Below are 115,343 nucleotides of genomic sequence, written 5' to 3'. Positions count from 1 at the left end.
GAGGACCTGACCATCGACCTCCTCGACGAGATCACCATTAACCTGGGCAACGTCCCTGGCAAGGACGGCGTGCGCGACGCCGAAGCTGGAGAGATCCCCGACGTCGACACTGCCCCGCAGCCGAAGGCGGAACCGGCGCGGACGGCCGCGAAGGCCCGTAAGGGGCGGAACACGGTCCTCGACGACCGCGGCACACCACCGGCGGCCGAGGCATGACCCCGCGCCCCCTGCCCCGCACGCTCGCGCCCCTCGAGGACGAGTCGCTGGTGGGGCTCATCTTGCGCCTGGCTCACCACAGCGGGAGTTCGCCCGCGGCCATCGCCCTGCGCATGGGCCTCGCGCACAAAGAGGGCATCTACGTTCCAGCAGGATCGTTGCTCGAGCTCCCTCCGCGCGAACTCGCCGAGGCGGCGCATGTGGCGGGCCTGTCGGTCCCCGAAATGGAAAATCTCCTGCTTGCTCCCCTCGGTGAGCGCTATGGACCACTCAGCCAGCAGTACGACCCGTGGTACGGACCTCAACTCCTCACCAATCCCCGGCGGTGGGTTCACCTGCGCAGCACCCAGTTCTGTGAGCGCTGCCTGGCCGGGAACGGCAGCTCACTGAGAGAAAGACTCGGCGGCGCGTGGAAGAGACACTGGCACCTGCCTGTCGTCTTCGCCTGCGTCGAGCACCGCCGCATGCTCCGACGCCACTGCCCCTACTGCGGACGCCCTGCCCACGCCGCGCGGAGGGGACTCATCGCACATGCCTCCCAGGAGGACCTGCACCCAACCCAGTGCCGCGCCTCGTCCATCTTCCAGACAAGCAGCAGGGACAGGTCGGTGTGCGGTGCCTCCATGGCCGCCGAATCGGGGAGCCGCAGCATCTCGAGTGACCGCGCGACACGAGAGGAGATCATCGGCCTCCAAAGACGCATCGACGCACTGCTGTCTCCCAACGGGCCGTCGTCGACCCTGAGTTGTGGGGAGATGGTCTCCGTAGCCCAGTACTTCATGGACCTGCGTGCCGTCACCGCGCTGATCTTCGCGTCCTGGCCCCTGGCACGCCCGTTGGCCGCAACGGAGGCACTGGCCAGAGCCGCCGAGCGCGACGGGGAACGCCGTCAGCGAAGTGCCAGGGACCTCCGCAGCCGGGTCAAGGGCGCTTGGGCCGGCAACTACTTCCTCGCGCCGCCTGACACGGCCCTCGCGACCAGCGCCGTTCTGGGAATCGCGGAGCGCCTCCTCAAAGCCGCGGACAACTCGGAGGAACGTGCCGGGCTCATCGACCTCTACCAACCGGCAGTGGCCGGGCGCGCGCCGCTCAGCCGGAGGCTCGTGGCGGAGCTCGGGGCATCCCCGCCCCTGTGCCGCACTCTCGGCATCACTCCGCGCCCGCGTAAGGCTAGTACCCGCAGCGCGCCACAGATGCCAGCAGCGGAAGCGGGGTGAGAACGGCATGCGCCCTCTGCCCCGCAGCCTCGACCCACTCCACGACGAAACCCTCGTCGGCTTCATCCTCCGCCTCGCCCGCCACAACGGCACGACCCCGGACCACGTCGCATCCCGTTTGGGGTTGATGGACGCCCAGGGTGAGTCTCCCGGCGTCGTCTCGCCCTGGCTCTTGGTGGACATGGACAAACCACGCCTTGCCCGGGCGGCACGCGCGGCACATCTGACCGTGGCGGAGGCCGACAAGTTACTGCTCGCCCCGATGGGGCATCGATACGGCCTTGTGAGCAGGCAATACCGGCCGTGGACGAATCCACGGCAGTTGGACCGCCCCAACCGATGGGTCTTCGTACGGACCTCCCAGTACTGCCCGTCCTGCCTCGCAGGCGATGGAGGCCCGCAGGAAGCCCTGAACGGGGGCGCCTGGAGGCGGTCGTGGCGGTTGCCGGTGGTCTTCGCCTGCGTCAGGCACCAGCAGCTCCTCCACCGGGTCTGTCCCGTGTGCCGCGCCCCCGGTCAATTTGCCCGCGCAGGTCTGATAGCTCGCCCGGGAATGGAAGATCTACATCCGGCCCAGTGCCGATCGTCATCCGCTCCGGGTTCGGACGGGGGCCGATCGGCGGTCTGCGGGGCCGACCTCTCCCGCATCCGACCTGCTCGTACTCCGGATGACGCAGACTCGCTCAAGGCGCTGCTGGCACTCCAAGAACGCCTCGACGCGCTGCTGACGACAGATGGGCCGCAGGGCGCCATGAGCTGCGGTCAACTTGTACCGGTCGCCCAGTACTTCATCGACCTGAGAGTCGCGGCCACCTTGATCCTCGCCTCCTGGCCGGAGGCCGGCCGCTTTACCGCGACAACTGCCCTGGCACAGGCGATCGGACGAGAGGCCGAGCAGCGACTGCGCGACAGTCGACGCCGCACGCCGGGAGGATCGAAGAGGCCGTACGGAATCAACTCGCTATTCGCCCCTATGGAGTCCCCCCTGACCATGGGCGCGGTACTGGGCATCGCCGAATCCGTACTCGAAGCCCGCGACAAGAATTGGGCCGAGAGGGTCCTACGCCCGCTCTACGACGCCGCGCTCGTACTGCACCGGGACAGCTTCCGGGAACTTGCACGCCTCCCCGGCACATCCCTTGCGTTGCAGCGGGTGCTCGGAGTCGTAAAGGAGACGGCGGACAGTCCGAGCCCCGAGATCTACGTCCGCGGTCCACGCAACGGCTGACCGTGCGCCCCCTGCCCCGCAGCCTTGACCCGCTGCCCGACGAGGCCCTCACCGGGTTCGTGCTGCGTCTGGCCCACCGGCTGGGCACGACACCCGCAGAGATCGCTCTCCGCACAGGCCTGGCACCCGGCGACCGCCCCGGCCTGCCCACCCGCCTACCCCTGAGTTTCCAGCACCACCTGGACGACGCCCACCTCACCGCCTTCGCCCGCGCCACCCACCTGACGCCCGCCGAGGTCACCGACATGCTCCTCGCCCCGCTCGGACAGCGGTACGGGCCACTGAACCCCGCCTTCACCCCACGCAACACCCCGGCCCGGATGATCTACGACAACCCGTGGGTGCTGACCCGCTCCACGCGCTACTGCCCGCCCTGCCTCGCCGGGAACGGCGCCCCCATCCAGGACCGCCATGGCGGCCCCTGGCAACGGCTGTGGCGCCTCCCCGTGATCTTCCTCTGTATCCAGCATCGGCGACTCCTCTCCCACCGGTGCTTCGGATGCGGCATGCCTGCGCAGTCCGCCTGCACGGCCAACGCCCTCGCCCGCCTGTCTGACGACGCACTCAACCCCCGGCAGTGCCGTTCCCCGCAGGCTCGGTCGGCACCGACTGAGCAGCCCGCAGCTGCCTGCGGAGCCGACCTGGCCCAGCAGGGCCCCCTGCACGAGGAGCCTGATTCGGTCACCATGAAGGTGCTCATGCACGTCCAACGGCACCTTGCGAACTTGATCGCCGCAGGAGGCCCCGATACCACTATGAGTGCGGGGGCGCTCGTCCCTGTCGCGCATTACTTCGCCGACCTGCGAGCCGCGGTCGCCATGATCTTCCGGACCTGGCCGGAGGCCCGCCCGTACTCCAGCACTCCCGCCCTGGCCGCCACGCTCGACGCGGAACACGCCTCCCGCACCGCGCAGGCCCAGCCCCTACTCAAGACCGCCGGCAAGAAGAAGACCTCCAAGCCATACACCGCGCCGCCGCAGGACTCCCTGGCCATGGGCGCAGTCCTGGACATCGCGTCCCAGCTCCTCGCAACAGCGAAGCCGGATGAAGCGCGACAGCTCCTGGCCCCGCTCGTGCAGCGGTTGCGCGATGACGACCGCGCGCTCAGCATCTACTTGCGTCGCCCTGCCTGGATCTCGACGCCAATGAGGACTGCGGTCAGAGACGACTGTCCTGCACGCGAGAAGACCTGTACTCGACGCGTGGGCGACAGCGGCCCTCAACACTGAGCCGTCCTGAACCCAAGCCCACCAGAGGGACGGACAGAGCACCGGGACGGCGGGATTTGGACGGGGGCCGCTTATGCCTGGGCCTTGAGGACCTTGGCCTGGGCCGACTTGAGGCTCCGGTACGCGTCGCGGATGTACCTGGCGAGGCCCTCCCCTGGATGCCGGACCAGAACGTCGCCGTCCTCCCCGGCCTCCCACTCGACGATCGTGACCTCGTAGGACGAGACGTGGGCGCAGAAGTCGAGAACCAGCTGGGGAATCTCGTCCTCGATGAACAGGTCGCCGTGGGCCAGGACGACGTCGCGCATCTGTCGCGCTGTCGGGACCAGCACAGTGAGGACCCACCGGCGCCAGAGCTGGCTCTGTTCCTCGGTGAGACCAGCAGCCTCTCGACGTTCCTCGAGCGGTGTCAGGTGCCGTTCACGAAAGGCGTCCCATGTCCGCTCGTTTGCCTCAACGAGGACCAAGAGGGGGCCGTACAGGTCCCTGAGCTGGGAGTTGATCCGGTCGAGGTGAGCCTGGCGCTTGGAGCGTCGTATCTCTCCGCGCTGGTTCAGGGCGTAGGCGAGCACGGCGATCAGAACGCTGGCCAAGGCCGTGATCATCGTGGCGATCAGCGTGGACAGGTGAACTCCTTGGACTCGAGCGGGAGGGGAGCAGTTGGCGCCGAAGCGGCTACTGCGGGGCGAACGTCACAGATTCCTCGTCATTGGAGATTGTGATGGGGATCTTGCTCCAGCTCGCGAGCCGCCGCAGTTTCTCGGCCTTCTCGTTGGCCCGCCGGTATCCCTCGCCGTCGCAGATCACGGCGATTCCACCCTCGTGGGCGTCCTCCTGCACCACATGGGTGCGGCCTACGATCTCGCGGACTCCCTCGGTCGTATGGTCCGTCGTCTTGTCCTCCTCCTCGGCGGAGGCCCGCAGAGGAGTGTCTCCAGCAGTCGTCCTGGGAGCGGGTACGAGTACGGGTGCGGCACCGAGGGCGCTCAGCTTTTCCTCCAGCGCACCGATCCTCCGGCTCTGGTCGCGCACGAGATCGACCAGTTCGCCGAAGAGGTCCTCGGGCGTTGCTCGTACCGGTGTCTCCGTCGTCGGCATTCTCTTCTTGATGTCCCGTAGATCCCTGTCCACCCGGTCCCAGAAATCCCCGAATGCCCTTCTCAGCGCCTCCGGGCTGTACGGGTTGACGCATTCGTCGTGGAGGGACTGGATCATGGAGAAGACCTCCCTCCGAACGGAGGAGTCGGTCGCCTGGAACTGCTTGAGAGGGCCGGAGATCTCCTCCGGTGGCATGTCGATGAGGAAGGGATGGACGTAGGCCTTGTCCTCGTCAGTCCGCCTGGACAGGGCTCCTGCCTCGTAGTTGATCCACTGCTTCCGCTGGTTCTCACGCGTGAGGCACATGATTCCGACATCGGCGTCCCGAAGTTGGGCCGCGATGCTCTCCATCGACCTTTGCCCCTTCACGATGCCCAGCGACGAGACGAAAGCCCTCATCTCGGGGTGGAGATGCCCAAGTTCCCTCCCGAGCACTTCGGCGCACTTTCGCGCCGTTTCTCCCGACCAGCTGATGAAGATCTTCATGCCGTGCATCCTTGCGGCGAGGTTCGGAGGTCCGTGCGCTGGCGCAGCTCGATGACCGTTGACGGCCATGACCTGGCTCATTGTCGACATCGATGCCGCACACGTCCACTGGCGTCACGCGTATCCGGCGGCTGCCGTAAGAGATCAGCCATCACATGGCTTGATCCGTGCAAATCGCGTACCGCGAGGTGGAGTTGCCGGAAGAATAGTACTGTTGAAGGTCTCCGGGCCGGGTAGAATTCCACCCCTCTGTCACTCGATAGGCACACGCACCACAGGGGTCGCGAGTCAGTGATGGTTCCCAACGAAACGTCCGTGGTCGCCAGGGACCTCGAACTGTTCCTGTCCGGCCGAGGTCGCAACGCGGAGGGCGTCCACTCTCCCACGGTCCTGAAGGGCGTGGCACCGTTTGCGGTGCTCCTGCACCGTCGGGTCACCATGCTGTCGTCGGTGCTCGTCCCGGCCGCTGGCCGGATTGCGGGCCCCCCTCCGCACGCGCTGTTGTTGCCCCGGCTGGGCCAGAGCGCGGCGGCGGTGGGAGAGTACGCCCTCGCCGAACTGCTCGACTGGGCGGCGGTCGCCTGGACCGGACGCACGAGCCTGCGCTACTTCTACGCGGGGCGCGCGCTGCCCGAGCCCGTGCGTCAGCCTCTGCAGGAGGCGCTGGAACGCGACAACGCGGTCATGCGACGCATCACCGGATCACTCGTCCTGCGCGACAGGGCCGAGCATCTGCGCGCCGAGGCGAACCGGCTCGCAGCCGTCGACCACACCTTTACGCGCCCTCTGTTCGTGAAGCCCGTGGAGGCGGTTCTGCACGACGTGAGTCGGGGCGTGATCGACGACCACGGTCTGCTCGAGCACCCGGCGGAGATGCTCATCTCGCGCGCGAACACCGATCGTCACGGGAACCTCCCGCCCGTCCCACCCAACGGCAAGCGCTGGCCGCTCCTGGTGAAGGCTACGACAGAGGTCTGCACGTTGGTGCGGGAGCTGCTGGAGGTCGCGAACGAGTACTCCTGGGACGGGCCGGACGTGCCCGCGCCGCCGCTCGACGATCTCGCCCCGGACCTCGTACCCGTCGTTGAGGCGCTCCTCTTCGCCTCACCGGACCTGGAGGCGCGCCGTACCGACAGCGACGACGACTGGGTGACCGGCATCGTCACCGAGGCGCTGTCGCTCGCGGCTCCGGAGCACCGGCACGTGATCGCCCTCTGCGCGCAGGGCGCGGGCGTGCCCGCCGACACGATTCGGCCAGCCCTGGAGCCGATCTACAAGATCCGTGCGCGGGCGGAGGCACTGTTCAAGGCGCTGGCACAGGACCCTGACGGTCAGGGAGAAGACCTGCGCAGTCTGATCCTCCAGGCCCTGGACCGCGGGGACCTGCCCGAGGCCCGCGAGGGGCTCGACATGCTGGAGGAGTACGCGAGCCGTACGGCGGTGGAGGTGAGGGTCGCCGCCGTCCAGGAGGCCATAGCCCGCGTCGAGGAGGTGGAGGCGAAGGAGGCGGTGCGGCTCCACCTGAGCACCGTTGAACTGCACCTGGACCGTGGCGACCTAAAGGCCGCCGCGACCTACGTCGGCGAGGCCGAGCGGGCCCTCCCCTCCGCTCCGCGGACCGTGGAGAACGGGCCGCCCGAGGGCGCGGCCGTACGGACGCTGGTACCGCAGCAGGGGGCGGACGTTCCGGTCGGCGCTCTGGCGCCGCTCGGTACGGTCGACACCCAGTCCCCGGGCCTGGAGGGCGCCTATGACGAGGGTCTGCTGGCCAGGATTATGGCCGCCCTCCGAGCGCCGGATCACGAGGCTCCCGACCGGCGCCAGCTGGAGGAGGACGTCCGGCGACTCGGCCGGACCGGGCTGCTGGACGACGTGGTCAGCACGGCCCGCGACCTGCTGCACGTCGCACCCGACCTGGCCGTCGCGCTGACGGAAGCGGCACTCGAGCGGGCCCGTCCGGTGCTGCGCCCGGTCCTGTGGCAACTGCAGCTCGACGCCCTGCGCGTCCTCGGCGAGGCCGAGCGCGCCGAGCAGGTGTTCCGACTCGGCCATCCCCCCGTGCCACCGGAAGGCGCGGTCACCGCCGAACCGGTCGTGGGCGCACACCTGTTGAAGCCGCGGGTACGGCCGTTCCAGCGGGTCGGCGACCCGGCCGAGACCGACCTCCCGGAGACCGGGCCGCGCCCGCCCGCGGAAGAGGCACAGCTGTATGCCCGCTCGCTCGAGGTGGGCAACTCCTCCGCTCTCGGCTTCGCCGTGGGTTGGGCCGTGAGCGCGGGAAGGCCGACGGACGCGTTGCGTCTCTACCGCCGGTTCGGACCGCACCAGTACGTCAACGCCACCGCGGCCTGGAACGTCGCGGTCGCCTATGCTCAGGTCGGCCAGGCACGGCCGGCCCTCGAATCCCTGGTCGTCTTCAAGGCGGTTCTGTCCGGCCGTATGGAACCGCTCCAGCGCCGGGGAATGGAGGAGTTCGAGTACCTCCACGGGGCCCGTCAGGCACCTCCGCAAGCCGTCCCCGTCGTACCGGCTCAGGCGTCGGCGGCCCCTCATCCGGAGGAAGAGGCCAAGCGCCTCCACGCGTCCGGTCGGGTGGTGGAGGCCGCGGCCGGTCTGGACCGATTGCTGTCGGAGAATCCGCGATCCCCTGGGGCGTTCCTGCTGCTCCGCATCCACCGGGAGCAGAACGACCTCGACGCGGCTCGCAGGACCGTCGATCGCATCGAGGCGGCCGGGGCCGTGACCTGGCGCCATCACCTCGAGCTCGCCCGTAACGCACTGGACGCTGGCGATCTCACGCTCGCGGGACAGCGGTTGGACCGGGCCCAGGAGTTGGGCGCCACGGTCGGCTGGACGGCGCCGCTCGTCACCAGGCTGCGCAGGGCGTCGGCCGAACCGGGACAGGCACAGAACACCGCGTTCGTCCCCGTGGGACAGGCGCGACTGCTGTCCGGCATTGACGATCCCGGAACATGGCGGAGCCACCTCTCGGCCCAGCTGGACACTGCGGGACTCCAGGCCGTTCTGGAGTCGGCCGAGTGGGCCTCGCGGCGTGAGCCCGCCGCTGTGGGCGTGCTGACCTCGCAGCTCCGGGCCAAGCGGATTCCCGTGCCGGACCGGGAGACCCTCGAACGGTTGATCGACCTTGTCAACCGGCACCGTGACTCGTTCCTCAATCGCAATCTCGCTCTGTGGCTGATCAACAGCGGCGACCACCGGTCGGCGGTGCGGGTGCTCCAGGACGCCGTGGCGTGGACGCCGCCCGACCGTCTTCCGCGCGTGGTGTTCCTGCGGGACGAGGCGGTCCGCAGGGGGGGCCTGTCGGTCGAGGCATTCGATCCGCCCTCGCCGCCTTCGGGTGTCACCAGTGCGAAGCGGAACCCCGATCCGGCGTTCGTACCGGATGTCCACCTGCAGGAGATCGCCGGACTTGAGGCGGGCAACCCCTTCATCCTGGAGGCGCAGCGTCTGCCGCCAGACTCCGACCCCTCGGTCGTGGCGGACGCCTGGGTGCGAGCCGTCCGCAAGGGCCAGTCCCTGGCGCTCGGCAACGCCTTGGGAACCCTGGTGCGCGCCGACCGTGCTGAAGAGGCCATCACGCTCTACGACAGCGTGTCCACTGTGTACTGGCTGGGTGCCGCTGCGGCCTGGAACCTCGGCTGCGTGTACGCGGCGTCCGGTCACCTGGAGGAGGCGGCCACCGCCTTCACGTACTACGCGCGCGTGTCCCCCCGGCAGTACACGGAGACACAACTGCGGGCACTCACCACGCTGTTCTCGTCCCTGGGCAGGCCCGTGCCTACCCCCGCCGGGTCCAAGCCTCCGCCGGTCCGGGGCGGGAGCGTCCCGCCCGGCGCCGCCGACCCCCTCCCCGGCACGGAGTCCCGCACGGCCGGTGACAGCCCCGAGGGGCTGGCGGCACGCCGGATCGCCGAATTCCGCAGTGCGCCGGACAACCACAAGTTCTACATCGCCGGCACCGCGGTGCGCAGGGCGATGCAGGCCGGGCCGCAGGGCAACGTCACCCGCTATGTGGCCACGATGCGGAATCTGTTCTCGGTCCTGGCCAACCCCAGCCCGAAGGCTGCCGCCGAGATGGCGGCAGTCCTGGAGACCGCCGGGCACCAGCAGGAGGCCTGGGATCTTTTGGTGACGTGGATCGACCACACCCGCGCGGAGACCGCGCTGCTCGCTCCTGCGGTCCGGATCTCCCGCGAGTTGGAGCGGGGCCGGCAACTGCGCGACCTCCTTGAGCGCCATCACCAGCCGTACTCCAAGTACGAACTGCATCTCAGCCTCGCCAAGCTGGCACAACGGCAGAACGACACACCGGCCCTGATCCGGTATGCCGACCTCGCGCTGCGCCGCAATGCGACCTCCGTCGAGGCGGCCGTCCTACGCGAGAGCGTCGGCGACCGGCGGCAGGCGCCGCCGCCCGACAACCGGAAGATCCTGGGGAAGGTCAAGGATCCGCAGGTGTCGGAGGCCGAAGCGGTCCAGCTTCTGGTGCACGAGTACGGGGCCGAGGTGAACGCCCTCCAGAGCAAGGCGCTGACCTGGTTCCAGCCGGAGGTCGACTGGGGGCAGCTGGCCCAAGGGCTGTCCGACGAGCTTCAAGACGAGGCACGACCCGCGCTGGAGGCCGCCGCGGCGGAGGACTGGGAGCGGGCGGCAACCCTGTTCAGCGAGTTGCTCCTCGGGAAGGCCCCCAGGAACATTGTGCTGGTGAGGGCCACGGTGGTGTGCCTGCTCAAGCGCGAGAAGTACGACGAGGCCGATGTGGTGGCCGGAGTGCTGGGACATCTCCCGGACGGTGTCCGCCTGCAGGTTCAGATCGCCGCGGCCCGTAACAAGTACGCGCATGCCCGCGAACTGCTGGCGCTCTTCCGGACCGTCCGTGACGGTTCCATGGACGAGGCCCTCGCCCATGCCGGCCTGATCGCGCATCTGGGCCACCGTCCGCTCGTCGCAGCGAAGTTGCTGCTGGAGTTCGCGCGGCTCCGGCCTCCCGGCACCTCGGACCTGCCCCTGTCCCTCGCCGTCGTGCTGGCCCACCGCGATCGGAAGCGGGATCGGGGGCTCTATCTGCAGGCGCTCCAAGAGCTGCGCCATCCCCCGGTCGGCCTGGACGATCTGGTCACCTGGGCGATCGAGCAGGACGTCCCCGAGGCCCTCAACGACGCAACCCTCCCGCCTCTCGGCCGGGTCCACCTGGAGCGCGTGGCGGAGAGCCTGGCGACGGATCCAGAGCGACTGCTGCGTTTCGTCCGGAACCATCTGAAGGACAGGACCACGGGCGGCCGCGACGACACCGTGACGCGCGACGCCCACCAGTACTGCGCGGAGTTGCTCGGACGCCATGGACTGGTGCGGGACGCGTTCACGCACTGGCGCGCGCTCGCGGAGCAGGCGCCCGGCTTGGAAGAGCGGGTGAGAGTTCTCGGCGGGCTGAGATCCTTCTGCGACGAGGTCAGGTTCGCCGAGGGCTACCGGTACGCCGCGGTCACCCTGCTCCAGCTCGGCGTCGAGGTGGGCGAGGAGGCGATGGACTACGCCGACACCCTGTCCTCGGAGGAGGAGCCCCAGTCGTTGCCGCCCGGGACCGAGGAGCTCGTCTCCCAAGCGGCCACCAGGCAAGTACCAGTGCTTTCGGAGGGGCTGGCCTCAGCAGCGCTGAAGCTGAAGGAGGAGGCTGGACCACGGGACGCGGAGTCCTTGGAGCTGCTGCACACTGTGTGGGCGGGGGTCGCCACCCAGCTGGAACACGAGGACGCGCTGTCCGTTCTGACCGGCAGCGCGACGCGCGACTCGGTCGAGAAGACGAGGCGTATCGAGGCCGACCTGCGACTGCAGGCGCTGCTGTCGGAGAATCTCATCTCGCACAGGCTGAGAGAGGCGTCGTCCTTGCTCTCCGACGCGCTGAACGCCGCCTGGGAGGACGTGGCGCGGGATCACCTGAGCAGGAAGAGCGACGGAGAGGGACGCCTGCTCGAACTGAGGCTGCTGAGGGTCACCCGGCTGGGTTCCGGCCCTGTGGAGGTCAAGGCGGAGATCACCGCGCTCCAGTCCGTCTCGCAGATCACGCTGGGTATCGAGGGCGCGGGTCCGGAGGGATGGGTTCGGCTCGACAGAATGGAGGCCGGTGCCAAGGCGACACGGCTCCTCCTCCTCAGGGGCGAACACCAGGAGGTGAAGGTCACGGCCTCGGGGGTGCTTCCCCAAGGCCCGCTGCCGCCCACGACCGTGACCCAATCGGTGAGCAACTATCCTCTGGACCAGCGGCTGTCCGCGCATTTCAAGCCGAGCGACCGCGTTGATCCCGCGATGTTCGTGGGGCGCACGAAAGAGCTCGAGGATCTGGCACGCCATTACGAGAAGGCGTCGCGCGGCCACGCAGGCACCTTGTTCATGACGGGCTCGCGACAGGCGGGGAAGACCTCCATCGCGTACCAGCTCAGTGAGGTGCGGACCCCCGGGTCCCACGAGCTGCCGCCCCCAGGCAAGTGGCGGATTCCACGGGTCTTCCCGGTCTACCTCAACGCCGAGATGACCGAGAACTCCGGCTGCCTCTTGATGACCGACATCGCCCAGGCTCTCGTGCTCGCGGTGGATCACGCCTTTGAGTACCGTGCGCCGGCGATCGGGATGCCCGAAGGCAACGCCCCGCTGGACTTCGTGAACTGGTGGGTCCGCGTCCGACGACAGCTGTGGCCCAAGGAGACAGTCGGACTGCTGCTCGTCATCGACGAGTTCCAGCATCTGCTGAGGCGGCTGAGGAAGTCGGACAACCTGGATCCCGTGCTGACCCAGCTGCGCGGGCTCAAGAACGAGCGGGTGGGGGTGGGTCTTCTGTTCTGCGGCGCCGCGACGACCCACGGGATTCGCGATCTGCTCGAAGACACCCGGTTCCAGCAGGACTTCACGACCCCGTACGTCATCGGCCCGCTCGACAATGACGCCACGCGGCAGGCGTTCCACCTCGGATTCCTGGAGCCTGTCCAGGTGATGGACGAGGCCGCGGAGCGGGTGTGGGAGCTCACCCAGGGCCATCCCCAGCACATCCACATGCTCGGCGCGCGGGTCCTGAAGCTGCTGGAGAAGAGTCAGCGGACGCACGTGAGCGCGGAACTGGTGGACGTGGCGTTCGACTGGGTGGTGGACCAGGACGACGCTGTCATCGGGCTTCTCGACCCTTACGGCGAGGGCGGCCGGGAACATGTCCTGTCGCTCCTGCACGAGATCGCGCGGCTCATCGAGGAGGAGCCGTTCGTGACGGCGGTCCGGGCCTCGCTCGCCACCGCGAAGGTCAGGGACCTGGACGGGCTCCGGGACTTCGGGATCCTCGTCCAGCGAGAGGACGACTGGGCGTGGGTCAACCCGATCGTGCGCAAATGGCTGGAGACGCGGAGGCCTCCGCACACGGAACGCCCCAGCCTCGGCTGGGAGGCGGACCCCAACCTCGGCTGGCAGATGGAGGAACAGCCGCTCAGGGACGAGGGCTACGTCGTCCAGCGGCGCTTCGACGAACGGGACCGTCCGAAGACGTGCCATCTCGCCCACGAGGAGATCCGGCAGCCGCTGGTCGCTCAGTTCCACCCGGGGTACGGTCCCCAGCTGGAGCGCCTATACGAGATCTTCTCCGATTCCGTGCAGCATGTCGAAGGCGTTCCTGAGCTTCTTGCTCCCTGTGGCCAGTGGCTGGTGTTCCACAGGGTGGACGGCGTCAGCCTGCAGGAGAAGCTGGAGGCCAAGTTGGCGGGCGGCCTCGTAATCAGCCCCGTGGAAGCCACCCGGTGGATCGTCGACGCCTGCGACACGCTCTACCGGATGATGGACGCGAGGAAACTCACGCATGGGGACGTGCGGCCTGAGAACCTCGTACTGCACGGAGCGGACGACAGCGAACTGTACGTACGGGGCTGGGGGGCAGGCCTGGACGTGACGCACGGCAAGCCCCTGCTGCCGCCTGGTCCGTCGGACTATCTGCCGCCCGAGGCTCTCAAGGGCACGCTGGCCGAGCGCTCCGAGGCCGATGACGCCTTCGCGCTGACGGCGATCCTGTACCGCCTCCTGCACCCGTCTGGAGCGCTGCCCTATGGGGATGAGGAGTCACTCCAGCACGGCCCAGAGCTGCTCATGCGCCACGGGGACCTGGGGATCACCATCGCCCGGGGGGTGAGCCCGCGCCCCGGCACGCGCTTCCGGAACGCGATGGAGCTCCGCAACGCGCTGAGCGCGGCCGTCCCCGAACTGCGGGCGGGGAGCGGTGCGCAGGCGTCGGGCGTCGCCCTGCGTCCGGAGGAGAAGCGCGGCGGACGCGCGACCGGCGACGACGGTGAAGCACTCCGGAACCTGCTTGAGCGTCTCACCGACGAGATCGAACACCTTGGTGCGCTCACCCCGGAACAGGATGACGACGTCCGAAGCGACCACGAGGCCCTGGCCCAGACCCTTGAGCCCACGGCCCCGAACCCCGCACGCGTCGAACGGTTCGCAACGCGGCTGAGGGACACGCTCAAGGACCTGGAAACGGCATCGACCGCCATGGATATCGTGGGCGAGATCCTCGATGCGGTCCGTTCTTAGGAGCTGTCGTAGACAAAGTGCGCGGGGTGGCGCGACCTGGTTTATGGCCCTCTTGGCGAGGTGCTGGCTGCGGTGGGGTGCGAGTCGAGGGCTACTTCCTCGGGTGAGGTGCTGAGTGGCTCCCGACAGATGTGCTGCACATACGACATCTACCGTGCTCAGTCTCACATGAACCCCACCCCCGCCCCCTCGCAACCGCCTCCCGGAATCGAACGGCGGCCCGGCGTGGTCACGCACAGCGTTGACGGCACGCTCACCTCAGGACGTCCGGACAGGGGGCGGCATGAGTGAGCCCACCGATGCATCAGCCGGCAGTGTTCCGGGACCGCGCAGCACCCCCGCGGCGTCCTCCACCGCGCCGCCCGCGTCCGAACCCTCACAGGCGGGCACCGCTCCCGAGCCCGCTCCCGTGCCGCAGATGCGGTACGTCGATCTGACCGGCAGCCGCGAGGCGGCCGGCCGCTCGATCCGGATGCGCGACATGGCCCGCCGCCTGCCGCAACTGGTGATCCGCTCGCTGGCTCTCGCCTGGCGCGTCGACCGACGGGCGACCGTCAGCCTCCTGTTGTGCCAGACCGTCACCGGCGTGATGCAGGCCCTGGGGCTGGTCGCCATCGCCGGCACCCTGACCGCCTTGCTGCGCGACGGGGACGTCTACCACCGGCTCCTTCAGGCGTGGCCCTCCGTCGCCCTGCTCGCCGGTGCCGCCGGCGTGCGCGCGCTCCTCGGCATCACCGTCAACTGGCTCTCCTCCCGGCTGGGCCCGCTGATGTCACGCGAGGCCGAGCAGATGCTGCTCACCGGCTGCGCCGAGGTCGAACTGTGCGCCTACGACGACCCCGACTTCAACCGCGACCGCGAGGCCGCCGACCGCGGCGCCCAGGTCACCGGCGACTTGATCAACGAGGGCCAGGACCTGATCGCCTCGGGCGCCAGCTTCCTCGCCGGGGCATTCGTGCTGGCAGGCGTGCACTGGGTCCTTCTCCCGCTCCTCGTCGCCGCCAGCCTGCCGCAGGCCTTGGCCTAGGTCAGCGCCGCGCGCGCCCGGTACCTGGCCAACCTCCGCAGCGGCGGCGACAACCGGATGCTGTCAGTGCTGCGCTGGCACATCTACACCAGGGACGCCGCCGACCAGATCCGCGCCGGCACCATGGCCGACTTCCTTTCCGGCCGGTACCGGCACACGGTCGCCCGGATCAACCGCGAGGACCGGGCCGCGGCCGACCAGGGCGCCCGGATGTCCCTGGTCGGCGCGCTGTGTGGAGGGCTGGGTTCGGCGGTGGTGTGGGCGGCGGTCGTGTGGCTGCTCGCGACCGGCCGGATCACCGTCGGACATGCCGGCACGGCCGTCTTCGCCCTGCAGACGGTAGGCATGTCGGTCCGCGGCCTGGTGGCCGTCGGCGCGCGCGCCGTACGGACCGGGCTGTACATGGACGACTGGACCGGCTTCCTCGACAAGGCCGGCGGCTTCCGCATGCGCCGGGGCCCGCACCGCCCCGAGCCGCCGGAGACGATCGAGGTCAAGTCGGTCACCCACCGCTACGCCGGCAAGGACCGCGACGCACTGTCCGACGTCTCCCTCACCCTGCGCCGCGGCGAGGTCACCGCGCTGGTGGGCTTCAACGGCTCGGGCAAGTCGACGCTGTCGAAGCTGGTCAGCGGCCTCTATCTGCCCACCGACGGGCAGGTGTTGTGGGACGGCGTCCCCACCGGGGACAGCGACCCGCAGGCCCTGTGGCAGCAAGTCGCCCTCGTGCCGCAGGACTACGCGCACTGGCCGCTGACCGTGCGTGAGAACGTGACCCAGGGACAGCCCACCGCGCGCGGCGACGCGGCGGTCCGCGAGGCGTGCGAAGCGGCCGACGCCGACGAGGTCGTCGACAAGCTCGGCGCCGGCCTGGACACCCTCCTGGCCCGCGAGTGGCTCAACGGGGAGGAACTCAGCGGCGGCCAGTGGCAGCGCATCGCCCTGGCCAGGGCATTCTTCCGCCAAGCCGGTCTGCTGGTCCTCGACGAGCCGACGGCGAACCTGGATCCCCGCGCCGAGTACCGCATCTTCCAGCGGCTGCGAAGCCTCGCCCGGGACCGGGCGGTGCTGCTGGTGACCCACCGCATCACCAACGTCGCCATCGCCGACCGCATCGTCGTCCTCGACGAAGGCCGCATCGTCCAGGAGGGCACCTACACCCGGCTCTCCCAACAGCCCGGACTCTTCCGGAAGTTGCTGTCCTACCAGATCACGTCCGAGCCGGACGGAGACAGGTACGAGGCCCCCGCGTGAGCCGCCCCGGCGCCCCTACAGCGCGCCCCGCCGAAGCGGCCGTCTCAACCGCCCCGGATCTCCCCACCCCTCTTCCACCCTCCCGAGGTGATGGCATGGCGCTCACCCGCTCCCACATCCGCACGACCGCCGAGGCATACCTGGCCCGGCATCCGCACGAACGGGAATCCCTCGCCGGGCTGATGTCCCTCCTGGACGGCGCCGACGACACCACGGCCCGTGCGACGCTCTCCGGCCACGTCACGTGCAGCGCAGCGGTCATCGGCCGTGAACAACGCGTTCTGCACATCGGCCACAGGGTCGCAGGGCCGCTCCTCGACCCGGGCGGCCGTGTCGAAGGTGACCGGACGCTCCTGGCCGCGGCGCTGCGCGAAGTGTGCGAGAAGACCGGACTCCGGCCGCGCGACCTGTGCCTGACTCCGCAGTTCCTCGGTGCTCCGATCGACATCGACGTCCATGACATCGACGCCAACCCCGCCAAGGGTGAAAGCGTGCACCAGCGCTTCGACTTCCGCTTCGTCTTCTACCTCGTGCCCGAGCGGCACCCCCGGCTCGCCTCGCAGGACGAGGAGGTCGCCGACGCCCGGTGGCTCAAGTTCGCCGATGTCCGCTCCCCGACCTTGCGCACCAAGCTCATGGACGCCCGCGACCAGGGCCTCGGCGGGAGGCCGGAGCCCGTCAACGCCTCCGCTCTGATCCATGACGGTCACGGCAGATACCTGCTCCACCTGCGGGACCAGCGTGAAGGCATCTGGACCCCCGGCACGTTCGCTCTCCTCGGCGGCGGCCGCACGCCGGACGACATCAGCCTGGAAGCGACCCTGCGGCGGGAACTCGCCGAGGAAGCCACAGGGCTGGAGCTGGACGGTCTGACGCCGTACGCCCTGGAGGAGGCGACGAGCGTTGACGGCTTCGCGGTGCCGATCCAGGTCTTCGAGGCCCGCTGGAGCGGTGACCCGGAGACGGTGGATCTGCAAGAGGGTGTGCTGCTGCGGTGGTTCACCCCGGACACGATGGAGCGACTGAACCTGAGCCCCGGTCTCGGTGACCTCATCCGCCGGCACGCGGCCGAGCATCCCCCAGCCGGCACCCCGCCGATCTCCGCCCGCCTGCTGCGCAACGAGGCGCCGGAGGGGACCGAGCTCCACATCGTGGGTGTCCACCTGTACCTGGAGGACACCCACGGCCGGATCCTCCTCGGCCTGCGCCACCCCGACTCGCCGTACGCGGGCAACACCTGGCACTTCCTGGCCGGGCACTGCGAGCGCGAGGAGGCGGTCAGCTGCCTGGTCAGGGAAGCCCAGGAGGAGGCCGGGCTGATCATCGACCCGGGCGACGTCGAGCTCGTGCACCTCGTCCACGTCGTGGACTCGCCGTCCGCCCGCCCGCGGATCGGCCTCGTCCTGCGGGCCCGCACCTGGTCCGGCACCCCGGCCGTCCTGGAGCCCGACCGGTGCGTGGAATGGCGTTGGTGGAACCCGAAGAATCTCCCGGCCGCCGTCGTTCCCTACACCCGTCAGGCGATCGAGGAAGTGCTCGCCGGGCGCTTGTACTCACAGACGGGGTGGGACAGGCGATGACGACTCCGGCCCCGGGCCCAGCCCGGTGCGGCCGGACACCAGGGCCGGCAGGACGGCGGCCGGCCAACACCAACCCGCCTTCGTCTGCGGCGGTGGACCCGCCCGCCGCGTGCGCGGCGATGGTCGCCGAGCTGGAGAAGAAGCATGGGCTACGGCCCGGGCCAGTGCGCGACGCTCTGTTGGCGCTGCCCCGCGAGGTGCTGATGCCACAGGCGTATGTGCGGCGCAGCACCCCGGGCGAGGAGCCGCCGCGGTGGGATCTGCTGGACTGGTCGGCGCCGCAGGACCGGCCCGAACTGCTCGGGCTGCTGTACGGCGGGGCCAGTGTGCTCGTCCAGCACGACGGGGAGCCGCTGCTGGGCCGGGTGCGCGGGGCGCGGTCGGGAGCGTCGATCACGTCGATGTCGACGGTGATGAGCCTGACCGCCTCGCTACTGGGGGAACTCGATCTGCGCCCGGGTCTGCGGGTGCTGGACGTTGGGACGGGCGCGGGGGTAACCGCCGCAGTGGCCTGCCAAGTCTGCGGCGACCAAGGGGTAATCACCCTCGACCGGGACCGGCACCTCACCGACGCGGCAGCGGTCCGGCTGGCCGAACTCGGCTTCTGGCCGCAGGTTGTGTGCGGCTCAGGCGAACAAGGTGTCCCGGGGCGGGAGTTCGACCGCATCTTCGTGTCGTACGCGATGAGGCGCGTGCCGGCGGCGCTCGTCGAGCAGCTCGCCCCCGGTGGCCGACTGCTTGTACACGTCACCAGCGCGTCCCCGTCGTGGCCCGGCCTCGCCGTTCTCGCCTGGCCTCCCTGGGTGCTTCCGCGGTCGCGCTTTCCCTGGTCGGCGCCGCACTCTCCGTCATCGTCGCTGCACGATGCCCGGCACATGGACGTTGGGCTGCTGGATTCCCGAGGTGGTGCGCAGGCGGCAGAAGCCCTGATTGGGGGCCGGACGCAGGGCCGTCTGGTGGTGGTACAGGTCGGCCGGCACCTGGGGGACCTCGGGGTAGCAGAACACCGAGGCGGCCGTGCCGACGATCTGCGGGGTGTCCAGGAACAGTGGAAGTTCGGCAAGGAAGTAGCGCACCGCGCCGCGCGGTTGTGCGGGAGTGGGCTGCCGGCCGGGTGGAAGTCGGCGTTCCAGCACCCAGGCCGAGGCGTTGAGGCACGCCTCGGCCGAAGGTGCTGTCGCTGCGGAAGTGGTGCTCGACCTGTGCCGCGAGTTCCTGGTAGGAGGGGTTCGCGGCGGGCGCCTGCCCGTTGAGGAGATAGGGGCCGGGGTCGGCGACGCCGCTGTCTGCCAGGGCTTTGGTGATCTCGTTGTGGACGTACTGGCTCTGGCGGCGGATGCCCCCTGGCGGGGAGTGGCCGCGTCGGAGAAGTCGAGCCGGAGCCCGGCCCATTGTGCTCAGGGGCGCGCGCCTAGCGCCGGAAGCACCGTCTCGGCGACCCGGTAGGCCTCCTCCAGCAGGGGGTTGCCGGAGAGGATGAAGGTGTCGACCCCCAGGCTCTCGAACTCCTTGAGCCGGTCGACGACCTGGGCGGTCGAGCCCACGACGGCCGTGCCGGGGCCGGGCCGGAACAGGCTCATGCCGGGCCACATGTTGGGGTGTACCTCCAGATCGCGTGCGCGCGCGGGCACTTTACCGCCGTGCTGACGGAACTGTCGCTGCCACCCGACCCCATCCTCGCCAACCCGGTCCCCCAGTTGCCTCGCGTAGGTGGCCCGGCTGGTGACGTCGAGGAGCCGGTCGGCCGCCGCCCATGCCTCGTTCTCGGTGTCCCGGACGATGATGTGGAGGCGCAGACCGATGCGGAGCGTACGGCCGTACGCCGCGGCCCGTGCTCTGACCCGCTCCAGCTTCTCCTTCAGCAGATGTGGGGGCTCGCCCCAGGTGAGGAACACGTCGACGTGTTCTGCCGCCATCTCGATGCCGGGCGGTGAGGAGCCGCCGAACCAGAGTGGGACATGGGGGTCCTGGACGGGCTTCAGCTCGCGGAACGAAGCGCCCGCGTTCTTCAGGTCGTAGAACCGGCCCTTGTGGTCGAAGACTTCGCCCGCCGTGAGCCGCTTCACGATCGACCAGTACTCGGCGCTCAGTTCGTACCGTTCGTCGTGCTCGACGTGGAGTCCGTACTCCTGGAGCGACTTCGTCGAGCCGTTGACGACATTGAAGCGCAGTCGGCCACCGAAGAGTGTGTCGAAGCTGAGGGCCATCTTGGCCAGCAGTGTGGGCGATATCAGGCCGGGGTGGACGGCGAGCAGAGGCTTGAACCGGGTGGTGGCGGCTGCCAGGGCGCTGCCGAGCGGCCACACGTCGTACAGGTCGGTGGCGAGCAGCGCCCCGCTGTAGCCGAGTTGCTCGACCGTTCCCGCGAGCCTGGTGAGATACCCGAGATCGACGGTTCTGCGCCCTTCGGTTTCCCAGGGATAGGCGCCTTCGCGCGGGATGATGTACCAGAGGACTTCGGTCGCCATGGTGTCAGGACACTTTCTGAGCGGATGCGCGGGCGACGGCCTGCGAGGTGGTGACCGGGCGGCCGATGAAGCCGACGCGGTGAAAGATGTCGGCGGCCTCCTGCTGTTCGGCGAGGAACTCCGCGCTCACCGCTTCGATCCGCCAGGGCAGGGCACGCAGCGCGGTCTCCCAGTCGTCGGCGCTGCCGCCCAGGTCCGCGGCGGCGATCTCGGCGGCCTGCCGGGGGTGGGCGGCTGCCCAGTCGTCGGCGCGCTGGAGCGCACGGGTGAGGGCGTCGATGATCTCGGGGCGTGTCTCGGCGAGTTCGCGTCGGGTGAAGAAGACGGACCGGTCGGTGATGACGTCGCTCGTGCGGACGAGCGGGCGCAGTCCGCCGGTGCGCAGGGCGGCGGCGAGTTGGGGCCCTTGCGCGACCCAGGCGGCGACGGCTCCGCCGCGCAGGAGCCGTTCGCTGTCACCGGTGCCGCGTACCGGAGCGATGTCGGTGGCATAGGAAAGGCCCGCGGAGTCAAGGGCCTTGGCGACCAGGTGGGTCTGCCAGGACCCGATCGCCAGGTGGACGGTGGTGCCCTTGAGGTCGGCGACGGTACGGACCGGGCTGTCGACGGGCACGAGAAGCGCACCGTGTTCGGGGCGTGGTGCGGAGACCGCTGTGTAGACGAGGTCGTGGCCGGCGGCCTGGGCGGTCACGGGCGGGGTGGAGCCGGTGCCGCCGAAGTCGATGGTGCCCTCGGTGAGGAGTTCACCGGTGCGGACGCCGTTGGTGTACGGGTGAAAGGAGACGCTCTCGCCGAGCGGGGCCAGCTCTTCCCGGGCGAAGCCGAGGCGGGAAAGATGGTACAGGTAGTAGAGGGACGGGTTGCTGCTGTGCACACCAATGGTGATGGTCATTCAGATCACTCCGATTCCGGTACGTTCGGGGGTGGGCGCGGGGCGCGCGGTCGTCTCGACCCCGAGATCATGGAGCAGACGCCTGCGCAGAGCGGCGAAAGCGGGGTCGCCCGGCTCGCGCGGCCGGTCGACGGTGACTTCCTCGTCGGTCACCAGCTGTCCGTCGCGCAGGACGGCGACACGGTCGGCGAGCCGCACGGCCTCGTCGACATCGTGGGTGACGAGCAGGACGGCGGGCCGGTGCTTACGGCACAGTTCACCGACCAGGTCCTGCATCTTCAGCCGGGTCAACGCGTCGAGGGCGGCGAACGGCTCATCCAGCAGAAGCAGTTCGGGTTCCCTGACCAAGGCGCGGGCAAGAGCGACGCGTTGAGCCTCGCCGCCGGAGAGGGTGACGGGCCACGCCTGGGCGTGGCGCTCCAGGCCGACTTCGGCGAGGGCCCTCAGTCCATCCTCCGAACGGTTCCGCGGCAGGGCGACGGTCACGTTGGCGAGGACCTTCTTGGAGGGTACGAGGCGGGGTTCCTGGAAGACGACGGTCCGGGCCCGGGGAACCAGGACTTCTCCCCCGTCGGTGGAGTCCAGTGCGCCCAGGATGCGCAGAAGGGTCGTCTTGCCGCTGCCGCTGGCGCCGAGCAGTGCGACGAATTCGCCGCGGGCGATGTCCAGACGCAGGCCGTCGAGGACGGCGCGGGTGCCGAAGACACGGCGCAGATCCCGGACTCGTACCGCCGGGGCGGTGGTTTCCTGGCCGGTCACCGGGTGCCTCCCCGCGGGCTTCGCCAGGGCATCAGGACCCGCTCCAGGAGCCGGACAAGGATGTCCGCGGTCAGGCCGAGGAGCCCGTAGATGAGAATGCAGAGGGCGAGGATGTCGGTGCGGGCGTAGCTCTGGGCCTGCGACATCAGATAGCCGATGCCCGCGGTCGCGTTGATCTCCTCGGCGGCGATGAGGGCGATGACGCTGAGAGTCATCGACAGGCGCAGCCCGGCCAGGAGGGACGGCAGGGCGGCGGGGAGGACGACCTCGCGGATGATGCCGACGCGGCTCATCCCGAAACTGCGCATGGCCTCGATGAGTTTGGGGTCGGTGTTGCGTACGCCGGCGGTGGTCGAGACATACATCGGGAAGGTGGTGGCGACGGCGATGAGCAGGACCTTGGCGGTCTCGTTGATGCCGAACCAGACCATGAACAGGGGTACGAGGGAGAGGAACGGGATGGTGCGCAGGGTCTGCAGCGAGGAGTCGAGGAGTTCGTCCCCGAGCCGGGTGAATCCGGTGACGATACCGAGGCTCAGTCCGGCGGCGAGTCCGATGAGCAGGCCGATACCGGAACGGGTGAGAGAGGTGGCGAGGGCGTCGGGCAGCTGCCCGTTGCCCCACAACTCACCGGTCGCCCGCACTACTTCGGCGGGTGAGGCCAGCACGTCGTCGGTCAGTACGCCGGTCGCTGAGGCCAGCCACCACAGAGCGAGCAGGATCAGCGGGCCCAGAGCGCGCACCGTCATGGCGTAGCCGCGACCGCGCGCCTTGGGGAGCTGGGGCCGGGGAGTGACGAGGGTGGCCGCGGCTTCGGCGGTGGCGGTACTCATGTCGGCTTCTCGATGTCGATGATGTGTGCCGCCACGTCCACCGTCTTCTGGGTGACCTTCTGTTCGGTGTAGAACGCGGCGACGGCTTCGAAGCGTTTGATGTCTTCGGGACCGATCGGGTCGACCGTGCCGCCCTGTGCGAGGAAGTCGGCCTGGACCTCCTTGGCCTTGCCGGTGACGGCGGTCGGGCCGACGTCGGTGAAGACGTTGAGGTAGGCCGCCGGGTCCTTCTTCTCCTTGGCGCTGCCCTCGTGGAGGTAGCTGTAGAGCGCCTTGATGATCTCGGGGTGCTTTTCGGCGAAACCCGTACGGACAGCGGTGAGGCTGTAGTTGTCGGAGCCGATGGCCGTGCCGTCGGCCACGAAGTGTGCCTTGCCGCTACCGATCTCGGCCACCGCGTAGGTGGACCAGACGGCCCAGGCGTCGACCTTGCCGGCGTTGAAGACCGCGGCGGTCTGGTCGGCGGGCAGATAGACGCGCTCGACCTTGTCAGCCGGGATGTTCGCCTTGGCCAGAGCCTTGAGCAACAGATATTCGCCGGTGCCGCCCTTGTTGACCGCGACCTTCTTGCCGATCAGGTCGTGGACGTCCTCGATCCCGGAGCCTTCGCGGACGAGGATGCCTTCCCCCACGGGGTCGGGGGACACGGCAGTGAAGAACTTGAAGCCGGGGCTCTGGGAGAGGGCGGTGATGCCGGAGGTGATGGAACCGGTCGCGATGTCGAGCTGGTCGGCGTTCAGCGCCTGGGAGGCAGGGGCGAAGGGGCCGGCGCTGCCGGTCCATTCCACCTTGGCGCCGGCCTTCGCGAGGGCCTTGTCGAGGCTGCCGTCCTTCTTGCCGAGGGCGAGGACGCCGGAGTTGCCGGGATCGGGGATACGGATGGCGACGGTCCTGCCACCGGTGGAGCCGGCAGCGTCGCTGTCGGACTGCGAGGCACCGCAGGCGGTGACGGCCACGAGTGCGGTCGTGGTGAGGAGTACGAGGGATACGGGCGTACGCAGTGGTCGCTTGGAGTTCATGATCGTGAGGCCTCGGGGTTCAGGGAGCGGAGGAGCCGGCCGACTGCCGACGCACGAGGGCGGCGGCGCGGCGCAGTGGCTCGGGATCGGTCCAGGTGGTGACGTCCACGGCCTCGGGCAGGAAGCCGTGGACGCGCAGGGCGGCCTCCTGTCCGGCGAGCAGGGCGAGGCGCCCGGCGGACAGGTCGGGGTGGAGGGCGAGGTGTGTTCCGGACCGGTAGGCGCCGGCGACCCCCTCGGCACCGGCACCTGTCTCGGCACCGAGGACACGGGCGACCTCCGCGGGCTGTCCGGCGGCCCAGTCGGCCGCCCTGAGCAGGACGGAGAGGAAGCGGTCCACGAGGTCGGGGTGGTCGTCCAGCAGGTCCTGGCGGACGGTGATGGGGCGCGGAGTGCCGTTGTTGACGCGGAATCGGGTGTCGGGCAGCTCGTCCAGTTCGATGGCGATCTCCACTCCGGCCCGCCGGGCCGCCTCGACGGCGAGCGCACCCTTCACGTACACGGCGTCGACGTCCCCCCGGCGCAGGGCCGCGAGTTCGGCGGCCCACTGCCCGTCGTATCCGTCGGCCGGCACATCGACGAGTACAGCGTCGTCGAGGCCGAGTCCCGCGGAGGCGAGCGCGCCTTCGAAGCCGCGTACCGCCATGGCCCGCCAGAAATCGATGGCGATGGAGTGGACGGGGAGGGCGAGCCGTCGGCCACGCAGCGCCCCCGCGTCCCGGATACCGGAGCCTGGCGCGACGAGCACGGTCTGGCGCTCCTCGATCCAGGTCAGTCCGATCAGCCGGGTCCGCGCCCCTCGGGAACGGGCCCACAGCGCGGGTACGTTGCCTCCCTCCCGGAACAGTCCAGGCAGTTCGTGGGTGAAGTGGGCGGACCGGTCCGCGTCGGGGGCGGCGTCCTGGAGGGAACGCACGGTGATGCCGTCGAGGGCGAACTCGTCGGCGAGCCAACCGCGGTCGGCGGCGATGCCGGTGGCGGTCGGTACGGGACAGCGGGTGAACCAGAGTGTCCTGGGCAGAACGGCGGCATGCGTCATGAAGTCCTCCAAGAGGAAGCGGAGGGGCGGCGGGGCGGGGCCCCGCGTATGGCCGAGCCTCCGCAGAGGCCAGGGTGGGAGACCGCTTCGGGGCAGAGTGTGAGCGCGGAAGGCACCGAGGGGTGCGAAAGCGTGGGCGCGAGGTCGCGCGGGTGAGTCAGCGACAGGTGGCGCTGGAGACGCGCGCCAGGTCGATATGACGGCGCAGCGTGAGTGTGAGCAGAACCGGGACGGCCGCGGAGGCCGGCGTCGCGGTACGGCGAACAGTCATGGCCCTGCTCCCTTCGGCTCGTCGGTGGTAGCGGTGGGAGCGTGCCACGGAGACGCACTCGATCACAAATGGCTTCCCATCATGTGGGATCGAATATGAAGGGAATGTTTCCTGAGGTGCTTGCCGCCCCGCTTCGCTGCCACGATGTGGCGATGTCGATCCCCCCCGTTTGCGATGAGCTGAGAGTGATCCGAACATGACCGAGGCCGCGACGACGCGCGCTCCGGGCGGTACCCAGGCGGTCCGGCGAGCCCTGGACGTCCTGCACTGCTTCCACGACAACGGGCCGGACCTCAGCGCGTCGGATCTGGCGCGGCGGTTGGGACTCTCGGTGTCCACGGCCCACCGGCTGGCCCGTACGCTGCTGGGCGCGGGCTTCCTGGAGCAGGACGCCCGTACCTCCTGTCACCGGCTCGGGCCCGCGGTGACCGAGCTCGGCCGGCTCTCGTACCACCAGCGGGGACTGCATCTGGCCACTCCCGAGCTGACCGACCTGGCCGAGCGCACGGGCGCCACCGCCGACCTGGCCCTGCGCAGCGGTCCGTACGCGGTCATCGTGGCGGGCGGCTCGGTCACCCCGAGGATGGGTCTTCGCAGGCCGCTGCACTCCACGGCACTGGGCAAGGTGCTCCTGGCCTGGGCACGTCCGGGCGAAGGCGGACCGTCCTCACTGCCACCGCTGCCCGCCTTTACCGACCGCACCATCGTCGACACCGACACTCTGAAGTCGGAGCTGACCCGGGTACGGGCGAACTCCTACGCGCTCAACGACGGCGAGTCGGCCTACGGTGTGCGGACGCTGGCGGTCCCGGTGCTGGACGGTGCGGGATACTCACGCTTCGCTCTCGCGGTGCGGGCCACCCCGTCCGTGATCACCGACGAGCGGACCGCATGGTTCCTGGCGCAGGCGCGGTCCTGCGCGCGGGCGCTGGAAGTACTGCTGCTCTCCCCTGCCGAGCGACGACCCCCCGCGCCCTGACTCGGGAGCCCGCGACGAGCCTCCGCGAAGCTCGGCCGTCCACGAGGCCCTCCGTCGTTCAGCGCGATCGGGCAGGTCAGGGCCCGGATGCTCGGGAAGAACACTGGAAGACAACCGCGAAGAGGACACTCCGCCGTTCCGTGGGAGCGCCACGCCGGACCGGTGACGGACGCGAGGACCACCTGGAGCGGCTCGCACCCGAGGACTTCCTGTGGGAGCCCACTGACCTGACTTGGACAGGGCGCCCGGACCCCGCCGGAAACTGGGTGCCGGCCTGGCCCGGCGACGGACCGGCGACCGTCGCCCGGCTACAGGATCTGCGTGTCCAGTGGCCGTAGGGCTCGGGAGGAGGAACGTCGTCCAGCACGGCCACCGCGTCGTCGAGCCCCATTGCTCCCCAGGTCGTTCGTTGCCGCGGCCGACCTGGTGGACTCGCCCAGGCCCTCGCGACGGCGCTTCACGGGCTCAGGTGGTGGGCCAGGAAGGCGACACTGCGTGCGACGAGGGGGGTGACATCGGCGTTGAGGAAGATGTGCTCGGCGCCCGGTACGGCAAGGACCTCCGCCTGGTTGCCGGCGGCCCTCAGGAGTTGGGCCAGGCGCTCACTGTGTTCGAAGGGCACGAGCGTGTCGTGGGTCCCGTGGACCAGCAGGAAGGGCGGCGCCGGGGATCCCCCGTAGCTGACGGGGCTGGCCGCCGCGGCGAGGCGGGTCCTGTCCGCCGGGTTGCCGCCCAGAAGAGTCACGATGGGGTCGCCGGGACCGGGCCGGTCAGGCACCAGCGCGCCCACGTCGGTGATCCCGTACCAGTCCACGACAGCCGCGACCGCGCTGTCGCCCTCTCTGACTCCCTCCGTGCCCTCAAGGTCCGTGTCTTCGTGCGAGGGCTGAGCCCCGCCGGTCGGCCCGGTCAACCCGGCCAGCGCGGCCAGGTGACCGCCGGCCGACTCGCCCCACACGCCGATCCGCTTCCCGTCGATCCCGAGCGGCCCGGCGTAGTGGCGCAGGTAGCGGATGGCTGCCTTGACGTCGTGCAGTTGGGCGGGGAACGCGGCTTCGCGCGCGTGGCGGTAGTCGATGGTGGCGACGGCCAGGCCTGCCCGTAGCAGGGAGCCGAACAGGAGGTCGGCGCTGACGGTCGGCGGTGGGTGGCGCCGGTCGCCCTCCATCCAGGCGCCGCCGTGAATCCACACCACCAGGGCCGCGGGTTCGGCGGTCAGGGGTACGGAAAGGTCGAGCAGGCGTGGCCGGTAACCGGAGTTGGTGGCGTAGCTCAGCTGGTCGTACCGTCGGACGCCGTCGGCGCCGGTGACGGGAGCGGTCGGTGGCAGCTGTACCGGTGGGACGGCGAGCTCCGGGGGTGGCCAGGTGATGCGGCCGGGCACGGATGTCATGGCTGCTCCAGGTGTCGTCGAGAAAGGGCGCGCGTCACCGTCACGGCTCAGCCCCGCACGAGGACGACGTCCAGCGTACGGGGGCCGTGGACGCCCTCGACGCGTTCGAGTTCGATGTCGCTGGTGGCCGAGGGGCCGGAGATCCAGGTGAGCGGGCGGGTCGGTGCCAGCCGCGCGACGGCGGCCGGTACCGAGGCCACGACCTGCTCCGGCGCGCGCACCACGCACAGGTGGTGGTCGGGGATCAGGCTCAGCGCCCGGCGGCCCTGTCCCGACCCGCCGTCCAGCACGATCGTGCCGGTTTCGGCGATGGCCAGTGCGCACGAGGTCACCACGCTGTCCGCCGTGTCGCAGGCCTGCGGGCTCAGCGGCGGGGTGTCGCCGAGACGGGTGGCCGCGAAAGCGGTGAGCCACTGGGCCGGCAGTCCCTCGGGGACGACGACGGTCCGTGCGCCCCGCCGGGCCAGTACGGCGGCCACTGTCTCCGGCAGCGCGGCGGCGTCACACCGGTGCACAGTGGCGCGGTACTCGGCGAGCCGGTCCTGGAGCAGATCCAGCAGTCCGCCGGGATCGTCCGGCGCGTGAGCTGCCCAGTATTCACGGGGCACGGGGACATCCTCCGGCCGCTCCTCGCCGGGGACGTCGCTCAGGGCGGCGCGGATACGGCCGAGCACTATGTCCCGGCTGCTCATGGGCCCTCCTCGGTTGTTCGGTTGGCGCGCCACCAGTCGCGGAAGGACGCCGCCGGCATCCGGGGCAGATCGCGGAACTCGCTCCAGGCTCCGCTGCCGGGTCCGGGCAGGCGCCGGGGATGCAGCCGTCGCGTACGGGAGGCCGCTCGCTCGGCCGCGGCGAGGACCGCGGGACGGTCGAGAACCCAGCCCGCCGCGCGTACAGCCACCTTCTCCAGCCGGTGGCCCGCACCGCCCTGTACAGCCACCCGCTCGCGGAGGCGGACGAGCACCTCGGGGATGTCGATGGCGACCGGGCAGACCTCGTAGCAGGCGCCGCACAGCGAGGAGGCGTACGGCAGGGAGGCGTCCAGTTCGGTTGCGGTGCCGCGGAGTTGCGGGGTGAGGATGGCGCCGATGGGACCGGGGTACGGGGAGCCGTAGGCGTGGCCGCCGGCGCGTTCGTAGACCGGGCAGACGTTGAGGCAGGCCGAGCAGCGGATGCAGCGCAGCGCCTGGCGGCCTGTGGTGTCGGCCAGGGTGCCGGTGCGGCCGTTGTCGAGCAGGACCAGGTGGAAAGCGCTGGGCCCGTCGCCATCGGTGATGCCGGTCCACATCGAGGTGTACGGGTTCATCCGCTCGGCGGTGGAGGAGCGGGGGAGGGTCTGCAGGAAGACTTCCAGGTCATGCCAGGTGGGCACGACCTTCTCGATGCCGACCACGGAGATCAGCGTTTCGGGCAGGGTCAGGCACATCCGGCCGTTGCCCTCCGACTCGACCACGACGAGGGTTCCGGTCTCGGCGACCATGAAGTTGCCGCCGGAGACTGCCACTTTGGCCCGCAGGAACTTCTCACGCAGGTGCAGGCGGGCGGCCTCGGCCAGTTCGGCGGGATCGTCGGTCAGTCCCTCGGGCGCCGGGCGGCCCCAACTGCCCATGGTCTCGCCGAAGATGTCCCGGATCTCCGCGCGGTTCTTGTGGATCGCCGGCACGAGGATGTGGGAGGGAAGGTCGTCGCCCAGTTGCACGATGAGTTCGGCGAGGTCGGTCTCGTAGGCGGTGATGCCTTCGGCGGCAAGGGCTTCGTTGAGGCCGATCTCCTGTGTGGCCATGGATTTGACCTTCACGACTTCGGTCTCACCGGTGGCTTTGACCAGGTCGGCGACGATCCGGTTGGCCTCGGCGGCATCGGTCGCCCAGTGCACCACACCGCCGGCCCGGGTGACCGTGTCCTCCAACTGCTCCAGGTAGTGGTCCAGATGCCGCAGCGTCCTGTCCTTGATCGCGGCCCCGGCGGCGCGCAGCTCCGCCCAGTCGTCCAGCTCGGCGACGGCCCGCTCGCGCTTGCCGCGGATCGTACCGGTGGCTCGGGTCAGGTTCGCCCGCAGCCCGGTGTCCCGGGTGGCGTCGGCCGCCGCGCGGGGGAAGGCCGGGAACCCCAGGTAGGTACCGGTCATCGCAGAGCTTTCGTTCGGAGGTACGTGTCGGTCATCTCAAGGGTTCCGTCCGGGTGGAGGCGAGGATTTCGGCGAGGTGCAGCGGGCGGAGATCGCTGCCGTGACGGCGCAGCATCCCGTCCAGGTGCAGGAGGCAGGAGTTGTCCGCGCCGCACAGCACGCGGGCGCCGGTGCCCTCGGCGTTGCGGATCTTGTCGGCGCCCATGGCAGCCGAGACATCGGGGTTCTTCACCGCGAAGGTGCCGCCGAAGCCACAGCACTGATCCGCGCCGGGGAGTTCGATCAGTTCCAGGCCCTCGACGGCCTCCAGCAACCGCCGGGGCCGGTCGCCCAGTCCGAGCACGCGCAGCCCGTGGCAGGACGGATGGTAGGTGACGGTGTACGGGAAGTACGCGCCGACATCGGTCACCCCCAGCACGTCGACCAGGAACTCGGTGAACTCATGGACCCGGCCGGCCAGCGAACTGGCCTGATCGGCAAGTCCGTTGCCGCGCCCTTCCGCGGAGGCCCGCGCGCCGAGGCGGGGATAGTTGTCGCGGACCATGGCCACACAGGATCCCGAGGGGGCCACCACGTGGTCGTATCCGTCGAAGGCCTTCGCCATGCGGCGCACGAGCGGCTCGGTATCCCGGCGGTAGCCGGTGTTGAACTGGGGCTGGCCGCAGCAGGTCTGCTCGTACGGGAAGTCCACCTCGACGCCGAGCCGTTCGAGGACGGTGACGGTGGCGATCGCCGTCGCCGGATGGACGGCGTCGTTGACGCAGGTGGGGAAGAGCGCGACGCGCATGGCGCTCATTCCTTGGTCGCGCCCGCGAGCATGCCGGACACCAGCGTGCGCTGCGAGAAGAGGAAGAGCACCAGCACGGGCAGGATAGCGACGACGATCGCCAGGGCCAGTTCCGGGATGGTGATGTTGAGACCCGCGCCGGCCACCGGGTTGAACGACGGGGTGGAGGTCAGCAGTTGGTTGAGGCCCACCTGGACGGGGAACTGCTCGCTGTTCGGCAGGACGAGGTACGGCAGGAAGAAGTTGTTCCAGTTGCCGACGAAGCTGAAGAACGCGACCAGTCCGACCACCGGCTTGGCCAGCGGCAGCGCGATGAGGGTGAAGAGCTGCCATTCGTTGCAGCCGTCGATCCGCGCGGCCGACAGCAGGTCCCTGGGCAGGCTGCTCCCGAAGTAGATGTAGACCAGGTACACGCCGAACGGATAGAAGGAGAAGGGCAGGATCACGGACCAGACGGTGCCGATCAGATGGAATTTGTTGAGTTCCAGGAAGACCGGCAGCACCAGGGTGGCCTGCGGCATGATCATGGTGACCAGGGTGATGGTCAGCAGCGTCTTGCGGCCCCGGAACTTCGTCAGGGCCAGCGCGTAGCCGGCCGGGACACTGACGGCCAGGGTCAGGATCAGCGAACCCCCTGAGTAGATCGCCGAGTTGCGCAGCCAGGTGACCATCGCGCCGTCCTGGAAGGCGAACAGGTGCTGCCAGGCGGCACCGATCTGCTGGAACGACCCGAAGGAGAGCGGGTTGTCCCGCACCACCTGGCCCGCGGTCTTCGACGGTGCGAGCAGCAGCCAGATCACCGGCAGGACGAAGAACACCAGCAGCAGGGCCAGCAGGAGGCCCACGATCAGGAAGGAGACGGCCCGGGAGGGCTGAAGACGCCGGCCCGTCACCGTCGAGGAGAGAGTGGATTGCGTCATTTCTCATCCAACTTGAACAGGTTCGAGCGGGCGACCAGAAGTCCGGCGGCTATGAGTCCCAGCACCAGCAGGAAGACGGAGATAGCGGCGGCGCCGTTGAAGTCGCCCTGCTGGAAGGCGTAGACGAAGGCCAGCTGGTTGGGCGACCAGGTGGGGCTCACCCGGCCGAGACTGGCCGTCTGGAGCAGTTGGGGCTCGACGAACAGCTGGGTGCCGGTTGCGAACGCCATGATCGTCATGTACACGATCCACTGCCGGATCATCGGAATCTGGATGTGCCAGGCGGTGCGCCAGGGCCCCGCGCCGTCCATCCGCGCGGCTTCCAGCACCTCGTCCGGGATGTTGTTCAGCGCCCCGTACATCACGACCATCCAGCCGCCGGCGCCGGTCCAGAAGGCGATCAGCATGAGGATCAACGGCAGGTTGCCGGGCGTGAGTACGGCCGCGAAGCTGTGCATTCCCATGCTGTTGAGCAGCCAGGACACCGGGCTGACGTCCGGGTCCAGCATGAACAGCCACACCAGCACGCTGGCGACCCCGGCGAGGGCGCCGGGAATGTAGTACAGGAAGCGGAACACCGCCGAGGTCCCGGGCCGCACCCGGCTGCGCAGGACCACCGCGACCAGCACGACCAGCACGACCAGCACAACCAGCCACATGACCAGGTAGATCAGCATGTGGGTGAAGGCCGGGACGAAGCGGTAGTCCTGGGCGACCTTCACGAACTGGTTGAGCCCGGTGAACTGACCCTGGTCGTTGGTGAGCGCCAGGTAGAACGAGTAGCAGGTGGGGAAGACGCCGAAGGCGAGCAGCAGGAGCACGTAGCCGGCGACGAAGAGGTAGCCCGTGAGGCCGGGGCCCCTCCGCCGCGGCTCGGCGCCGCGGCGGAGGGGGGAGACGGCGACACGCTCGGTCTCCAGCAGTGTCATTCGTTGACCACCTGGTATCCCTCGGCCTTCGCCTCGTTACTGATCTCCTTCTGCCAGGCCTCCAGCGTCGAGGTCAGGCTCTTGCCCGCGGTCAGGGCGGGCAGTACGACGCTGGACCAGGCGGTGGCGTCCGAGAACCTGGTGTTCGACCAGCCGGTCCACACCTGGCCGGCGGCCTCCTTGAAGGGCTTGCTGATGTCGTTGGCGAAGTAGTCGCTGTTGGCCGGGTTGGCCAGCCAGGCTTCGGCGGCCTTGGTGTAGGCCGGGTAGGTGGGCGCGGACGCCTGGTTCTCGTTGGAGGTGGTCAGCCAGGTGACCAGGTCCGTGGACGCCTTGAGGTTGGAGCTGTGCGAGGACACCATCCACACGCCGCCGCCGACGTTGCCGGTCGCGGTCGTGGTCTCGTCGTCCCACTTCAGCGGGGCCGCCGCGGCGATCTGCTTGGCCGGGGTCTTGAAGGCGGTCTTGAACAGGTACTGGCCGTACCAGGACGGGCCGTACGCCATCAGGACCTTGCCGCCGCTGTCCTTGGCGAAGCCCTGGCTGAAGAAGCCCTTGGTGGTGACGGCCTTGGCGTCGATCAGCCCGTCCAGCAGGCTCGCCATCCTGGTGCAGTTCGGGTCCCGGAGGTCGGTGCGCAGGGTGTCCGGCTTCGTCAGTTCGAACGCGGGGCACTGGCCGGCCCAGAGGTATGACTCATGGGAGTTGGTGTCGCCGACCGATCCGACGAGATATCCGGGGTGGTCCTTGGCGACCCGCTTCCCCAGGGCCGCGTACTGCTCCCAGGTGGCGGGAACGTCGTAGCCCCACTTGTCCATGAGGTCCTTGTTGTACCAGAGGACCACCTGCGCGATGTCGTTGCGCAGGCAGTAGGTGTGACCGTTGAACTCGCAGGGGGCGAGTGAGCCCTTGGCGAAGCCGTCCAGCGTGCTCTGCGGTACGAGGTCGCTGTCCAGGGGCGCGGCGAAGGGCTGTGCGTCGGGCGTCGTGGGCTCGGACGCCCAGGTCACGTCGGTGGGTGAGCCGAACACCACGTCCGGCCAGCCGCTGCCGGTCCGGTCGAAGAGCTGCACCTTCGACTGGAGATATGTGGAGCCGTCGGCGCCTCCGTCGTACGTGACGATGTTCATCCTCACGTCCGGGTGCGCCTTCTGGTACGCCTCCACCGACGGCAGCCGGGTCGAGTCCGCCCAGACCGTGATCTGCGAGCCCTCCTTCTGCGTGGCCGGCTCGAAGGCCGCCGCCGAGGGAGAGGAGTCGGTGGAGGTGTCGGCGCTGGCGCAGCCGGTCAGTACGGCCGCCGCAGCCAGGGAGAGCGCGGCGGCCGCGGTGCGCAGAACGGTGCGTCGTCGGCCGGCCGTCGGAGAGCCGATTACCGAGGAGCCGTCTGTCGAAGAGCCGGCTCTCGGAGATCCGGAAGACCTCATGGTCTTGCCTTTCTGGTTTCTTGCATGGGACGGGTAACGCGCCTGGTGAGGGGCGCCGGCTTCGGTGGCGGTCCCTATGGGGGGAGGGACCGCCACCGGCCGGTCAGCGCGGCTGCTCGACGAACGGCAGCAGTTCGCTGCCGTAGCCGAAGTCGAGCGGGAGGGAAATGCCTGGCCCTGTGGGGGCGTGCACCAGGCCCTGGTCGTCCACATGGCGCTCGCGGACGGCCTTCGCCGCGGTCACCAGGGACTCGTAGTAGGTGGTGTTGGAGATGGCCATGCACAGGTGGTGGTTGGGGATGTCCGAACCGTGCACCTCGACACGGAGCCGGTAGGCGTCGGCGAGGTGCGCCGTGCGCATGGCTCCGGTGATCCCGCCGCGGAGGGTGGTGCCGGCCCGTACACCGAAGGTGGCGGCGCCGGCCCTGATGAAGTCCGCGGAGTTCATATGGGCTCCGTCGGAGGTCTCGGCCACCAGCAGCGGTACGTCCACGGCCGCCGCCAGCCGCTGGTACGCGGAGATGCTGAACTCGCGCATCGGCTCCTCGTACCAGAGGTAGTCGGCCTCCGAGAGCGCCCGCCCCAGGCGGATCGCGTCGGGCAGGTCGAATCCGGCCGATCCGTCGTACATGAGGGGGACCGACGGACCGACGTGGTCACGCAGCGCCAGACAGAGCTCGGCGTCCCGGCGGGCGTCGCCCCAGGCGTGCAGCTTGATACCGCGGTAGCCCAGTTCAAGGCACTGGTCCGCCACGTCGAGGAACTCCGCGGTGCTGGAGAACGTCGAGGTGGAGGCGTACGCGGGGATCGCCTCCCGGAAGCCGCCGAGCAGGCGCCAGACCGGCTGGCCGTGGTACCGGCCGGCCAGGTCCCACAGGGCGGTGTCGATGAGGCCCAGGGTGGGGAGCGGGAGTTCGTGGATACGGTCCAGCTCCCACACCCGGTGCCACAGCCACTCCCGCTGGAACGGGTCGGCCCCGACCAGCTCGTCACGGAAGACCAGATCGACCAGGTCCCGCAGGGTGGTGAAGGCTCCCGGCCGGGCGAACAGGGCCACCCCCTCGGCTCCCTCGTCGGTGCCGATGCGCAGGACCGCGCCGTCGCCCACCGGAGCGCTTCCGCTCAGCCCGTCCCTCCAGCGGAAGGGCGGGCTGGCCGCCGGAACATCGATCCGGTGTACTTCGACATGGGTGATCTTCATCCTGGCTTTCGTTTCTGTGGGGAACGTGGCGCCCCCGGAGGGGCGCGTACGGTCAGAACTCGCCGTACACCTGGATCTCGTAGACACTGCCGCCGTTGCCGCTGGATCCGGTGACGGTCAGCCGCAGGTAGCGGGCGGTGACGGGCTCGTCGGTGAAGGAGTAGTTGGCCGCCGAGGCGGTGTTCTCGGAGGTGTGGTCGTCGAGCGTCGACCACGTCGCGCCGTCGGTCGAGTACTCCAGGCGGTACCGGTAGCCGCCGGACTTCTCGAAGGTGGTCACCACGCTGGAGACGCTGGTGTCCTTGCCCAGGTCCACCTGGATCCAGGACGGGTCGGGCAGGCCGAGGCCCTGGGCCCAGCGGGTGGACAGGTCACCGTCCACCGCCTTCCCGGGGAAGTTCTCCTCCGAGTCCGACGACGCGGTCACCGGCTTCCGCAGCGCCAGGTCGTGGTCGGCCGGCGTGGTGACGACGGCCGCCTCGCTGGGCTCGGAGGCGTTCAGTACGGCGTCCCGGGCCACGACCGTGAAGGAGTACTCCGTGTCGGGGGTCAGACCGGAGACCCGCAGGGTCGTGGCGTCGGTGACGGCGATCCGCTTGCCGTCCTGGTACACGGCGTAGCCGGTCACCGCGGTGTCGTCGGCCGAGGCCGGCCAGTTGAGATCCACCAGGCTGGGCAGCAGCGGCTTGACGTCGGGCTTTCCGGGGGCCGAGGGGGCCGTGTGGTCCGAACTGGGCGCCGCGGCCTTGCCGTACACCTGGAAGTCGAAGATGCTTCCGCCATTGCCGCTGGAGCCGGTGACCGTCAGCCGTACGAAGCGGCCGGTGACCGGCACGTCGGTGTGTGTGTAGTCGGTCATCGCCGTGGTGTTCGCGGAGGTGTGGTCCGCCAGCGTCTCCCAGTGGACCTCGTCCGAGGACACCTCGACGCGGTACTTGTAGCCGCTGCTCTTCTCGAAGGTGGTGATCGCGCCGTTCACGTCGTACTGGGCACCGAGGTCCACCTGGATCCAGGACGGGTCGGGCAGGCCGAGGCCCTGGGCCCAGCGGGTGGACAGGTCACCGTCCACCGCCTTCCCGGGGAAGTTCTCCTCCGAGTCCGACGACGCGGTCACCGGCTTCCGCAGCGCCAGGTCGTGGTCGGCCGGCGTGGTGACGACGGCCGCCTCGCTGGGCTCGGAGGCGTTCAGTACGGCGTCCCGGGCCACGACCGTGAAGGAGTACTCCGTGTCGGGGGTCAGACCGGAGACCCGCAGGGTCGTGGCGTCGGTGACGGCGATCCGCTTGCCGTCCTGGTACACGGCGTAGCCGGTCACCGCGGTGTCGTCGGCCGAGGCCGGCCAGTTGAGATCCACCAGGCTGGGCAGCAGCGGCTTGACGTCGGGCTTTCCGGGGGCCGAGGGGGCCGTGTGGTCCGAACTGGGCGCCGCGGCCTTGCCGTACACCTGGAAGTCGAAGATGCTTCCGCCATTGCCGCTGGAGCCGGTGACCGTCAGCCGTACGAAGCGGCCGGTGACCGGCACGTCGGTGTGTGTGTAGTCGGTCATCGCCGTGGTGTTCGCGGAGGTGTGGTCCGCCAGCGTCTCCCAGTGGACCTCGTCCGAGGACACCTCGACGCGGTACTTGTAGCCGCTGCTCTTCTCGAAGGTGGTGATCGCGCCGTTCACGTCGTACTGGGCACCGAGGTCCACCTGGATCCAGGACGGGTCGGGCAGGCCGAGGCCCTGGGCCCAGCGGGTGGACAGGTCACCGTCCACCGCCTTCCCGGGGAAGTTCTCCTCCGAGTCCGACGACGCGGTCACCGGCTTCCGCAGCGCCAGGTCGTTGCCGGACGGCATGGTGATCTTCAGTTCCGCGCTCGGGGCGGACTCATTGCCGGCCGCGTCACGGGCGGTGATCCTCAAACTGTAGGTCTGGCCGGCGGTCAGGCCGGAGAGCCGCACCGAGGTCTTGCCGGTGGCGCTGACGAGCGTGCCGTCACGGTAGACGGAGTAGCCCGTCACGCCCGTGTTGTCGCTGGACGCCGCCCAGTTGAGGTCCGCCACCGTCGGAAAGTCGGTGGTCGCGGCCGGGCTGCCGGGTGCGGTGGGCGCCTTGGTGTCGGTGTCGGCCGGATCCGGGTCGAGGTGACGGTAGGCCGGCTGGAGGCCGGCGTTGTTCACGATCGAGGCCGGGAGCTGGGCGCAGGAGTCGACGGTGACATTGCCGCTGATGTTGCTGTTCGTGCTGTTGAACTGGGTGGTGAAAGCGGGCTGGGTGGTGAAGTTGCCAGTGGCGTTGATGTCCATGCCGTGGTTCAACAGCAGCCACTGGTACGCCACGTCGCAGAAGGCGTTGCCCGTGTTCCGCCAGTAGCGGCTGCCCTCGTCGTGGTAGACCGCACCGTAGGCGTGCGTCGGAACGCCGTGTATGTAGTTGCCGGACACCGTGCCGCCGGGGTTGGCGCTGAGGGTGTAGACAGCGCCACCGTCTGCCTGCGACTTCATGATGTCGTAAATCTCATTGTCGGTGACGATGTTGTCCCGGCTGGTTGTGGGAGTGTCCCAGACCGGTACGCCCAAGTTGTCGTCCGGGTAGTTGGTGTCCCCGCCCGCGTCGGTCAGGCCCCAGCCCCAGCCCACGGAGATACCGCTGTAGGGCAGGTCGTACACCTTGTTGTGGGTGATCACCGTGTGGTCGGTGTAGCCGGCCAGGATGCCCAGCGAGCCGTTGTACTGGTCGGCGACCTTGGTGACGACGTTGTTGTCCACCATGGTGTCCTTGGTGATGTCCCGCGGGTCATCGGGATGGGCGTCAATCACCTCGACGCCGCCGATCTGGATGCCGGTGGCGGCGATCTGCCGGAAGACGTTGCCCGTGATGTCGGTGCCCTGCGTGCCGGTGTTCAGGTTCAGCCCGACCGCGCCGAGACGGGTGAAGGTGTTGCCCTCGAAGCTGACGTCGTGGCCGTAGCTCACATTGACGGCCCCGGGCGTCTTCTGCCACTCCAGACGGGTGGAGTTGAAGTCGGGGTTGTCCTCGCCGACCATCCGGAAGCCTGCCTGGCCCTCGATGAGACCGTCGGGCGAACTCGGGGCGAGCCAGGTGGAGTAGGAGAAGGTGATGCCTTCGAAGGACACTTCGGTGACGGGCTTGGCCCGGGTGCCGTTCAGGTCGACCAGATCCTGCACGACCGGCACCGTGACGGTCGCCGTCGACAGGTTCTGACCGTCCTTGGGCATGTAGTAGATCTCGCCCTTGCCCTCGTCCAGGTACCACTCACCCGGGGTGTCCAGCAGCTCGCGGGCGTTCTCCAGCCAGGTCGGATTCTGGATCTCCTGGCCCTGCTGAAGGTTGGCGTTGTGCCAGCAGGGCTGCTCCATCGTCATCGTGTTGCCGGAGATGGACCGCACTCCGCAGCGCTGGAGCTTCCAGCCCCAGCTGCTCACGACTTCCAGGTCCTGGGGACGCTGGTAGCCGCTGATGCCGGTGTCGGTGAAGGTGTAGCCGGTGGACGTCTTACTGAAGCCGGACGGGTTCTTCGCGCTGCGCGCGCGGGTCTCCAGCTCGCCGTTCACGTACAGCTGGCGGGTGACGAGGTCTCCCACCTTGGCCTTGTAGACCTTGCCCGTCGAGTCGGCCGGGGTCCAGCCGGTGATCCGTTTGCCTCCGCTGATGACGGGCTTGGCGCCGGGGGCCGCTTCGTAGATGACACGGGAGCCGTCCTTGCCCGAGTCCCGAGCGGTGAGGCTGAATGTGCGGCTCAGCTGGTACGTGCCGGACTTCAGCAGCACATGGACATCGCCGCTGACCCTCTTCTTGGCCTCACGCACATAGTCCCGCGCGTGTTCCAGCGTCCTGAAGGGATGCGCGGCGGTGCCGGTTCCGGAGTCCTTGCCGGTCGGCGAGACATAGACGTTCAGGCCCTTCGGCGAGGCCGCCTGGGCCGGCGCGGCGGCCAGCGGAGCCGTCGCCGCGGCCAGGGACAGTGCGGCTACCAGCATTCTTCGGAGCGGCACGCGTATACGTTCACGAGCAGATGGTGCGGACACGGAAATCCAATCGCCTGAATGAGGTGACATCTGGGGAGACCCGGTCGTCCTCCGGGTCCTCCGGCGTTGGGTGGCTCGTGAGGGCGGGGACACCTGGTTCACAAGCCGGGAGGGCACGATGCGGCTCTACGAGGCGGACGTCTCCGGTGACCGCGGCTCGCCCGCGGCACCGGTCCTCCTCGACGGCCGCACCGGCGTACCGGAGGCGCCGCGGCTGTCCTGGTTGAACAGCCGGTCACGGATCTTTCGTTCGAACTGGCTCTGGGTGGTGGCGATGTGCGCCACCATCAGCTCCGCTGCGAGATCGGCCTCCCCCGCGGCGACCGCCTCAGCTATGGCAAGGTGCTGTCCTGCCGCCACTTCCAGTGACCCGGGCGCGTCCCCGTGGAACAGCAGGACATCGGACTGTGACGCCAGGCGCCGTACGCCGGCGACGCTCGACCTCAGAAACACATTGTGCGCGGCGGCGCCCACCGCGTCGTGGAACGCCGTGTCGGCCTCGGCGAAGCCGTAACCGTCGTTCGCTCTGGCCGCCACGCGTGAGGTCTCGGCACACTCCCGGATGGTGCGGACCTCGATCGGCGTCGCGAGGGAGGCGGCACGGCGTGCTGTCTCCGACTCGATGACCGTCCGGTAGTCCAGGAGCATCAGGACGTCTTCCATGCTCGTCGGCCGGAAGTGCGAGAGCTGGTCGTCCACCAGCCCGCCGGCCGAGTCGGCGACGAAGATTCCCGCGCCGCGCCGCACACTGAGCCGGCCGATGGCGGACAGGACCTTCACCGCCTCGCGGGTGACATTGCGGGAGGCGCCCAGAATCTGGGCCAGACCCTGTTCGGTGGGCAGCCGGTCCCCGGCCCGCAGGTTCTGCTCGGCGATGTAGTTGAGCAGCTGCTCGGCGACCAGTTCGTAACCGGGCCGGTAGCGGCTTGACGCGTCGTCATTTCCGTCGCCGGACACCTGCGCTGAAGCTCCCACTGAGTCATCCCCCTGATGCATGCTCGGATTAATCATGTTCATTGGCGAGGGCAACTATGACACCGGCGTTACACGTTGAGAAGAGTGAGGCAGAAATTTATTCAATCCACTTCCACAGCACCCACTTAACGTGACAAAAGGTGCATTTCTCTGGAGCTATTGCGTACAAGGGATCAGATCCTTAGGGTCCTGCATGCCGGATGAAGCAGATCCTTCATGGGTGGAGAGCCTGCGGTGGCGCCGGGACGGGCGTCCAGCGTGGCTCCCACCAGGACCCGCGGTCCGGCGAGCCGCTGTCGCGGCGCGGGCCTGTGGCCCCGCGCCGCCCCACGCGGCGGGATTATCCGAGCGCACACCCGCTTACGAGCGCACACCTGCTTCTTGAGCGCACGTCCGCTCCGGAGCACACCTGTGGGAGAGACCTCAATGAGACTGGCACGGCACGGCACGGCGGGAGCCGAACGCCCCCTGATATCCGGAGCCGACGGAACGTGGCGCGACCTGCGCCCCGTCATCGGCGACCTGACGCCCGGCACACTTCCCACGGTCCTGGAGGGCGTCGACATCGACACGCTGCCGGTGGTCGAATCACCGGAACGGTTCGGGGCACCGTTGAGCGGCATCGGGAAGATCGTCTGCATCGGGCTCAACTACCGGCAGCACGCGGCGGAGACCGGCGCCGCCGTCCCCGGGGAACCGATCGTCTTCCTCAAGACCCCTGACACGGTGGTCGGCCCCGACGACCAGGTCCTGATCCCGCGCCGCTCCCTGAAGACCGACTACGAGGTCGAACTCGCCGTCGTCATCGGCCGCGAGGCCCGCTACCTGCCCGACGAAGCAGCCGCCGCCGGGTGCGTGGCCGGCTACGCGATCAGCAACGACATCTCCGAGCGCGAGTTCCAGCTCGAACGCGGCGGCCAGTGGGACAAGGGCAAGAACTGCGAGACGTTCAATCCACTGGGCCCCTGGCTGCTCACCGCGGACGAGGTGCCCGACCCGCAGACACTCGGCCTGCGGCTCTCCGTCAACGGCGAGCCGCGCCAGAACAGCAACACCTCCGACATGATCTTCGGCGTGCACCAACTGATCCGGTATCTGAGCCACTTCATGGTGCTGCGACCCGGTGACGTCATCAACACAGGCACTCCCGCGGGCGTCGCCCTGGGCCTGCCCGGCGAGCCCTACCTACGAGCGGGAGATGTCGTGGAAGTGGAGATCGACGGCCTCGGCCGCCAGCGCCAGACCTTCGGGCAGGCCTGACATGGGTACGTTCGACGGACTCAGCGCCCTGGTCACCGGCGGCGCCTCCGGCATCGGCCTGGCCACCGCCCGGCTGCTCGCGGCCGAGGGGGCGCGGGTGGCCGTACTCGACGTGGCCGAGGCGGCACCCCGCTTCACCGCGTGCGTCCGGGCCGACATCGGCGACGATGCTTCGGTCGTGGCCGCTGTCGGGGAGGCCGTACGGGCCCTCGGCGGTCTTGACGTGCTGATCAACAACGCCGGGATCGGCGCGCAGGGCGGCATCGAGGACAACGCCGACGACGAGTGGCACCGGGTGCTGGACATCAACGTCCTCGGGCTGGTGCGGGTCACCCGGGCCGCGCTGCCCGCACTGCGCGCCTCCGCCCACGCGGCGGTCGTCAACATCAGCTCGATCGCGGCGACCGCGGGCCTGCCGCGGCGCGCCCTGTACTCGGCCAGCAAGGGCGCGGTGCTGTCGCTGACCCGGGCGATGGCCGCCGACCTGCTGCCGGAGGGCATCCGCGTCAACGCCGTCACCCCCGGCACCGCCGACACTCCTTGGGTCGGCCGACTCCTTGACCAGGCGGACGACCCGGCGGCCGAACACGCGGCGCTCGCGGCCCGGCAGCCGCACGGCCGATTGGTCAGCGCCGACGAAGTCGCCGCGGCCGTAGCCTACTTGGCCTCCCCTGCCGCCGGCTCCACCACAGGCAGCGCGCTGGCGGTGGACGGCGGTATGGACGGACTGCGGCTGCGGAAGGAGGGCTGAGCGGGATGCAGCGCTTCGCCGCCGTGATCCGGCTTCGGCCCGAGAAGGAGCCGGAGTACCGCGCCCTGCACGCCGCCGCGTGGCCGGGCGTGCTCGCCGCCCTCAAGCGGGCCAACATCGGCAACTACTCCATCTTCCTGCGGGACGGCCTGCTGTTCAGCTATCTCGAGTACACCGGCACGGACTACGCCGCCGACACCGCGCAGATCGCCGCCGACGCGGTCACCCGCGAGTGGTGGGCGCTGACCGACCCATGCCAGCGGCCACTGGACAGCGTGGCCGAAGGCCAGTGGTGGGCCGAGGCCGAGGAGGTCTTCCACCTCGACTGAGGCCACGCTTCTCCGTCGGAGAAGCAGCCGCGCCGCCCCCTCGTCGCGATCCGGACCCCCGTGAGGGGCCGTGTCCCGTACCCCGCCCCTCACGGACCCCGGCCCGACCATCCGTCCACCGACCCAAGGAACCAATGGTGCGCATCGACGCTCATCACCATCTGTGGGACCTCGCCGTACGCGACCAGCCGTGGACGCGCGACCTCCCCGCCCTGCGCCGGAGCTTCACCGCCGCGGAGTTGCGGCCCGCGCTGGACCGGAACGCCATCGACGCCACGGTCGTCGTACAGACCATCGCCGTACCGGAGGAGACACCGGAACTGCTCGCCCTGGCGACCGAGGACCCGCACGTCCGGGCGGTCGTCGGCTGGACGAGCCTGACCGACCCGGGGATCACCGACCGCCTGGCGGAACTGTGTGAGCGGCCCGGGGGTTCCGCGCTCGTCGGCATCCGGCACGGCATCCAGGACGAGGCCGATCCGGACTGGGCGGCGCGTCCCGAGGTCCGCCGCGGTATCGAGGCGGTCGGAGCGGCGGGCCTGGTATACGACCTGCTCATCCGCCCGGACCAACTGGCCGCCGCCGTCCGGACCGTACGCGCGCTCCCGGACGTCCGGTTCGTCCTGGACCACGCCGGCAATCCGGTCGTCGGCGCCGGCGAACTGGAAGCGTGGAGCAAACTCCTGACCGAGTTGGCCGACTCCCCCAACGTCGCCGTGAAACTGTCCGGCCTGGTCACCCGCACCGCGGACGCACCCGCCGATGAGCTGCGCCCCTACACTGACCTCCTGCTCGCGGTGATCGGCCCCGATCGCCTGATGTACGGCTCGGACTGGCCGGTCTGCCTGCTCGCGGCCGGCTACGACGACGTCCTGACCCTGGCAGAGACACTCACCGGCCCACTGAGCACCGAGGAGCGCGAGGCGGTCTTCGGCACGACGGCCGCACGCTGGTACGGGATCGGGCCCACCGCATGACCGCCCGCGGTCTGGGTCGTACGCGTGTCCGCGTCAGCCCCCTGGGCTTCGGCGCCGCCCCCATCGGCAACCTCTACACCCCCCTCGACGAGAACCAGGCCCTGGCCGCGGTCGACGCCGCCTGGGACGCCGGTGTCCGTTACTACGACACCGCCCCGCACTACGGCCTCGGCCTGTCCGAACGACGGCTCGGCGCGGCCCTCGCCCACCGGCCGCGGGCGGAGTTCACCGTCTCCACCAAGGTCGGCCGCCTGCTGGAACCCCATCCCGCGCCCACCGGATCCGACCTGGCAGCAGGGGGCTTCGCCGTACCGGACACGCTGATCCGCCGTCCCGACTACTCACGGGACGGCGTGCTGCGGAGCCTGGAGGGCAGCCTGATCCGGCTCGGGCTGGACCGGGTGGACATCGTGTACGTCCATGATCCCGACGATCACGTGGACGCCGCCCTCGACCAGGCCCTGCCCGCCCTGGCGGCGTTGCGCGACCAAGGCGTCATCGGCGCGGTCGGCGTCGGCATGAACGCCGTCGCCCCGCTGCTGCGGGTCGTCGCCGAAGCGGATGTGGACGCCGTGATGGTGGCGGGCCGGTGGACTCTGCTCGACCGAACCGCTCGCCCGTTGCTGGACGCGTGCGCGGAGCGAGGCGTCTCGGTGGTCGCCGCGGCGCCATTCAACTCCGGTCTGCTCAGCCGGCCCCACCCTCCCGACGACGCCTTCTTCGACTACGGCCCCGCCCCCGAAGCGGTGCTGCGCCGCGCCCGGCGCCTCGCCGAGGTCTGCGCCCGGCACGGTACCGTCCTTCCCCACGCCGCCGTCCGTTTCCCGCTGCGCGACCCGGTCGTGGCCGGTGTGGTCGCGGGCTTCCGTTCCTCAGCCGAGGTCACGTCGGCCGCGCTCTGGATCGCCGACGACCTGACTGACGACGCGTGGTCGGACCTGGACGCGGCCGCGGACTGACCGGCCACGGTGGTTCAGCATGTGGCAGCGCCGGGATGCGCCTCGCCGGAGGCATCGTCGCGTGGTAAAGGATGGCCGGCCGTGGCATGCGGCAGGCCCCAATCAGCCGGCGGTCCTCGCGTCCGCGGGAGAGCGGCCCGCTCTCCCGCGGCGCGATACGGACGGTGGCCTCCGGCATCCGGGCGCTCATCGTGCCGAGAGCCCCGTACTTGTGCGTGCGTGTACGTGCCGTCGATCGCCCGGCGCACATCCTTCGTAGCCAGTAGCCACAGCGTTCGTGTACTACAAGAGACGAAGAACCTGCTGGTGTTGTGGCATGGGTTATCGGACGCCGCTTCCCTCGGCCGCGTCCTGGGACGAAGGCTTCGTGCCCGCGTCACCTGTGCCGAGGAAGGTTCTCGGAATCCGGCGCAGGGCAAATGCACCGAGTGCGCCGTGCAGGATGCCCGCGATGACGGCCGCGGCGTGCAGACCCGTGACGAAGGCCGTCTTCGCGTCGCCGATCTCGGCGGGCGTGAGGCCGGGGAGCTGGAGTGTCTCATTGAGGGTGTCGGCGAGGTCAGGTCCCTGGAGCCGGAAGATGAGGGCGGCCAGCGAGCCGAGGAGTGCGATGCCGAGGGCGTTGCCGATCTCGTTGCTGGTCTCGGCGATCGCTGCCGCGGAGCCGGCACGTTCCGCGGGAACCGCGGCGACGGCGGTGTCGGCGACAACGCTGAAGGAGATGCCGTAGCCGATGCCGGCGATGACGGTGGACGCTACATACCAACCGATCCCGCCGGAGACGTTGGTGGGCAACAGCAGGAGCAGACCTGCGGCGATGAAGAAGTGGCAGGTGATGAGCGCCGCGCGGGTGCCGATACGTGTGACCAGTGCCGGTGTGACGATGCAGGTGACGGTGAGCACAGCGGCGCCGGGGAGCGCGACCAGGGCCGCGTCCAGGACGGGCATCCCGAGAACGGACTGGAGATAAATGCCGCCGAGGTAGGCCACCGCCGACCATGCCGCCAGAGGCAGAAGCCCGGTGATGGCCGCGATCGTGAACACCCGGTCGCGGAAGAGACGGAAGTCGATCAGCGGGAACTCAAGGCGCAGTTGCCGCCGGGCGAACCACCCCAGGGTGACGATGCCGACGATCCCCGTGCCCACCGCCGTCGCGCCCGGCCCCTCCACCGCAGCGTGCTTGATCGCGTAGACGGTCAGCAGAATGCCCGCGGCGGAGAGCGGAACGCTCAAGACATCGATGCGGCCTCTTCGGGTGGCGCGCACCTCACGGAGCAGGATCGGGGCAAGAACCAGGAACAGCAGGACAACAGGGAGATTGATCAGGAAGACCGATCCCCACCAGAACCTGCTCAGCAGTTGTCCGCCGATGACCGGGCCGATCGCGAACCCGCCGGCGAAGGTGGCCGCGAAGATCCCGATCGCCTGTGCTCGCCGACGTGGGTCGGTGAACAGTTCGCCGAGTACCGCCAGCGCCGACGGCAGCAGCGTGGCACCGGCCACGCCCATCAGCGCCCGGAAGGCGATCAGCAGTTCCGGCCCCGATGCGAACGCCGCTCCCGCCGAGCCGACGCCGAACGCCGCCGCGCCTGTCATCAGCAACTTCAGCCGGCCGTACCGATCGCCGATGTTGCCGAACGCGATGAGCAACGACCCGACGGCGAATCCGTAGACATCCAGGATCCACAACGCCTGATCGGCAGTCGGCGACAGCTCCTCGGCGACCTTGGGCATGGCCAGGAACAGGACCGAACCATCCATCGCGACGAGCAGTACGGGCCCGAGTACCACCAGCAGACCGAGCCACTCCCGGGGACCGGGTGAGTGAGAAACACGCTGATCATTCATGCCGCTGACGATGGTGTGCCGGCCGCTCGGCAACCAGACCCGTGTCATGGGTACACCTCACAGGGACACCCAGACACGGACCGTCGCGCCTACGCTCACAGTCATGGAGCTGGAGAGCCTGGGGGCATATCTCAAGAGCCGCCGCGGCCGGGTCACGCCCGCCGACGTCGGACTGCACACCTACGGCATCGCCCGCCGCGTATCGGGCCTGCGTCGTGAGGAGCTCGCGCAGCTCGCCGGTGTGAGCGCCGGCTACTACACGCGGCTGGAACAAGGTCAGGCCGGTACACCCTCCCAACAGGTCCTCGACGCGCTCGCCAACGCGCTCCAGCTCGATCCGGCCGAGTCGGCCCACCTGCACAACCTCGCCCGTCAGCCCGCCACATCACGCCTGGTCCGTCCCCGGCATGAGAGACCGCACCCACGAGTACTGGCGCTCCTCGCGTCCCTGGGTGGCACCACGCCGGCTGTCGTGCTCGGTCGCCGCGGCGACGTGCTGGCCTGGAACCGCGCCGGAAACGCCCTCGTCGCAGAACACGTCGACTTCGACGCGCCTCACGATCTCGCGCGACGGCCGTCCATCCCCCGGATGTTCTTCCTGGACCCCCTCACCCGTGACCTGCACCGAAACTGGGATGAACTCGCTCGCATCCATGTCGCCTATCTGCGGCTCACCGCGGGCAGGTACCCCACCGACGCCCGGTTGGCCGAACTGATCGGTGAACTCGCCATGCAGAGCGGAGACTTCGCCACGCTCTGGGCGAAGGGCGACGTCGCGGACTGCACCGTGGGCACCATGCGCCTGCACCACCCGACCGTCGGAGGGGTCGAGGTCGACTACCAGGTGTGGCTCCAGCCCGACAGCACGGACCACCGGCTTGAGGTCTATACACCCAACGACAGCGCCTCGGCCGACGCGCTGCGACTGTTGTACAACCAAGTTTCCGATCAGCGGGAACCCGAGATCGCCCTCTCCGAGGCACCCCTGCCGGGCCGGCCCGGCAGGGGTCTCGATCACGCCGGTCGTTGAAGGCCGACCAGCGATGCACAGGATCCGGTCCACACGCCGGCCCCGCATCCCGTATTGAGCCGATCAGGTGGCCACGGGCAGTGTGCGTCTCCTGGGACTTCTCCGGATCCTCAAGCCGTATCGGCCAGCACGGGCACCGCCGGGGCGCCCGCCGGGGTCGCCGCCACAATGCGATCGCTCTCGGGAGCACCGAACATGGGATGAGCGATTCGAATGGACGACACCCGTTCGGGCGCCGGCACGGGCCCGATCCGCACCGGATGAGGATCTGTGATGAGAGATTTCGCTGGGGCCAAGTGGGGCTATGTGACTCGCAGAATCAACGACCGGGACGCGACCGTGCCCGGTGGGTCGGTTCGCGAGCCGCAGCTCGGGGATCTTGTGGTCGCCACCGTGGCCCACCTGGGCGAGCTCGACCATCTGGAGGATGTCCATGGTCGGCGCGTCCGTCTCTACTGCGGCGACATCATGGTGGGTGCATACGGCAACCGGTATGCCACGGACTTCTACGAGGGTTACCTGCCGACCGGGCCCCATGTTCATCTGCTCACGGCGGGCGGCCTTGTGGGAACGGTCGCCTCGGCGCATGCGCGACGGCAGCAGCCGACCGAGTTGCAGGTGATCGGCACACTCAACGACCGGTCCGGGATGCCACTGTCGCTGGAACACTACGCGCGGACGCCGTCGCCGCACACGGCGCCGGAGTGGGGCACTCTGGTCGTCCTCGGCTCGTCGATGAACGCGGGCAAGACCACGACGGCGTCGGCCATGGTGAGCGGCTGGACGCGAGCCGGACTGGCTGCCGGTGCGGGCAAGGTCACCGGTTCCGGCAGCGGCAAGGACCGCTGGACGTACATCGACGCGGGCGCCAGCACCGTGGCCGAATTCCTCGACTTCGGTATGTCCTCCACATTCGGCTATCCGGTCGAGCGGCTGCGGACCACGATGGTCGCCATACGCGATGCCCTGGTCGACGACGGTGCGGACGCGGTCGTCCTGGAGATCGCCGACGGGCTGTTGCAGTCCGAGACACGGGCGCTTGCCGAGTGCCTGCCCGGATTCGCCCACGGCGTCGTACTGGCGGCGGCCAACGCGCTGGACGCGGCGGCCGGGGTGACGATCCTGCGGGGACTGGGGGTCCCGGTCCGCATGGTGAGTGGTCTGGTCACCGCCAGCCCCCTTGCCTCCCAGGAAGCACACGCGGCCACGGGACTGCCGGTCCTGTCCCCGCCACAGCTTGCGAACGGCGCCGCCGTGGACCTGGTGCGCGCACCGGTCGGGGAGACCGTCGCCACGGCGGGACCCTTCGCCGACGCCGCTGTCCAGGGATGATGCCCCATGATCCCAGTGATCGTCTACATACCTGACGGACGTCCCTGGCCCGGGCAGTTGCGTGAAGCCGCCCTGGACGTCCTTGAGCTGCGGCCGACCGAAGTGGTACTGCCCGAGGCCACGATCCGTGACGAGCGCGGCGGGCGGCTGTTCGACAGCTCCACGTTGATGTTCGACCCCTCGGCCGGTGGCGGCCCCCTGGCCGACGCCGAATCGGACCGGCAGGCCCGGGCGTTCGGTGTGACCAATACGGCCTTCCACGTCCAGCGTGCCCTGCGGTTCGCTTCGGCCCTGCTCGGCCATCCTCTCCCTCACCTGCTGGTCAGAATCGGTATGCACGACCAGCCCCGCCGCTGGCGCGGAGGGCATTACCGGCTTCCCCGGTCGTCGCTCACGGACGAGCCCGCCACTCTCAGTCGTGCGGGTGAGGTCCACCTCGGGGGCGGCGCCGGATTCCTCCCGACACTGGGTGGCGGCCGGTATTTCCGCGCCCCCGCGCACAACGCCGCGATCATCTGTCACGAGGTCGGCCATCATCTGTGCCGGCACACCGCGGACTTCCGGCTCAACCGGCTGCGCCCCCCGGCGCAGCAGACCAACCGGAAGATCGCCCTGGACGAGGGCACGGCAGATGTCCTCACCGCCATCCTGCTGGGCACCGCGGACATCTACGGCTGGCACCGCGGGGCCATCGCCGAGTGGGACCCTCGGCGCCGCAAACTGCGGCCCCGGTGGACAATGGCGCACTTCGTGGGCGGGCGGGACCAGGACCCGCACGCCGACGGCACCGTGTGGGCATCGGCGTGCTGGTCCGCTCGTGAGCGGGTCATCGCCACGGGTGCCGACGCGGCGCGCTTCGATGCGGCGCTGCTGCGCGGCATGGAGTCGGCCGGGGCCGGTACCGCCCGGCTGACCAGGGACGCCTTGAAACAGCGCCGCCGGTTCTCCCGGATGCTGTCCGCCATCACGCGTGCCGACCCCGGACTCGCGCCGGTGGTGCTGACCGCCATGGCCGAGCACGGCATACGCCCCGGCGCGAGCAACACGGCCCTCAAAGACGCCGCCCGCGCGGATCTGACCGCGGAGGTGGGCAGATGAAGGACCGCAGAGCCGACGTGGGAATGATGCGATACCTGTGGCGATTCCGTTCCTACGGTCGCCCGCACCTGGGCACGCTCCTGCTCGGCGTGGGACTGCGCATCGGAGAACTGATCGCCGACCTGGCGGCACCCTGGCCGCTGGCGCTGGTCATCGACAACGTTCTCAAGGGCCGCTCCAGCGGCCCGCTGACCTGGCTCACGAACATCGTGGGCTCGTCCCCGCTGGCCATGCTGAGCGTAGCCGCCGCCGCATTGCTGCTGATCACCCTCGCCTCGGGGACGTTCGACTACCTCGGTGACCGTGTGATGAACAGCGCCGGAGAGCGGATCACGGCGGAGATCCGCACGGATGTCTTCGCCCACATGCAACGGCTCCCCATGAGCTACCACGACCGGCAAGCGGTCGGGGAACAGACCAGCCGCATCGCGATCGACACCAGCCGGATCCAGGACGCTCTGGTCGACCTGTTCTCCACACTTCTGCCCGGACTGCTGGCCCTCGCGGGCTACGCCACGGTCATCCTCTCCGTCGACTGGCGCCTGGGGTTGATCGCGATCGGCGGCGCCCCGCTGATATTCCTCACGGCCGCCCGCTACACCCGGTTGACCCGCCAGACGGAACGGCGGCAGCGCGCGGCCGAAGGACATCTCGCCACCTTCGTCACCGAATCCCTTCAAGGCATCCGCACCATCCATGCCTTCGGCCGTCAGGACCTGCATGACGCGCATTTCGCCACCAGTAACAGCACCACCCTCAGCGCCGGCCTGCGCAGTGTCGAACTGCGGGCCCGATTCACTCCGCTGCTCGAAGCCGCCGCCGCGGTGGCCACCGCGGCGCTGCTGTGGGCGGGCGGCCTCGGTGTCGTGAACCACTGGTGGAGCGTCGGGCTGCTGGTCGTGGTGACCAGCTACCTCAAGGACATGATCAAGCCCATGCGATCGATGTCCCGCCTTTCGATCACCTTCCCCCAGGGCGCGGCCTCCGCGGAACGTGTCGCCGCCATCCTCGACCAGCCACCCCCGCCCCCGGCACCACACCGGCGCATGCCCGCCCGCGCCACCGGCCGCATCGACCTGCGCGACATCACTCTCGACTACGGCCGCGGCCCCGTCCTGCACCACTTCGACCTCACCGTCCACCCCGGCGAACACCTCGCGCTGCTCGGACCCAACGGCTCCGGCAAATCCACCGTGCTCTCCCTCATCGCCGGCCTCTACGCGCCCACCCGCGGCCACCTGCTCCTCGACGGACTCCCCCTCGCCGACATCCCCACCATCTGGCTGCACCGCCAGATCGCAGTCGTGCTGCAGGACACGTTCCTGTTCTCCGGCACCATCGCCGACAACATCAGCTACGCCCGCCCCGACGCCGGCCCGCACGAGGTCGCCCGGGCGGCGGAGGCGGCCCTGGTCACCGAGTTCACCGAACGCCTGCCCGATGGCCTGGGCACCCGGCTCGCCGACCGAGGCGCCGGACTCTCCGGCGGCCAGCGCCAACGCGTCGGCATCGCCCGCGCCCTGCTCGCCGACGCCCCGGTGGTGCTGCTCGACGAACCCACCACGGGACTGGACAACGCCGCCGAAGATCTTGTCGTGCGCGCGCTCGGCCACCTGGTCGAGAGTCGCACGGCGGTCATGACCACCCACCGGCCGGCCCTCACCCGGCTCGCCACCCGCACCATCCATCTCGACGACGGCACCCCGCGCACGGGCCGCGGTCCGGCCTCGGCGTCGGCCCGGCGGGAGGCCGCGCGGGTGCCCCGGCGGGCCGCCTGACGGACAGCCCGGCCCGGGTACGCCCCCGCCGGAGCGGGGGCGTACGAACGGTCAGTAGCGGACGGCCCCGTAATCGATGGGCTCGGCGGGGTAGGTCGCGGCGCGTCGGCCGAGACCGCGCATCCGCTCCCGCATCTCGTCGGCCGGCAGGTGGTGCAGGTCGCCGTGGCCCGGCAGCACCCACTCGAAGGTCAACTCCTCCGCCCCACGCGCGACCGACGCGGCGAGCGTCCTGATCGAGTCGTAGACGACGCTGTGCGCCACTTCAAGGGTCTGCTGGGAGTTGGACCAGAAGAATGCGTCTCCTGTGAAGCAGAACGTGTCGTCCGCGATGAACAGGGTGCTGCCCTCGGTGTGCCCGGGGAAGGGGTGGGCGATGACGCCGGGGCCGATCTCGACCGGTTCCCTGCCACGGATGACGTGGTCGGCGTCGGGCAGGGAGTGCAGGTCCCCCTCGTGGATCCAGAGCCGGGCCTGGAAGGCGTCGGCGTACGCGCGGGCATGCGCCACATGATCGAGGTGGGTGATCAGGACGTCGGTGATCTTGCCGACCTTCCGCTCGTAGCGGCGGGCGAGTGCGGGCCGCCACCGCGGGGTGTCGATCATCATCGCGGTCCCGTCCGGGCGGCGCAGGAGGTAGGACGTAGCGCCGAAGGTCTGCGGTGAGGCGTGCCCGCACAGGTGGACGATGCCCTTGTCGTCCAGGGCTACGGGGTAGGGGTCCGAGTCGGAGGAGAGGACACCGGCAGGGGGGTGGACGGAACGGGTCGGGCAGGCGTGCGCCGCCAGGTACATCTTCTCCACGTCGGCCTCGGTTTCCGGCTGGCGGACGACCGTCGACAGACCGCCGTACTGGCCGCCTTCGGTGTAGCCGATCATGCCGGGGGCGTACGCCCTGGCGATGTTGCAGTTCATACAGCGGTCATCGACATGCCACCCCTTCTCCTCCCCCGTCCTCGTCTCCGCCGTCCGGGTTTCCCGCTCTGCCGGTGTGGTGCTCATGAGATCCGCTCTCGTGTGAAGTGAACGCCCATAGGGCGGGCGCCTGGTCGTGCCGGGAGCTTCCCGGGCGTGCGGCATGCGCCATACGTCCCCGGGGGCCGGCGGTGGTGTCAGATGGATGTCGAAGAAGGACTCGATGCGCCGCCATGCCTCGCCTGTCTCCGGGGCGGGCGGCGTGCGGATTGCCTGCCTCTGGCGGGCTCCGAGCGGACGGGCGGGATGCCGATGGCACCGCTGTCACAGATCGAGAACCAGCCGCGGGCCACGGGCGCGGGATACACAGATCATCATCGTCTCGCCGGATTCCCGCTCCTCCGGGCCGAGTACGGAGTCCCGGTGGTCGGGTTCGCCCTCCAGTACTTCCGTCTCGCACGTCCCGCAGATGCCCTCCGCGCAGGAGCTGAGGACCGGGGCCCCGGCCTCACGGGCCACTTCGAGAATGCTGCGCTCCGCAGGTACCCGCAGCGTGAGATCCGAGCGGGACAGGACCACGTCGAATGCCGACTCCCTTACGGGCGAAAGGAGTTCGGCGGCCTGGAACCGCTCGACCTGGAGGGTCCCGGCGGGCCAGGGCCGGCAGCGGTCCGCCACGGCGGCGAGCATCGGTGCGGGGCCGCAGCAGTAGACCATCGTCCGCTCGTCCGGCGTCCCGAGGTACTCGTCGAGGTCGGGCAGCCCCAGCAGGTCCTGCGGCACGACACGCACCGCGTCCCCGTAGACGGCCAGTTCGTCCAGAAAGGCCATGGAGGCGAGGCTCCGCCCGCCGTACAGCAACCGCCACTCCACCCCGGCTGCCTCGGCCGAGGCGACCATCGGCAGCAGCGGGGTGATCCCGATCCCGCCGGCCACGAACAGGCAGCGCGCGGCAGGCCGGAAGACGAAGTTCTCCCGCGGCCCGGCGACCCGGACGGACACTCCCGTGTGCAGCTTGTCGTGCACGTACGCCGAGCCCCCGCGGCTCTCCGGGGCGAGCAGCACAGCGATCCGCCAGCCCGAGCGGTCGGCGGGGTCGCCGCACAGCGAGTAGTGCCGGACCAGGCCGTCCCCGAGCCGCAGTTCGACGTGTGCGCCGGGCCGCCACATCGGCAGCGGGCCGCCCTCCGGGCGGGCGAGTGTGAGGGCGAGGACCCCGTCGGCGGCCTCGGACCGCCGCGTGACCTTCAGGGACATCTCGCCATCGGGAGAGTAGGGGGTGCTCACAGAGAATTCCCGCTTTCACAGGAGACGGAGCGACACCCGCGCCGAGGGGTGAGAAGCCGACGCGGGCTGACGCTGGGGACGAGTCAGGTCATGGAGCGCGCGACGGAAGGCATGCGACGGAAGGCGTTGTCCGTGTGCCACCTTAGCCGTACACACTCCAGCGCGTTACCAATTCGTTACGGCGGAATCCCTGGCTGCGATCGGATTCGGCCATGCAGCGGGGCTACTTGGACGACTCCGACAACGCGGCGGGCGTTCGTGCCGGGCGTGCCGGGCGTGCCGCCTCGTCCGTCGCCGCCACGGTGTCGGCGACGCGATGGGTCATGGGAGAACGGGTTTATCCACCGGCCGCGATCGGAGGCCATGACGTGTCGGCGAGTGCCGCGTCGAGTCGATCGGCGGTGAGGGCGTGCTGGATGGCCATCGCCGCCGCGCCGATGACGCCGGATCGGATGCCGGTCGTCGCCGGCACGATCTGGAGGCGCGCGGTGGCGAGAGGGTGCGTGCGGCCGTAGACGGCCTCTCGCGCCCCGGCGATGAGACTCTCGCCGGCCTGGGCGAGTGAACCGCCGATGACGACGAGTTCGGGGTTGAGCAGGCTCACGCACGTCGCGATGATCTCGCCGACCCTGCGTCCGGCCTGCCGAACAGCCTGTGTGGCAGCGGTATTACCGTCGCGGACGAGCGCGACGACATCACTGTTCGTCAGGGCGGGCATCCCGACCGCGGTGAGATGTTCGATGATCGCGCGGCCACTCGCGACGGCCTCAAGGCATCCGGTGTTGCCGCACGTGCACAGGACGTCGGAGACATGGGGGGCCGCCACGTGGCCGAGGTCGCCGGCGGCCCCGACCGCGCCTCGGAGCAGGCGACGGCCACTGATGATCCCGGCGCCGATTCCCGTGGCGACCTTGATGAAGAGGAGGTGATCGAGCTCCGGATGGGCCGTCACGTGCTCGCCGAGGGCCATGAGGTTGACGTCGTTGTCGACGAGCACGGGAACGTCCCAGTGCCGCCGCACATGTCCGGGGACGTCATAGCCGTCCCAACCCGGCATGATGGGCGGGCATATCGGCCTGCCGCTCGCATGCTCGACCGGGCCGGGCAGGCCGATCCCGATGCCGGCCAGGTCCTCGACGTCCCGGTCCGCCTCGTCGAGCAGCCGCCGTATCGTCGCGACGACCCAGTCGAGGACCGCGATCGGCCCTGCCGAGATGTCGACGCGCTCGGCAACCTCGGACAGGGGGCTGCCGGTGAGATCGGTCAGCGCGACATTCCCATGGGTCGCCCCGAGATCGGCGCCGACAACGACCCGGGCCCGTGGGTTGAAGGCGAACCTGGCCGGCGGGCGGCCACCGGTCGAGGCCGCCCTGCCCGAGGGAGCGAGCAGACCGCTGGCGAGCAGGGCATCGACGCGGATGTTAACGGTGGACCGGGCAAGTCCGGTGAGTCTGGCCAGCTCAGCACGGGTCCGGGGCCGCCCGTCGCGAAGCAGTTGGAGTAGTTCCCCAGCGCCGGGAGCCCCGGAGCCGGGTCCGGGAAACCCGCCCGTGGCCGCCGCGCCGCGATGAGCCGCCGCACGTGGCGCGGATACGGACTGGGGCATGGTCGAAGTGAACCACACGGTGCCGACGGCCGCGTCCTCGGCGATGTCGATCCGACTTTTCACCGCCGACCGGCCCACTTTTGCATGCTGCTCTACAGGCTTCTGCCGGACTCTTGTTGAAAGTTCTGCCGTCGCCCTATGGTCGGCACGGCAGCGCTGGAGAGCGACGGTCGCAGGGCCGGCGCCCCTACAGAAGGAGAGTCCGTGGACAACGAGTTGAGTCGTCGCGCCGTACTCGGTGCCGGTGCCGGCGTACTGGCCACCGGAGCGCTCACCGCCCAGGCGAGTCCGGCCTCGGCCCTCACGTCCTCGCCGCAGGGCCGGCCCAGTGGCGGACCGAACGTGATTCCGGCCGACCGCATAGGTCTGCAGATCTTCACCGTCCGCCAGTTGATCGGCAGTGACTACAAGAACCTCGACATCGCCCTGGAAGCCGTCCACGACGCCGGTGTCCGGGAACTCGAACTCGCCGGTGACTACTACACGAAGACGACGGCCCAGCTCAGGTCCATCATCCAAGCGCACGGACTGCGCATCGTGAGCAACCACTTCGGCCCCCGTGGAGCCAACCTCCCGAACCCGTGGCTGAGCCACGACGGCAGGATGCAGATCTTCGAGGACGCCCAGACGTTGGGCAGATTTCCCCATGTCGGGACCGGCAGCATGTTCGGCTTCCCCGGTGCTGGATCCGGTGGGAATACCCGCGAGAGCTTCAAGGCCCTGGCAGAAGTGTTCAACGAGTGTGGCGAGCACGCCGTTTCGCAGGGCTTCGGCGGCTTCTTCTTCCACAACCACGACAGTGAGTTCGCCCTTGAGAACGGCGTCCCGCTCTACAACACCTTGCTTGAGTACACCGACCCCCGCTACGTCAAGTTCGAGGTCGACCTCGGCTGGGTCACGGTCGCGGGCGAGGACCCGTACTGGTGGATCAAGAAGCACGGGGAGCGATTCGTCGCGTTCCACATCAAGGACGTCAAGTGGGACCCGAACGGCAACCGTACGGCGGCCGCGGGCACCCGCGCGGGAGGCAGGAAGTTCCGGTTCGTCGACGTCGGGAAGGGCGACATCGACTGGACCCGCACACTGTCCGCGCTCAAGGACCTCCGGCACTACCGGTTCTTCCTGGAACACGATGACGCCGGTGACCTGACCCTCAACCCGCCCGGACCCGCGAACACGGTCTGGCGAGGGTGCAGCACCCTGGACGGCATCAACACCTCCCGACGCAAGTAGGAGGAACAGGCATAACGCGCCGGGGGAGCTCGCTGCCGGGTGTGGTTGCCCCTGTGCTGTACTGGTTGGCCATCCGACCCGAACCTTCCCGCGGAGGCCTTCGATGGCCCGGCTGTATGTGCGTCCCGGCATCGACCCCGACGAACCGGACGTGCCCGTCGTCGTCCTCCTCGTGGATCCCGAGGGCGCCCCCGGGGAGCGCGCCGTGGTCCGGCTCGGCGACTACTGTCACGAGGTGAACGGCTGGGCCTGCCTGTCGCAGACCGATGGCTGGGCCGAGCACGCACGCGACGGCGGGCAGTTGGTGGTCGACGTCGCCGTCTACCCGGTCGCGTTGCGCGCGGTCGGCGTGGACCCCGCCGACTTCCCCGGGCGGTCGGCCATCGACCCGGAGGCCGTGGTGATCCTGCGCGCGGGGACCGCGGCCGCCCCGGAGTCGTCCGTACGACTGTCCGAGGGCACCGCCGTCTTCCTGGCGGGCCCGGACGTTCCACCGGACGAACTGCTCGCGGCCTATGACGACTGGCCGATGGTGCTCGCACCCCCGCCCGAGGCCCAGGATCTCTCGTTCGGGTCGTGATCGGGAGGCCGTACGGGCCGATGGCCCGGATCGTTCACCGGCCTGATCCTCGACGCCACGACCGCTCGCTTCTCCTGTGCCCACGGGGCGCAGTCGCTCTGCCCGCTCACATCACCGCTTCGTCAGTATGTGGGACAAACGGTGTCGCCCTTGAGCCGGCGGCGCAGGAACGTGGCGAAGGTCTGGTCCTCCAGGTGGGTGGGCGCGGTGCCGTCCGGTTCGATACAGGCGACGCGCCAGTCCTGGGGATCGCTCTTCATGGTGAGCCAGCCCAACGCCTTGCCCTCCAGTTCTCCCCATTGCAGGAACTGCCGTTCCTCGGTCGGCCAGGCGGCGTACGCGACGGGAAAGACGGGAAATACGCGCACGCCCGCGACGACCCCGCCGGGGAATTCCCGCATGATCGCCAGGTAGTCCTCCGGGAGCGGGGTGGACGACCCCTGCACGGCCCGGTCCAGCAGCTCTCCGGCCAACTGCCGGACAACCGGCACACCGAGACTCCGCATCTTGGTGACGATTTCCTCCGTCGCCCCGATGTCCCGGTTCGCCAGCACCGTGGCCGTGGCCCGCATGTCGTCCGCGACATTCCAGAAGGAGCCCGACTCGTATTCCTCGTACGTCTCGAAGGCGGGAATCCCCTCGGGGCGTCCCACAAGAGCCCGCGCGACGAACTCCGAAGCGGAGAAAGGAAGGTCCAGCCACAGCTGGAAATCCTCGTCCGTGAGGACGGTCGTCCACTGCGCGGTGTCGTTTTCGGTGGTGTCCCACAGCAGCACGCCGTCACGGGCGGTGCGGCCCCACGGCAGCATGCCGCCGGGCAGCGGGAACAGCGGCCAGGGAAGCTCCTGCTCACGGGCGAGCAGGGAATCCCGTATGTCCGCGACGCGCAGCGCGACGTCCGCCGTGAAGTCCTCCAGGTGGCGCACGGGGACATCGGAGCGGTTGAGAAGGACGGAGCCCGCGATCACGCCCTGAGGCAAGCCTTTCACCAGCAGCTCGAAGTCCTCGGGCACGACCTGCCCGTACGCTTCGCCCTCCTCCCGCGCCGGGGCGGCGAGACCGAGCAGCCGAACGACATCGAGATGATTCATGCGTTCCTCTCCGAACGGCATCGGCGGCGGGGGCCAACGTCCGCTCGCTCCATGGGCTGTACCGGTACGACGTGGTGAGCCGGCCGCCGGGCCTCGTCAGAGGTGCGCCGATCACGGCAGGGGGATTCTGCGACAAAGAGTCGATGCGCCGTCAACCGTAACGACATTCAGGGCATTTTACTGTCCGGATTGATATCGATTGGGGTTGTCCTGCACGAATTCTCCAATGCCTGGCATTCGTCGAATCCCATGGTGTATAACCCAGGCGAATTCCCCTCGACAGAAAGCGCGGCCATGCCGACGACCGAAGAACGGGCAGGACTGGAAGAGCCCGAAACCCCGGACACCACAAGGGTTTCCCCTGCTCCGGACAGCCGCCGCATCATCCGCGGCGGCATCGCCGTCGCCGCGACCCTGCTGCTCGCCGGCGGCGCGTTCGTCACCTACGGGGTCCTCGACTCCGAGGACAAGTCGGCGGACAAGCGGGCCGAGGCGCCTACCGCCGAGGTGACCTACGAAGTACTGGGCGAGGGCGCGGCCGACATCTCCTACCGCGGGGCCGACGGCGACAAGGCGGACGTGGTCACGAACGTCGGCCTGCCATGGAAGAAGACCGTGAGCGTTCCGCTCGGCGCTTCCCCGATCGTCAACGTCATCCTCGGCGAGAAGGGCGGCACGGCCAGCTGCACCCTGACCGTACGCGGCAAGCATGTCCAACGCGCCACCGCCACCGGCGCCTTCGGCCGGACCACATGCAGCGGCGACCTCCCCTCCCCCGAAGCGTCCGGGACCCTTGAAGGAACCCCGTAACACCCCGTAACCCCGCACGGCTCGGGCGCGATGCGACTCCCGACCGGATGGTTTTCGGACTTGTTTCCTCGGATCGGCCACGGGCGTCGCCCAGGAGCACGGCCCCATGCCTATGCTTCTACAGCCTTGTAGATATTGCGCGGGCGACCGGGCTTCCGGCTGCCCTCCGGCAAGGCACGTCGGGCGTTTCCTCATTCATCCGTATTTCCCCTGGGAGGGCTTTCGTGGCTTCGATCGACCTGGACAAGATGCTGGACAAGGCGTGGGCGGACAAGGCGCTGCCCGAGATCCTCGCCGCGCCTGTCTCGGCCTTGAAGGGGGTCTCGGACCGGGACGGGGAGCTGCTCCAGGAGGCGTTCGGCGTCAAGACCGTCGCCGATCTGGCCGATCTCAAGTACACGCGCTGGGCGCAGGCCCTGGCCGTGCTGGGCGCCTCCGCCAAGTAATCATGTGCCGCGGTCCGGTGCGTTCCGCGTGATTCCCGCGCACCGGACCGCGGTTCAGGGACGACACGCAACAGAGAAGGAGTGAACGCGACGATGGTGTTCAAGCGGTTGCTCGGCTCACTCGGCATGGGTGGCCTCGCGGTGGACACGGTCCTCGACGCGGACGCGGTGCTGCCCGGTGGCGCGTTGACCGGGCAGGTTCATCTGACGGGCGGCGGCGCCGACTTCACGATCGAGCACATCACCCTGGAGCTTGTGGCCCGGGTCGAGGTCGAGCACGACGGCGGGGAGTCGGACGGGACGGTCGTCTTCGACCGGTTCGGCGTGGGCGGCAACTTCCGTCTCGCGGGGGACGAGCGACGCAGTATCCCGTTCAGTGTGGCGCTGCCCTGGGAGACCCCGGTCACCGAACTGAACGGCCATCCCCTGTGGATCGCCCTCGGCGTCCGCACCGAGGTGTCCGTGGCCGGCGCCAGGGACAAGGGTGACCTCGACCCGCTCTCCGTAAGCCCCCTGCCGGCCCAGGAGGCGGTACTCGAAGCCCTGGGACAGCTCGGCTTCGGGTTCAAGTCCGCGGATCTCGAGTACGGGCAGATCCGCGGTACCGGCCAGGAACTCCCGTTCTACCAGGAGATCGAACTCACGCCTCCCGCGCGGTACGCGCACCAGGTGAACGAGATCGAGGTGACCTTCCTCGCCCATCCCGGCGGCATGGAAGTGGTTCTGGAGGCCGACAAGCGCGGCGGCCTCTTCTCCGGCGGTCATGACGCGGTATCCCGTTTCGCCGTCAGCCACTCCGACGTCGGACAGGTCAATTGGTATGCCGAGGTGGACGGCTGGGTGCGTCAGTTGGTGGAACGCCGAGCCGAGTACGGCTCGTACGGTCGGCACGGGCACGATGACACGCACCACGGTGGGAACCACTCCTACGGCCACGGCGAACATCACCACGACGAGGGGCAGGGTCACCGCTCAGGACCCGGTATGGGCACCGTGATCGCCGCCGGGGCCGCGGGGCTGGCCGTCGGCGTGGTCGGCGGGATGGTCGCGGCCGAAGTCGTGGACGAGGTCGGTGACTTCTTCGAGGGCGACGACGAGGAGTAGGACGACGGGCTTCGCCGGCCGGAGACCACACCGGCCCACGCTCCGCGGGGCCCGGGCGGCCCCGCGGAGCGATCTTCGGCGTTCTATGTCGCGGCCGGGTAGCCGGCCGCCGCGGCGACGGCCCCGGTTCAGGCGTCCATCGCCGCGAGCTCCGCGTTGGCGCGCTCGGTGACCAGGGCGAGGACGCGGCCCGCGGCGACAAGGTCCGCCGCGGGTATCCCGCCCCAGACGCGGGCACTGACGGGGGCGGTCTCCGCGCCGACGGTGGCCGTCAGCTCACGCCCTGCCTCGGTGGGGCGAAGGTGCGCGCCGTCCACGACGAGCAGCTGCTTGGCCAGCAGTTCGTCGAGAGTGGCGCGGATGTCGGCCGGATCGGCCTTGAGGCTGCCCTGGACCTGGGTGACGAGATCGTCCGGCGTCCGCGGGGCGTCCGCGGTGATGGCGGCGCGCAGGGCGATCTGCTGCTGGAACGTGATGCCGTGCCGGGCAAGGACGTGCTCAAGGACGCCTCGGGCGGCGTAGTGGGCCAGGCCGAGCGCGCGCGCGTCGGCGACGGGTTCGGTGGATGCGGCAGCCGTAGTGGTGGATGCGGTGGTGGTGGATGCGGTGATGGTCATGGTGTTGTCCCCTGAGTGCTCTCGTCGTTCGTCACGGATGGAATGAGAGGTACGTTGAGCAGGGTCGTCAGCTCGTCGGCGAACGCGCGCGTCCCGGGGGCGTCGAGGCCGCCGAGCGGCTCCAGCAGCTGCTGAAGCAGTTCCTGGACCACCGCCACGGCCTGCCGTGTGACGGCCTGGCCCTGCTCGGTGAGGGCGAGCTGTACGGCGCGCGGATCGCGGGGGTCCCGGGTGCGCTCGATCAGACCGGCCGACTCCAGGGCACGCGCCAGCTTCGAGACGTACAGCGCCTCCAGGCCGGTGTGGTCGGCGAGTCGGCGCTGGCTGGGCCGCTCGCCGCCGCGCTGCATGCCGCGCAGCGACGCGACCACTACGTACTGCGCGTGGGTGAGACCCAGCGGAGCCACCGCGCGATCGACCGCGACGCGCCACTTGTTGGCGAGCCGCCATACCAGGAAGCCGGGCGTGGGACCCGGTGAAACCTTGCTCATGCCGAATAGAGTACATGGATATTATGTCCATGGCTACTATCTCCGCCACGGACGACACCCTCCCGCCCGAGCACCCTGCCGCAACCTACTTATTTGCCAAAACCACCGCCCGGATTGCCTGGCCAATGCAGCATTTACCGCTCTCAACAGTGCCTGCAAGGCGACGGGCGGCTATTTTGTCACCGCTGTTGACTAACTACTGAGCGGGTGTCAGCATCGCTGCGACTTCTGGAGATTCGTCCGCCCTGTCAAGATCGCACAGGAGACCCGACGTATGACGTCCCGCAGCACCGCTGTGTCCGTACACAATCCAGGAACCGGTGAAGTCCTCGGCGAAATCGAGGACTTCACGGCCGAGCGCGTCGGCGCCGCACTTGAGGCCGCGGCGCACGGTCAACGGGCCATGGCCGCGCTACCCGCCCATGAGAGGGCCCAACTACTGCTCAGAACAGCGGAGTTGATCGAGGGAGAGGCCGACGGGCTGGCCCGGCAGCTCGCGGCGGAGAACGGCAAGCCGGTCTTCCAGACCACCGAAGAGGTCCGCGCCGCCATCAGGATCTTCCGTGGCTTCGCGGGTGAGGCCACCCGGCTGCTGGGGAGGCAGATTCCCCTCGACGCGGTGCCGGGCCTCGAACGCCATCTCGCCGTCACGATCCGCGAACCCCTCGGCCCGGTCGCGGCGTTGGTGCCCTTCAACTACCCCGTCGAGCTGTACGCCCACAAGGCGGCGGCCGCACTCGCCGCGGGCAACGCGGTGCTCGTCCACCCGCCGGTGCGCTGCCCGCTGACGCTCATCCGGATCGCGGAACTCATCGCCGCCGCCGGATTCCCCGACGGCGCGCACCAACTGCTCACCGGCGGGGTGCACGTCTCGCAGGAACTGGCCGGCAGGGCGGGCGCCGCCGCCATCAGCCTGACGGGATCCACCACCGCCGGCCGCGAGATCGCCCGCCGCGCCGCGGACACGCTCAAGAAGGTCCATCTCGAACTCGGCGGCAACGACGCCCTGATCGTCTGTGACGACGCCGATGTGGAAGCCGCGGCGGGGGCCGTGGTCCTGGGGCGCCTCGCACGCGGCAACGGGCAGATCTGCTGCGCGGTCAAGCGCGTATACGTCCAGAGCGGCGTGCACGACGCCTTCGTGGACGCCCTCCTGTCGGGCGCCGCCAAGCTCAGCGTCGGCGATCAGCTCGCCGACGGCACCGACGTGGGCCCGCTCATCAGCGAGGCCGCCGCGCGGCGCGTGGAGCAGGCCGTGGGCACCCTCGTCTCGGACGGTGCCCGCAAGGTGGCGGGCGGCGCACGTCGCGGTGCCTTCTACGATCCCGCCGTCCTCGTCGACGTGCCCACCGACAGCGCGGCCTTCAACGAGGAGATCTTCGGACCCGTCGCCCCCGTGGCCCGCTTCGAAGACCCCCTGGACGCGGTTCGGATGGCCAACGCCTCCCCGTACGGGCTCCAGGCCGCCGTCTTCACCCAGGACATCCAGCGCGCCTACACCCTCGCCAACCGGCTCGACGTGGGTGGCGTCGTGATCAACGGGAGCACCGCGCTGCGCGCCGAGAACCTGCCCTTCGGCGGTCCCAAGGACACCGGCGGTTCCGTCGAGGGACTGCACGACACGGCTCTGGAGTTCACCCGGCAGAAGACGATCATCGTGATGGAGGCCTTCCAGTGAGCGGTGCGCCCGCTCCGCCGGCTCTCGACGTGCGCGGGGTGCACAAGTCGTACGGCGGTACGAAGGTGTTGCACGGCGTGGATCTCAAGGGCCATGCCGGTGACGTGCTCGCCGTGGTCGGCGCCAACGGTGCCGGGAAGTCCACCCTCATCAAGATCCTCGCGGGCGCGGAGCGGATGAGCAGCGGTGAACTGCGCCTCGACGGCGAGCTCGTGGCGTTGCGCTCCCCGCACGACGCGCACACCCATGGCATCAGGACCGTCCACCAGGAGCTCACCCTCATCCCCGAACTGTCCGTCACGGAGAACCTGTTGATGGGCCACTACCCGCGCATGCCGGGCGGCCTCATCAACTGGCGGGCCGCGCACGCCCGCGCCCGGGTGCTCCTGGAGGACATCGGGTACGGGGCGATCGACCCCCGGACCAAGGCCGGCAGCCTCACCGTCGCACGCCAGCAGATGGTGGAGATCGCCAAGGCCCTCGTGGACGAGAGCGGGGAGCCCAGGGTGCTGGTCCTCGACGAGCCCTCGGCCGTGCTCGCCGGCGCCGATCTGGACGCCCTGTTCGCCCTGATCCGAAGGCTTCAGAAGCGCGGTGTGGTCATCGTCTACGTATCGCACCGGCTCGCCGAGGTCACCGAACTGGCCACCACCATCGTCGTCATCAAGGACGGTCGCGTCGTCGCGGAGACCACACCGCGGCGGACGGACGAGAACGAGATGATCCGCCTGATGGCGGGACGCCGTCCACAACAGCTGTACCCCGACCGCCGCACCGACGTGGGCCGGGAACTGCTCTCGGTCCAAGGGCTCAGCAGGCCGGGCGAGTTCGACGATGTCTCCTTCGCCCTGAGGGCGGGTGAGATCACCGGCCTGTTCGGTCTCGTCGGGTCGGGCCGCAGCGAGCTGGCACACTGCGTCTTCGGCGCCCGGCGCCCGGCCGAGGGGACGGTCAGGGCCGAGGGCTCACGTACCGACCGGTTCCGCAGCCCCAAGGAGGCCATCGGCGCGGGGCTCGCCCTGGTCACGGAGGACCGTAAGCGCACCGGTCTGGTCCTCGGCCTCAGCACCGAGGACAACATCGGCCTGACCACCCTCAGGACCGCGACCAGGGGACCGCTCCTGGACACCGCCCGGCGCAGGCGCGACGCCCTGGCGATGACGGACCGGCTCGACATCAGACCCGCTCATTCCGCGCGGTTGCCGGTACGCGCGCTCAGCGGCGGCAACCAGCAGAAGGCCGTGCTGGCGAAGTGGCTCCTCACCTCGCCCCGTGTGCTCCTTCTCGACGAACCGACCCGTGGGGTCGACATGGCGACCCGGGTGGAGATCTATCGCATGCTCGACGAACTGGCCCGTGGCGGAATGGCCGTCCTCCTCATCTCGTCCGACCTCACCGAGGTCCTCGGCGCCACCGACCGCGTGCTGGTGATGCACGAGGGGCGGATCGCCGCCGAGCTTCCCTCTGACCGTACGTCCGAGGACACCGTCCTCGCCCACGCGATCGGACACGCCGCATGACGGATCAACTCTCGGCTTCTCCTCGGGACTCCGAGCGACTCCCCGAGCACGGCACCACCGGGGCGGCAGGAGGCTCGCGGCTGCCCAGGATCAGGGTGGCGGGGCGCGACATCACCCTGGAAGTGGGGCTCGCCGCGCTGCTCGTCGCCTTCATCGCGATCGCCGGTGCGACCACCGACGCCTTCCTCACCGAGGCGAACGTCACGAACCTGCTCAAGCAGATGGTCACCACCGGACTGCTCGCCTTCGGCATGCTCACGGTGATCCTGACGGGCGGTATCGACCTCTCGGTCGGCTCGGTGGTCGCCTTCTCGGGCATTCTCGCCGCGGGCCTGTCCGCCGGGCTGCCGGTGTGGCTGGCGATGCTGATCGGAGTGGCCTCCGGCATCGGGTTCGGGCTGGTCAACGGGGCACTTGTGGCCCGCTTCCAACTCGCCCCCTTCGTGGTCACACTCGCCGCGCTCACCACCATCCGGGGTCTGGCCTTCGTCTACTCGGAGACCCCCGTCGCACCGGAGAAGGCGGGCTTCTTCGAGCTGGGATCCGCCGCGCTGGGCCCTGTGCCCGTCTCCACGATCATCATGATCGCTGTCTTCCTGCTCGGCGGAGTCTTTCTCGGCCGTATGCCCGCCGGCCGGGCGCTGACCGCGATCGGCGGCAGCGCGGAGACCGTACGCCTCGCGGGCATCGGCGTACGACGCCATGTGGTCCTCGCCTACACCATCAGCGGCGCCTGCGCCGGACTCGCGGGCGTCATTCTCGCCAGCCGCGTCGGAATCGCCCAGCCCAGTGTGGGCACCGCCTTCGAACTGGACGCCATCGCCGCGTGTGTGATCGGTGGTGCCAGCCTGGCCGGCGGCAAGGGCACCGTACGGGCGACCTGCGCGGGAGTGCTGGTGCTCGCGCTGATCAACAATCTGCTCAACCTCTATGACGTACAGAGCTTCTGGCAGCAGGTTTTCAAGGGGCTCATCATCGTTGCCGTCATTCTCGTCCAGCGCGCGGGGCGGCTCCGTCCCGCCGCCGGTGCGACGACCCCGGGAAAGGGATCGCTGTCATGATCGCCCTTAGCAAGACGCGCGTCGCCGGACTGCTCGCCGGGGCCGTTCTCGTCACCACCCTGTCGGGCTGCTCGTCCGACGGCGGGAACGCGAGCGGCGAGGGGGACGGCGACTACACGGTAGGCGTCGCCAACTTCACCTTGAGCGGGCCCTACTTCAACGGCATGGACCGCGCGATCAAAGCGCAGGCGAAGAAGAAGGGCGTCGAGGTCCGCAGCACGGACGCGGGCGGTGACGCGGCCAAGCTCGCCTCCAACGTCGAGGACCTGCTGAGCAAGGGCGTCGACGCGGTCATCATCTCGGGCGGCCCGCTGGAGTCGGCCCCCGCCGTCCTCAACGCCATCAAGGCCGCCGGAAAGCCGGCCGTGCTCGTCGACCGCAAGTTCAAGACCGGCGACTACACGAGCTGGATCGGCCCCGACAACGAGGCGATCGGCAAGCAGAACGGTGAGTTCCTGGCCGACCGGCTGCCCGACGCGGCCACGGTCGCGATCGTCAAGGGAGGCCCCGCGGACAACAGCATCGGCCTGGCCCGCACCAACGGTGTCAAGGGCGCCCTCACCGGCGCCGGACTCAAGATCGTCGAAGCCCCCGACTTCGGCAACTGGAGCTCCGACGGGGGACTGACCGTCACGGAGAGCCTGCTCGCGTCGCACCAGGACATCGACGCGGTGTTCTGCGAGAACGACGCCATGTGCCTGGGCGCCCAGCGCGCCATCAAGGACGCCGGCCGGGACAAGGACATCGTGCTGGCCGGTGTCGACGGCCAGTCCGAAGCGCTCAAGGCCATCTCGGACGGCACGAATTACCTGGTCACCGGGCTCAACGACGCCGATCAGATCGGCAGTCTCGGTTTGGACAGGACCATCGACATCCTCGGCGGCAAGAAGACGGAGAAGGACACGGTGGTGCCTTCCCCGCGTGTCACCAAGGAGAACGCCAACGAGTACTACGATCCGGACGGGGAGTTCTGATGAGCCGCACCGACTCGTACCGAGGCCGCCCCCCTTCGCGAAGAAGGCACCGCTACGCGATGACCGCCCTGCTCGGCGGCGCACTCGCCCTGACGCCACTGCTCGCCGCCGCGCAGACCACGGACGAATCCGCTTCCGCGTCCCTCGCGGCCCGGGAGCCGGCCGCCCAGAAGCCGCCCACACAGAAGTGGAAGCTCCTGTACTCCGAGAACTTCTCGAAGAAGCTCGACCCGGGGAAGGCGCCCTGGGTCAGAGAGGCCTACGACAACCCGTTCGACACCGTCATGGACGACAACGGCAAGTGGTTCCACAACGATTACGGTGATGCCTGGGACGAGCAGCTCGACTCCTTCGCCACCTACCGGAAGGAATTCCCGGTCGGCAAGGACGGCTGGCTGACCGCCTCGCTGTCCGCCCGCGACTGGGACAAGGACGGCACCATCGAGAAGCCGCCGTCCATCACCAACGGCAGAGCGGGCAAGTCCACCGTCGCCGAACTCAATGTCCCCGATCACACGGGCGGTGCCATCTTCCGGCCCACCGAGTCGCTTCCCGAGCAGTACCGCATCGAGTACAAGCTCAAGACGCTCGACTTCGGCGGCAAGCGCAACGGAACGATCGACTACGACAACCGCGTCAACGGCTACAGCAAGGACGGCTGCAAGACACAGCACCCCTGGGGCGAGGGTTCCAGGAGCCCCGGCTGGGAGGGCGACGCCTCGGCCCCGTACTGCGAGTGGCAGGACGTGCGCGAGGGCAGGTACGGCTACAACGGATTCCACTATCTGTCCATCGTGGACTTCGCCGACCCCGCGCCCCGCAACAACCACTTCTGGCATTACCGGCGCAAGGTGCTCATGGACTCCTTCGCCCAGCACCCGGACCGCGTCGGCACGGGCACCGGCGGCCGCGTCTGCAACGCGAAGACCGACGAGTACTACGACTACAAGGACAGCAGCTTCAACACGGTCAACATGTGGATCAGCGGGCTCCCGAACTGGGCCCCGGGCCAGGGCGGCCTGGCCGGTAACTCGCAGTGGTTCATGACCAGTTGTTCCGACGGTGTCGCCGAACAGCAGTTGTCGTCCGCGGCCGAGCTCCAGCCCGAGCTGATGCCGGACGAGGACTACACCTTCGCCATCGAACGCGACGAGACCGGATACACGCTGGAGGCCAGCGGAAACTTCGCTCGCGCCGGACAGCAGACACTCCGCTTCCACCGCGACTTCGTCGTGGACAACAAACCTATCTGGCACTACAACGTCAAGCCCGACGAGTACGACGGCCGCTACAACAACACCCTCGTCCAGGGCAAGGACCTCAACGGCAAGGCCGCGTGGACCGACCAGTGGCCGAAGGACTCCGCCTACCCCGACTCCTTCGTCATCGGCGATCTCTACACCAACGTGTACGAGGGCAGCGCGAGCCTCACGGACATCAAGCTGTTCGTGCCGAAGTCGGAGAAGAAGTGACCTGACCCGCCGAGCCCGCCCCCCGGCCCCGCTTCGTCGCCCGGGACGAAACCGGCCGCCCCGGCGTTGTCGACGGGGCGGCCGGGCGGCCGGACGTGTCCGGGTGAACGGCTCAGCTCTGGGTGTCGGCCTTCTCGGCCGGTTTGCCCTGGTCGTCGCTTCCGACGTTCTCCGCTGTCGGCGAAACGTTTTTCGACGCCTTCTTCGACGCGATGAGGCTGGTGATGGTGGTGATGACCAGCACACCGCAGATGACGCCGAGTGAGACGGGGGTGGAGATTTCCGGTACGTGAAGGCTTGTTGTCTCGTGGATACCGTGCAGGACGAGCTTGACACCGATGAAGCCGAGGATGACCGAGAGGCCGTAGGCGAGGTGGACGAGCTTCTTGAGGAGTCCGACGATGAGGAAGTACAGCTGGCGCAGGCCCATGAGGGCGAAGGCGTTGGCCGTGAAGACGATGTACGGGTCCTGGGTGAGGCCGAAGATCGCGGGGATGGAGTCCACGGCGAAGAGTACGTCCGTGATGCCGATCGCCAGCATGACGATGAGCATGGGGGTGACCAGGCGTTTGCCGTTCTCGCGGATGGTCACCTTCGTGCCGTGCCACGTACCGGTGGAAGGCACACGGCGCTGGACGGCCCGCACGAGGCGGCCCGGCTCCCAGTCCTCCTCTTCCTCGGCCCGTGCTTCCTGGATGAGTTTCCAGGCGGTCCAGATGAGGAAGGCGCCGAAGAGGTAGAAGACCCAGGCGAAGGTGCTGATGGCTGCCGCGCCTACGGCGATGAAGACGGCGCGCAGTACGAGGGCGATGAGTACGCCGATCATCAGGACGCGCTGCTGGTAGATCGTGGGGACGGAGAATTTGGCCATGATCAGGACGAAGACGAAGAGGTTGTCGACGCTGAGCGACTTCTCGGTGATGTAGCCCGCGAAGAACTCACCGGATGCCTGTCCGTCACCCCAGATGAGCAGGCCGGTGCCGAAGAGGGCGGCGAGGGCGATCCAGACGATCGACCACGTGCCCGCCTCCTTCATCGAGACTTCGTGCGGCTTTCGGCCGCCGATGAAGAAGTCGGCCGCGATGAGTACGCACAGTCCTACGACTGTGAGTACCCACATGGTCATGGAGACGTCCACCCTGGGTTCCTCCCTCTGGCGCGAGACCCCCAAGGTACAAGAATGACCAAGAGCAGGTAAAGGAATAGTCTAAAGCCCTGGTCATGGCCCCCTTATGACGGGCACTCAGGCACCGGCCGGAAGCTCGGTCGGTGTCGGAGCGGTGGTGGTGGCAGCGGGGTCGGGCAGGCCCAGCGCCAGGTTTCCGACGTGGAGGAGCCGCTGCTCGTACGGCTGGAGGAAAGGAGCCGACACCGGCACCTCCATCCGTCCGGTCGGGCACGACGCCAGGCCGAGATCGGTGGCGGTCAGACACATGGTCTGCAACAGACAGCCGGTGTCGCGGTAGATCATGCTCAGCGCCATCCCCGCGTACTTCCAGCCCGTACGGTCCGCGCGGGAAGCGAGGTAGAGCCCGGCCGGGGGCGCCTCGTTGAGCAGCGCCGGGAGGGTGATGGTCCGGTGCTGGAGCGCGGCGAGGTCGTCGTTCCAGTCGGACAGCCGGTGCAAGGCGTGGTCGAACGCGTCGTAGTGGTACGCCCCGGGCGGCAGCTGCTCCACATCGCGGGCGACCAGGTAGATCTCCAGGCTGTGCCGGGCGCCCCCGGACGGCGCGGGGCGCTGCGTCTGCTCGTAGGAGCGCGGTGGCAAATAGCCGCGCACCCGCGCGGACCGGTCAAGGAACGCGGCGAGGAGCATCAACGGCACCGGTTCGGCGGCGAAGTCGCGGACGCTGCGCCGCTCGGAAAGCACCTCCGCGAGCGCCCGGCTCGGCAGGTCGCGGGCATCCGGCAGGGGAACGGTCCCGGTGGCCTCGGGGTGGCACAGCCGGGCCGGCGGCGGTGTGCCGCGCCGTGTGCCGGGCAGGGGCCCGCGCCCGGCCCCTGCGTGGCAGGCGCGTTCGTACGGTGTCAGACCGTCGGCGGCCGGTTCGGTGTCCTCCTTGTCGTCATGGCGGACGATGCCCGCGGAGGCCAGCCGTTCGAGCAGCGTCCGGGTCGTGTCGGCGTCCGTCTGGTGCGGCCAACGGGCGTTGAGTTCGTCCGCCGTCAGTGGGCCGTCGAGTCGCCCCAGCAGGTCGACCAGTTCGGGCTTGGCGACGAATTTGCGGCCGCTGCGGGAATCGACGAGCACGGAACCGGAATCGTCGTCCCACTCCAGCAGCAGGTCGGGGTTTCGGCGGAAGAGTGTTCGCGTGTCCACGCGGTGTGGGTCCTTCCTGAGCGTGTCCGGTGCCTCGGGGGGAATCTCAGAGGAAGGGCAGCGGCAGGGGGTTGAGATCGTCCTCGCCGAGGGGCGTCGTACGAACGCCCATGGCCACGGGTGCGTGGAAGACACGAGGGCCGCCCCGCCGGTGGAAGTCGCTGCGCAGGGTGATCGGGCACAGGCCGGGCACCAGGGAGCGCACCACCGATACACCGCACTCGGCGACATCGATGGGGGTGATGTCCACGCTGATGGCTTCATAGCCCCGCGCCGCCAGCCGCCGAACCGCTTCGTCGACGTCCGTCCGGAACCCCCCGGAGGGCCTGGGCGGCGGGACGGGCCGGGTGGGGCCGTCGTGCCAGAACTCCAGATGCCGCGCCCGGTCGTGGTCCCAGTAGTAGAGGCTGAAGTCCCTGAGCGTGTCCAGCGCCGCGTCCTCGGCGGGGATACGGGCACCGGCGTCGAGCTCTTTCTGCCAGGTGGCCGCGCCGGCGCGGCCCAGGCATGCCTCTTCGAGGGCGCCGAGGAGGGCCGCGTGAGGATCGAGGTCCGCCCGGGCGGCGTGTACGGTCACCGGCCGCCGCTCCGTGTCCTCCCGGCAGCGGATGGCGAAGGCCGGGATACCGAGATCGGTGGTGAGGTCCTTGCCCGTGACCGCGACCCCGGCGGCGGTGAGCTTGTCGACGATACGACGCGGTACACCGTCCGGCAGGTTCGTCAGGTCCAGACTGGGCAGGGTGAGGCGGTTCTCCCAGAACACCACGCTCGCGTCCCGCTCGACGACCTCCATCAGCCCGGCCAGCACCGCGTGTTCGTAACAACTGCCCGCGGCCAGCCCGGTGGAGATGGGGTCGAACCATGCCCGGTGGCTCTTGGGGAACCGGTAGGGCAGATAGACCGCGCAGGCCGGTACGTACCGTGTCCTGCCCGTTGTCAAGGAGTGTCCCCGCACCCAGTCGATCGGGGTGTCGGGCTCGAACGGTCCGTAGCGGGGGTGGTCGGCGTACTCCTTGGCCGAACCCAAGGGCAGGTCACGGGGGTCGACGGCCTCGTCGCCAAGGTCGGTGAAAGGGGCTCGCACGAGTTGGTCGCGACCATAGACTCCGGCCGCGTAGCGCTCCATCGTCTCGCCGACGGCGCAGACCCGGGCGGTGACCGGATCGCTCTTGACGGCCCCTCCACGTGCCTCGGCGTCCACCGGCGAGAACCAACTCGTCGTGGTGCGTCCGGCGGTGCGCGCGTATGTCGTGTCGCCTTCTTCTCCGGCTCCGTCGTCCACGCGGAGTTCCAGCACCAGTCCGGTCAGCGGGTCGACGGCGCCGCGCATCCGCTCCCAGCAGGCGCCTGCGTCGGTGTCGCCGGTCTCGTCGCGCCGTGGCGAACGGGCGCGTGAGGAGCAGCCGGGACAGCCGGGAGTGTGGAACAGGGCGTGCCGGGTGCGCTCCAGCTCCTGGTGGTCGAACTCGGTGAGAGCCCCCCGCCCCGGTCCCGGTCGGCCGCCGAGGAGCCTGAGGGTCTCGTGGGCCAGCAGCCCGGACGCGATGGCGGTGGTGGGCCACGCGTCGCTGTCGGCCGCCCCCAGCAGCACGTCGAGCGGCAGATCGGCCACCGCCTGCCACACGTGGTTCGCGCGGATACGGCGCACGAGACACACCGGGCAGGGTGTGTGGGGCGGTGTGAGAGTGGCGGACAGCAGCCGCTTCGGAGTGTTGAGATGGACGACAAGCGGCACGCCGCTGTCCATCGACACCTCGGCCCATCGCTGGAGCACGGGCTCCGGCAGGGACAACGGCAGGACCGCGACGGCCGGGGCCTCCGCTCCGGCCCGCGGGGGCTCGACCGGGGCCATGCTCACCCCGGCCCGCCGGAGCAACGCCGCGACCCCCTCCCCGAGCGCACCGTCGGCGACGGCCACCACGTGACCCTCGGATCCGTCGCCACCAGCGGCATACAGCGGGTGGGCCTCCCGCTCACCCCCCTGGTGGACCAGGCCGCGGGCATGGAGCCCCTGGACCACCCGCTCGGGCAGCGCGTCAAGGAGGAGATTCCCGTCCCTGTCCTCCCGGGGACCGGCCGCAGGGGGTGGCAGCCGCAGCATGCCGGTGCTCGCGCAGACGTACAGATGATCGCCGCGCGCGACGAGCCGGACATCCCGCCGGATCGTGAGCGGCACGGATGGTGGTGCGAGCGAGGAGGCAGCGTGTGTGTCCAAAGCGGTCCGCCTTCTTGATGGAGCGTCAGGGGCGAGGGAGGGGAGGTGAGGTGAGAAAGGAAGGGGGGCAGCGGGAGAGGAAGGGGGAGGTGGGAGAGGAAGGGGGCATCCTCCCGCTCGGTGGGGGCGGCGGGAGGATGCCGCTGGTGCTCCTTACTCGTCCTCGACTTCGGTGTCGGCCGCGGCGACGGCCGACAGACAGCTGTGCCCGGCAAACGTCTCCTCCGCCATGGGCAGCGCCATCTCCTCGAACAGTTCGTCGTTCTCAGACATGCTTCTTCTCCTTCCTTGGACGACCCTCCATCTGGACGCGTCCGCCTGGGCCTGCCGTGCAGTACCAGCACACACGCAACTCCATTACGCGTGAGCCCAGTTGATATGTCGAGAAATCTGCTGACTGACCACTCAGAAGACTGAAATGTATGAATACTCGCACCCAGCGCACAACACACTTCGGAGCGCTCCGGGGCCACTTGGGCGCCATACACCCGTTCAGGTGAATGCTCTCGGCTTCTTCCTCTGAGGGACCCTCGCCGGTTGGACAGTTTCCTCGCTGCTGGTGGTCTCAACTCGCCCCAAGGGAGGACACATGGTCGGCACAGCGCATCGGAACACCGGTGTGGAAGGCGTGGGAGGAGGCGTCGGCCTGACCGCTCTCCTGGTCGCCGCGGCACGGGCGATCGAGACCCACCGCCACGACAGCCTGGCACGGGACGTCTACGCGGAGCACTTCGTACTCGCCGCACCGGCGTCCGCGGGCTGGCCGGTCCGTGTGCAACAGGCTCCGGGCGGGGACGCGAACCCGTTGTGGGGACGATTCGCTCGCTACTTCGGTCTGCGGACAAGGGTCCTCGACGACTTCCTCCTCCGGTCGGTGCACTCGGGCGCCCGCCAAGTGGTCCTGCTCGGGGCGGGGTTGGATTCGCGGGCGTTCCGACTCGACTGGCCACCCGGCCGCGTGATCTTCGAGATCGACAGGGAAGGCGTGCTGGCGTTCAAGCACAAGGTGCTCGGCGGGCTGTCGGCCACCCCGAAGGCGGCGCGCGTACCGATCCCGGTCGATCTGCGTGCCGACTGGGTCGGAGCGCTCACCGACGCCGGCTTCGACACGGCCGCGCCCAGCGTCTGGCTGGCCGAGGGGTTGCTGTTCTATCTGCCCAGCGCCGCCGAGACTTATCTCATCGATGCGATGGACCGGTTGAGCACGGCGGGAAGCGCTCTGGCATACGAGGTCAAGCTCGAAAAGAACCTGCTGGATTACCGCGACAGTCCGCTCTACACCGCGACGAGGAACCAGATCGGCATCGATCTGCTCACCCTGTTCGACGGAGAGCCGCGGCCCGACTCCGCGGGTGATCTGGCGAGCAAGGGCTGGTCCACATCGGTCCACACTCCCTTCGACTTCACCCGCCGGCACGGACGCGGCCCGCTGCCCGAGCAGAACGACGCGCTGGCGGGCAACCGATGGGTGTTCGCGAACAAGCCCCGGCCGTAAGGCCGTCGTCGGACGGCCCGGTGCACGGCGTCGAAAGCCCCGCTCATCGACGCTCATCGACTCACCGGCCACCGGCCACCGGCCACCGGCTCATCAGCGACTTCCCTCCGGAATGAGGACGGGTTTGACCACGCGGCCCGCGTCGCAGTCGCGTTCGGCCTCGTTGATGTCGGCGAGCGGGTACGTACGGATCAACTGGTCGAAGGGGAACAGCCCGGCCTGCCACAGTCCGGTCAGCCGGGGAATCAACAGCCCCGGCACCGCGTCGCCCTCGCAGATGTGCGAGATGGTGCGGCCTCGGTCCAGTGCCCCCGGTTCGAGCGGCAGCGCGGTGTGGAGGCGTGCCACCAGGCCGAGGTGGCCGGTCGGGCGCAGCGACCGGAGCGCGTCGTTGATCAGCCCGGCGGAGCCCGTGGTGTCCAGCGCGAACCGCGCGCCGCCGTCGGTCAGCCGCTGGATACGGCCGGGCAGACCGGCCGACGCGGCGGGCAGCGGGATCGCGCCGAACCGCTCGGCGAGGGCCAGCCGTTCGGGGTATCGGTCGACGGCCACGACCACCGCCCCGGCGGCGGTGGCCGCCATCACCGCGGCCAGCCCCACCGCTCCCGCGCCGAAGATCGCGATGGGGTCGCCGGGGCCGGCGCCGAAGGAGTTCAGGACCGCTCCGGCGCCGGTGAGGAAGCCGCAGCCGAGGGGTCCGAGCAGTGCGACGGGCAGTGCGGGGTCGACCCGTACGGCGTTGCGGGCCGGGACCATCGCGTACTCGGCGAACGAGGACTGACCGAACCACCGGGGGGCCAGTGCTCCCCCGGCCGCGTCGGTGAACCGAGCCGCGTTCTCCGCGCGCCCTCCGAAGAGGTTGAGCGAGGCGAAGGAGTCGCAGTAGGCGGGGGCCGCGCCCAGGCAGTTCCGGCAGTGTCCGCAGGAGTCGAAGCTCAGCACGACATGGTCGCCGACGCCCGGGCCGGTGTCCTGGCCGCCCGTCTCCACCACGACCCCGGCCCCCTCGTGACCGAGCACCGCCGGCAGCGGTGTGCGGCCCGCGGAATGCCGGACCGCGAGATCGGTCCGGCACATCCCGCAGCCCTCGATCCTGACCAGGATCTCGCCGTCGGCGGGCCCCGCCTCCAAAATCACCTCCTCGACGGCGAAACGGCTCTCGTACGAGCGCAGTACCGCCGCGCCGAACCTCAAAGTCACGCCTCCTCCGGACGGTGCACGACGAACGGTCTGAGGTTCCCGTAGAGCCCCCACGGCCCGCCCGCGACGCCGACACCGCTCTCCTTGATGCCCGCGAAGGGCTGGGCGAGCGACAGTTCGGCGTGGTGGTTGAGCCACGCCGTCCCGCATTCCAACCGGTCGGCCACCGCCTCGGCCCGGTCGAGGTCGGTCCCCCATACCGAGCCGCCCAGCCCGAAGCCGGTGTCGTTGGCCGCGTCGATGGCTTCGTCGAGGCTCCCGTACGGCAGCACCGGCAGGACCGGACCGAATTGCTCCTCCCTCACCACCGGGCTGTCGGGCGGGACATCGGCGAGGATCGTCGGGGCGAAGAAGTAGCCCGGCCGGTCCAGCCGGTGGCCACCGGCCACGGCTCGGGCGCCGTCGGCCAGGGCCTGGGCCGTGTAGCGCTCGACCCGGGCCAGTTGGGGCGCGTTGTTGACCGGCCCGAGCCGCGAGCCCGGGTCGAGCCCGGCGCCGACGACGGTGGTCTTCGCCCGTGCCGCGAGGGCCTCGACCACCTGCGGGTAGAGCCGGGCCGGGGCATAGACGCGCTTGACCGCCATGCACACCTGTCCGCAGTTACGGAACGCCGCCCAGAACAGCCGGTCCGCGATCCGCTCCACCTCCACGTCCTCCAGCAGGATGGCGGCGTCGTTGCCGCCCAGTTCCAGCGTGACCCGGGCCAGCGAGGCCGCCGCGCCCTCCGCGACGGCCCGTCCGGTCGGAATCGAACCGGTGAAGGTCACATGGCGTATCCCCGGGTGGGACGCGAGGCGTGCGCCGAGGGGTTCGCGTCCGGTGACGATCGTCAGTACGTCCTCGGGAAGGGCGGCGGAGATGACGGACGCCAGCAGCCGGGTGGCGAGAGGTGTGAACGGGGAGGGCTTGAGCACCATCGTGTTGCCCGCGGCGAGCGCGGGCGCGAACTTCGCCGACGCGAGCTGGAGGGGAAAATTCCACGGGACGATGGCGGCGACGGGCCCGAGTGGTCGCCAGCGGATCTCGCCGCGTACCGGCCGACCGTCCATGATGGGCTGGGACCCGGGGTCCAGCTCGGCGAAGTAGCGCAGTCGGGCCGCTGTGCGGGCGATCTCCGCGTACGACTCGACCAGGGGTTTGCCCTGTTCACGGGTGAGCAGCGGAGCGAGGTCGGCCTCGGCCGCCTCCACGGCGTCGGCTGCCGCGAGCAACGCGGCGGTGCGGGCGACGGGGTCGGACCGCCAGCCGTACCAGGCCTCGTGGGCCCGCTCGACGACCGCGTCCAACTCGTCCGGCCGCTGGTCGGGAGCCTCGTCGAAGACCTCGCCCGTCGCCGGATCGACGACGGCGAAGCGCCCGCCGCGGGTCCCGGGCGCGCGACGGGACCGGGTTGCCGGCATGCCGGCGATCAGCTCGCGGCGACGGCAGCCGCGTATTCCTCGGCATGCCGGTCCATCTCCGCCCGGAAGGCGGCCACCAACCTCGGCTGAATCCTTCCTGCGTCGCGGTCGCCGCCCTCGCAGACCGCTCCGCGCACCCCCACGATGTCCGTACCGATACGGGTCAGCTCGCCGAGGTCACCCGCCTTGACGCTGCCCGCGAGGGCGGCGAGCACATCAAACTCGTGGGCCCGCCGGACGAACTCCGCGCAGACGTCCGGCGGAACGTGGTCGAACAGCCGTGTCCCGTCCTTGACCGCCGTGTCGAGCATGGCCGCGTCGGAGCCGGAACGGAGGGCGATGTCCGGCAGCGCCAGCGGGTTGACGCATCCGATCCGGTGGGCGTCGGCGTAGCCCGAGGCGACGACGAACGCGTCCGGCCGATAGTCCTTCACCGCCCGGACGACCCCTCGCATGACATCGACGGCCTGTTCGGGCGTCGTGCATCCGTAGAGGCCGACCTTGATGTACGTGGCACCGGAGACGGCCGCACCGAGCGCCGCCTGGGCAACCGTGCCGGGCTTGTACGGTACGTCCCCCACCGTGGCGGACACCGGCTTGTCCGCCGGGACCGCTTCGCGGATCTCCCTGATGACCCACGGGAAGTTCGCGCCGAGCGAGCCCTCGTCGGGCTTCTTGACGTCGACGATGTCGAGGTGCTTCGCCGCCTTCGCGCAGTCAAGGGCTTCTTCGACGCTGTCCGGGGAGATGAGAAGCAGCAAGGTCGATTCCTTCCACCGCATGTCCACCTGCCGAGGGGCAGGTGTGCGGAGTCGCCTGGATCACTCGCGGTCCGCTCATCATTGCCGTGGCGCATGGCCGTCGGTAGAGCGCGCGGAGTGCGAACGGATCGTTGCCGTGGCGCGCCCACCCCCCAGTGCGCCGTCCACGCCGGTCCGTACCGCGAGCGCTTCGGCGCCGCTCCCGGCGGTGACGACGATCTGTCGCGACAATCCCGTCCCGCTCAGGGCCGGTAGGGGCTCTGATGTGAACGCGTTCGCCCTGGGGGCCGAGGATGCTCAGGAACTTCACCGGTGGCGTGTCGGCGTTGCCGAACAAGTGTGGGCGGTGGGTGTCGAATTCGGCGACCTCGTCGGCGGCGAGGACGAGGTCCTGGTCGCCGAGTACGAGGCGCAGTCATCCGTTGAGGACGCACAGCCAGGCTGGGGACGCACCCGGGGGTCGAGGTCGGCGCAGCGCTCCGCCGCCGTCGCACGTCGGCGGCGGAGCCTCGCGCGCCGCGCGTCAACTCCCCTGTGGAGCATCCGGCGTTGGGGACGCCGCGTCGCTCCTGTTCCACGTCAGGCTCACGGAGAAATTCGCTGCCGTCGCGGTACTGGCGATGACGACATCGGCCTCGGCCGACAGCGACACCCCGAACTCCAGCGTGATCTCGTCCGGCGAGTTCGCCATGCCGCGCAGCCGTCCCACGAAGCTCTCCGCCACGGGCCGTACGGTGTCCAGCATTTGACCGAACGACCGCTGGGCCCGTGCCACGGAGCGGCTGCCGCGGCCGACCCGGACGAGGGTTTCGTCCACTTCACGGATCTGCACGCGAATCGTCTCGTCACCGCCCTCGTGCAGAGGCACTTCGACCGTGTGAACAAGGCGTTCGCTCATGGCATCCTCCAACAGCCGGGAGTTGAAGATCCTAACGGTGTCGGATACGAGGGGCGGCGGCTTCGAGGTCGGCGATGCCGCCCGACATGATCGTGCGCACATGCTCAGTGATGTGTTCCGCCGGCCAGTCCCACCAGGCCACCGCCAGCAGCCGGGCCACGTCCTCGTCGCTGTAACGGGTGCGGATGAGCCGGGCCGGGTTGCCGCCGACGATCCCGTAGTCGGGCACGTCCGCGGTGACCACGGCGCCGGAGCCGATGATCGCGCCGTGGCCGATCCGTACGCCGGGCATCACCATCGTGCCGTAGCCGAACCAGACGTCGTTGCCGACGACGGTGTCACCACGCCCCGGCAGGCCGGTGAGCAGGTCGAAATGGTCGGCCCATGAACCGCCCATGGTCGGGAAGGGGAACGTCGACGGGCCGTCCATGCGGTGGTTGGCACCGTTCATGATGAACCGGACGCCCGTGCCGAGCGCGCAGAACTTGCCGATGACGAGCTTCTCCGGGCCGTAGTGATAGAGCACGTTACGGGTCTCGAACGCCGTCGGGTCGTCCGGGTCGTCGTAGTAGGAGTACTCCCCGACCTCGATCAGCGGCGACTTCACCAGCGGCCTGAGCAGCACCACTCGCGGCTGATCGGGCATCGGATGGATGACTGTCGCGTCGGCGGGCACAGGCATGGGGAACCTTCCTTATCAAGTGCGTCGCGGTATCCGCGGGGGTCGCGTGTCGGTAGCCGATCCCATGATCGCACCGCGTCGATCCACCTCCCGTTGCGTGGGAATCCGTAGGCGGGAACGACCAGGACGGGACCCTGGACCCGGGACCGCGACCCGGTCCGCGTGCAACCGTCTCGCAACGTCGGGGGGAGTTGACTGAGTCCCTGCGGATCGATGAGCGTTGACCGATGGATGACCGACGGCGGCGGAGAGACCATGGATGAGCAGACTTCCCCCCGGGAACCACTGGAACCACCGGAGCCGCGCGTCGAGGTGACCCCCGCGGCCGCCGAACTGATCCGGCGGCTGCGGGCGGACCACGGACCGCTGATGTTCCACCAGTCGGGCGGCTGCTGCGACGGCAGCGCGCCCATGTGTTATCCGGACGGTGAGTTCCGTACGGGCGCCTCCGATGTACTGCTCCAGTCCCTGGAGATCGAGGGGGTCGCCGAGCCGGTGCCCTTCTGGATGTCGGTGAGCCAGTACGAGGCGTGGCGGCACACCCGGCTCATCGTCGATGTGGTGAGGGGACGCGGCAGCGGCTTCTCCCTGGAAGCCCCCGAGGGAGTGCGCTTTCTCATCAGGTCCCGGCTGGTGGGGACATAGTCCCGAGGACCCGGGCGGGCCAGGGATCCGGGCGGGCCGGTCAGGGGTGGAGGCCGCTGACCACGCCCGCCGTGGTGGAGATCCCGTTGGCGATGGTCGGCGCCATGCTCGTGCCCGCCAGAAAGAAACCGAGCAGGACACAGACCGTCGCATGCCAGAACTTCAGTCCTCCATTGCGCAGGAAGACCACCGCGAGGATCGCCAGAAGCAGAATCACTGAGATCGAAATAGCCATCGAGAACCTCCTCCGCCGCACCGGATCGCGGCTTTCGGCCGCCAGTGTGGCGGAGGAGGAGGCTGGGCAGGCCGACTGGCGTGTCCGCCGTACGGGTGGTTGACCTCGGGGATTCCCGCTACGGGTTACCGACGGTGCTGACGGAGAAAGCGTTCGAGGCCCGCGAGGTCATCCGTATTGAGATGGTCGACCCCGGCGGTCAGCAACTCGGTCCAGACGGCCTCCCGCGCCGGTCCCGGGAGATCCGGCGTACTCCAGAACCGCACCCGCTGGCCGCGCGCATGGGCGGTGTCGACGATGCGTCGCAGCTCGGCGCGTTCGGCGGCGGGGAACGCGCCCACGCCCTGCCAGCCGAAGCTCTGGGTCCAATTGCTGCTGATGAGCGGGATGAAGGAGGCCGAGGCAGCCGTCCCGAGGTCATCGAGCCGCCCGTCGTAGAAGGCGTACCGCACGCGCTGCGCCTCCATCGGGGCACGGGCCGCGCGGTCGCCGGAGATGACGGGGGTGACCGCGCCCGCGCGCACCGAGCCGTTGGTGTAACGGCTCAGCATCGAGCGGTAGCCGGTCAGTTGGCGGTGCAGCTCGGCGTAGGCGGCGGCGCCGTCCGTCTTGATGTCGATGAGCAGCTGCACCGGCCGGTGGTAACCCTGGTACACGGAACCGTGGTTGGCCCGTACCCGCGCCAGGAGCGGATCGAGGTAGAGCCCGCGCAGGGTTCGGGCCGGGTCGAGTTCGGTGGCCTCATGGGCGACCAGCAGCTCACCGTCGACCAGGAAGATATCGGCCTCCACGCTGGTGAAGCCGTGCGACAGGGCGTCGTGCAGGGGACGGGGGTGCAGATAGTCGTTGTGGGCGTGAGCCTGGCGCAGCGGCCGGGGGCCGTCGTCGCCGCGCTCCGTCCGCGAGGACGCCTGTGCGTACGCGGGTGCCGCGACGGCTCCCGCGAGCGCGGCGGCGAACGTGCTGACGGCTCTGCGGCGGGTGGTGAGGGCCATGATGCCTCCAGGGGACGCGATGGGGGTGCGGTGGGGCGCGGTGCGGTTCGGGCCGGCGTGACCGGACTTGGCCAGACTTGGCCGGACTTGGCCGGGCTCGGGTGGGCTCGGTCAGGTCGATCACGTCGATCAGGTCGGTCGGCTCGGTCGGCTCGGACTTGGCGAGTATCGGCCCTGTCGTGGCCCGGCCGATATCGTCCTACGCAGAGTTCGCCCACCCGCCATCCGTGCTTCAGCCGGTCCCGGTGATCTCCGTCCAGCCGACCGTACGGTCGCACCAGCGCTCCAGCAGGACACGGTCGTGGCCGACGGCGAGCAGACCGGCGCCGTGTTCGCGGCGGTACTCCTCGACGACGGCGACCAGCGCGGCCGTCGTGGAGGCGTCGAGCATCGCGGTCATCTCGTCGCAGACCAGCCAGCGCGGGCGCAGCACCAGCGCGCGGGCCAGACAGGCGCGTTGCAGCTGGCCGTCGCTGACCTCGTGCGGGCGGCGGCCCAGCAGTTCACCGGTGAGCCCCACCGCTCGGGCCAACTCGTCAACCCGCGCGGTGACTTCCGCGCGGCGGCCGGTGGCGCGCAGCGGCTCGGCGATCAACTCGCCGAGCCGCAGCCGGGGATCCGCCGAGAGCCGTGGCTGCTGGAAGACCACGCCGATCGCGGTCCGCTGTTCCCGCGGGGCCCGGTGGCGCCAGCCGGTCACGCGTTGACCGTCGACCGTGACGGTCCCCGCGTCGGGCCGGTGCAGCAGCGCCGCGACCCTCGCGAGGGTCGACTTGCCGCAGCCGCTGGGACCGAGCAGCCCGAGCGACGCGCCGGGCGCGAGGGTGAGGGACGCGTCCCGGACGACGGGGGCGCGTCGCTCGTATCCGGCGGTGATGGAGCGGAGTTCAAGCACGGACGGTCTCCTCGGCGCTCTCGTCGGGTCTCTTGCCGGAACTCTCCCGGGGGTGGTGGCAGGCGAGTCCGTCCACGAAGGGCGGTCGGGTGGCGCAGAGATCCGTGGCGTGTTCGCAGCGGGGCGCGAAGGCACAGCCCGCGGGCAGCTCGCCCAGTTCCGGGGGCAGCCCGGGGACGGGGGTGAACGCGCGCTCCGGCAGGGCGTCGAGCAGTCCGCGCGCGTAGGGGTGACGCGGCCCCCGCTCCCCGAAGAAGCCTCGCGCGTCGGTGAGTTCGATGATCCGTCCTGCGTACATCACGGCGACGCGGTCGGCGATCCGTTCGGCCGCCGCCAGATCGTGGGTGATCAACAGCAGGGCGCGGCCCTCGTCGGCGTGTCGTCGCAGTTCGTCGGCCGTACGGTCCACGAGATCGCGGTCGAGTCCGGTGGTCGGTTCGTCGGCCAGCAGCAGCGGGGCGTCACCGATCAGGGCGAGCGCGGTCGCGGCGCGCTGGGCGAGACCGCCGGAGAGTTCGTGCGGATAGCGGTCGAGATGGCCGGCGGGAAAGGCCGCGCGGTCGGCCGCGGCCTCGGCGGCCCGCTGGAGTTCGCGCCCGCGCGTTCCGGTCAGTTCCCTTACGGTTTCTTCCAGTTGGGCCCGTACGGTACGCACGGGTGTGAGATGGGCGGCCGGGCTCTGCGGTACGAGGCCGATGCGCCGTCCCCGTACCGTCCGCGCGAGCGTGCGCTCGTCGGCGGCGAGCAGATCGATGCCGTCGAGGACGGCGGAGCCGGTGGTCTGCGCGTTGCCGGGCAGGAGCCCGAGGAGCGCGGAGGCGAGGACGGACTTGCCGCAGCCGCTCTCACCGACGAGGGCGAGGCACTCCCCCGCCGCGAGATCGAAGTCGGCGTCGGTGACGGCGGCGATGTGCCGACCGCCGCGCATCCGGAAGCGTACGCCGAGCCCGCGCACGGAGAGCACGGGCCGCAGGGACTCGGCGGAACAGGCGGAATCGGCGGACTCCGCGGACTCCGCGGACCCTGCGCGACCGGTCGGTGGGAGCGCGGGAGAGGGCGTGGTCACAGCATCAGCTCCGATCGGCGGCGCGGATTGATCCGTTCCCGCCAGGCGCCCGCGAGACCCGCGAGGGCGAGGGTCGGAACGATCAGGAACAGTCCGGGGAAGAGCGTCGGCCACCAGTCGCCCGCGAGCAGCGAACCGCGCGCCGTCTGCACCAGATTGCCGAGGCTCGCCTGGTGGCTGGGCAGGCCGAGCCCGAGGAAGGACAGCGCGGATTCATGCCACATCGCGTGCGGCACCATCAGGACGGCCGCGAGTCCGGCCTGCGGCATGACGCCGGGCAGGAGATGGCGTCCGATGACGCGCCCGCGTGACGCGCCGCCCGAGATCGCCGCGTCGATATACGGACGGGCGCGCAGCGAGAGCACCTCCGAGCGGACGATACGGGCGGTGGAGAGCCAGTGGGTGAGCGCCACGGACACGATCACCGGCCAGACACCGGGCCGGAACATGGCGACGATGAAGATGCCGAGCAGCAGATGCGGTACGGACGAGAAGGTGTCCACGAGCCGCATGACGATCCGGTCCGTCCAGCCGCCGAAGGCCGCGGCCGCCGCGCCGACCGCCGTACCGATGACGGTGGCGACGAGCGCCGCGACGAGTCCGACCAGCAGCGAGACACGCAGCCCGTAGACGCAGCGCAGCAGCAGATCGCGGCCGACGTCATCGGTGCCGAACGGGTGTGCCAAGGAGGGCGGTTGCAGTTTCCTGGCCAGGTCGACGGCCTGCTGATCGAGAGGGACGAGCAGTGGTACGACGAGCACGGCGAGCGCCACCGCCGCCACGATGACGGCGGAGGTACGGACCCGGACCGTGCGGGTGGAGCGGCGGGTGCGCCCGTGTGAGCGCCAGTCAGGCTCGGTGGCGATCGGCCGGGCGGTGGTGTCAGCCATCGAAACCCACTCTCGGGTCGGCGAGTCCGTAGAGCAGATCGGAGAGCAGGTTCCCGATCAGCACGGCGGCGGTGGCGAGCACGGTGAGCGCGGCGAGCAGGGCGAAGTCCACGGAGGTGGCCGCCTGAACGGTGGCGGCGGCGACTCCGGGCCAGCTGAAGACCGTCTCGACGAGCAGCGCGCCGGTGATGAGTTCGGGCACCCGGGAGCCGATGAGCGTGAGCATCGGCAGCATGCCGGAGCGCAGGGCGTGGCCGAGCAGTACGGTGCGTTCGTTCAGGCCCCGGGCGCGGGCGCCGCGCACGGGATCCTCGGCGAGCGCGTCGGTGACACCCTGGCGTACATAGAGGAAGAACCAGGGCAGTTGGGAGATGCCCAGCACGGCGGCGGGCAGCACCAGATGCGAGGCGACCTGCCCGAGGGTGACGGTGTCGCTCGCCGCGTCGGTGAGCCCGCCCGCCGGGAGCACGCCGAGCGTGACCGCGAAGAACCAGATCGCGAGCAGCCCGAGCCAGAAGGCGGGCGCGGCCTCCAGGACGTAGGCGGCCGAGCCGGCGCAGCGGTCGAGCAGGCCGCCCGGCCTGCGCGCGGCGAGCACGCCGAGCGACGTGCCGAGCAGGACGGCGACGGCGAAGGCTGTGACGGCGAGCAGCGAGGACCAGCCGATCCGTTCGCCGATCACGGCGGAGACGGGCGCGCGCAGTACGGAGGAGTCTCCGAGATCGCCGCCGAGCGCGTGGGTCAGCCAGTTCCACCAGCGGTGGACCAGTGGCTGATCCACTGCGAGGTTGACCCGGAGCTGGTCGAGGTTCTCCTGCGAGGCGGTGAGGCCGGCGGTGCCCGCGTAGGCCTTCACGGGGTCGAAGGGCGAGGCCGCGGCGACGGCGAACACGCCGAAGGTCACCACGAGGAGGACCGGGGCGGCGAACAGCAGCCGCCGCCCCGCCATCCGGCCCATCGCCCCCCAGGGGAGGCGACGGCTCATTTCTTGGGCGTCCAGTCCTCGATGTTCCACCAGGGCCCCGACGCCAGACCGTGGTCGTGCGGCTCGGTCTGGGTGGACAGCCCGTCCCAGCGGTCGTTCACCACATAGAGGTGGTCGATATGGGTGAGGAAGGTGTACCCGGGGTTCTTCACCAGTTCCCGCTGGACGGTGTCGTAGGCGGTCTTGCGGGCGCTCCGCTCACCGCTCTCGCGGCCGTCGTCGAGGGCCCGGTCGACGACCGGGTTGTCGTACCACGCCATGTTGTTGAAGCCGTCGCCCGCGAGGGACGACTTGAGCAGGGTGTACTGGTCGAAGTCCGGATCGCCCGGCGAGCCGCCGCCGGCGAGGACCGCGTCCTGCCTCATCCGCGGTTCGATGACCTCCCAGGTGCCCGCCTGGGTCGTGATGTCGATGCCCGCCTTCTTGGCGTCGGAGGCGTAGGCGAGGGCGTGTTCCTGGCGGAGCTTGTCGCCGGTGAGGTACCAGAGCGGGAAGGCGGCGCGCACCCCGTCCTTGACACGCACGCCGTCCTTGCCGGGCTTCCAGCCCGCCTCGTCGAGGATGCGCCGCGCCCCTTCGAGGTCGTAGCGGCGCTCGGTGCCCTGGGCGAACCACTCGCTGCCGGTGGGGACGGGGCCGTAGGCGGGCTTGCCCGCGCCTTCGAGGATCTTGTCGACCATGGTCCGGCGGTCGACGGCGATGTCGAGGGCCCTGCGGACGGCGGTGTCGCCGGTGACCTTGTGGTGGGTCGGCAGGGTGACGGTGCGGTAGTCGTAGGTCGTGGCGCTGTAGGTCTTACGGCCGCTGTCCTCGGCGAAACCCTTGGCGAGGTTGGGCGGCAGGATCGCGCCGTCGAGTTCGCCGGCGCGCAGCCGGGTGGCGCGGACGTCGTCGTCCTTGATGATCGCCATGGTGAACTTCTTCACCCGGGGCGCGCCGCCCCAGTAGTCCGGGTTGGCCTGGAAGCTGATCTTCTCGCCCTTGGACCAGCCGGTGAGGAGATAGGGGCCGGTGCCGACGGGCTTCGTGGTGAACGGCCCGGTGTTCACGTCCTGTTCGCCCGCGATGTGCTCGGGGACGATGGGCAGGACGGTCCGCCGGTCGAACGGCGCGTAGGGGTACTTCAAGGTGAAGACGACGGTGTGCTCGCCCTGGGCGGTGATGTCCTTGACGGCGTCCAGCTCGGTCCTGGACGCGTTGTTGGTCTTCTCGTCCAGGATGGTGCGGTACGTGAAGACGACGTCCTTGGCGCCGAAGGGCTTGCCGTCGCTGAACTTCACGCCCTCGCGCAGCTGGTACGTATAGGTCAGTCCGTCGTCGCTCACCGTCGGCAGGGCGGTGGCGAGCGCGGGCGCGAGCCGCATCTCGGCGTCGTAGGTGAGCAGCCCGTCGAAGATCTTGGAATTGCCGTCCTTGCCGTAGCCGAGGAGCGGGCTGAGGCTGTCGGGTTCGTAGGCGATGCCGACGACCACCGAGTCCTTCGCCCCGCCACCCGCTCCCGAACCATCCGGGTTCGAGCAGGCCGCCGCGGTGAGAGCCAGTGCCCCGGCCAGCACCGCGGCGACCGTGCCGCGTATCGATCGGGCCGTCATGCGTCCACCCCTATTGAAGATCATCTGTTATTGCGATCGGTTCGCAATTAAACAGCACGTAAAGGGGTACCTGTCCAGCCGCCCGGGACCGTGGCGGCTACCGGGGTCCGGGCAGATCGACGAGCGCGGCCAGCGTCTCCTGGTGCCGGCCCCGCGAACCGAACGCGATCTCGTCGGACTTGGCGCGCTTGAGATACAGATGCGCGGGATGTTCCCAGGTCATCCCGATTCCGCCGTGCAACTGGACGCACTCCTCGGCCGCGTGAACGGCGACCCGTCCGCAGTACGCCTGCGCGAGAGCCACCGCGAGAGGGGCTTCCGCGCTGCCGGTGGCCAGCGCGTCGGCGGCGTTGCGGGCCGCCGCGCGGGCCGAGACGACCTCCAGCCACAGCTGCGCCATACGGTGCTTGAGTGCCTGGAAGGATCCGATCGGCCGGTTGAACTGCTTGCGCTCGCGGGTGTGCCGGACGGTCTCCTCCAGACACCACTCGGCGATACCGAGCTGCTCGGAGGCGAGCAGCCCCGCCCCCGCCAGCAGTCCACGGCGTACGGCGGCCTGCGCCGCGGGCGCCTCGGCGATCCGGATCCCGGCGGCGGGATCGACGGTGACCGTGGCGAGCGGCCGGGTCAGATCGAGCGGGGTGAGCGGTTCGACGGTGACCCCGGGCGAGGCCGTCTCGACCGCGTACAGCCCGTCGTGACGCACCACGAGCAGGACATCGGCGCGCACGGCGTCGGCGACCCCGCGCACCGTTCCCGCGCCGGCGGGCAGCGGGCCGTCGGGGGCGGTGGACAGCGGCACCGCGAGCACCGCGACCCGGTGGCCGTGGGCGAGCGCGGTGAGCAGGCCCGCGACGTCCGTGCTCTCGGTGCTCTCCCCGTCGCAGGCGAGCAGCGTCTCGGTCGCCACCACGGAGCTGGTGAGATACGGCGCGGCCGTGGCGCCCCGGCCCAGCTCCTCCAGTACGACCGCGACCTCGCGATGGCCGGCGCCCTGGCCGCCCAGCTTCTCCGGGACGAGCAGCCCCGACGCGCCGATCCCGGCGGCGAGCGAGGTCCACAGCTCCGGATCGTACGGATCCCCGGCCTCGGCGCGGCCGAGCGCGGCCGGTACATCGGCGCGGTCCCTGAGCAACGCCCTTACGCTCGCGCGCAGTTCGTCCTCGGTGTCCGAGTAGAGCAGATCGGGGGAGGCGTCGGTCATCGGGCCACGTCCTTCCAGGCGATGTCCTTGTCGTCGCGCGGCTCCGTGGGCAGGCCGAGAACGCGTTCCGCGACGATGTTCAGCAGCACCTCGCTCGTACCGCCCTCGATGGAGTTGCCCTTCGCGCGCAGATAGCGGTAACCGGCGTCCCGTCCGGTGAAGTCGACCAGCTCCGGCCTGCGCATGGTCCAGTCGGAGTACAACAGACCGTCCTCCCCGAGGAGTTCGACCTCCAGACCGCTGATCTCCTGGTTGAGCCGGGCGAAGGCGAGCTTCATCGCGCTGCCCTCGGGGCCGGGTTGCCCCGCGACGAGCTGCTGACGCAGCCGCTCCGCGGTCAGCCGCGCGACCTCCGCCTCCACCCAGAGGGTGAGCAGCCGCTGACGCAGCTCATGGGTGCGCAGTTCGGGTCGCTCGCGCCAGGTACGGGCAACCGTCCCGATCATGCCGCCCTCGCGGGGCAGACGGGCGCCGCCGATGGAGACGCGCTCGTTCATCAGGGTGGTCCGGGCGACCTGCCAGCCCTCGCCGATCTCACCGAGGCGGTACGCGTCGGGGATGCGTACGTCGGTCAGGAAGACCTCGTTGAACTCGGCCTCGCCGGTGATCTGGCGCAGCGGCCGTACCTCGACACCGGGGTCGGTCATATCGCAGAGGAAGTAGCTGATGCCCCGGTGTTTGGGCAGATCGGGATCCGTACGGGCGAGGAGGATGGCCCAGCGGGCGACATGGGCGCTGGAGGTCCATACCTTCTGCCCGTTGACGATCCAGTCGCCGGAGACGGAGTCGCCCTCGCGTACCGCGCGGGTCCCGAGCGCGGCCAGGTCGGAGCCGGCGCCCGGCTCGCTGAACAGCTGGCACCACACCTCCTCACCGACCCACAGGGGCCGCAGGAAGCGCTCCTTCTGCTCCTGGGTGCCGTAGCGGAGGATGGTCGGCGCGGCCATGCCGAGGCCGATGCCGATCCGGCGCGGATCGTTGTCGGGGGCGCCCGCGGCGGCCAACTCGGCGTCCACGACGGCCTGGAGCGAGCGCGGCGCGTCGAGTCCGCCGAGCCCCGTCGGGTAGTGGACCCAGGCGAGCCCCGCGTCGAAGCGCGCCTTCAGGAAATCGGTCCTGTCGGTCGTGGCCGGTGGCCGGCCGGCCAGCAACTTTCTGGTGAGGGAGCGCAGTTCGGCGGCGTCGGTCATCGGGCACCGCCCTCCGGGAGGACGACCACACGTCCGGTGGTGATACCGTCGGCGACCCGCTGGACCGCGGCCGCGGCGTCCTTCATGGGAACCCGCTCGCTGATGAGCGGCTTGATCGCGCCCCGGGCCGCGAGCGCGGTCAGTTCCTGGTGGCAACCGGCCACCGCCGCCGGGTCCTTGGCGTTGTAGAGACCCCAATGCAGGCCCATGATGGTGTAGTTCTTGACCAGCGCGTGATTGAGGGCCGCGGTGGGGATCGCGCCGCTCGCGAAGCCCACGACCACGATGCGGCCCTCGAAGGCCACGCATTTGGTGGACTTGGCGTAGGCGTCGCCGCCCACCGGGTCGTAGACGACATCCGCTCCCCGGCCGCCGGTGGCCTCCTTGACCGCCCCGACGAGATCGTCGGCCCGGCGGTCGATCACCAGGTCACAGCCCAGCTCCCGGGCCACGCGCGCCTTGTCCTGGCCGCCGACGACACCGATGACGGTGGCCCCGGCCGCCTTCCCGAGCTGTACGGCCGCGCTGCCGACCCCGCCGGCCGCCGCGTGGACGAGAAGGGCCTCCCCCGGCTGGAGCCGCGCTCGCCGGTGCAGTCCGAACCAGCCCGTCTGATAGCCGATGTGCAGGGCCGCCGCCTCCGCGTCGTCGAGGGCGTCGGGCGCGGGCAGCAGCGCGGCCGCGTCGGCGACCACGTACTCGGCCAGGCCGCCGTGCGGCAGCGCGGGCGTGGCGATGACCCGGCGTCCGTCCTCCGTCTCGCCGCAGATCTCCACGCCAGGGGTGAAGGGCAGCGGCGGCCGGACCTGGTACTGCCCCCGGCAGAGCAGGGCGTCCGGGAAGTTGATGTTCGCCGCCCGGACCAGCAGCGGGACCTGTCCCTCGCCGGGCACCGGACGCTCGGCCTCTTCGAGCCGCATCACCTCGCCAGGCTCGCCGTTCCGGTGCACTCGCCATGCCTGCATTCGGGCCTCCACACACGATGGGCAGTACCGCACTCGTGCGCATACTAAGCAGTCGCTTGGCCCGCTGGGAACATCCCGCCGGGGAACAGCCCACCGGCGATCCGCCCCTCAGGGCGCCTTCGGCCGTGCCCGTACGTGCATCCGCTCGCCCTGCGGCCCGAACAGACTCAGGAACTCCACCGGCGCGTCCGAGGCCGGCCCGAACCAGTGCGGTACGTGCGTGTCGAACTCGGCCGCCTCCCCGGGCCCGAGCACCACATCGTGCTCTCCGAGCCGCAGCCGCAGCCGGCCCGCCAGCACATAGAGCCACTCGTACCCCTCATGGGTCCGCTGTTCGCAGTCGTCGTCCGACGAGGGCTGGATGATGACCTTGTACGCTTGCGGCCCGCCCGGCTGGCGGGTGAGCGGCAGCATCGTACGGTTGCCCCGCACGATCGGCTTGGCGCGCACCCGGGGATCACCGACCTGGGGCGCGCCGACCAGTTCGTCGAGCGGGACCCGATGGGCACGGGCGATGGGCAGCAGCAGTTCGAGGCTGGGTCGCCGGCGGCCCGCCTCCAGCCGGGAGAGGGTGCTCACGGAGATACCGGTCGCCTCGGACAGTGCGCTCAGCGTGGCGCCGCGCTCCTGCCGGATCTTGCGCAGCCGGGGTCCCACATCGTTCAGTACATCTTCGAGCCGGGCGTCGTCGTCCATGGACTCATTGCATCATCGATTGCCGGGACGGCAACCGCCTTTGCCGGGCGGCGCCGAGCCGACGACGCGAGCGCGGCCCGGAGCGGGCTTTCGGAATGGGGGACGGGGATTCGGAACGGCCCCTACGGCTTGACTCCCGGCGCGACAGGCTTCGTTCCCTCCGGGAAGAGCGGAACCGGCCGGATCCGGCGCAGATATGCCTCCGCCTGCCAGATCGCCTCACGCGCGGTGCGCTGTCCCATCAGCACACAGAGGGTGTACGCCACATCCTCGAACCGTCCGCGTGTGTCCTCGTCGAGTGGATCGGCGAGCACCAGCCGTTCCCAGGCCCGGTATCGGGCCAGCAGATCGGCCACCAGATGTCTGTCCGGCAGCAGCATGCCAACCACCTCCCGCGTTCGGGAATCCACCCGCTCGCTCCGGCTTCGCACACGGCAGGGCACCGGGTCCCCTTCGGGATATTGTCCACCCGGCTCCCGGCATCCGCTCGGCGAGTCCAGTGGGACCGGCCATGACCTGGTACGACGCGACGAGCGAGTCAGGAGAGCCAGTCGGCGTAGCGGGTGGCGGCGAGGTGGGCGTCCTTGTCGGTGAGGACGTCGCCCTTGACGACGGCGAACATGCCGGCGGTGGGGTCGGTCACGACCGTACGGCTGTCGCCCTTGTGGGACAGGGTGATCCGGCCCAGCTCGTCGAGGGTGAAGATCTCGGGGCCACCGATGTCGCGGACGCCGTTCAGCGGGGCGCCCGCGGCGACCTCCGCCACCCCGGCGGCCACGTCCTTGGCGGCGATCGGCTGGATCGGCGTGGCGGGCAGCCGGACGGTGTCGCCGTCGGCGGTCCAGGACATGATGTCGTCCACGAACTCCATGAACTGCGTGGCCCGGACGATCGAGTAGGGGATCGGCCCGGCCGCGAGGAGTTCTTCCTGGAGCACCTTGGCCCGGTAGTAGTCCAGTTCGGGTACCTGCTCCGCGCCGACGATCGAGAGGATGACGAAGTGGCCGACGCCGCCCTTCCGGGCCGCGGCCAGAAGGTTGTCCATCGAGGTCCGGAAGAACGCCGGGGAGGCTTCGTCGAAGGTCGGGGAGTTCGTCAGATTGACGACGACGTCGGCTCCGGCCACCGCCTCGTCAAGTCCCTGGCCGCTGATGACGTCGACTCCGGTGGAATGCGAGTGCGGTACCGCCTGGTGCCCGGCGGCATTCAGATCCTTGACGACCCGCGACCCGATCAGCCCGGTGCCGCCGATGACCGCGAATTTCATGGCATGCCTTTCGTCGGGATTATTTCCGCAATATGACATAAAGACCGGAAAATGGGCGTGGCACGCACCTGATGGGCGTGGCACGCACCCGACTCGGACATGTTCGCTCGGATCGGACCTCGTCCTAGACCTCGTCCTAGACCTCGTCCTAGACCTCGTCCTAGACCTCGTCCCGTACGAGCGCGAGCAGCCGGTCCAGGACGTGCGGGCCGCCCGCCCGCAGTCCGTCGTGCTCGTACTCGTCGGTCACCCAGGTCCGCAGCCCACGGATCGCGCGCCCGGTGCGCAGGGAGTGTTCCGTGTCGACATACATGTCGTCGTGATAGACGGCCGCGGCGACCGGCACCTCGTTGGCGGCCAGCCGGGCGGGGTCGTAGAGGGGGCTCCAGTCGGTACGGGCCGCGACCAGTTCGGCGGCCTCGCGCAGCGGGCGCAGCGCGGGGTCGGAGTCGAAGTGCCAGGGGTGGATGGACTCGCCCGTGAAGTACAACGGCCCTTCCCCGGCAAGGGTCTTGGCCGCGTCGAACCGCGCGAACTCGCCGCGCACCCGCTCGGCGGCCCACCGCGTCGGGCGGCCGTCCTGGCCGTAGATCGCCTCGTGGAGCACGGCGTACAGCGGATGCCCGGCGAACGAGAGGGCGGTGGCCACGCCCTCCTGGAACGCGTCGGAGAGCACCGGGCCCTGCGGCGTGCGGACGAAGGCGTTCTCCAGCAGATAGTGCAGCTGATGGCCGCCGTCCCCGCCACCGAGCATGATCCCCAGGGACTGGAAAGCCTCGGGTGTGAGGCGGTAGCCGGTGGGGAGTACGGGCCGGTGCTCGGCCAGATACTCCGCGATCCGGCGGGCCGCGCCGATGTCCTGGGGATAACGGGCGTAGAACGCCTCCACCTTGCGCGCGATGCGCGGATAGGCGGCGCGGTAGACCTCGTCGGCCGTGGCGTCGAGCGAGGGCAGCCCGCCGGTGATCAGCACGGTCTCCAGGCCCTCGGGGGCGCTGGAGAGATAGTGGGTGGCGCAGAAGCCGCCGAAGCTCTGGCCGAGCACGGTCCAGGGGGCGCCGCCGGTCAGCAGCGGACGTATCGTCTCGCAGTCCCGCACGATGGAGTCGGCGCGGAAGTGCGCGAGATACTCGGCCTGCCGCTCCGGGCCGCCGCGCAGGGGCAGGGTCTGCCGGTTGGCGGGGGTGGAGAGACCGGTGCCGCGCTGGTCGAGGAAGAGCACCCGGAATTCCTTCAGGGCGCGGCCGAGCCACGCCTGCCGGCCGATGAACCGGCGCGCCCCGAAGCCCGGCCCGCCCTCCAGATACACCAGCCAGGGCAGCTCCGCCTCCGCCCGCGTGCTCGCGACGACTTCACGGGCGAACAGCTCGATCCGCTCCCCCGACGGATCGCCATGGTCCAGGGGGACCGTGAAGCGGTGGTCGGTGAGGACGACGCCGGGCTGGCGGTAGCTGGTCACGGGTGCTCCTGTTCTCGCTCGCCCCTTCCGGGGCCGGTCACGCGCCCCTCCCGGGGCAGTCACGCCGGACAGTTCAGCACATGGGCCCCGGCCGCGCAGAGACCGCCCCACCACGACGGGCCTCCGCCGACGGCCGGCGTATGACGAGCTGTACGCACGCCGGGCCCTCTCCGTTCAGCGCGCACGCGGTTCCCCGGACAGTCGCGGCCCGCGCGCGCGACGGCCCGCCCGCTCCTAGCGTGAGGTCATGATCCGGTTCGAGCAGGTCAGCAAGGTCTACCCGGACGGAACGGCCGCCGTCGACGAGCTGTCCTTCGACGTCGACGAGGGCGAGCTGGTGACGCTGGTGGGACCGTCCGGCTGCGGCAAGACGACCACGATGATGATGGTGAACCGGCTGATCGAGCCCACGTCGGGGCGCGTCTTCGTCGAGGGCCGGGACATATCGGGGGTCGATCCGGTCCAATTGCGCCGCCGGATCGGCTATGTCATCCAGCAGGTGGGGCTCTTCCCGCACCGGACGATACTCGACAACACCGCGACCGTGCCCACCCTCGTCGGCTGGAAGAAGGCGAAGGCGCGCGAGCGTGCGGCGGAACTGCTCGATCTGGTGGGGCTCGACCCGGCCATATACGGTCCGCGCTATCCGGCGCAGTTGTCCGGCGGGCAGCGCCAGCGGGTGGGGGTGGCCCGGGCCCTGGCCGCCGATCCCCCGGTGCTGCTGATGGACGAGCCGTTCGGCGCGGTGGACCCGGTGGTGCGCGAACGGCTGCAGAACGAGTTCCTGAAGCTCCAGGCGACGGTGCGCAAGACGGTGCTGTTGGTGACGCACGACATCGAGGAAGCGGTGCGGATGGGGGACCGTATCGCGGTGTACGGGGAGGGCCGCATTGAGCAGTACGACAGCCCGGGGGCGGTCCTCGGCACCCCCGCCACGCCCTATGTGGCCAGGTTCGTGGGCGCGGACCGGGGGCTGAAGCGGCTCTCGGTGACCGCCGTCGAGCCGGCCGACCTGGAGGAGCCGCCGGTCGCGAGGACCGACGAGCCGGCCCGGGACGCGGCGGCGCGGATGCGCGCCCAGCGGGCCCGCTGGGCGGTGGTGCTGAACGGGGACGGCGAACTGCACGGCTGGGTCTCCGCCGACGCGCTGGCACAGGCCGGGGAGCGCGGCTCGGTCGGCGATCTCGCCCGCCGGATGGAGGCGTGGGTACCGCTCGGGTCCCCGCTGAAGCAGGCGTTCAGCGAGATGCTCCAGCATGACGCGGGGTGGGTGGCGGTGCTGGAAGGGGCGCGGTTCGCCGGGGTGCTGACCCCGGCGAAGCTGCACGAGGCGCTGCGCCGCTCGGTGGACGCGGACGCCCAGGGCATCGGCCGCGACGAGGTCGACTTCGACTCGGTGTCGGACGCGTGAGCGGCCCCCGGCCGGGGACGGTCCCCGCGCCGGTGATTCAGTGCGGCGCCGGGATCAGCCCCTTCGATTCCAGATAGCTCCGCGCGACGTCCTCGGGGAGCCGGCGCCAGCTGTCCACCCGCTGGTTCAGCGAGGCCAGGTCCTTGGTGGTGAGGACGGTGTTCAGCTTGTCCAGTGCCGTGGTCACGCCCTGGGCACCGGCCCGCGCGCGGTTCACGACGGGCACGATGTAGTCGGCGTTCTGGAGATGTCTGTCGTCGGCGAGGAGCACCAGGCCGAACTGGTCGAGTGTCGCGTCGGTGGTCGTGGTGAGGACCATCTGGTCCTGGCCGTTCTGCACGGCCCGCTTCGCCGGCGTCGTCCCCACCCCCTTGGGGTCGACGGCGGTGATGTCGATGCCGTACGTCTTCTTCAGACCCGGCTCGCAGTAGGGGCGCCGTACGCACTCGTCGCCCGCCGCGAGCCTGACCGGCAGCCGGGACCTGCCCAGGTCGCTCAGTGTGCTGAGCCGGTGCTTCCTGGCGTAGGCGGCGGTGACGGCGAAGGCGTTCTGGTCGACGGCGCGGCCCGGGTCGAGGACGATCAGCCCGCGCGGCGCGGCGAGGGAGCGCAGCGCCTTCATCGTCGCGTCCAGATCGGGTGAGCCGACGGGTTTCGCGTCGGGGCCGTGTGCCTTGGCGTTCAGCCAGTCGGCGAAGGTCGCCGCGTACTCCGGTACGACATCGATCTGGCCGCTCTCCAGGGCCGGTTCATAGATCTCCCGGTTGGTGACGGAGAGGATCCGGGTGTGATAGCCCGCGCGGTCCAGCAGGAGCGCGTACATCTGGGCGAGCAGATCGCTCTCGGTGAAGCCGGCCGAGCCGATGGTCAGATGCTTGCTGTCGCCGGGCGGTGCGGTGACATCGCCACGGTTCTCCAGGGACGGTCCGGTGGCGCAGCCGGCGGCCAGGAGGAACGAGCCGGCCAGGACGGCGGCGCCGGTGCGCGCCGCTCTCATCCCCCGCTCCTCACCCAGCGCGGCCCCAGCCGCCGCACCAGCTCGAACACCCCCTCCACCAGCAGCGCGAACAGGGCGACGAGCACCGCGCCCGCGACCACCTGGGGGGTGTCGGCGAGATTGAATCCGGCGGTGATGATCCGCCCGAGACCGCCGCCGCCGACCAGGGCCGCGATGGTCGCGGTCGCCACCAGCTGGACGGCGGCGATCCGTACGCCGGTGAGGATCAGCGGCAGGGCGAGCGGCACCTCGACCCGCCGGAGCAGCTGACTGCCCGTCATCCCCATGCCACGGGCGGCCTGCACGACATCTCGGTCCACCCCGCGCATACCCACGTAGGCGTTGGTGAGCAGCGGTGGGATCGCGAACAGCACCAGCGCGATGATCGTCGGCCACTGTCCATGGGTGCCGATCGGGGTGAGGAGCAGCAGGACGAGAACGGCGAAGGTCGGCACGGCCCGGCCGACATTGGAGATATTGACGGCCAGCGCGCCGCCCTTGCCCAGATGGCCGAGGACCAGCGCGACGGGCAGCGCGATCGCACAGCTGATGACCAGGCAGACGACGGTGAGGAAAAGGTGCTCGCCGAGGCGGTTCAGGACCCCGCCGGTCCCGGACCAGTTCGAGGCGCTGGTGAGCCAGGTCCAGGCCGCCGCGAGCGTGTTCACGCGCGGCGCTCCCTCGCCCAGGGGGTGAGCAGCCGCTGGAGTCCGAGCAGCAGCAGATCGGCGGCGACGGCGATGATCACGCAGAGGACGGAGGCGGTGAGCACCTGTGCCTTGAAGAAGGTGTTCATCCCGGCATAGATGAGATTGCCGAGCCCTCCGTAGCCGACGATCGCTCCGATCGTGACGAGGGAGACGGCGGAGACGGTCGCGATCCGCAGCCCGGCCATGGCGGCGGGGAGGGCGAGTGGCAGCTCGACGGTGAGCAGCAGCCGGATGGGGCCGTATCCCATCCCTCGGGCGGCCTCCAGGGTCTCCTCGGGGACGGCGCGCAGTCCGGCCAGGATGTTCCGTACGAGCAGGGTCAGCGAGTAGAGGACCAGCCCGGCGACGACGAGCGAGGCGGCCAGTCCGTAGAGCGGCAGCAGCAGGGAGAACATCGCGAGCGAGGGGATGGTGTAGAGGATGGTCGTGATGCCGAGCACGGGCCCGACCGCCCAGTTCCAGCGGCGGGCGGCCAGGGCCAAGGGGACGGCGATGACCAGCGCGAGCAGGATGGCGAGGAAGGTCAGATGGAGATGCTGGAGCACCGCGTCCCACAGGATCGTGCGGCGGCTGGAGAGATAGTCGCCGCAGATCCACTCGTTGCGCGCGAGGCAGTCGTCCGGAGGCGCGGTCATCCGTCCATTGGACGCCCGCGTGCGGCGGGCCGCGCGCGGTGTTGGACCGTACGGATGGCAAAGCCGCCGGGACCCCGGGGGCGGACGGGTGACGCCCCGGGTCGACCGGGGTGCGGGGCGGCGCGCACCCGGTCCCCGGCGCGCGCCGCGTGCGGTGTGGACCGCTGGCGGCGCGCGCCGACCACCGTCAGGGGAAGGACACCACCGTCGAGGGCACGGTCGTCGTGCCCGAGGTGGCGGCGCCGATGGCGTTGATGACGTGGTCGTACTGCCCGTTGCCGCTGAGCGAGACGACGAGCAGGCCGTGGAATCGCACGCCCGGGACCGCGGGCGCGGCGAAGCCGTGGGCCTGCCGGATGGTCGGGTCCACGTTGTAGTAGCAGTAGCTGCCCAGACCCCAGCCCTCGTGCGTGGTCACGGTGTCGGCGACCTTGTAGGCGGCGTAGCCCCTGAGGGAGCCGTTCTGGATGGCGGCCTGGTTGGGGGCGTCGTACGCCTTCTCGTTCTGGAAGAAGATCGTGCGGCCCCGCTGGCCGTTCCACTGGACGTCGTACTTGTTGAAGTGCTCGACGAACAGCCCGGTCGCCAGTACGTCGTCGCCGTTGACGATCACACCGTAGTCGGCCCGGTTGGTCTCCCAGCCGACGCCGTCCCCGTGGTCGGCGCGCCAGACCCAGGTGTGGTCGATGATGGTGTGCCGGTTGTTGACGACCATGCTGGTGGTGGCCTTGCCGGGGCCGGCGCCGCCGATCCTGATGAAGACGTCCTGCACGGTGGTCGGGTTGGCGGAGTGGTCGGTGGAGGTGCCCCCCGGCCCGATCTCCAGCAGTGTGGCGGAGTTGACGGTTCCCGCGTCGATCAGGAAGCCCGCGAGCCGTACCCCGTCGACATCGGCGACCCGCATCGCCGTCACCCCGTTGTCCGGCACGAGCGTGGCGTAGCCGAGGCCGAGGACCACCGTGTTCGCGCGCTCGACGCGTACGGTCCGGTCGAGGTGGTAGATGCCGGGGGTGAACAGCAGATGGAGCCCCTGCGTGAGCGCCTCGTTGAGGGTGGCCGCGGAGACGCCGGGCTTGGCGACATAGAACTGGGTGAGCGGCAGTGACGTACCCCTGGGCGTGCCGCTTCCCCAGGTGGTGCCGCGCGCGTTGGTGCGCAGCTCCGGCAGGAAGACCTTGTACTCGGCGCCGTCGAGGTAGAGGAAGGGTTTCTCGCGTGAGACGGGGGTGTTGGTGAGGGTGGTGTAGGGCGGGTTGGGGAAGCTCTGGGCGGGGGCGCCTTCGACGCCGGAGAAGGTCATGTTCCAGACGGCGTTGGTCCAGCCGCCGACGGAGCTGTCGCGGGTGTACCACTGCTGCTGGGAGTAGGGGCCGACGGTGCCGTCGACGCGGCTGTCGGCGATATAGCCGCCGCTGGCCCAGCCGTAGCCGTTGGGTGCGAGGTTGAGGCCGCCCTTGACGTGCATACGGCGGAAGGGGGCGGCCTGAGCGACGGCCCAGCGGTTGGTGCCGCTGACGGGGTTGAGGGCCAGGTTCTCGGCGGAGCGCCAGAAGTTCTGGGTGGCGTTGCCGTTGAACCAGCCGGCGTCCACGGTCACATCGCCGTTGAAGGTGGTGTCGTCGGGCGAGAGCCCGAGGCCCGAGATCGAAGTGTAGAAGCCCAGTTGGGCGTTGATGTTGTTGTACGTGCCGGGCTTGAACAGCAGCTGGTAGCGGCCCGAGCCGAACTGCGCCGACTCCTGCTGCCGGAAGATCTCGTCCAGCCTGCCCTGGATGTTCGGCGTCGACGGATCGAAGACCACCACATTCGGCCCGAGATCACCACCGCCCGGCAGGGCCGCGGCGCCGGTGCGCGCGGAGGCGGGCGAGGACAGCGCGAGCACGCTCGGTGCGGACGCGGCGGCTGCCATGACGCCAAGAACCGTACGACGTGTGGGGGGAGTGGGCATGGCGGCTCTCCTTGTTCAGAATATGAACGATGGGGGTGATAGGGAGCGCTCTCTCACTCAGGCATGTTCACGGCATGTGAACAGCCAGTCAAGGGAGATGACCGGTTCCGCGCCGCTTCGACCCCCAACCGGCCCTGGAATAAGGGAATATGAGCGGCTATCCAGGCTGATCGAGCACGCTTCCCGGCGTGCGGGGTTGTATTCATGAAGTGACGATTCCACTGGACGGGAATCCGTGTACCACCGGTGCCTTGACACCTTCCTGGGCTGCTTCTACGTTCCACGAGAGCGCTCTCTCGCTGTGGTCTCCCCAGCCCGGCTCTTCCCGCGGCTGTGTTCCGAGCTCCCCCACCCCTCTCGAAGGAGAGCCATGCGCCCACGTCTTCTTTTCGCCTCCGCCGCCGCGGTCGTCGCCGCGTTGACGGCGGCGACGGCGCCGAGCGCGACCGGCGCCCCCCGAGCCGCGGCCGCGGCCTGGGACAGTGACCTCGCGGCGGCGGCCCAGAGCGCGAACCCTGCCGCCGCCACCGCGTCCGGCAGCGAGAGCCCCGACCTGGGACCCGGCGCCGCCTTCGACGGCAACGGCGCCACCCGCTGGTCGAGCAACGCCGTCGACAACGCCTGGATCCGGGTCGATCTCGGCCAGACCCTCCGTATCGACCGGGTCACCCTCGACTGGGAAGCCGCCTACGGCAAGAAGTATGTGCTGGAGGTGTCGGGTGACGGCACCAACTGGCGGCCCTTCTACACCGAGGACGCGGGCACCGGCGGGACCGTCACCGCGCACACCTACCCGCAGGAGGTCAGGGGCCGGTACGTACGTCTGCGCGGCGTCGAACGCGGCACGCCCTACGGCTACTCGCTCTACTCGTTCAAGATCTACGGCGGCGACCCGGCACCCGCCTCCACCACCCGGACCAATCTCGCGCTCCACCACCCGGCCTACAGCAATCTCTACCAGCACGCGGGGAACTCACCGGCGTTCGTCACCGACGGCGGCTGGCCCGCCGCCCTCAAGGGCGACCAGACACGGTGGGCGAGCGACTGGAACGCGAATCGCTGGGTCTCCGTCGATCTCGGCGCGTCCTCCACCATCAACAGTGTGGACCTGTACTGGGAGGCCGCGTACGCCGTCGACTTCGAGATCCAGGTCTCCGACGACAACAGGACCTGGCGCACCGTCCACCGTCCCTCCGCCGCCGAGATCGCGGCGCGCCGCGCCGACATCAAGTCCCCGGCCGAGGCGGCCGGGCGCCATGACACCATCACCCTCACCACACCCGCCACCGGGCGCTATGTGCGCATGCTCGGCAAGGAGCGCCGCTCCTTCTACAATCCGGCGCCCGCCACGGCCCAATTCGGTTACTCCCTCTACGAGTTCCAGGTGTGGGGCACCGGCGGCAGCGCGGCGGCCGCCTATCCCGCGCTCCCCGGCGAGCAGGGTGGCGCGTACCGTACGACATTCTTCGACGACTTCACGGGGACCTCACTCGACCGCTCGAAATGGCGGGTCGTCAGGACGGGCCAGGAGATGGGCTCGGTCAACGGCGAGGCACAGGCGTATGTCGACTCCCCCGACACCATCCGTACCGCGAACGGCAGCCTGATCCTGACCCCGAAGTACTGCAAGGGCTGCACCCAGGCGGGCGGCGGTACGTACGACTTCACCTCGGGGCGTATCGACACCAACACCAAGTTCGACTTCACCTACGGCAAGGTCAGCGCCCGGCTGAGGCTCCCGGTGGGCGACGGATACTGGCCCGCCTTCTGGCTGCTGGGCAGCAATGTCGACGACCCGGCCGTCTCCTGGCCCGCCTCGGGCGAGACGGACATCATGGAGAACATCGGCTACGGCAACTGGACCAGCACCGCCCTGCACGGACCGGGCTACTCCGCCGACGGCAACATCGGCGCACAGCAGTACTACCCCGGCGGGGGAAGCGCGGACCAGTGGCACACGTACGCGGTCGAGTGGACGCCCACCACCATGCGGTTCTTCGTGGACGACCGGATCGTCCAGGAGACCACCCGCAACAAGCTGGAGTCCACGCGCGGCCAGTGGGTCTTCGACCACAACCAGTACGTGATTCTCAACTTCGCTCTCGGCGGCGCCTATCCGGCCGGCTGGAACAAGGTCACCACGCCCTACTGGGGGCTGCCGCAGTCCAGCGTCGACCGTATCGCCCAGGGCGGCGTCCAGGCCGAGATCGACTGGGTGCGGGTCGAACAGAAGGGCTGATGGGGACCGCCGTCGGCCACCGGCTCGGGGGCGCGGATATAAAGGACCTCATGGATGCCGACTCCCCGCCCCCTTCCCGCCCGGTGACACTGGAGGACGTGGCCCGCGTCGCCGGTGTGTCCCGGGCCACGGTGTCCCGGGTCATCAACGAGACACCCACGGTGGACCAAGCGCTCCGGCACGCCGTGGAGAAAGCCGTGGCCGCCACCGGGTACGTGCCCAACCGCGCCGCCCGCTCGCTCGTGACCCGGCGGACGGGGTCGGTCGCGCTCGTGGTCTCCGAACAGGAGAAGCGCAACGCCGCCGCCCCCTTCCTCGGCCGGGTGTTCACCGACCCGCACTTCGGGCGCGTGGTGGGCGGGCTGGTCGAAGTGCTGAGGCCCGCCGGTGTCCATCTCGTCCTGATGCTGGTGGACGACGAGGCCTCCCGCCTCCAGACCCTCTCGTATCTGCGTCAAGGACATGTGGACGGGGTGGTGTTGATCTCGTCGCATGTGGACGACCCGCTGCCGCGGCTGCTCGCCGACACCCGGCTGCCCGCCGTCCTGTCGGGGCGTCCGCAGCACGACTCCTCGCTCGCGTTCGTGGAGGCCGACCAGCGCGCGGGCGCCCGGCTGGCCGCCGATCATCTGGTGTCGCTGGGCCGCACCCGGATCGGCTCGGTGGCCGGACCGCAGGACATGCCCGCGGCCCGGGAGCGGCTGGAGGGGTTCCGCGCGGCCCTCGCGGAGCGCGGCGTGCGCGATGTCCCTTGGACGGAGGGCGACTTCACTCATACGGGGGGCGCGTCGGCCGTACGGGAACTGCTCGCGCTGCGGCCGGATCTGGACGGGCTGTTCATCGCGTCCGACCTCATGGCGCTCGGTGCGCTGCCGGTCCTCCAGCGCGCGGGCAGAGACGTGCCGCGGGATGTGGCGGTGGTGGGTTTCGACGACAGCCATGCCGCCCAGTCCTGCGACCCGCCGCTGACCACCGTACGGCAGCCGGTCGAGGAGATGGCCGCCGCGACGGCCCAGCTCCTGCTGCGCCGGATCGCCAGGCCGGACCAGGCCGTACGGTCGGAACTGTTCGCGCCCGAGCTGGTGATCAGGGCGTCCGCCTGAGCGGTCAGGTCCTGTCCGGTCCGTCTTCGGCCGCCTCTCCGGTGGTCAGCCGGGGAACGTTCGACCGCGCTCCGTAGGTGAAGGCACGGACCCGGTACGAAGCCCGTTTCTCGGTGGGGAGTGTGATCAGACCGGACGAGTTGATGTCGGGGTCGAGGACGGCGACCGGTGCGTAAGCGGAACCGCCCCGGGGGCGCGATTCCAGCAGGAACCCCTCCTCGTCCGACGCGCGGTCGGTCCAGGTGAAGAGAATGCCGTTCGCATGCTTGACCACGGCCTTGAGCCCGGAGGGTGCGGCGGCTCCCCCGTCCCGGACGGAACGACCGGCCGCCGACCGTCCGGGGTCCCTGCGCGGAGCCAGCCAGTCGTGGTCCGACTCCTGGTCGTCCGTGGTCAGTCCGCCCGGCGGCAGGGAGACATCGACCGGCGCCGACGCCGGACCGTCGAAGGTCCGGAGACGGTAGAAGAAGGTCGTGCGCGGCATCAGATCGGGGTGACGGTAGGTCGTCACGCCCGGTGGGAGGTACTGGAGGACGGTGTACGGGCCCGCCTCATCCGTCGCGAACTCCAGCACATGGCCGAGGGCGCGGGGCCCGCCGCCCCGCCAGCTGAGATCGATGTCGGTGGGCGTGGTGAGGACCGCGTGGAGCGTGGCGGCGGTCCCGCCGCCGGGCGGCGGCTTCTCCGGGGCGGCGGTCCCGCCCGGGGACGTGGCGGGTCCCCGGGCGGGGCGCTCGGCTGGCGGCTGCGCGGTACACGCCGCTGCCGCCAGCACGAGCGCGACGGCGGGCACCGCTGTTCGGATCGCCTGGCGCACGGGCGTCCGCTACTTGCGCCAGAAGCGGATGTCGCTCCAGACCACCGTGGCCGGTCCGTTGCCGCTGTTGGTCCGGTAGGCGCCGAACTTGTCGTAGAAGCTGCCGCCGGGGCTGTCGTAGGTGTGCTTGAGCGACCCGTTGATGTACGTACGGTGCGATGTGCCGACCTGGTGAACGGTGTTGACGCGGACCGTCGCTCCGACGGTTCCGGCGTTGGAGAGTGTGTCGCCGCCGTGGACCGCGTACAGTCGCCCGCCGCGTTCTGCGGCCAGCATGAAGTAGGGGCCGGACGCCGACTCGTTGAACGTCTGCTTGAGACTGATACGGGTACCGCTCAGGCTGCTGATGCGGAAGTAGCCCTCGAACTGCCGGGTGCCCCCGGTGTAGGTGGCGTACCTGCGCTCGGCGCGCTGGTCGCCGCTCGCGGTGGAGCAGGTGAGCGTGAACGTCAGCCCGTCGACCTGGCCGCACCCCCGCTCCTGGACGGTGAAGCTGGGCGAGACGGAGGTCCATCCGCCGGGCTCCACCTCGGCGGAGGCCTGTGGGACGGCGAGGATTGAGGAAGCACCCACTGCGGCGAGAACCGTGAACGTCCGAAGGCGTGAAAGCATGTCTCACTTACCTCTCTGGTGGGGGGACGCCATCAGAGCCCGCACTCCACATATATGAACGCTGGCCCTGATTTTGAATGGTTGAGTGGAAGATAGGACTGGACCAACCGCCCGTCAAGAGCCTTCCGACAGAGGGCCGTCGGCGATGCGGAACGAATCCGTCGGGTCCACCCCCGCCGCCGGGTGTCAGAAGTTGATCATGTGTCCTGCCAGCCCGTGGACGGCCTCCTTGACCGCCTCGCCCAGCGTCGGATGGGCGTGCACATTGCGTGCCACCTCATGGACCGTCAGATCCCACTGCTGGGCGAGCGTCAGCTCCGGCAGCAGTTCGGTGACCTCGGGGCCGATCAGATGCGCGCCGAGCAGTTCACCGTACCGGGTGTCGCTGATCAGCTTCACGAAACCGACCGGGTCGCCCAGACCATGGGCCTTGCCGTTCGCGGTGAACGGGAACTTCACCACCTTCACCTCATGGCCCCGCTCGCGCGCCTGCTCCTCGGTCCAGCCGAAACTGGCGATCTGCGGCTGGCAGTAGGTGGCGCGCGGGATCATCACGAAGTCCAGCTCCATGGTCTCCGCGCCGGCGATGGTCTCGGCCGCGATCACCCCCATGGACTCGGCGGCGTGGGCCAGCATCAGCTTCGCCGTGACATCCCCGATCGCGAAGATGTGCGGCACGCTGGTACGGCCGCGTCCGTCCACGTCGATCGCTCCGCGCTCGGTCAGCCGGACGCCGGTGTTCTCCAGGCCGTAGCCCGTGATACGCGGCGCGAAGCCGATCGCCTGGAGGACCTTGTCGGTCTCCAGTACCTGCCGCTGTCCGTCGCGCGAGACGGTGACCCGTACCTTCGCCGACGGATCGCTGTCGTCGATCGCCTCGACCCGGGTGGAGGTCAGCACCTCGATGCCCAGACGCCGGTAGCGCTTGGCGAGCTCCTTGGAGATCTCGGCGTCCTCCAACGGCACGAGCCGGTCCAGGAATTCGACGATCGTGACCTTCACCCCGTAGTTGTGCAGCACGTACGCGAACTCGACGCCGACGGCGCCCGCGCCGGCGATGACGATGCTCTCCGGCAGCGTCTCGGAGAGGATCTGCTCCTCGTAGGTGACGACGCGCTCGCTCAGGGAGGTACCCGGCAGCAGCCGGGTCGTGGTCCCCGTCGCGACGACGCAGTGGTCGAACGTCAGGGTCTCCGTACCGCCCTCCGACAGCGTCACCTGGAGGGTGCGGTCGTCGATGAAGGTGCCGCGGCCGTCGTACTCGGCGATGTCGTTCTTCTTCATCAGATAGTGCACGCCGGCGACCCGGCCGTCGGCGACCTTGCGGCTGCGCCTGAACGCCTCCCCGTAATCGAAGCTGACCCGGCCCTCCACCCGGATTCCGAAGGTCTTCGCCTCCTGCGTGAAGATGTAGGCGAGTTCGGCGTTGCGCAGCAGCGCCTTCGAGGGGATGCACCCCACGTTCAGACAGACACCGCCCCAGTACTTCGCCTCGACGACTGCCGTCCGCAGCCCGAGTTGTGTCGCGCGGACCGCCGCGGTGTATCCGCCCGGTCCCGCGCCGAGGACCACGACATCAAAGTGTGTACTCATGATCACACCATAGGCACCGAAAGCGCCGCCCGGGCTCATCTCGGGCAGACGTGCTGACTCCCCCCGCATGGCACGCGCTACCGGACGAACCGGGGCAGCCACTTCGCCCGGTAGCCGGGATGGCTCGCGTGCTCCGCCGCCATCTGCCGGACGACGAACCCCAGCCCGACGGCGCGGCCGGACGGGAAGTCGGCCGCCGGACGGTCGGTGTCCAGATGGCACACCTCCTCGTACTCGTCGAGGAGGACCCGGCTCGTCTCGACGCGCCGGAGGGTGTACTCCGGGTTCTGGAGGGCGATGTGCTCGTCATAGCCGCGCGTCCGCACCGTGAACGCGATCCCGCCGGTGCGGTCGTGGATCTCGCCCGGCATCTCGGGCGGACACCGCCAGCGCTCCCCGCCCGCCTCCCGCGCCCGTCGCGCCTCCTCGTCGAGGCGCGCCCGCACGAACGCCAGCAGTTCCGCATTGTCGTCAGCCATCAGCTCTCGGTCCTTTACCGTACGGGCACGGGAGAGGAAGACCTCGGCCCCGGGCACGTTCTACCCTCCCGCAGAGGATGCCGTACAAACGGCGCGGCGCATGAGGATCGCGAGCGTCGGGTAGGCGCTCCGTGGCCGCCGGAGGAAAGCACGGTAGAACGGGTGCGTATCCGGCAACGATCACCACTCACGAGAGGAGACGTCATGTCATCGAAGCGGCGCCGCAAGAAGAAGGCGCGTCGTAAGAACGGCGCCAACCACGGCCGACGCCCCCAGTCCTGAGCGGAAGACTCCTCCGTACGGACTACCGTCCAGTGGTCGAGTGGCCCCCGCGCGTGCGGCACGCCGCCGTACGCGGTTCCAGGGGGCCGCTGTCCCGGGCCCCGTGCTCAGGCCGCATGCTCAGGCCCCGTGCACAGGCCCCGTGCTCAGGCCGCGCTCAGCCCGCGCGATGACCGCATGGGGCCACGGGACGACGGGGGGGGGTCAGGCCTCGCCGCCCAGCACCTTCCACACCCGGGTCGCGACATGCAGATTGAGTCGTGTCTCGACATCGCCCAGGTCGTGCCCCCCGATCTCGCGCAGGCGCTGGAGCCGGTAGCGCAGCGTGCTGCGGTGGATGCCGAGGGCGGAGGCCGCGCCGTCGTAGTTTCCGCCCGCCTCGAAGTACTGCGAGAGGGTACGGACCAGATCGCCCCGGTGGGCCGCGTCGTAGTCGAGGAGCGGACCGAGCCATTCGCGGACGTACCCCTCGATCTCCCGGTAGTCGTCGCCCGTACCGATGATCCGGTACAGGCCCAGGTCGTCGAACGAGGTCGCGCCGTGGGGTACGCGCGAGCGCTGCCGTACCTCCAGGGCGCGCAGCGCCTCCTGGTAGGAACGCGGGATCTCGGCCGGGGAGTCGCAGCGGCTGCCGAGCCCGATCGCTCCCGCGCGCGAGCCGAGTTCCCGCGAGACCGCCAGATACAACTCCTCGCCCTTGGGCCGCCCCTGGACCACCAGGACCGCCCGGCCCGAGCGCCTGGCCACCAGCGACCGGAGCCCCAGACCGGCCGCCGCGCCGGCCACCGCCTGCACGAACGCGTCATCGGCGGTCAGCCCCGTCCAGGCCACCGCGACCAGATGCTGCGCGCCGTGCAGATCATGTCCGACGGCCGCGGAACGCGCGAAGGCGCTCTCGTCGTCCGTACCGGTGATCAGATCGTCGACCAGCTCGCGGCGCAGCCGCAGCTCCATCTCGGCCAGGCTGCGCAGATGCGCCATCTCCAGGGCCAGCGCGTCGCACGCGTGACCGAGCGCGAACTCCTCGCGCTCCCCCGCGGCGCCCTCGGGATCGACCAGGGAGACGGTGCCGAGGATCTCGCCGCGGTGGCGGGCGACGGCGGTGAGCCGATGCCCCACATACACCGGGCGCGGGTCCCTGATCGCGTCGAGGATCAGTTGCTCCTGGCGTCCCGGGTCGGGCTTCGGGTACGGGTCGGGGCAGCCGGGGCCGGCCCAGGCCCGCAGATTGCCGAACTGGTCCTCCACCACGGCGGAGAAGCCGGTCAGCCGGTGGACCGTCCACGCGATCCCGGCCTCGGTGTCCCCGGTGGCCGTGGCACCGCTCAGCGCGTCGTGCACCGACCGCCGGTACCTCAGCTCGGACTCCACGGCGGCGAGCCGCGCGCGGGCGGCGGTCCCGTCCTGCCGGGCCCGGCTCAGCTCCGCCGCGTACTCCCGCTCCCGACGGTGGGCGGCGGCGCCCGCCAGGGCCGCGCCGGTCTGCCGCGCCAGCAGTCCGAGCACCGCGATGTCCTCGTCGTCCGGCCGCCGCCCCGCGCTCACGACCAGATATCCGGCAGGGGTGCTTCCGGTTCGCCCGTCGGTCCCCCGGAGCGCGAACGCCCATGACCACTCCCGGCCGGGGAGCCGGACGGCGCCGTCCTGGCCGGCGAGGCCGCCGACCAGACTGTCCAGCGTCCCGCTCATGGCGGCGGAGGAGGCGCGGGAGTCCAGTGGGCAGCGGACCAGCCGTCCGTCAGCGGGCAGATATCCGGCCTCGGTACGCCACGGACCGAGCCGCGCGACCCAGGAGGCGGCCAGCCGCAGCACCTCGTGCTCGTCACGGCCGTCGGACAGGGCGCCCGACAGCGCCATCAGACGCTGGAGGCGGGAGGACCCGCTGCCCGGGGGTCGCGGTGCTCCGGTTCTTCCGGCGGCCGTGCTCATCTCCCTGGTCCGGCACCTTCCCGAAGAGAGTCGCCCCCCAGGACAACTTTACCGAGCGACCGGGGCCGCGCATCCGGTCCGCCCGGTGGCACGCCTGTACCGGCAGGTCCACTCACCGTCCGGATTTCGACCTCGCAGGCGCAGGAATCGGCGGGGCGCCGCCGCCAGGCTGGAGAGGACGTGACCCTGCCCCGAGGGCAGTGGACGGAGCCAGCGAACGAAGGCAGTGGACGCAAGGGAGCACCTCATGGCCAAGGCAGTCGGCATCGACCTGGGCACCACCAATTCGGTGATCGCCGTATGGGAGGGCGGTGAAGCGACGGTCCTCCCCAACGCCGAGGGCTCCCGCACCACCCCCTCCGTCGTCGCCTTCACCGACTCCGGCGAACGGCTCGTGGGCCAGCTGGCCCGGCGGCAGGCGATCCTCAATCCCAAGGGCACCATCTACTCGGCCAAGCGGTTCATCGGCCGGCACTTCGACGAGGTCGCGGACGAGATCAAGGCGGTGACCTACGACGTCGTACCGGGCGAGAACGGCGTCGCGCGGTTCGACATCCGCGGCAAGCAGTACGCGCCGGAGGAGATCAGCGCGCTGGTGCTGCGCAAGCTCGCCGAGGACGCCTCGAAGTCGCTGGGCGAGCGGGTGACGGAGGCCGTCATCACCGTACCGGCGTACTTCAACGACGCCCAGCGCACCGCGACCAAGGACGCCGGGCGGATCGCCGGCCTCGAAGTGCTGCGCATCATCAACGAGCCGACCGCGGCGGCCCTGGCGTACGGCATGGACAAGAAGGAGCACGAGACGGTGCTCGTCTTCGACCTCGGCGGGGGCACCTTCGACGTGAGCATCCTGGACGTCGGGGACGGGGTGGTGGAGGTACGTTCCACCGCAGGCGACACCCACCTCGGCGGCGACGACTTCGACCGCCGGCTGGTGGACCATCTCGCGGACACGTTCCAGCGGGAGAACGGGATCGACCTGCGCGAGGACACCCAGGCGCTGCAACGGCTGTTCGAGGCGGCGGAGAAGGCCAAGACCGAGCTCAGTTCGGTGACCCAGACTCAGGTCAGCCTGCCGTTCATCACCGCAGACGCCACCGGCCCCAAGCATCTGACGGAATCCGTCATGCGCTCCACCTTCGAGCAGATCACCGCCGATCTGGTGGACCGCTGCCTGGGCCCCGTCCAGCAGGCGCTGTCCGACGCGAAGGTGACCGACAGCGATATCGACGAGGTCATCCTGGTCGGCGGCTCGACCCGGATCCCCGCCGTGCAGGCGCTGGTCCGGCGGCTGACCGGCGGCAAGGACCCGAATATGAGCGTCAACCCGGACGAGGTGGTGGCGCTGGGCGCCGCCGTGCAGGCCGGGGTGCTCAAGGGCGAGGTCAAGGACGTACTGCTGCTGGACGTCACCCCGCTCTCGCTGGGTGTGGAGACCCGCGGCGGTGTGATGACGAAGATCGTCGAGCGGAACACCACGATCCCGGTGCGCCGTACCGAGACCTTCTCCACGGCTGAGGACAACCAGCCCGCCGTCGATGTGGTCGTCCTCCAGGGCGAGCGCGAGCGCGCGGCCGACAACCGGGTCCTCGGCCGCTTCCAGCTCACCGACATCCGCCCGGCGCCACGCGGGGAACCGCAGGTCGAGGTCACCTTCGACATCGACGCCAACGGCATCCTCCATGTCACCGCACGCGACAAGGACACCGGCAAGGAGCAGGGCATCACCCTCAGCGAGGGCTCCAACCTGGAACGGTCCGAGGTGGACCGCATGATCGCCGAGGCGGAGCGCAACCGCGGCGAGGATCAGGCGCTGCGACAGGCCGTGGACGCCCGCAACGAGCTGGACGCCATCGCCTATCAGGTGGAACGCAGACTGGGCGAGCTGGGCGAGAACGCGCCCGAGCACGAGCGGGCCCGGGCCCAGCTGCTGGTCTCCGACGCCCGCCAGGCGGTGAAGGGAGAGGAGACGCCGGACCGGGTCAGGTCGCTGACCTCCGAGCTCCAGCAGGTCTACCAGGCGCTGGCCGCCCGTCCGACCGGTCCCGCCGGCGGCCCGTCGGAGCCCGGTGGTCCGCCCCCGGCGAGCGGCACCGGGGGCGATGACGACGTCGTGGACGCCGACTTCGACCGGAGCTGAGGTCACACCATGGCCACCGAGCCGGAACCGGCACCGCCGCCGGACGAAGCGGAGGACACCGCGCCCGCGCGGGAGGACCGGACCGCCGATCAACCGGACGACATCCAGAAGGACTTGGCCGAGGCACAGGACGCCTGGCGGCGCGCGCTCGCCGATCTCGACAATCTGCGCAAGCGGCACGCCCGGGAGCTGGAGGGGGTACGGGAGGCCGAGCGCGCCCGTACCGCCGCGGAATGGCTCCCCGTGCTCGACCATCTCGAACTGGCCCTGGCCCACGCCCACGCCGATCCCGCCTCGGTCATCCAGGGCGTCGAGGCCGTACGGGACCAGGCCGTGGAGGTACTGGCGCGGCTCGGCTACCCCCGCCAGGAGGAGAAAGGAGTGCCGTTCGACCCGAGCAGACACGAGGTGGTCCGGGTCGTCGACGATCCGGACACCGAGCCGGGGACCGTCGTGGAGGTCCTGCGTCCCGGATACGGGGACGACGGCCGCCAGCTGCGCCCGATGGCCGTGGCGGTCAGTCAGCGACGGGAGTGACGGCGCATGGCACAGGACTACTACGAGGTCCTCGGCGTCGCCCGTTCGGCGAGCCAGGAGGAGATCCAGCAGGCCTATCGGAAGCTGGCCCGTCGCCACCACCCGGACGTGAACAAGGACCCGAAGGCGGAGGAGCGCTTCAAGGACGTCAACGAGGCGTACAACGTCCTGGCGGACCCGGACACCCGGGCGCGCTACGACCGGTTCGGCCCGGACTTCCGGCAGATCCCCGAGGACTACGACGAGCGGGTGGCCGCGGGTGCCGGGCGCGGCGGTGGGGGCTGGGCCTCCACCGGTGGCGGGGTGCGCTTCGGGCGGGGCCCGGGTGGCGCCTACCAGGACGTGGACTTCGAGGATCTCTTCGGCGGCCTGTTCGGCGGGCGCGGCGGGCCCCGCCGTACCGTTCCCGGCGCCGACCAGGAGGCCGAGGTGGAGCTGTCCGTGGAGGAGGCCTACCGCGGCGGACGGCGCGGGGTCGGCCTCGCCGGGCCCGACGGCCGGCGCGACTACCAGGTCACCATTCCCCGGGGGGTGCGGGACGGGCAGCGGATCCGGCTGGCGGGCGAGGGCGGCCGGGGCAGCCCCGACGCGCCCGCCGGCGACCTGTATCTGCGGGTCCGTATCAAGCCCCATGAGCGCTACCGGCTGGACGGCCGCGACATCCATGTCCCGCTGCCCGTGACGCCCTGGGAGGCGGCGCTCGGCGCGACCGTGCCGCTGGCCACCCCGGGCGGCACCGCCAAGGTCACCGTCCCGCCCGGCTCCTCCAGCGGGCGCCGGCTGCGGCTGCGCGGCGAGGGCATGCCCCACCCGCGTGGCACCGACGGCGACCTCTACGCCGAGCTACGGGTGATGGTCCCGCCCCGCCCCACCGACCGCGAACGCGAGCTGTTCGAGGAACTGTCGGCCGCGTCCGACTTCGACCCGAGGAGGCCGGGATGACGTCCGATCAACGGCGGCGACGGCCCGACGCGCCGGCCGTCCGTGTCTACGAGCTGGCGCCGGTCAGAAAGCTCGGTCTGGAGAGCGTGGCCCGCAGCGCGGGCCTGCACCCGGACCTGGTCCGGCGCATGGTGACGCTGGGGCTGGTGGACGCCACCCGGGACCCCGCGGGCCGGCTCTGGTTCGACCCGTCCGCCCCGCGCACGCTGGCCCGTATCCAGCGGCTGCGGGCCGGACTCCCCCTCAACTACGCCTCCATCGGGCTGGTACTCGACCTGCTGGACCGGATCAGTCTGCTGGAGTCGGCGCTGCGCCGCACCGGCGCGAGGAGTGACGACCTGCCATGGACATGAACCGCCTCACCCAGAAATCCCAGGAAGCTTTGCAGGACGCCCAGAGCGCGGCCGTACGCCTCGGGGGGACCGAGGTCGACGGTGAACATCTGCTGCTCGCGCTGCTCGACCAGCGGGACGGGCTCGTCCCCCGGCTGCTCGACCAGTCCGGTGTCGATCCGTCCGCGCTGCGCACGGCCGTGGAGGGCGAGCTGTCGCGCAGGCCCAGGTCGACCGGCCCCGGAGCCGCGCCCGGCCAGGTGTTCGTCACCCAGCGGCTGTCGCGGCTGCTGGAGAGCGCCGAGCAGGAGGCCAAGCGGCTCAAGGACGAGTACGTCTCCGTCGAGCATCTGATGATGGCGCTGGCCGACGAGGGCTCCGCCACCGCGGCGGGGCGTCTGCTCAAGGACCACGGGCTCACGAAGGAGGCGTTCCTCTCGGCGCTCACCCGGATCCGGGGCAATCAGCGGGTCACCTCCGCGACCCCGGAGGCGGCGTACGAGGCCCTGGAGAAGTACGGCCGCGATCTGGTCGCCGAGGCGCGCGGCGGCAGCCTGGACCCGGTGATCGGCCGGGACGCGGAAATACGGCGGGTGACCCAGATCCTCAGCCGCAAGACCAAGAACAACCCGGTGCTGATCGGCGACCCGGGGGTCGGGAAGACCGCGATCGTCGAAGGGCTCGCCCAGCGGATCGTCCGAGGGGACGTACCCGAGGGGCTGCGGGACCGTACGGTCTTCGCGCTCGACATGGCCGCGCTGGTGGCCGGGGCCAAGTACCGCGGTGAGTTCGAGGAACGGCTCAAGGCGGTGCTCGGCGAGGTCAAGGCGGCCGGCGGCCGGATCCTGCTCTTCCTCGACGAACTGCACACGGTGGTCGGCGCGGGCGGCGCCGAAGGGGCGGTGGACGCGGGGAACATGCTCAAGCCGATGCTCGCCCGCGGTGAGCTGCACATGATCGGCGCCACCACCCTGGACGAGTACCGCAAGCACATCGAGTCCGACGCCGCGCTGGAGCGCCGCTTCCAGCAGGTCCTGGTGGACGAGCCGAGCGTCGAGGACACCGTCTCCATCCTGCGCGGACTGCGCGAGCGCCTGGAGGTCTTCCATGGCGTGCGGATCCAGGACACGGCGCTGGTCGCCGCGGCGACGCTCAGCCACCGCTATATCTCGGACCGGTTCCTGCCCGACAAGGCGATCGATCTGGTGGACGAGGCCTGTGCCCGGATGCGTACCGAGATCGACTCGATGCCCGCCGAACTGGACGAGCTGACGCGGCGGGTGACCCGGCTGGAGATCGAGGAGGCGGCCCTCGCCAAGGAGACCGACCCGGCGAGCGTGACCAGGCTGGAGGAGCTGCGCGGGGAGCTGGCCGATGTGCGGGCCGACGCCGATGCCCGGCACGCCCAGTGGGAGTCCGAGCGCCAGGCCATCCGCAAGGTCCAGGAGCTGCGGCAGGATCTGGAACGGGTCCGTCAGGAGGCCGACGAGGCCGAACGGGCCTACGACCTCAACCGCGCGGCGGAACTTCGCTACGGCACGCTCACCGATCTGGAACGGCGCCTCGCCGCCGAGGAGGAGCAGCTGCGCGCCAAGCAGGGCGAGACACGGCTGCTGCGCGAGGTGGTCACCGAGGACGAGATCGCCGAGATCGTGGCCGCGTGGACCGGTATCCCGGTGAGCCGGCTCCAGGAGGCCGAGCGCGAGAAGCTGCTGCGGCTGGACGAGATCCTTCAGGAGCGGGTGATCGGGCAGGACGAGGCCGTACAGCTGGTGTCCGACGCGATCATCCGGGCCCGGTCCGGGATCCGTGACCCGCGCCGTCCGATCGGGTCGTTCATCTTCCTCGGCCCGACGGGCGTGGGCAAGACGGAGCTGGCGAAGACCCTCGCGGCGGCGCTCTTCGACTCCGAGGAGAGCATGGTCCGCCTCGACATGAGCGAGTACCAGGAGCGGCACACCGTCAGCCGGCTCATGGGCGCACCGCCCGGATACGTCGGGTACGAGGAGGGCGGCCAGCTCACCGAGGCCGTCCGGCGCAAGCCGTACTCGGTGGTCCTGTTCGACGAGATCGAGAAGGCCCACGCCGATGTCTTCAACACCCTGCTCCAGATCCTCGACGACGGCAGGATCACCGACGCCCAGGGGCGGACCGTCGACTTCCGCAACACCGTCGTCATCATGACCTCCAACATCGGCTCCCCGTATCTGCTGGACGCGAGCGCGGACGGCGAGATCAAGCCCGACGCCCGCGCGCAGGTGATGAGCGAACTGCGCGCGCACTTCCGGCCGGAGTTCCTCAACCGCGTGGACGACATCGTGCTCTTCAAGCCGCTGGGCCTGACCCAGATCGAGCGGATAGTCGATCTCCAGTTCGACGAACTGCGCCTGCGTCTCGCGGAGCGCAGGATCACGGTGGAACTCACCGAGCCGGCCCGCGAACTCATCGCCCACCAGGGCTTCGACCCGGTGTACGGGGCCCGGCCGCTGCGCCGCTATATCTCGCACGAGGTCGAGACGCTGATCGGGCGCGCGCTGCTGCGCGGTGAGGCGGAGGACGGATCGCACATCAAGGTGGACGCCCAGAACGGCGAACTGGTCGTGACGTATCGGGACCCGCCCGGGTCCGACGCACGGAAGGCGGCGTAAGGACAATGGACCGACAGGTCGTCACCCGGTGAGGGCCGTGACCGCGGACTCCGACTGGCACCTCTCCATGGTGCGCCCCGTCACCCCCCGTACCCCCGACGGCTGCGAGGAGTGCCTGCGGCTCGGCGCGCCCTGGGAGCGGCTGCGGCTCTGTCTGACCTGCGGCCATGTCGGATGCTGCGACTCCTCCCCGCTACGGCACGCCCGCGCCCACGCCGCCTCCCTCGGCCATCCGCTGGTGGCGCCCTTGGAGCCCGGCGAGGACTGGCGCTGGTGCTATATGCACGAGGCGTTCGTCTGACGGCGGGGTTCCGGCCCCGGGTTGCCGTGTGCGCCTCGGCGCCGGAGCCTGTCAGAGCGGGAAGGCGCGAAGCTTCGAGGCACGCTGTGAGGCAGGGGTCGATTTCATGACAGAGAGTGAGAGCCCGCGGTTCGAATACGCGCCGGTGGTGGTCCTGCCGGTGCAGGACGGGGAACGGCCCTTCCGGCTGGTGGAGATCCACGGCGAGCTGGCGGGCAAGGCGTTCTCGATCGAGGATGTGTACGAATATGCCTTCGCCCTGGGCCTGAAGGGCGCCGACCTGGACGACCCGGAGAAGGTCCGGTGGGTGGGCGGCGACCAGTACAGCTGGAACGTCCGGCACTGGAGGAAGCGATAGAGAGGCGTCGCCGACGACGCGGCGCCGCTGCCCGCCTCCCGGTGGACGGGGGCGGGC

98 protein-coding genes and 4 pseudogenes (1 of these 102 cut by a window edge) are annotated in these 115,343 nt (G+C 70.0%); 42 read left to right on the top strand and 60 right to left on the bottom strand.

Going from position 1 to position 115,343, the window contains the following annotated elements; all coding sequences use genetic code 11:
- The 5 genes and pseudogenes from M1203_RS15895 to M1203_RS15880 all read left to right on the top strand — a co-directional run.
- Positions 1–216: the 3' end of an ATP-binding protein gene (locus M1203_RS15895; RefSeq protein ID WP_249950344.1), read on the top strand. It extends 1,086 nt beyond the left edge of the window; 216 of the gene's 1,302 nt are visible here — the last part of the coding sequence; the start codon falls outside the window, past its left edge; the stop codon is at positions 214–216.
- On the top strand, positions 213–1,433 hold the full coding sequence (locus M1203_RS15890) for a TniQ family protein (protein ID WP_249950343.1): 1,221 nt from the start codon (positions 213–215) through the stop codon (positions 1,431–1,433). The genes M1203_RS15895 and M1203_RS15890 overlap by 4 nt, the downstream gene beginning before the upstream one ends.
- Positions 1,434–1,440: 7 nt before the next feature.
- Positions 1,441–1,857 (top strand): annotated as a pseudogene (locus M1203_RS39225) (TniQ family protein); the annotation flags it as partial.
- A gap of 549 nt (positions 1,858–2,406) precedes the next feature.
- Positions 2,407–2,661 (top strand): hypothetical protein, encoded by a 255-nt coding sequence (locus M1203_RS15885; RefSeq protein ID WP_249950342.1) that lies wholly within the window; start codon positions 2,407–2,409, stop codon positions 2,659–2,661.
- A gap of 2 nt (positions 2,662–2,663) precedes the next feature.
- Positions 2,664–3,890 (top strand): TniQ family protein, encoded by a 1,227-nt coding sequence (locus M1203_RS15880; RefSeq protein WP_249950341.1) that lies wholly within the window; start codon positions 2,664–2,666, stop codon positions 3,888–3,890.
- A gap of 71 nt (positions 3,891–3,961) precedes the next feature.
- Here the strand turns inward: M1203_RS15880 and M1203_RS15875 are convergent, their stop codons facing one another.
- Positions 3,962–4,483 carry a hypothetical protein gene (locus M1203_RS15875; RefSeq protein ID WP_249950340.1) on the bottom strand — a complete coding sequence of 174 codons (522 nt, stop codon included), beginning with the start codon at positions 4,481–4,483 and terminating at the stop codon, positions 3,962–3,964.
- Positions 4,484–4,565: 82 nt separating this feature from the next.
- Positions 4,566–5,474, bottom strand: a complete 909-nt coding sequence (locus tag M1203_RS15870; RefSeq protein ID WP_249950339.1) for a toll/interleukin-1 receptor domain-containing protein — start codon at positions 5,472–5,474, stop codon at positions 4,566–4,568.
- Between the two features lie 294 nt (positions 5,475–5,768).
- Here M1203_RS15870 and M1203_RS15865 point away from each other — a divergent pair, with 294 nt between their 5' ends.
- From M1203_RS15865 to M1203_RS39220, 4 genes and pseudogenes are all read left to right on the top strand, one after another.
- The gene (locus M1203_RS15865) at positions 5,769–14,060 is read left to right on the top strand and encodes a hypothetical protein (protein ID WP_249950338.1); all 8,292 of its coding nucleotides are present in this window, start codon (positions 5,769–5,771) and stop codon (positions 14,058–14,060) included.
- A gap of 418 nt (positions 14,061–14,478) precedes the next feature.
- A pseudogene (locus tag M1203_RS15860) lies at positions 14,479–16,341 on the top strand (ABC transporter ATP-binding protein).
- Between the two features lie 95 nt (positions 16,342–16,436).
- Positions 16,437–17,921 (top strand): NUDIX domain-containing protein, encoded by a 1,485-nt coding sequence (locus M1203_RS15855; RefSeq protein WP_249950337.1) that lies wholly within the window; start codon positions 16,437–16,439, stop codon positions 17,919–17,921.
- Positions 17,804–18,613 (top strand): annotated as a pseudogene (locus M1203_RS39220) (protein-L-isoaspartate O-methyltransferase); the annotation flags it as partial. The gene M1203_RS15855 and the pseudogene M1203_RS39220, both read left to right, overlap by 118 nt.
- Before the next feature lie 156 nt (positions 18,614–18,769).
- Here the strand turns inward: M1203_RS39220 and M1203_RS39215 are convergent.
- The 8 genes from M1203_RS39215 to M1203_RS39210 all read right to left on the bottom strand — a co-directional run bounded on the left by M1203_RS39215 (position 18,770) and on the right by M1203_RS39210 (position 25,202).
- A complete protein-coding gene (locus M1203_RS39215; protein WP_374403073.1) occupies positions 18,770–19,057 on the bottom strand; it encodes a tRNA-dependent cyclodipeptide synthase in 288 nt (95 codons plus the stop codon).
- Between the two features lie 261 nt (positions 19,058–19,318).
- Positions 19,319–20,389, bottom strand: coding sequence for an LLM class flavin-dependent oxidoreductase (locus M1203_RS15845; protein ID WP_249950335.1), 1,071 nt, complete (start codon positions 20,387–20,389; stop codon positions 19,319–19,321).
- Between the two features lie 4 nt (positions 20,390–20,393).
- A complete protein-coding gene (locus M1203_RS15840; RefSeq protein WP_249950334.1) occupies positions 20,394–21,281 on the bottom strand; it encodes an ABC transporter substrate-binding protein in 888 nt (295 codons plus the stop codon).
- Positions 21,282–22,040 carry an ABC transporter ATP-binding protein gene (locus tag M1203_RS15835; RefSeq protein WP_249950333.1) on the bottom strand — a complete coding sequence of 253 codons (759 nt, stop codon included), beginning with the start codon at positions 22,038–22,040 and terminating at the stop codon, positions 21,282–21,284.
- A complete protein-coding gene (locus tag M1203_RS15830) occupies positions 22,037–22,873 on the bottom strand; it encodes an ABC transporter permease (RefSeq protein ID WP_249950332.1) in 837 nt (278 codons plus the stop codon). Before M1203_RS15830 ends, M1203_RS15835 begins: the two co-directional genes overlap by 4 nt.
- Positions 22,870–23,892, bottom strand: a complete 1,023-nt coding sequence (locus M1203_RS15825) for an NrtA/SsuA/CpmA family ABC transporter substrate-binding protein (protein ID WP_249950331.1) — start codon at positions 23,890–23,892, stop codon at positions 22,870–22,872. The genes M1203_RS15830 and M1203_RS15825 overlap by 4 nt, the downstream gene beginning before the upstream one ends.
- Positions 23,893–23,911: 19 nt before the next feature.
- Positions 23,912–24,931 (bottom strand): ABC transporter substrate-binding protein, encoded by a 1,020-nt coding sequence (locus tag M1203_RS15820; RefSeq protein WP_249950330.1) that lies wholly within the window; start codon positions 24,929–24,931, stop codon positions 23,912–23,914.
- Positions 24,932–25,088: 157 nt separating this feature from the next.
- Positions 25,089–25,202 carry a putative leader peptide gene (locus tag M1203_RS39210; protein ID WP_374403068.1) on the bottom strand — a complete coding sequence of 38 codons (114 nt, stop codon included), beginning with the start codon at positions 25,200–25,202 and terminating at the stop codon, positions 25,089–25,091.
- A gap of 196 nt (positions 25,203–25,398) precedes the next feature.
- On the opposite strand from M1203_RS39210, the gene M1203_RS15815 reads away from it, so the two are divergent.
- A complete protein-coding gene (locus M1203_RS15815) occupies positions 25,399–26,181 on the top strand; it encodes an IclR family transcriptional regulator (RefSeq protein WP_249950329.1) in 783 nt (260 codons plus the stop codon).
- A 457-nt stretch (positions 26,182–26,638) separates the two neighbouring features.
- Here the strand turns inward: M1203_RS15815 and M1203_RS15810 are convergent, their stop codons facing one another.
- From M1203_RS15810 to M1203_RS15765, 10 genes are all read right to left on the bottom strand, one after another.
- Entirely contained in the window at positions 26,639–27,574 is a 936-nt protein-coding gene (locus tag M1203_RS15810) for an alpha/beta hydrolase (RefSeq protein ID WP_249950328.1), read from the bottom strand.
- Positions 27,575–27,621: 47 nt separating this feature from the next.
- Positions 27,622–28,266, bottom strand: a complete 645-nt coding sequence (locus M1203_RS15805; RefSeq protein ID WP_249950327.1) for an LUD domain-containing protein — start codon at positions 28,264–28,266, stop codon at positions 27,622–27,624.
- Entirely contained in the window at positions 28,263–29,702 is a 1,440-nt protein-coding gene (locus M1203_RS15800; protein WP_249950326.1) for a lactate utilization protein B, read from the bottom strand. Before M1203_RS15800 ends, M1203_RS15805 begins: the two co-directional genes overlap by 4 nt.
- A gap of 31 nt (positions 29,703–29,733) precedes the next feature.
- Entirely contained in the window at positions 29,734–30,489 is a 756-nt protein-coding gene (locus M1203_RS15795) for a (Fe-S)-binding protein (RefSeq protein ID WP_249950325.1), read from the bottom strand.
- 5 nt (positions 30,490–30,494) lie between these two features.
- A complete protein-coding gene (locus M1203_RS15790) occupies positions 30,495–31,409 on the bottom strand; it encodes a carbohydrate ABC transporter permease (protein WP_249950324.1) in 915 nt (304 codons plus the stop codon).
- A complete protein-coding gene (locus M1203_RS15785; RefSeq protein ID WP_249950323.1) occupies positions 31,406–32,338 on the bottom strand; it encodes a carbohydrate ABC transporter permease in 933 nt (310 codons plus the stop codon). Before M1203_RS15785 ends, M1203_RS15790 begins: the two co-directional genes overlap by 4 nt.
- Positions 32,335–33,765 (bottom strand): ABC transporter substrate-binding protein, encoded by a 1,431-nt coding sequence (locus tag M1203_RS15780; RefSeq protein ID WP_249950322.1) that lies wholly within the window; start codon positions 33,763–33,765, stop codon positions 32,335–32,337. The genes M1203_RS15785 and M1203_RS15780 overlap by 4 nt, the downstream gene beginning before the upstream one ends.
- 103 nt (positions 33,766–33,868) lie before the next feature.
- On the bottom strand, positions 33,869–34,966 hold the full coding sequence (locus M1203_RS15775) for an enolase C-terminal domain-like protein (protein ID WP_249950321.1): 1,098 nt from the start codon (positions 34,964–34,966) through the stop codon (positions 33,869–33,871).
- A 52-nt stretch (positions 34,967–35,018) separates the two neighbouring features.
- Positions 35,019–38,948, bottom strand: coding sequence for a discoidin domain-containing protein (locus M1203_RS15770; RefSeq protein WP_249950320.1), 3,930 nt, complete (start codon positions 38,946–38,948; stop codon positions 35,019–35,021).
- A gap of 174 nt (positions 38,949–39,122) precedes the next feature.
- Entirely contained in the window at positions 39,123–39,992 is an 870-nt protein-coding gene (locus M1203_RS15765; RefSeq protein WP_283958639.1) for an FCD domain-containing protein, read from the bottom strand.
- 405 nt (positions 39,993–40,397) lie between these two features.
- Here M1203_RS15765 and M1203_RS15760 point away from each other — a divergent pair, with 405 nt between their 5' ends.
- From M1203_RS15760 to M1203_RS15740, 5 genes are all read left to right on the top strand, one after another.
- Positions 40,398–41,231: a fumarylacetoacetate hydrolase family protein gene (locus M1203_RS15760; protein ID WP_249950318.1), complete on the top strand. Its 834-nt coding sequence runs from the start codon at positions 40,398–40,400 to the stop codon at positions 41,229–41,231.
- A gap of 1 nt (position 41,232) precedes the next feature.
- On the top strand, positions 41,233–41,982 hold the full coding sequence (locus tag M1203_RS15755) for an SDR family NAD(P)-dependent oxidoreductase (protein WP_249950317.1): 750 nt from the start codon (positions 41,233–41,235) through the stop codon (positions 41,980–41,982).
- A gap of 5 nt (positions 41,983–41,987) precedes the next feature.
- On the top strand, positions 41,988–42,311 hold the full coding sequence (locus tag M1203_RS15750; RefSeq protein WP_249950316.1) for an L-rhamnose mutarotase: 324 nt from the start codon (positions 41,988–41,990) through the stop codon (positions 42,309–42,311).
- Positions 42,312–42,448: 137 nt separating this feature from the next.
- Positions 42,449–43,288: an amidohydrolase gene (locus tag M1203_RS15745; protein WP_249950315.1), complete on the top strand. Its 840-nt coding sequence runs from the start codon at positions 42,449–42,451 to the stop codon at positions 43,286–43,288.
- Complete coding sequence (locus M1203_RS15740; RefSeq protein ID WP_249950314.1) at positions 43,285–44,247, top strand: aldo/keto reductase; 963 nt, start codon at positions 43,285–43,287, stop codon at positions 44,245–44,247. The genes M1203_RS15745 and M1203_RS15740 overlap by 4 nt, the downstream gene beginning before the upstream one ends.
- 321 nt (positions 44,248–44,568) lie before the next feature.
- Here the strand turns inward: M1203_RS15740 and M1203_RS15735 are convergent, their stop codons facing one another.
- Positions 44,569–46,095 carry an MFS transporter gene (locus M1203_RS15735; protein WP_249950313.1) on the bottom strand — a complete coding sequence of 509 codons (1,527 nt, stop codon included), beginning with the start codon at positions 46,093–46,095 and terminating at the stop codon, positions 44,569–44,571.
- 103 nt (positions 46,096–46,198) lie between these two features.
- On the opposite strand from M1203_RS15735, the gene M1203_RS15730 reads away from it, so the two are divergent.
- The 4 genes from M1203_RS15730 to M1203_RS15715 all read left to right on the top strand — a co-directional run bounded on the left by M1203_RS15730 (position 46,199) and on the right by M1203_RS15715 (position 51,333).
- Positions 46,199–47,125 (top strand): helix-turn-helix transcriptional regulator, encoded by a 927-nt coding sequence (locus M1203_RS15730; RefSeq protein WP_249950312.1) that lies wholly within the window; start codon positions 46,199–46,201, stop codon positions 47,123–47,125.
- A 273-nt stretch (positions 47,126–47,398) separates the two neighbouring features.
- Positions 47,399–48,457, top strand: coding sequence for a DUF1611 domain-containing protein (locus tag M1203_RS15725; RefSeq protein ID WP_249950311.1), 1,059 nt, complete (start codon positions 47,399–47,401; stop codon positions 48,455–48,457).
- Between the two features lie 6 nt (positions 48,458–48,463).
- Complete coding sequence (locus M1203_RS15720; RefSeq protein WP_249950310.1) at positions 48,464–49,555, top strand: hypothetical protein; 1,092 nt, start codon at positions 48,464–48,466, stop codon at positions 49,553–49,555.
- Positions 49,552–51,333: an ABC transporter ATP-binding protein gene (locus M1203_RS15715; RefSeq protein WP_249950309.1), complete on the top strand. Its 1,782-nt coding sequence runs from the start codon at positions 49,552–49,554 to the stop codon at positions 51,331–51,333. Before M1203_RS15720 ends, M1203_RS15715 begins: the two co-directional genes overlap by 4 nt.
- A 51-nt stretch (positions 51,334–51,384) precedes the next feature.
- Here the strand turns inward: M1203_RS15715 and M1203_RS15710 are convergent, their stop codons facing one another.
- The 3 genes from M1203_RS15710 to M1203_RS15700 form a co-directional block, all read right to left on the bottom strand.
- The gene (locus M1203_RS15710; RefSeq protein ID WP_249950308.1) at positions 51,385–52,335 is read right to left on the bottom strand and encodes an MBL fold metallo-hydrolase; all 951 of its coding nucleotides are present in this window, start codon (positions 52,333–52,335) and stop codon (positions 51,385–51,387) included.
- Between the two features lie 237 nt (positions 52,336–52,572).
- On the bottom strand, positions 52,573–53,535 hold the full coding sequence (locus M1203_RS15705) for a PDR/VanB family oxidoreductase (RefSeq protein ID WP_249950307.1): 963 nt from the start codon (positions 53,533–53,535) through the stop codon (positions 52,573–52,575).
- Between the two features lie 337 nt (positions 53,536–53,872).
- Positions 53,873–55,219 (bottom strand): ROK family transcriptional regulator, encoded by a 1,347-nt coding sequence (locus M1203_RS15700; protein ID WP_249950306.1) that lies wholly within the window; start codon positions 55,217–55,219, stop codon positions 53,873–53,875.
- Between the two features lie 126 nt (positions 55,220–55,345).
- Between M1203_RS15700 and M1203_RS15695 the strand changes: the two genes are divergently transcribed.
- Complete coding sequence (locus M1203_RS15695; protein WP_249950305.1) at positions 55,346–56,374, top strand: sugar phosphate isomerase/epimerase; 1,029 nt, start codon at positions 55,346–55,348, stop codon at positions 56,372–56,374.
- A 103-nt stretch (positions 56,375–56,477) separates the two neighbouring features.
- Entirely contained in the window at positions 56,478–56,954 is a 477-nt protein-coding gene (locus M1203_RS15690) for a hypothetical protein (RefSeq protein ID WP_249950304.1), read from the top strand.
- Between the two features lie 122 nt (positions 56,955–57,076).
- Here the strand turns inward: M1203_RS15690 and M1203_RS15685 are convergent, their stop codons facing one another.
- Positions 57,077–58,045, bottom strand: a complete 969-nt coding sequence (locus M1203_RS15685; RefSeq protein ID WP_249950303.1) for a hypothetical protein — start codon at positions 58,043–58,045, stop codon at positions 57,077–57,079.
- Between the two features lie 294 nt (positions 58,046–58,339).
- On the opposite strand from M1203_RS15685, the gene M1203_RS15680 reads away from it, so the two are divergent.
- The 3 genes from M1203_RS15680 to M1203_RS15670 all read left to right on the top strand — a co-directional run bounded on the left by M1203_RS15680 (position 58,340) and on the right by M1203_RS15670 (position 60,405).
- The gene (locus M1203_RS15680; protein WP_249950302.1) at positions 58,340–58,855 is read left to right on the top strand and encodes an MmpS family transport accessory protein; all 516 of its coding nucleotides are present in this window, start codon (positions 58,340–58,342) and stop codon (positions 58,853–58,855) included.
- Between the two features lie 224 nt (positions 58,856–59,079).
- Positions 59,080–59,301, top strand: coding sequence for a hypothetical protein (locus M1203_RS15675; RefSeq protein ID WP_249950301.1), 222 nt, complete (start codon positions 59,080–59,082; stop codon positions 59,299–59,301).
- A gap of 93 nt (positions 59,302–59,394) precedes the next feature.
- The gene (locus M1203_RS15670; RefSeq protein WP_249950300.1) at positions 59,395–60,405 is read left to right on the top strand and encodes a sporulation protein; all 1,011 of its coding nucleotides are present in this window, start codon (positions 59,395–59,397) and stop codon (positions 60,403–60,405) included.
- A gap of 128 nt (positions 60,406–60,533) precedes the next feature.
- On the opposite strand, the gene M1203_RS15665 is transcribed toward M1203_RS15670, so the two are convergent.
- Both M1203_RS15665 and M1203_RS15660 read right to left on the bottom strand, forming a co-directional pair.
- Complete coding sequence (locus M1203_RS15665; RefSeq protein ID WP_249950299.1) at positions 60,534–61,022, bottom strand: MarR family transcriptional regulator; 489 nt, start codon at positions 61,020–61,022, stop codon at positions 60,534–60,536.
- Positions 61,019–61,513, bottom strand: coding sequence for a MarR family winged helix-turn-helix transcriptional regulator (locus tag M1203_RS15660; RefSeq protein WP_249950298.1), 495 nt, complete (start codon positions 61,511–61,513; stop codon positions 61,019–61,021). Before M1203_RS15660 ends, M1203_RS15665 begins: the two co-directional genes overlap by 4 nt.
- A 274-nt stretch (positions 61,514–61,787) precedes the next feature.
- On the opposite strand from M1203_RS15660, the gene M1203_RS15655 reads away from it, so the two are divergent.
- From M1203_RS15655 to M1203_RS15635, 5 genes are read left to right on the top strand one after another with little or no spacing between them, the layout of a single operon-like run.
- Positions 61,788–63,191, top strand: coding sequence for an aldehyde dehydrogenase family protein (locus tag M1203_RS15655; protein WP_249950297.1), 1,404 nt, complete (start codon positions 61,788–61,790; stop codon positions 63,189–63,191).
- Positions 63,188–64,711 (top strand): sugar ABC transporter ATP-binding protein, encoded by a 1,524-nt coding sequence (locus M1203_RS15650; RefSeq protein ID WP_249950296.1) that lies wholly within the window; start codon positions 63,188–63,190, stop codon positions 64,709–64,711. The genes M1203_RS15655 and M1203_RS15650 overlap by 4 nt, the downstream gene beginning before the upstream one ends.
- Complete coding sequence (locus tag M1203_RS15645) at positions 64,708–65,772, top strand: ABC transporter permease (RefSeq protein WP_249950295.1); 1,065 nt, start codon at positions 64,708–64,710, stop codon at positions 65,770–65,772. The genes M1203_RS15650 and M1203_RS15645 overlap by 4 nt, the downstream gene beginning before the upstream one ends.
- Positions 65,769–66,746, top strand: a complete 978-nt coding sequence (locus M1203_RS15640) for a substrate-binding domain-containing protein (protein WP_249950294.1) — start codon at positions 65,769–65,771, stop codon at positions 66,744–66,746. The genes M1203_RS15645 and M1203_RS15640 overlap by 4 nt, the downstream gene beginning before the upstream one ends.
- On the top strand, positions 66,746–68,218 hold the full coding sequence (locus tag M1203_RS15635; RefSeq protein ID WP_249950293.1) for a mucin-5B: 1,473 nt from the start codon (positions 66,746–66,748) through the stop codon (positions 68,216–68,218). Before M1203_RS15640 ends, M1203_RS15635 begins: the two co-directional genes overlap by 1 nt.
- 112 nt (positions 68,219–68,330) lie before the next feature.
- On the opposite strand, the gene M1203_RS15630 is transcribed toward M1203_RS15635, so the two are convergent.
- From M1203_RS15630 to M1203_RS15615, 4 genes are all read right to left on the bottom strand, one after another.
- Positions 68,331–69,344, bottom strand: a complete 1,014-nt coding sequence (locus M1203_RS15630; RefSeq protein WP_249950292.1) for a TerC family protein — start codon at positions 69,342–69,344, stop codon at positions 68,331–68,333.
- Between the two features lie 117 nt (positions 69,345–69,461).
- Positions 69,462–70,538: a SagB/ThcOx family dehydrogenase gene (locus M1203_RS15625; protein WP_249950291.1), complete on the bottom strand. Its 1,077-nt coding sequence runs from the start codon at positions 70,536–70,538 to the stop codon at positions 69,462–69,464.
- 46 nt (positions 70,539–70,584) lie between these two features.
- A complete protein-coding gene (locus tag M1203_RS15620; RefSeq protein ID WP_249950290.1) occupies positions 70,585–72,753 on the bottom strand; it encodes a TOMM precursor leader peptide-binding protein in 2,169 nt (722 codons plus the stop codon).
- Positions 72,754–72,906: 153 nt separating this feature from the next.
- Entirely contained in the window at positions 72,907–73,026 is a 120-nt protein-coding gene (locus tag M1203_RS15615; RefSeq protein ID WP_249950289.1) for an azolemycin family RiPP peptide, read from the bottom strand.
- A 316-nt stretch (positions 73,027–73,342) separates the two neighbouring features.
- Here M1203_RS15615 and M1203_RS15610 point away from each other — a divergent pair, with 316 nt between their 5' ends.
- Positions 73,343–74,248, top strand: coding sequence for a class I SAM-dependent methyltransferase (locus M1203_RS15610; RefSeq protein WP_249950288.1), 906 nt, complete (start codon positions 73,343–73,345; stop codon positions 74,246–74,248).
- A gap of 93 nt (positions 74,249–74,341) precedes the next feature.
- Here M1203_RS15610 and M1203_RS15605 read toward each other — a convergent pair whose 3' ends face one another.
- From M1203_RS15605 to M1203_RS15580, 6 genes and pseudogenes are all read right to left on the bottom strand, one after another.
- Positions 74,342–75,442: an NAD(P)-dependent alcohol dehydrogenase gene (locus M1203_RS15605; protein ID WP_249950520.1), complete on the bottom strand. Its 1,101-nt coding sequence runs from the start codon at positions 75,440–75,442 to the stop codon at positions 74,342–74,344.
- A 2-nt stretch (positions 75,443–75,444) separates the two neighbouring features.
- Entirely contained in the window at positions 75,445–76,848 is a 1,404-nt protein-coding gene (locus M1203_RS15600) for an aldehyde dehydrogenase family protein (RefSeq protein WP_249950287.1), read from the bottom strand.
- Between the two features lie 8 nt (positions 76,849–76,856).
- The gene (locus M1203_RS15595) at positions 76,857–77,609 is read right to left on the bottom strand and encodes a (5-formylfuran-3-yl)methyl phosphate synthase (protein WP_249950286.1); all 753 of its coding nucleotides are present in this window, start codon (positions 77,607–77,609) and stop codon (positions 76,857–76,859) included.
- A gap of 247 nt (positions 77,610–77,856) precedes the next feature.
- A pseudogene (locus tag M1203_RS15590) lies at positions 77,857–78,048 on the bottom strand (cupin domain-containing protein); the annotation flags it as partial.
- Between the two features lie 84 nt (positions 78,049–78,132).
- The gene (locus M1203_RS15585) at positions 78,133–78,507 is read right to left on the bottom strand and encodes a CU044_2847 family protein (protein ID WP_249950285.1); all 375 of its coding nucleotides are present in this window, start codon (positions 78,505–78,507) and stop codon (positions 78,133–78,135) included.
- Between the two features lie 31 nt (positions 78,508–78,538).
- Positions 78,539–79,189 (bottom strand): CatB-related O-acetyltransferase, encoded by a 651-nt coding sequence (locus M1203_RS15580; RefSeq protein WP_249950284.1) that lies wholly within the window; start codon positions 79,187–79,189, stop codon positions 78,539–78,541.
- Between the two features lie 255 nt (positions 79,190–79,444).
- Here M1203_RS15580 and M1203_RS15575 point away from each other — a divergent pair, with 255 nt between their 5' ends.
- Positions 79,445–79,834 (top strand): DUF779 domain-containing protein, encoded by a 390-nt coding sequence (locus M1203_RS15575; protein ID WP_249950283.1) that lies wholly within the window; start codon positions 79,445–79,447, stop codon positions 79,832–79,834.
- Positions 79,835–79,874: 40 nt separating this feature from the next.
- Here M1203_RS15575 and M1203_RS15570 read toward each other — a convergent pair whose 3' ends face one another.
- From M1203_RS15570 to M1203_RS15505, 14 genes are all read right to left on the bottom strand, one after another.
- Entirely contained in the window at positions 79,875–80,069 is a 195-nt protein-coding gene (locus tag M1203_RS15570; protein WP_249950282.1) for a hypothetical protein, read from the bottom strand.
- A 125-nt stretch (positions 80,070–80,194) separates the two neighbouring features.
- Positions 80,195–81,064 carry a phosphatidylinositol-specific phospholipase C/glycerophosphodiester phosphodiesterase family protein gene (locus tag M1203_RS15565; RefSeq protein ID WP_249950281.1) on the bottom strand — a complete coding sequence of 290 codons (870 nt, stop codon included), beginning with the start codon at positions 81,062–81,064 and terminating at the stop codon, positions 80,195–80,197.
- Between the two features lie 232 nt (positions 81,065–81,296).
- Entirely contained in the window at positions 81,297–81,959 is a 663-nt protein-coding gene (locus tag M1203_RS15560; protein ID WP_249950280.1) for an ABC transporter ATP-binding protein, read from the bottom strand.
- Positions 81,952–82,923, bottom strand: coding sequence for an ABC transporter ATP-binding protein (locus M1203_RS15555; RefSeq protein ID WP_374403045.1), 972 nt, complete (start codon positions 82,921–82,923; stop codon positions 81,952–81,954). Before M1203_RS15555 ends, M1203_RS15560 begins: the two co-directional genes overlap by 8 nt.
- Positions 82,924–83,021: 98 nt before the next feature.
- Positions 83,022–83,915: an ABC transporter permease gene (locus M1203_RS15550; protein ID WP_249950279.1), complete on the bottom strand. Its 894-nt coding sequence runs from the start codon at positions 83,913–83,915 to the stop codon at positions 83,022–83,024.
- Positions 83,908–84,900 (bottom strand): ABC transporter permease, encoded by a 993-nt coding sequence (locus M1203_RS15545; protein WP_249950278.1) that lies wholly within the window; start codon positions 84,898–84,900, stop codon positions 83,908–83,910. Before M1203_RS15545 ends, M1203_RS15550 begins: the two co-directional genes overlap by 8 nt.
- Positions 84,897–86,492 (bottom strand): ABC transporter substrate-binding protein, encoded by a 1,596-nt coding sequence (locus M1203_RS15540; RefSeq protein WP_249950277.1) that lies wholly within the window; start codon positions 86,490–86,492, stop codon positions 84,897–84,899. Before M1203_RS15540 ends, M1203_RS15545 begins: the two co-directional genes overlap by 4 nt.
- A 97-nt stretch (positions 86,493–86,589) precedes the next feature.
- Positions 86,590–87,696 carry an acyl-CoA dehydrogenase family protein gene (locus M1203_RS15535; RefSeq protein ID WP_249950276.1) on the bottom strand — a complete coding sequence of 369 codons (1,107 nt, stop codon included), beginning with the start codon at positions 87,694–87,696 and terminating at the stop codon, positions 86,590–86,592.
- A complete protein-coding gene (locus M1203_RS15530) occupies positions 87,693–88,886 on the bottom strand; it encodes an acyl-CoA dehydrogenase family protein (protein ID WP_249950275.1) in 1,194 nt (397 codons plus the stop codon). The genes M1203_RS15535 and M1203_RS15530 overlap by 4 nt, the downstream gene beginning before the upstream one ends.
- A complete protein-coding gene (locus M1203_RS15525; protein ID WP_249950274.1) occupies positions 88,883–89,851 on the bottom strand; it encodes an NADPH:quinone oxidoreductase family protein in 969 nt (322 codons plus the stop codon). Before M1203_RS15525 ends, M1203_RS15530 begins: the two co-directional genes overlap by 4 nt.
- Positions 89,852–89,959: 108 nt before the next feature.
- Positions 89,960–90,547: a helix-turn-helix domain-containing protein gene (locus tag M1203_RS15520; protein WP_249950273.1), complete on the bottom strand. Its 588-nt coding sequence runs from the start codon at positions 90,545–90,547 to the stop codon at positions 89,960–89,962.
- Positions 90,548–90,669: 122 nt separating this feature from the next.
- Positions 90,670–90,927: a DUF5133 domain-containing protein gene (locus M1203_RS15515; RefSeq protein ID WP_037728899.1), complete on the bottom strand. Its 258-nt coding sequence runs from the start codon at positions 90,925–90,927 to the stop codon at positions 90,670–90,672.
- 158 nt (positions 90,928–91,085) lie between these two features.
- Positions 91,086–91,814: an SDR family oxidoreductase gene (locus M1203_RS15510; protein WP_249950272.1), complete on the bottom strand. Its 729-nt coding sequence runs from the start codon at positions 91,812–91,814 to the stop codon at positions 91,086–91,088.
- A gap of 160 nt (positions 91,815–91,974) precedes the next feature.
- Complete coding sequence (locus M1203_RS15505) at positions 91,975–93,273, bottom strand: alpha/beta fold hydrolase (RefSeq protein ID WP_249950271.1); 1,299 nt, start codon at positions 93,271–93,273, stop codon at positions 91,975–91,977.
- Positions 93,274–93,520: 247 nt separating this feature from the next.
- Here M1203_RS15505 and M1203_RS15500 point away from each other — a divergent pair, with 247 nt between their 5' ends.
- Positions 93,521–94,684 (top strand): ABC transporter ATP-binding protein, encoded by a 1,164-nt coding sequence (locus M1203_RS15500; protein WP_249950270.1) that lies wholly within the window; start codon positions 93,521–93,523, stop codon positions 94,682–94,684.
- 37 nt (positions 94,685–94,721) lie between these two features.
- Here M1203_RS15500 and M1203_RS15495 read toward each other — a convergent pair whose 3' ends face one another.
- The 4 genes from M1203_RS15495 to M1203_RS15480 form a co-directional block, all read right to left on the bottom strand.
- Positions 94,722–95,681 (bottom strand): ABC transporter substrate-binding protein, encoded by a 960-nt coding sequence (locus tag M1203_RS15495; RefSeq protein ID WP_249950269.1) that lies wholly within the window; start codon positions 95,679–95,681, stop codon positions 94,722–94,724.
- Positions 95,678–96,349, bottom strand: coding sequence for an ABC transporter permease (locus M1203_RS15490; RefSeq protein WP_249950268.1), 672 nt, complete (start codon positions 96,347–96,349; stop codon positions 95,678–95,680). Before M1203_RS15490 ends, M1203_RS15495 begins: the two co-directional genes overlap by 4 nt.
- A complete protein-coding gene (locus M1203_RS15485) occupies positions 96,346–97,026 on the bottom strand; it encodes an ABC transporter permease (protein ID WP_249950267.1) in 681 nt (226 codons plus the stop codon). Before M1203_RS15485 ends, M1203_RS15490 begins: the two co-directional genes overlap by 4 nt.
- A gap of 187 nt (positions 97,027–97,213) precedes the next feature.
- Positions 97,214–98,974, bottom strand: coding sequence for a coagulation factor 5/8 type domain-containing protein (locus M1203_RS15480; protein ID WP_249950266.1), 1,761 nt, complete (start codon positions 98,972–98,974; stop codon positions 97,214–97,216).
- A gap of 370 nt (positions 98,975–99,344) precedes the next feature.
- On the opposite strand from M1203_RS15480, the gene M1203_RS15475 reads away from it, so the two are divergent.
- Both M1203_RS15475 and M1203_RS15470 read left to right on the top strand, forming a co-directional pair.
- Positions 99,345–101,213: a discoidin domain-containing protein gene (locus tag M1203_RS15475; protein ID WP_249950265.1), complete on the top strand. Its 1,869-nt coding sequence runs from the start codon at positions 99,345–99,347 to the stop codon at positions 101,211–101,213.
- A 50-nt stretch (positions 101,214–101,263) separates the two neighbouring features.
- Positions 101,264–102,316 (top strand): LacI family DNA-binding transcriptional regulator, encoded by a 1,053-nt coding sequence (locus M1203_RS15470; protein ID WP_249950264.1) that lies wholly within the window; start codon positions 101,264–101,266, stop codon positions 102,314–102,316.
- A gap of 4 nt (positions 102,317–102,320) precedes the next feature.
- Here M1203_RS15470 and M1203_RS15465 read toward each other — a convergent pair whose 3' ends face one another.
- From M1203_RS15465 to M1203_RS15450, 4 genes are all read right to left on the bottom strand, one after another.
- Positions 102,321–103,133, bottom strand: coding sequence for a fibronectin type III domain-containing protein (locus tag M1203_RS15465; protein ID WP_249950263.1), 813 nt, complete (start codon positions 103,131–103,133; stop codon positions 102,321–102,323).
- A 9-nt stretch (positions 103,134–103,142) separates the two neighbouring features.
- On the bottom strand, positions 103,143–103,745 hold the full coding sequence (locus tag M1203_RS15460; RefSeq protein ID WP_249950262.1) for a hypothetical protein: 603 nt from the start codon (positions 103,743–103,745) through the stop codon (positions 103,143–103,145).
- Positions 103,746–103,931: 186 nt separating this feature from the next.
- Positions 103,932–105,338, bottom strand: coding sequence for a dihydrolipoyl dehydrogenase (gene lpdA / locus M1203_RS15455; RefSeq protein ID WP_249950261.1), 1,407 nt, complete (start codon positions 105,336–105,338; stop codon positions 103,932–103,934).
- A gap of 77 nt (positions 105,339–105,415) precedes the next feature.
- Positions 105,416–105,817 (bottom strand): DUF6221 family protein, encoded by a 402-nt coding sequence (locus M1203_RS15450; protein WP_249950260.1) that lies wholly within the window; start codon positions 105,815–105,817, stop codon positions 105,416–105,418.
- 204 nt (positions 105,818–106,021) lie between these two features.
- On the opposite strand from M1203_RS15450, the gene M1203_RS39205 reads away from it, so the two are divergent.
- A complete protein-coding gene (locus tag M1203_RS39205; RefSeq protein WP_372486533.1) occupies positions 106,022–106,099 on the top strand; it encodes a 50S ribosomal protein bL37 in 78 nt (25 codons plus the stop codon).
- Between the two features lie 204 nt (positions 106,100–106,303).
- On the opposite strand, the gene M1203_RS15445 is transcribed toward M1203_RS39205, so the two are convergent.
- Positions 106,304–108,028 (bottom strand): CdaR family transcriptional regulator, encoded by a 1,725-nt coding sequence (locus M1203_RS15445; RefSeq protein ID WP_249950259.1) that lies wholly within the window; start codon positions 108,026–108,028, stop codon positions 106,304–106,306.
- 247 nt (positions 108,029–108,275) lie between these two features.
- Here M1203_RS15445 and dnaK point away from each other — a divergent pair, with 247 nt between their 5' ends.
- From dnaK to M1203_RS15410, 7 genes are all read left to right on the top strand, one after another.
- Entirely contained in the window at positions 108,276–110,168 is a 1,893-nt protein-coding gene (dnaK, locus tag M1203_RS15440; protein ID WP_249950258.1) for a molecular chaperone DnaK, read from the top strand.
- Between the two features lie 9 nt (positions 110,169–110,177).
- Positions 110,178–110,705 (top strand): nucleotide exchange factor GrpE, encoded by a 528-nt coding sequence (locus M1203_RS15435; protein ID WP_249950257.1) that lies wholly within the window; start codon positions 110,178–110,180, stop codon positions 110,703–110,705.
- Between the two features lie 6 nt (positions 110,706–110,711).
- Entirely contained in the window at positions 110,712–111,647 is a 936-nt protein-coding gene (locus M1203_RS15430) for a DnaJ C-terminal domain-containing protein (protein ID WP_249950256.1), read from the top strand.
- A complete protein-coding gene (locus M1203_RS15425) occupies positions 111,644–112,000 on the top strand; it encodes a chaperone modulator CbpM (RefSeq protein ID WP_249950255.1) in 357 nt (118 codons plus the stop codon). Before M1203_RS15430 ends, M1203_RS15425 begins: the two co-directional genes overlap by 4 nt.
- Positions 111,991–114,627 carry an ATP-dependent chaperone ClpB gene (gene clpB, locus M1203_RS15420; protein ID WP_249950254.1) on the top strand — a complete coding sequence of 879 codons (2,637 nt, stop codon included), beginning with the start codon at positions 111,991–111,993 and terminating at the stop codon, positions 114,625–114,627. Before M1203_RS15425 ends, clpB begins: the two co-directional genes overlap by 10 nt.
- Positions 114,628–114,694: 67 nt before the next feature.
- Positions 114,695–114,928, top strand: coding sequence for a UBP-type zinc finger domain-containing protein (locus tag M1203_RS15415; RefSeq protein ID WP_283958664.1), 234 nt, complete (start codon positions 114,695–114,697; stop codon positions 114,926–114,928).
- A 106-nt stretch (positions 114,929–115,034) separates the two neighbouring features.
- Positions 115,035–115,286, top strand: coding sequence for a hypothetical protein (locus tag M1203_RS15410; RefSeq protein ID WP_249950252.1), 252 nt, complete (start codon positions 115,035–115,037; stop codon positions 115,284–115,286).
- Positions 115,287–115,343 lie beyond the last annotated feature (57 nt).

Source organism: Streptomyces sp. 35G-GA-8, assembly GCF_023534745.1.
Taxonomy (GTDB): domain Bacteria; phylum Actinomycetota; class Actinomycetes; order Streptomycetales; family Streptomycetaceae; genus Streptomyces.
Note: the sequence above shows the minus strand (reverse complement) of the source record. Positions and strands in the feature narration are given on the sequence as shown.

Excerpts from the sequence above, each read along its gene's own strand:
- clpB (WP_249950254.1), top strand. The coding sequence starts at position 111,991 with ATGGACATGAACCGCCTCACCCAGAAATCCCAGGAAGCTTTGCAGGAC.
- M1203_RS15720 (WP_249950310.1), top strand. The coding sequence starts at position 48,464 with ATGATCCCAGTGATCGTCTACATACCTGACGGACGTCCCTGGCCCGGG.
- M1203_RS15690 (WP_249950304.1), top strand. The coding sequence starts at position 56,478 with ATGGCCCGGCTGTATGTGCGTCCCGGCATCGACCCCGACGAACCGGAC.
- M1203_RS15580 (WP_249950284.1), bottom strand. The coding sequence starts at position 79,189 with ATGCCTGTGCCCGCCGACGCGACAGTCATCCATCCGATGCCCGATCAG.
- M1203_RS15450 (WP_249950260.1), bottom strand. The coding sequence starts at position 105,817 with ATGGCTGACGACAATGCGGAACTGCTGGCGTTCGTGCGGGCGCGCCTC.
- M1203_RS15810 (WP_249950328.1), bottom strand. The coding sequence starts at position 27,574 with ATGACATCCGTGCCCGGCCGCATCACCTGGCCACCCCCGGAGCTCGCC.
- M1203_RS15775 (WP_249950321.1), bottom strand. The coding sequence starts at position 34,966 with ATGAAGATCACCCATGTCGAAGTACACCGGATCGATGTTCCGGCGGCC.
- M1203_RS15710 (WP_249950308.1), bottom strand. The coding sequence starts at position 52,335 with ATGAGCACCACACCGGCAGAGCGGGAAACCCGGACGGCGGAGACGAGG.
- M1203_RS15415 (WP_283958664.1), top strand. The coding sequence starts at position 114,695 with ATGGTGCGCCCCGTCACCCCCCGTACCCCCGACGGCTGCGAGGAGTGC.
- M1203_RS15445 (WP_249950259.1), bottom strand. The coding sequence starts at position 108,028 with ATGAGCACGGCCGCCGGAAGAACCGGAGCACCGCGACCCCCGGGCAGC.
- M1203_RS15865 (WP_249950338.1), top strand. The coding sequence starts at position 5,769 with ATGGTTCCCAACGAAACGTCCGTGGTCGCCAGGGACCTCGAACTGTTC.
- M1203_RS15750 (WP_249950316.1), top strand. The coding sequence starts at position 41,988 with ATGCAGCGCTTCGCCGCCGTGATCCGGCTTCGGCCCGAGAAGGAGCCG.
- M1203_RS15545 (WP_249950278.1), bottom strand. The coding sequence starts at position 84,900 with ATGAGCCGTCGCCTCCCCTGGGGGGCGATGGGCCGGATGGCGGGGCGG.
- M1203_RS15845 (WP_249950335.1), bottom strand. The coding sequence starts at position 20,389 with ATGGCGACCGAAGTCCTCTGGTACATCATCCCGCGCGAAGGCGCCTAT.
- M1203_RS15885 (WP_249950342.1), top strand. The coding sequence starts at position 2,407 with ATGGAGTCCCCCCTGACCATGGGCGCGGTACTGGGCATCGCCGAATCC.
- M1203_RS15725 (WP_249950311.1), top strand. The coding sequence starts at position 47,399 with ATGAGAGATTTCGCTGGGGCCAAGTGGGGCTATGTGACTCGCAGAATC.
- M1203_RS15475 (WP_249950265.1), top strand. The coding sequence starts at position 99,345 with ATGCGCCCACGTCTTCTTTTCGCCTCCGCCGCCGCGGTCGTCGCCGCG.
- M1203_RS15815 (WP_249950329.1), top strand. The coding sequence starts at position 25,399 with ATGACCGAGGCCGCGACGACGCGCGCTCCGGGCGGTACCCAGGCGGTC.
- M1203_RS15615 (WP_249950289.1), bottom strand. The coding sequence starts at position 73,026 with ATGTCTGAGAACGACGAACTGTTCGAGGAGATGGCGCTGCCCATGGCG.
- M1203_RS15685 (WP_249950303.1), bottom strand. The coding sequence starts at position 58,045 with ATGAATCATCTCGATGTCGTTCGGCTGCTCGGTCTCGCCGCCCCGGCG.
- M1203_RS15425 (WP_249950255.1), top strand. The coding sequence starts at position 111,644 with ATGACGTCCGATCAACGGCGGCGACGGCCCGACGCGCCGGCCGTCCGT.
- M1203_RS15670 (WP_249950300.1), top strand. The coding sequence starts at position 59,395 with ATGGTGTTCAAGCGGTTGCTCGGCTCACTCGGCATGGGTGGCCTCGCG.
- M1203_RS15565 (WP_249950281.1), bottom strand. The coding sequence starts at position 81,064 with ATGGCCCTCACCACCCGCCGCAGAGCCGTCAGCACGTTCGCCGCCGCG.
- M1203_RS15680 (WP_249950302.1), top strand. The coding sequence starts at position 58,340 with ATGCCGACGACCGAAGAACGGGCAGGACTGGAAGAGCCCGAAACCCCG.
- M1203_RS15525 (WP_249950274.1), bottom strand. The coding sequence starts at position 89,851 with ATGCAGGCATGGCGAGTGCACCGGAACGGCGAGCCTGGCGAGGTGATG.
- M1203_RS15790 (WP_249950324.1), bottom strand. The coding sequence starts at position 31,409 with ATGACGCAATCCACTCTCTCCTCGACGGTGACGGGCCGGCGTCTTCAG.
- lpdA (WP_249950261.1), bottom strand. The coding sequence starts at position 105,338 with ATGAGTACACACTTTGATGTCGTGGTCCTCGGCGCGGGACCGGGCGGA.
- M1203_RS15570 (WP_249950282.1), bottom strand. The coding sequence starts at position 80,069 with ATGGCTATTTCGATCTCAGTGATTCTGCTTCTGGCGATCCTCGCGGTG.
- M1203_RS15855 (WP_249950337.1), top strand. The coding sequence starts at position 16,437 with ATGGCGCTCACCCGCTCCCACATCCGCACGACCGCCGAGGCATACCTG.
- dnaK (WP_249950258.1), top strand. The coding sequence starts at position 108,276 with ATGGCCAAGGCAGTCGGCATCGACCTGGGCACCACCAATTCGGTGATC.
- M1203_RS15640 (WP_249950294.1), top strand. The coding sequence starts at position 65,769 with ATGATCGCCCTTAGCAAGACGCGCGTCGCCGGACTGCTCGCCGGGGCC.
- M1203_RS15575 (WP_249950283.1), top strand. The coding sequence starts at position 79,445 with ATGGATGAGCAGACTTCCCCCCGGGAACCACTGGAACCACCGGAGCCG.
- M1203_RS15765 (WP_283958639.1), bottom strand. The coding sequence starts at position 39,992 with ATGCATCAGGGGGATGACTCAGTGGGAGCTTCAGCGCAGGTGTCCGGC.
- M1203_RS15820 (WP_249950330.1), bottom strand. The coding sequence starts at position 24,931 with ATGACGCATGCCGCCGTTCTGCCCAGGACACTCTGGTTCACCCGCTGT.
- M1203_RS15760 (WP_249950318.1), top strand. The coding sequence starts at position 40,398 with ATGAGACTGGCACGGCACGGCACGGCGGGAGCCGAACGCCCCCTGATA.
- M1203_RS15430 (WP_249950256.1), top strand. The coding sequence starts at position 110,712 with ATGGCACAGGACTACTACGAGGTCCTCGGCGTCGCCCGTTCGGCGAGC.
- M1203_RS15770 (WP_249950320.1), bottom strand. The coding sequence starts at position 38,948 with ATGCTGGTAGCCGCACTGTCCCTGGCCGCGGCGACGGCTCCGCTGGCC.
- M1203_RS15645 (WP_249950295.1), top strand. The coding sequence starts at position 64,708 with ATGACGGATCAACTCTCGGCTTCTCCTCGGGACTCCGAGCGACTCCCC.
- M1203_RS15480 (WP_249950266.1), bottom strand. The coding sequence starts at position 98,974 with ATGCCCACTCCCCCCACACGTCGTACGGTTCTTGGCGTCATGGCAGCC.
- M1203_RS15825 (WP_249950331.1), bottom strand. The coding sequence starts at position 23,892 with ATGAACTCCAAGCGACCACTGCGTACGCCCGTATCCCTCGTACTCCTC.
- M1203_RS15740 (WP_249950314.1), top strand. The coding sequence starts at position 43,285 with ATGACCGCCCGCGGTCTGGGTCGTACGCGTGTCCGCGTCAGCCCCCTG.
- M1203_RS15585 (WP_249950285.1), bottom strand. The coding sequence starts at position 78,507 with ATGAGCGAACGCCTTGTTCACACGGTCGAAGTGCCTCTGCACGAGGGC.
- M1203_RS15610 (WP_249950288.1), top strand. The coding sequence starts at position 73,343 with ATGGTCGGCACAGCGCATCGGAACACCGGTGTGGAAGGCGTGGGAGGA.
- M1203_RS15530 (WP_249950275.1), bottom strand. The coding sequence starts at position 88,886 with ATGACCGACGCCGCCGAACTGCGCTCCCTCACCAGAAAGTTGCTGGCC.
- M1203_RS15535 (WP_249950276.1), bottom strand. The coding sequence starts at position 87,696 with ATGACCGACGCCTCCCCCGATCTGCTCTACTCGGACACCGAGGACGAA.
- M1203_RS15665 (WP_249950299.1), bottom strand. The coding sequence starts at position 61,022 with ATGACCATCACCGCATCCACCACCACCGCATCCACCACTACGGCTGCC.
- M1203_RS15715 (WP_249950309.1), top strand. The coding sequence starts at position 49,552 with ATGAAGGACCGCAGAGCCGACGTGGGAATGATGCGATACCTGTGGCGA.
- M1203_RS15630 (WP_249950292.1), bottom strand. The coding sequence starts at position 69,344 with ATGACCATGTGGGTACTCACAGTCGTAGGACTGTGCGTACTCATCGCG.
- M1203_RS15470 (WP_249950264.1), top strand. The coding sequence starts at position 101,264 with ATGGATGCCGACTCCCCGCCCCCTTCCCGCCCGGTGACACTGGAGGAC.
- M1203_RS15730 (WP_249950312.1), top strand. The coding sequence starts at position 46,199 with ATGGAGCTGGAGAGCCTGGGGGCATATCTCAAGAGCCGCCGCGGCCGG.
- M1203_RS15460 (WP_249950262.1), bottom strand. The coding sequence starts at position 103,745 with ATGCTTTCACGCCTTCGGACGTTCACGGTTCTCGCCGCAGTGGGTGCT.
- M1203_RS15800 (WP_249950326.1), bottom strand. The coding sequence starts at position 29,702 with ATGACCGGTACCTACCTGGGGTTCCCGGCCTTCCCCCGCGCGGCGGCC.
- M1203_RS15600 (WP_249950287.1), bottom strand. The coding sequence starts at position 76,848 with ATGCCGGCAACCCGGTCCCGTCGCGCGCCCGGGACCCGCGGCGGGCGC.
- M1203_RS15660 (WP_249950298.1), bottom strand. The coding sequence starts at position 61,513 with ATGAGCAAGGTTTCACCGGGTCCCACGCCCGGCTTCCTGGTATGGCGG.
- M1203_RS15655 (WP_249950297.1), top strand. The coding sequence starts at position 61,788 with ATGACGTCCCGCAGCACCGCTGTGTCCGTACACAATCCAGGAACCGGT.
- M1203_RS15755 (WP_249950317.1), top strand. The coding sequence starts at position 41,233 with ATGGGTACGTTCGACGGACTCAGCGCCCTGGTCACCGGCGGCGCCTCC.
- M1203_RS15540 (WP_249950277.1), bottom strand. The coding sequence starts at position 86,492 with ATGACGGCCCGATCGATACGCGGCACGGTCGCCGCGGTGCTGGCCGGG.
- M1203_RS15520 (WP_249950273.1), bottom strand. The coding sequence starts at position 90,547 with ATGGACGACGACGCCCGGCTCGAAGATGTACTGAACGATGTGGGACCC.
- M1203_RS15795 (WP_249950325.1), bottom strand. The coding sequence starts at position 30,489 with ATGCGCGTCGCGCTCTTCCCCACCTGCGTCAACGACGCCGTCCATCCG.
- M1203_RS15550 (WP_249950279.1), bottom strand. The coding sequence starts at position 83,915 with ATGGCTGACACCACCGCCCGGCCGATCGCCACCGAGCCTGACTGGCGC.
- M1203_RS15510 (WP_249950272.1), bottom strand. The coding sequence starts at position 91,814 with ATGAAATTCGCGGTCATCGGCGGCACCGGGCTGATCGGGTCGCGGGTC.
- M1203_RS15870 (WP_249950339.1), bottom strand. The coding sequence starts at position 5,474 with ATGAAGATCTTCATCAGCTGGTCGGGAGAAACGGCGCGAAAGTGCGCC.
- M1203_RS15840 (WP_249950334.1), bottom strand. The coding sequence starts at position 21,281 with ATGACCATCACCATTGGTGTGCACAGCAGCAACCCGTCCCTCTACTAC.
- M1203_RS15780 (WP_249950322.1), bottom strand. The coding sequence starts at position 33,765 with ATGAGGTCTTCCGGATCTCCGAGAGCCGGCTCTTCGACAGACGGCTCC.
- M1203_RS15410 (WP_249950252.1), top strand. The coding sequence starts at position 115,035 with ATGACAGAGAGTGAGAGCCCGCGGTTCGAATACGCGCCGGTGGTGGTC.
- M1203_RS15435 (WP_249950257.1), top strand. The coding sequence starts at position 110,178 with ATGGCCACCGAGCCGGAACCGGCACCGCCGCCGGACGAAGCGGAGGAC.
- M1203_RS15495 (WP_249950269.1), bottom strand. The coding sequence starts at position 95,681 with ATGAGAGCGGCGCGCACCGGCGCCGCCGTCCTGGCCGGCTCGTTCCTC.
- M1203_RS15785 (WP_249950323.1), bottom strand. The coding sequence starts at position 32,338 with ATGACACTGCTGGAGACCGAGCGTGTCGCCGTCTCCCCCCTCCGCCGC.
- M1203_RS15890 (WP_249950343.1), top strand. The coding sequence starts at position 213 with ATGACCCCGCGCCCCCTGCCCCGCACGCTCGCGCCCCTCGAGGACGAG.
- M1203_RS15735 (WP_249950313.1), bottom strand. The coding sequence starts at position 46,095 with ATGAATGATCAGCGTGTTTCTCACTCACCCGGTCCCCGGGAGTGGCTC.
- M1203_RS15485 (WP_249950267.1), bottom strand. The coding sequence starts at position 97,026 with ATGACCGCGCCTCCGGACGACTGCCTCGCGCGCAACGAGTGGATCTGC.
- M1203_RS39210 (WP_374403068.1), bottom strand. The coding sequence starts at position 25,202 with ATGACTGTTCGCCGTACCGCGACGCCGGCCTCCGCGGCCGTCCCGGTT.
- M1203_RS15830 (WP_249950332.1), bottom strand. The coding sequence starts at position 22,873 with ATGAGTACCGCCACCGCCGAAGCCGCGGCCACCCTCGTCACTCCCCGG.
- M1203_RS15635 (WP_249950293.1), top strand. The coding sequence starts at position 66,746 with ATGAGCCGCACCGACTCGTACCGAGGCCGCCCCCCTTCGCGAAGAAGG.
- M1203_RS15500 (WP_249950270.1), top strand. The coding sequence starts at position 93,521 with ATGATCCGGTTCGAGCAGGTCAGCAAGGTCTACCCGGACGGAACGGCC.
- M1203_RS15805 (WP_249950327.1), bottom strand. The coding sequence starts at position 28,266 with ATGAGCAGCCGGGACATAGTGCTCGGCCGTATCCGCGCCGCCCTGAGC.
- M1203_RS15515 (WP_037728899.1), bottom strand. The coding sequence starts at position 90,927 with ATGCTGCTGCCGGACAGACATCTGGTGGCCGATCTGCTGGCCCGATAC.
- M1203_RS39205 (WP_372486533.1), top strand. The coding sequence starts at position 106,022 with ATGTCATCGAAGCGGCGCCGCAAGAAGAAGGCGCGTCGTAAGAACGGC.